We start from the raw sequence: 113,693 nt of genomic DNA on the forward strand, positions 1-113,693 counted from the left end.
GGCGTCATGGGGATCGTCGGCTCGACCGGGCCCGTGCTCGGTCCGATCGTCGGCGGGATCATCCTCCAGGGTCTCGACTGGCGCTGGATGTTCTTCGTCAACGTGCCGATCGTGATCGTCGCCTTCGTCCTGGCCCGGCGCACCCTGCCCGCCGAACCGCCCGAGGGGCGCGCGGTGGCCGGGCGTCTGGACGTCCTCGGTGTCGCGCTGATCGGGCCCGGCGTCGCGACCGGCGTACTCGCCCTGTCGGAGGTCGCCCAGCGCGGCTCCCTCACCAGTTGGCAGGTGCTGCTCCCGCTGGCCGTCGCCGTCGTGCTGCTCGCCGGGTACGCGCTCCACGCGCTGCCCACCCGCGCGACCCCGCCGCTCATCGACCTCAGGCTGTTCACCCGGCGCAGTTTCACCGCCAGCGTCGTCGCGGCCGCCGTGCTGGGGCTCGCCACCTTCGCGAGCATCTTCGTGATCCCGCTCTACTACCAGCAGGTGCGCGGCTACGGCGTGTTCGAGTCCGGCCTGCGCCTCGCGCCGTTCGGTGTCGGCTCCGCGCTGGTGATGCCGCTCGCGGGGCGCCTCTCCGACCGCTGGGGCTCACGCAACCTCGCCCTCACCGGCGCGGCGGTCGCCCTGCTCAGCTCGCTGGCCTTCAGCCGGTTCGACACGCACACCGCCCAGCTGTGGCCGCTCCTGGCCGCCTTCACCCTCGGCATCGGCACGGGCTCGGCGGGCGCCCCGGTGATCGGCTCGGTGTACCGCACCCTGCCGCCGCAGCTCGTCCCGCAGGGCAGCTCCGTGCTCTACATGCTCAACCAGCTCGGCGCGTCGATCGGCATCGCGGTGGTCGCGCTGCTGATGCAGAACGCGGGCGCGGATCATCCCCGGACCGGGTTCCACGACGCGTATCTGGCGGTGGGCGTGGCGCTGGTCGTGATGATCGTCGCCAGCCTGTTCATCCCGGGGCGCGCGGTGGCGGGGGCGGAGCCGGCGGGCGGGGAGCCGGTGGAGCCCGGTGCCGAGGAGTCCGAGGAGTCCGGCGGCGAGCGCACCGTCGCACGTGCCGGACGCCAGGACCACGCCAACTAGGCACGCCGGCAAGGGAAACCGTGGAAGAGGTGATGGCCCTGTCCGAGCAGTGGATCGACATCCTGCTGGCACCCGAGCGCGACCGGCTGACCGTCACGGAGGTCTGTCGCCGCCACGGCATCTCCCGCAAGACGTACTACGTCTACCTCGCCCGCTACCGCACCGAGGGCGCCGCGGGTCTCGCTCCCCGCTCCCGCCGCCCCAAGAACTCCCCGGCCCGTACGAGGAGCGAGATCGAGGCGCAGGTCGTACGGCTCCGGGGAGCCCAGCCGCGCTGGGGCGCCCGCCGCATCCACGACGAACTGGTGCGCCGGGACGTGCCCGGCGTACCGGCCGTGTCGACGGTGCACGCGATCCTGCGCCGTCACGGACTGCTGGCCGACCGGCCGGCGGACTGAGCGGACGGCCGACCGAGCCGCACGCACGACGGTGGGCGGCGCGCACCCGCGCCCCGCCCACCGTCGTGCGTCCGCCCCGCTACCAGGTCACCGGCAGCCGGGCCACCCCGAAGACCAGCGCGTCCTCCCGGTACTCGACGGCGTCGAAGCCGACGGCCAGGCGCAGCCCGGGCAGACGGCGCAGCAGCGCGGGCAGCGCGATCTGCAGCTCCAGGCGGGCGAGTTGCTGGCCGACGCACTGATGGGCGCCGTAGCCGAAGGCCAGATGCGCGACCGGCCTGCGGCGTACGTCGAGCCGTGTGGCCCCGTCGGGCACCAGGTCGACGTCCTGGTCGGCGGCGAGGGTGGACAGCACGACCCGCTCGCCCGCCTTGACCGGCAGTCCTGCGAGTTCCAGATCGGTCGCCGCCTGCCGGACCAGAGGCGGTGCCACCGACAGCAGCCGCAGCAGCTCCTCCACCGCGCCGGGTGCGGCGCTCTCGTCGTCGCGGACGACCGCGAGCTGTTCCGTGTCCTCCAGCAGCGCCAGGACGCTCAGACCGATCATGCTGGAGACGGTCTCGTGCCCGGCGACCAGGATGCTGTTGCCCATGCCGATCAGCTCGTCGTCGCTGAGTTCGTGTCCGTGCCTGCGGATCAGGTCGCCGAGGATGTCGTCGGTGGGCTCCGCGCGCTTGCGCCGTACCAGGTCGCCCATGTACGCGGCCATCGCGGCGAAGTTCTCCAGCTGCGTCTCCAGGGTGTTGCCGACATCGGTGCCGGTGGCGCTGCGGCGCTGGATGCCGTCGCGGTCCTCGGCCGGGATGCCGAGCAGCTCGCAGATGACCAGCAGCGGCACCGGTCCGGCGAACGTCTCGACCAGATCGGCCCCGCAACCGGCCTGCTCCAGGGCGTCGAGCCGCTCGTCCACGACCCGCCGGACGGCCGGGGCCAGGGAGCGGACCCGCTTCACCGTGAACGCGCCCGAGAGCATGCGGCGGTAGTGGGTGTGCGCGTCGCCGTCGTAGTTGAGCAGGATTCCGGGCTGGTTCATGACCGTGCGCGGGCCGGAGCCGTCGAAGGCGAACCCCGCCTCGTACCGCGGATCGGCCAGCACCCGGCGGACCTCGTCCAGCCGGGTGACCAGGACGGCCTCGAACTCGCCCAGTTGCGGGTTGAACGTGGAGACGCGCGGCAACTCCGGTTCCTCACGCAGGCGTTCGAGCGCGGCGTCGGGGCGGAAGGGGCAACCGGGGCGGCGCCGGTTGTGGGGCATGGGCAGCGGGGCGGTCATGAGGCTCCTCTCAGGGGGCATGGGGGACCGGGTGGCGGCTCGTGAGCAGGCTGCGCGCGGTGCGCGTCCCGCCGGGGCTGTTCCAGCCCACGACGGCCACGAGCCGCCCGCCGGCCTCGACATGGGCGACGAACTTCCTCCCGCGGAGCGAGCCCTGGACGATCCGGACGGCGGACGGCCCCTCGGGGACGGCGCCGTAGACCTGGACGCGCACCTGGAACTGGTCGGACCAGACGTAGGGCACGGGGCGGTACGCGGCGCGGGCGCCGAGGATGTCCGCCGCCACGAAGAGGCCCTGTTCCGTTGCGTTCGTACGGTTCTCCAGGCGCTCCCCGCGCTCACCGGCGCCCGCTCCCGCCCCCGCTCCGAAGCGGGCGACGTCGCCGACCGCGTACACGTCCTCGGCGGCGCGGCAGCGCTCGTCGCAGACCACGCCGTCGTCCAGGACGAGTCCGCTGCCGGTTAGCCAGTCGGTGGCGGGGCGCCCGCCGACCGCGACCACCACGACGTCGGCGGGCAGCACGGCACCGGTCCCGGTGCGGACGCCGACGACCCGGCCCGCCTCTCCCACGAGACCCGTCACCGGAGTCGAGGTGAGCAGACGCACGCCCTGACCGGTGTGCAACCGGGCCATCTCCGCGCCGAGTTCGGCTCCGAGCACGCGTTCCATGGGCTGTGCGGCCGGCTCCACGACCGTGACCTCGCGGCCAAGGCTCCGGGCCGTCGCGGCGATCTCGCAGCCCAGCACCCCGGCGCCGACGACCACGACCCGGTGGGCCGACTCCAGCTCGGCGCGCAGCAGTTCGCTGTCGGCCAGGGTGCGCAGGGTGTGCACTCCGGCCAGGTGTTCGTGCCCCGGGATATCGCGGGCGACCAGGCCGGTGGCCAGGACGAGGGTGCGGTAACGGAGCACCCGGCCGTCGAGGAGGGCGATGCGGTGGCCCGGTACGTCGAGGGCGACGGCCGGGCAGCCCAGCCGCAGGTCCACGTCCAGAGCGTCCAGTTCGGCCGGCTCCCGCAGCCGGGCCCGCTCGGCCGGCCAGCGGCCGTCGAGCACCTGCTTGGACAGCGGCGGCCGGTCGTAGGGGAGTTCCGGATCCGCGTCGACCAGCGTGACCGAGCCGGTGAAGCCCCGTCGGCGCAGGCCCTCGGCCACCGTCAGACCGCCCGCGGACGCGCCGACGATCACGACGTCGGTCGTCACGAGGACGCCCGCACCAGACGGATGGCCGCGGCGGGGCACAGCAGCGCCGCCTCGCGGACGGCGCCGTGGTCCGCCTCGGCAGGGCGGGGATCGAGGAGGACCACGACACCGTCCTCCTCACGCTGGTCGAAGACCTCGGGAGCGGCCACGACACAGTGCCCGGCGGCCACGCACCGGTCCTCGTCGACGCTGATCCGCAGCGCGGCGGTCTCCTCGGGCGCGTTCACCGCAGCTCCTCGATGACCTTGGCGAACGCCTCCATCTCCGGCTCCAGCACGCTGTAGTAGCTCAGGCCGTACTTCTCGCGCCGCTCCAGCAGCTGCTCGGCGCACTCCTTGGGCGAGCCGATGAGGAAGGAGGGGAGTTCGGCCAGCTGAGCGGCGTTAAGGCCGAGTTCGTTCTGCCACACGTCGGTGACGGCACCGGTCGCCGCCGAGGGCAGCACGCGGTGGACGGGGATGTTCAGCTCCACGTCCCGGGCGCGGTCGCCGAGCAGGGCGTGCACGTCGGCGATGCGCCGGGTGATCTCGCCCGGGCCGCCCAGCACCAGGCCGTCGCCGTCGCGCACGGGCGCGGTGCCGGTGAAACCGACGATGTCGGCGTGCTCGGCTGCCAGGCGCAGCACGCGCGGCCCCCGGCCGGCGATCAGGATCGGCGGTCCACCAGGCTGCGCGGCCGGGGGCACCGTCTCCGGCGACGCGAAGACCTTGCGCAACTCCCGCACGGTGGCCTCCAGGTGATCGACGCGCTCGCGCGCCCCGGTCCAGGGCAGGCCCGCCCGGTCGAACTGCGCCTTGTCGTAGCCCGCGCCGAGCCCGATCTCGAGCCTGCCGCCCGCGTAGTGGTCGACCGTCGCGAGGTCCCGGGCCAGGACCGTCGGCCGGTAGAAGGAGGTGTTGAGCACGAGGGTGCCGATCCGGATCCGCTCGGTGGCCTCGGCCACCAGGGCGAGCGTCGCCAGCGGGGCGGGCATCCCGAGGTGGTCGGAGACGGACACGACGTCGTACCCGAGGCTCTCCGCCCGGCGCGCCCTGGCCACCCACTCCGCCCGGGAGGTGGGGGTGAACACGACGAGGCCGAACCGCAGGGGCCGGGTGTACGGGCTGGTCACGGGTGAACCCTTCTCTTGGGCGGCTGGGGAAACGGGGCGGCGACGGTCAGCGCTGATACGGCCGCGCGGCGCGGGCGGAGCGCAGCGCCTCCGCCCACCACACCAGCCGGTTCAGCAGCGTCTTGGCCGCCACCTCGCTGTCCTCCGCGTCGCGCGGGGCATCGCCGTCGAACCGGTTCCACACCTGATGGAAGATCAACTGCTCACGCAGCGGCACCGCGTGCAGCTCGGTGAAGACATGGCGCAGATGGGAGACGGCCCACAGGCCGCCGCTCATCCCGCCGTAGGAGACGAAGCCGACCGGCTTGGCCGCCCACTCGTCGAAGATCCAGTCGATCGCGTTCTTCAGGGCGGCGGGGATGGTGTTGTTGTACTCGGGCGTGACGACGACGAACGCGTCCGCGCGGCCGAGCCGTGTCGCCAGGGCCTGCCGCAGGTTCGCGGTCTCCTCGTCGGGCGGGTCGCCCGGGGTGGCCTTCTCCAACGGCAGGGGATAGTCGACGAGGTCGACCAACTCGACCGAGATGTCCTCGCGTTGCTCCGCCTGCTTGATGAACCAGCGGGCCACGGTGGGCCCGAACCGGCCCTCGCGCACGCTGCCGATGACGACGGCGATGTTCAACGGTATCGAGATGGTGGTCAGTTGCTCGGTCATGACGGTGTGCGTCCCTTCGGGGAACGGCTGCGCAAGCCGGTGAGTGAGACGAGCGCCCCTGCCGCCCCGGCCAGGGTCAGGGCGAGCGGCGCGGTGCGGGGGCCGGAGCCATCGGTGAGCAAGGCGGCGACCAGGGGCAGCATCAGGACGCCGCCGAGCTGGACGCCGGTCTGGTACAGGGGGGGCACCGCCGCGCCGCGTTCCCGCGCGGTGAGACCGCTCGTGGCCTGGAGGTTCAGGGCGGCGAAGGACAGCGCGAGCGCGATGCCGACCAGCAGCAGGGTGGGCAGCAGCCCGAGCGCGTACGAGCGCGGGCGCGGATGTATCAGGAGCAGCAGTTGCCCGGCGAAGGCGGTCACGGCTCCGGCCGCGACGGGGCCCGAGGTGCCGTACCGCGCGGTGAGGCGTCCGGCGAACGGGACGGACACCGCGAGCGGGACACAGGCCGGCAGCAGGGCGAGCGCCAGTTGCCAGGGGCGCCAGCCGAAGCGGTCCGCCGCCTGGAAGGTGGTCAGGAGCAGCAGGGCGGCGTAGGTGCCGTTGAGGGTGGCCGCGCCCAGGGTGGCGCGGACCAGGTCGCCGTCGCGCAGCAGACCCCTGGTGAGGCGGGGCGGGATGCGGCGCTCGGTGTGCGGGACGGTGCGAAGACCCCACAGGAGCAGGGCGAGGGCTACGGGGGCGGGGAAGAGGAAGGTCCAGTGCCAGCTCAGCGGGGTGAGCAGACCGGAGAGCAGCAGACCGAGGGTGAACCCGGCGGCGCCGAAGAGCGAGTAGACGGATACGGCCCGGCGCAGTCGCGGACCCTCGGGGAAGGTGGCGGCGATCAGGGTCAGCCCGGCGGGCGCGGTCAGCGCGGCGCAGCCGCCCTTGACCACCCGCGAGGCGACGAGCACCCAGAGCGTGTCGCTCAGCCCGCCCACCACGGATGCCCCGGCGAACACGATCAGTGCGGCGAGATAGCAACGGCGCAGCCCCCACCGGGCCGTGAGCTTGGGCCCGAGCAGGAGTACTGCCGCGAAGCCGAGCGCGAAGCCGGACATCAGCCACTGCACGGACCGGACCGGCAGACCGAGCTCGCCCGCGATGGAGGGCAGCGCGACGAGCACCACGGACACCTCGACGGCGTCCAGCACCATGTTCCCGGAGAGGACGAACAGCAGCCGCCAGGCACCGTCCGGCGCCCGCGGCGGAGCGGCCCGCGCGACCAGCGGCTCAGCCACGGCTGAACGCCCCGGCCGCCCCCGGGGCCCTGGCCGCCCCCGCGCCGGACTCCGTCCCGGCCTCCGCCTCCGCCTCGGCCGCCGCCCGTTCCGCGAGCAGCACGGGCAGCCGCTCGCTGATCAGCTCGATGTTGCGGACGACCAGGTCGTCCGGCATCCCCGCGATGCTCGCCCAGAAGATCAGATGCCGTACGGGAAGCCCCCTGATCCGCTCGTGGATGCGCCGGGCCGCCTCCTCCGGAGTGAGGATCTCCAGCAGCGACCAGGAGCCGTCCCCGGGCGGCGGCTGCGGGAAGTCCTCCGCCTTCAGCAGGGGCGGACGGGGCACGTCGGTGCCCTCCAGCGAGCCCTGCCGGTAGGTGTTCATCTGGTGGGCGAGATGCGGGGCGACCCGTGGCCACGCCGCCTCCGGGTCGTCGGCCAGGATGACGGGCAGCAGGTCCGACACCCGGGCCGTGTCCGGGTCGTGGCCGCCCTCGGCCAGCCCCTCGCGGTAGGGGCCGTACATCTCGTGGCTGATGTGCAGCAGCCCGATGCCGAGACGGCCCGCGAGCCGGGCGCCGCGTGGACCGTAGAAGCCGCCCCACAGCGGCACCGGCGACTGGAGCGGTCCGGGGGTGATCCCGCCCTCCTCCCACAGCCGGCGCACCTCGCGGATGTTCGCCTCGACCTGGCGGAAGCGGCGGCCGTAGTCGGCGCCGAACAGCCGGTACTCGGGTATCCGGTAGCCCGCGCCGAAGCCGACCTCCAGCCGCCCGCCGCTGATGAGGTCGACGAGCGCGGCGTCCTCGGCGAGCTGGGCCGGCTTGTGGAGGTTGGGCAGCACCACGGCGGTGCCCACACGTACCCGGCGGGTGCGGGCGGCGGCCGCCGCGGCGAAGGTCAGCGGCTGCGGCAGATAGCCGTCCTCGAAGAGGTGGTGCTCGGTGAACCACACACCCCCGGCGCCCCGCCCGTCGGCCTCCTCGCAGTACTCCAGGGAGCGTGCGTAGTGGTCGGCCCACGGCCGGTGCCACGCGTCGGGGTTGCGCAGGTCGAAGAGCAGTCCGACGTCCATCGTCAGGTCTCCGTTCGCAGCAGGGGCGGATGGGCGGGCGCGGTGCGCGCGGGCACCGGCGTCCGGCGCGGGAGCGTGGCGAACACGCGGGCCACCAGGGCGCGCAGATCACCGGGCTCGTCCGGGTCGTCGGCCGGGGCGCGGGGGCGGTCGTAGGGCACGGTCGTCATCGGCTGCCGTCTCCGTTCGTCTCGTCGGCGTCGGGTCCGCTCAGCCGAGCAGCGTGCCGCCGCTGGCGTCGATGAACGCGCCCGTGATCCAGCGGGCCTCCTCGGAGGCCAGGAAGGTGACCACGTCGGCCACGTCGACGGCCTGGCCGACCCGCTTGAACGCGGACAACTGGGCCATCTGCTCGACCGCTTCGGGGATGTCGAACAGCGCGCTGCCGTTGTCGGTGATCCCGGGTGCCACGCTGTTGACGGTGATGCCGCGCGGCGCGAGATGACGGGCGAAGTGCAGCGAGAGCTGCTCGATCGCGCCCTTGGTCATCGCGTAGGCGACCTGGTCGGGGCTGGCGAACCGGGTGAGCCCGGAGGAGATGTTGACGACCCTGCCGCCCTCGCGCAGCAGCGGCAGCGCGCGCTGCACGACGAAGAAGGGCGCCTTGGCGTTGACCGCGAAGAGCCGGTCGAACTCCTCCGGTGTGACGTCCTCCGGCTGGAGACCGGCCGGTGTGGTGACGCCCGCGTTGTTGACGACGATGTCCAGCGCGGCCTCGCCCGTACGCTCCTTGAGTCCTTGCTCGACCCCGAGGAACAGCTCGTGCACGTCGCCCGGGACGCCGAGTTCGGCGCGGACGGCGAAGGCGCGGCCGCCGTCGCGTTCGATCGACTCCACCGTCTCCCGCGCCGCGTCCTCGGCGCTGGCGTAGTGGACGGCGACCAACGCGCCTTCCTCCGCCAGGCGTTGGGCGACGGCGCGGCCGATGCCCCGGCTCGAACCGGTCACCAGCGCGCTCTTGCCCGTGAGCCTGCTCATGACGGACCTCCTGTTCCTGGGTTGCCGCTCGATGGCGGGTGCTCCTTGCCGACGGGTTCCTCCACGACGGCGGACGCGGGTGGTCGGGGTGGCGGCGGGCCGACACCGCTGATCCGCCGCGCCAAGTGCTGCCGCACGGGGCTCAGTTCGAGCAGTTCCGCGAAGAGTCGACGCATGGGCTCCACCTCCGGGCCGCCGAGCAGCAGGGACGACTGCGCCTGGATGTCGGCGAGGGTGCGGGCGCCGGCCGGGCGGCGGACCCGGTCGTAACCGTCGAGGTCGCCGTCGGGGAGCCGGGTGCCGAGATCGGCCGCGTCCTGGAGGCCGAGGTTGAGCGCCTGGCCGCCCACCGGCATCTGGACGTGGGCGGCGTCGCCCGCGAGGAACACACGTCCCCGCCGGTAGCCGACCGCCTGGCGCCGGGTGTCGTCGAAGGCGTTCAGCCACAGCGGGGTGCCGTGCCCGATGTCCTCGCAGGTCACCTCCGCCCACGCGGCCACCACCTCCGCGTACGCGGGCGGTCCCGGGCGCGGTGCGGGAGCGGTGCCGAAGACGTGGACCATGACCCGGGTGCTGCCGTCCGGCCAGCGGTGCGCGGTGGCGAGCCCGCGCGGGTGCCGCTCGAAGCGCCGGTCGGGGATGCCGAGCCCGGCGACGTCCGCGCGCAGCATCTCGCGCCGGGCCGCGCTCCCCGCGAAGCCGATGGCCGCCAGGCGCCTGACCGTGCTGTCGCCCCCGTCGCAGCCCACGACGTACGCGCAGGTCAGCCGCTCGCGGCGGCCGTCGGTGCCGACGCTCTCCACGAGGACGTCGGTGCCTCGGTCCCGCAGCGCGACCAGGCGCCGCCCGCGCCGCACCTGCGCGCCCAGGTCCCGCGCGCGTTCCTGGAGCACCGCTTCGAGCCGGGTCTGCGGGCACTTCCACTGCCCGGCCCAGCGGTGCGCGGGGTCCGCGGCGGTCAGCTCCAGGCGCAGTCCGCCGAAGTGTCCCGGGCCGCCGTCCGGCAGCGGGCCCAGCCGGTCCAGGACGCCGCGCTCCTCCAGCAGCTCCATCGTGCGGGCGTGCAGGGTGGAGGCACGGGACTCGGTCATCGGCTCGGTGAGCTGCTCCAGCACCACCGTCGGGACGCCCCGCGCCGCGAGGTCACCGGCCAGGAGCAGGCCGACGGGGCCGGCCCCGACGACGGCCACCGCCGGAGTCAACGCCGCTCTTCCGCGTACCGCTTGGCGTGCTCCAGAGTCGCCCGGCTGTTGGCGCCGAGCGCCTCGCGCACGAACGCCCGCGCCTCGGGCACGCCCGCGTCCGGCCCCAGGACCTTGCCGATGCTGTCCGGGTTGAGCACGACGGTGTGCTGCGACGCGGCGGTCACCGTCCCGTCCTCCTCGGTACGGAACTCCCAGCGGCCGGTGTGCAGGGTCATCAGCGCGGGCAGCGTGGTCTGCTTGTACGCGATCCGGTGATGCGGGAAGCACACCCGCACCGACTCCGTGGTGTGCGTCGAGCCGTCGACGGCCCGGGTCTCCATGCGCAGCACCTGGAGTCCGGGCACGTCCTCGGTCAGCCGGACGGTGCTGACATGCGGCAGCCGCTCGGTCCACCGGTCGGCCTCGTTCACGAAGTCGTACAGATCCTTCGCCGACCCCTCGACCCGGACGGAGTCCACGAAGGACAGGGTCAAGTCCGCTGTGTCGGCGACCTGTTCGAGACCCGCCTTCACCCCGGGCAGCTCCTCGCTGCTGTTGCGGTCGACGGCCCGGTCGATCCAGTCCAGGCCCTCGGGGTCGTCGTCCACCGCGCGATAGGAGTGCAACAGCCGCAGGTACGTCTCCCGTTCGCCGCGCGGTTCGACGATCCAGGTGCCGCTCATCTCGGCGACCGGCGGCGCGGACACCTCCTGGCGGAAGGTGATGCGCAGCCCCTCCGGGTCCAGGTCGCGCCGCGAAGTCCAGTTCTTCGCCTCGCCGTTGGCGGTCGCCCAGATCCGGATGCGTTCCTGGTTTCCCTCCCGTTCCAGATACTCGACGTACACCGACGGCGGGAACAGCCGCGGCCAGTTCTCCACCTCGGCGAGCAGCCGGTAGACCTCGGCGGCCGGGGCGTGCACGGTGATCGCGTGCTCGACCTCGCGGACGGTCATCGTGAACTCTCCTTCGATTCCTTGGACGTGCGGGGGTGACCAGCGCCCGGAATGCGTGCCCGGGCTCAGAAGTTGCCGAGCCCGCCGCAGACGTTGAGGGCCTGCCCGGTGATCGAGGCGGCGGTGTCGGAGGCGAGGTAGCCGACCAGGCCGGCGACCTCCTCGGGCGTGGAGTAGCGGCCGAGCGGGATCTTGGCCTGGAACTTCTCCAGAATGGCGTCCTCGGTGGTGTCGTAGGCGGCGGCGTAACCGGCCCGCACCCGCCGGGCCATGGGCGTCTCCACATAGCCGGGGCAGACCGCGTTCACGGTGATGCCGGTCGGGGCGAGTTCGTTGCCTAGCGCCTTGGTGAAGCCGACGACACCGTGCTTGGACGCCGAGTAGGGGGCGCCGAGCACCACGCCCTGTTTGCCCGCCGTGGAGGCGATGTTGATGATCCGGCCGCGCTTCTTGTGCCGCATCCCACCGGAGGTCAGCACCTCGCGCGTCACCACGAACACACTGGTGAGGTTGGTCGCGATCACGTCGTCCCACAGCTCGTCGGCGATGTCGGCCGTGACCCCGCCACCGGACCGCCCCGCGTTGTTGACCAGCACGTCGATCGGCCCGAATCGGGCCACCGCGGCCCGCACCACCTCCGCGACCTGCTCCTTGAAGCGCACGTCACCGGTGGTCCCGTCGACGTCGAAGCCCTCGTTCTGCAGTGACTTGACGGTGTCCGCCACCGCCGTCGCGTCCCGGGCGCACAGGAAGACCCGGTGCCCCCGCTCGGCCAGCAGCCGCGCCGAGGCGAGCCCGATACCGCTGGTGGCGCCGGTGACCAGCGCGACCCTGCCGTTGTCGGTCATGAGCGGGACTCCCTCCGGTCAGACGGCGCGGGCGGCCGGCAGATGGGCGTTGACCAGGTCGACGAGCAGCCGGGGCGTACGGGCGTCGGACAGGGCCTCCTCGTCCAGGCTGATGCCGTACGTCCGCTCGATGCGCCCGGCGGTCTCCAGCAGGGCGAGCGACTCGTAGCCGAGGTCCTGGAAGTCGAGGTCGAGGATGTCGCCGTCGAGATCGACGTTCTCGTCGGTCCCGGCAGCCTCCAGCAGGATCGTCCTCAGGTCGGACAGCGTGAATTCCGTGGCGGACATGGGGGTTTGACCTTTCTTCGCGGGGGTGGGGGAGGCGGCGGCCCGGACGACCAGCGCGGAGTTGAAACCGCCGTGGCCACGGGCGAGCACCAGGGCGGTGCGCACCGGCGCCGGGCGCGGGGCGCCCGTCACCAGGTCGATGTCGTAGGCGGGGGAGGGGACACAGCCGGTGGTCGGCGGGATGACGCCGTCGCGGATCGACAGCAGCGCGGCGGCCAGGTCGAGCGGAGCGGCGCCGGAGTACAGGCGCCCGGTGGTCGTCTTCGGCGCGGTCACCGGTACCGCGCGGACGCCGAACACCTTGGTGATCGCCTCCGCCTCGGTCCGGTCCAGCTCCGGGACGGCCGCCGCGTCCGCGAACACCACGTCGATGTCGGCGGGCTCCAACCCGGCGTCGGCGAGAGCCAGTTCGATGGCGTGCTGGAGGGTCGGGACGCGGTCCGTGCCCGGTCGCGGGTCCACCGTGGCGGCGTGGCCCGCGATCTCGCCGTAGACCCGTGGGGCACCCCGGCGGTGGGCGTGGTCGGCGGACTCCAGGACGAGCAGGGCGCCGCCCTCGCCGGGGACATGGCCCGCCGCCCGGTCGTCGAAGGGGAGGTAGGCAAGGGCGGGGTCCTCCGAGGTGCTCAGCCGGCCACTGGTGAGCTGGGCCACCCAGCCCCAGGGGCAGATCGAGGCGTCGACCGCCCCGGCGATCACCACCGGGGTGCCCTTGCGGATCTGGCGGCGCGCCTGCGCGAGGGCGTCCAGACCGCCGGCCTGGTCGCTGACGACCACACTGCTGGGGCCGCGCAGCCCGCCGCGAATCGAGATCTGGCCGCTGTTGACCGCGTAGAACCAGGCGAACGACTGGTACGCGCTGACGTGCTGGCCGCCCTTGCTCCACAGCGCCCGCAGCTCGTTCTGCCCGAACTCGAAGCCGCCCGAGTGGCTCGCGGTGATCACCCCGACGTCGTACTCGGGCAGCTCGCCCGGTACCACGCCCGCGTCGGCGAACGCCCAGTCGGCCGCCACCAGCGCGAGCCGGGTCATGCGGTCGGTCTGCGGCAGCAGCCGGCCCGGCAGATGCGCGGCGGCGTCGAAGCCGGAGATCTCCCCGGCCAGCCGGGACGGATACGGCGACGGGTCGAAGCGGGTCACCCGGCGGATCGCACCCCGCCCGGCCAGCGTCGCCGCCCAGTACTCCTCGACGCCCAGGCCCGTCGGCGCCACCACGCCCAGGCCGGTGACGAGCGTGCGCCGCGTCATCGCTCCTCCCGCCCCGGATCGGCCAGCACGATCGCGCTCTGGAATCCCCCGAACCCGCTGCCCACCGAGAGCACGGCGTCCGTGAGCTGGTCTCGTGCCGTCAGCGGCACGTAGTCCAGGTCGCACTCGGGGTCGGGCGTGTGCAGGTTGGCGGTGGGCGGCACGACGTTGTGCACCATCGCCAGGACGGAGGCGGCGATCTCGATCGAGCCGATGGCGCCCAGCGAGTGACCGATCATCGACTTGATCGAGCTGACCGGAGTGCGGTGGGCGTGCTCGCCGAGACTCCGCTTGAACGCGGCGGTCTCGTGCCGGTCGTTCTGCTTGGTGCCGGAGCCGTGTGCGTTGACGTAGTCGATGTCCTCCGGATTCAGCCGTGCCTCGTCGAGTGCCACCCGGATCGCCTCCGCCATCTCCCTGCCGTCCGGGCGCAGACCGGTCATGTGGAAGGCGTTGGAGCGGGTGGCGTAGCCGGCGACCTCGGCGTAGACGCGCGCCCCGCGCGCCCGGGCCCGCTCCAGGTCCTCCAGGACGAACACCGCCGAACCCTCCCCGAGCACGAAGCCGTTGCGGCTCGCGTCGAAGGGCCGGGAGGCGTGCTCGGGGTCGTCGTTGCGGTTGGTCGTGGCCTTGATCGCGTCGAAGCAGGCGAGGGTGATCGGGGAGATGGGCGCGTCCGTGGCGCCCGCGATCATCACGTCCACCGTGCCGTCCCGGACCAGGTCGGCGGCGTGCCCGACCGCGTCGAGCCCCGAGGTGCAGCCCGTGGAGACGACCGTCGCCGGGCCCTCGGCGCCCACCACCCAGGCGACCTCCGTCGCGAAGGAGCTGGGCACCATGTAGTTGTACAGATGCGGTACGGCGTAGGTGTGGTCCACCAGCTCCAGCCGGCCGCCGTCGGAGACCGTGCGGTACTCCTGGTCCAGGCCCATGGTGGCGCCGACCGCACTGCCGACCGTGACGCCGGTGCGGCGCGGATCGATCTCCTCGAAGGCGAGCCCGCTGTCGGCCACCGCCTCGCGGGCCGTGACCACCGCGAACTGCGCGGCCCGGTCCATCCGCCGGATCTCCTGCGGGGTCAGACCGGACAGTACGGGGTCGAAGTCGACCTCGGCCGCCACCTGCGAGCGGAACGGCGCGGGGTCGAAGAACGAGATGCGGCGGGTGGCGGTACGGCCGTCGGTGAGCAGGTCCCAGAACGCCTTGGCGCCCTGCCCGCCCGGCGCGGTGACCCCGACCCCGGTGATGACGACCCGCCGCCCGGACACGCCGGCCATCAGGCCCGCCACGCGTAGAAGCGCCGTGCCATGGCATCCGCGGGGGAGCGCCAGGTCGCGGGGTCGTACGCCTCGATGTACGGCTTGAGGTCCTGGCTGATCGAGACGAACCGGGGGTCGGTCTTCGCGTCCTCGATACGTCCCTCGCCGTCGTCCCCGTCGAAGTCCTGGAGGTGGAAGTAGAGCCCCCGGTACTCGAAGAGCTGGCGGCGCCGGGTGCCCATGCGGTCGGGCATGTCGGTGCGGTCGAAGGCGTCGAACAGCCCGGCGACGTGCTCGGCCGAGTCCGGTGCCATGCGGGCCACGATCAGGGTGCTGTGCATCGTTCTCCTTCTGCGTGTGGGGTTTTCGCTGCGCTGTCCCGGCCGTGCCGTCTCAGCGCGCCGGGCCGAACCAGCGCTCCAGCGCCGTCGGCAGGTCGTGGTGGCTGCCCGGCGCGGCCCAGGCGACGTGTCCGTCGGGCCGCACCAGGACCGCCGAGGTGGTGCTCAGGGGGCTGCCCTCGGGTACGGCACGGGCGCGGGCGGTGACGAGGTCCACGCGGTCGGTCCAGCGGTCCGCGCGGCGGCGGAGCCTGGGGTTGTCGTCGAGGTCGAGCAGCAGACCCCGTCCGGTGCGCAGCAGTTCGGTGCTGGACGTGCGCCGGTCGCCCCGCTCCAGTTCGAGCCGCGGCAGCCGCAGACCGAGCAGGGGATGCGGGCCGCCGCCGACCTCGTAGCGGATGTCGAGACCGCTCACCCGGCCGGCGAGATGGCGGACCACCTCGGTGTGGCCGAGGAGTTCACCGAGGATGTCCCTGAGCGGGGCCACCTCGTCACCCCCGAGGATGAGCAGGCTCTGCGCACGGGTGTTGGCCAGCAGCCGCCGCCCCACCGGGTGGCGTTCGTCGTGGTACGTGTCGAGGAGCGTGCCCGGCGCCGTGCCGCGCACCACCGCGCCGAGTTTCCAGCCGAGGTTCACCGAGTCCTGGACGGAGGTGTTCATCCCCTGTCCGCCCGCCGGGAGATGGACGTGCGCGGCGTCGCCCGCGAGCAGGACCCGCCCGCGCCGGTACCGCGTGACCTGGCGGGCGGTGTCGGTGAAGGCGCTGACCCACACCGGCTCGGCGGCGGAGATGTCGTGGTCGGTGAGGCGCTTGAACACGTCGGCCACCTCGGTGAACTCGGGCGGCCCGGTGCGGCGGACGGGAGGCGCGCCGCGCTCGGCGGCGATGATCCGGGTGATGCCGTCGGGCAGATGGGCCACCATCACCAGGCCGCCCGCCGACGGATCGGCGGTCATCTTGGCTTCCAGGTCCACCCCGCGCACGTCGGCCAGGAACAGCTCGGTCGTCGCCGCGGTCCCCGGGAAGTCGAACCCGGCGAGCCCGCGGACCGTGCTGCGTCCGCCGTCGCAGCCCACGACATACCGCGCCCGCAGGGCGTGCCCGGCGCCCGTGACGCTCACGCTCACGCCCTCGGCGTCCTCGGTGAGCCCCGTGACCTCCTGGCCGCGCCGGATGTCGGCGCCCAACTCCCGTGCCCAGGACTCCAGTACGGCCTCGGTGCGGGACTGCGGGACGGTGCGGGCGGCGCCGTGCGCGGCGCCGAGAACGGTGAGGTCGAGCGGCAGACCGCCGAAGTGCCCGGCCTCGCTGGTCTCGAAGTCCCCGAAGCGGGACAGCAGTCCGCGCTGGTCGAAGACCTCCATGGTGCGGATGGTGAACCCGATGCCACGGGACTCGCCGGTGCGCTCGGGCAGGCGCTCCAGGACCAGGACGTCGACGCCGGCCAGGCGCAGTTCCCCGGCCAGCGCGAGTCCCGCGGGTCCCGCGCCGACGACGATGACGGAGGCGTCCATGCGTGTCTCCCCTCGGAGGTGGGCGGACTCGAACCCGCTCACAGATAGGCCGTGTTGGGTTCGAGCCCGCACAGCGAGCGGCCGTACAGCTCGACGTTGACGCCGGGCGTGATCATGGGGTGCAGCGTGGCCGCGTGGAGGTCCCGCTGGATGCGGGTGATCGGCACGTCCCGGTGGATCGAGGAGCCGCCGCTCGCGCCCGCGAGGATGTCGACGGCCGTTTTGCACTGCCGGGCGATCCAGCCGATCTGCGCCCGCGCCGTGACCCGCTCCCCGGTGGTCCAGGATTCGTCGCGCGCGGCCTTGCCGGCGATGAGGTCCGCGAATCGGTGGGCGCGCCGTTCGGCGTCCTCGATCAGCAACGCGGCCTCACCGAGCTGGAGATGGGTCAGGGGTGCCTCGCGCTGGCTCGGGTAGTCGGTGTAGGTCAGGGGGCGGCCGGGGAGGCGTTCGAGGAAGCTGGCGAGGGCGTACTTGGCGGCGCCGACGAGCTGGCCGCTCTGGATGGCGTTCGTGGTGACGAGGACCGGGACGCGGTAGTGCGGCTTGGGGCCGTTGATCCGCGACTTGGAGACGTTCTGGTAGAAGTCGATCCCGCTGATCACCCGGTGGGAGGGGACGAAGACCTCCTCGGCGACCGTGGTGACGCTGCCGGACCCCTGGAGCCCGATGGTGTGCCAGTCGTCCTCGATCCGCAGGTCCGAGACCGGGACCAGGCAGAACAGCGGGACCTTGCCGTCGGCCGGGTCCTCGGGCATCGCCACGTTGATCTTCCACCGGCTGTGCAGCACACCGCTGTTGAAGCTCCACTTGCCGCTGAGGAGATAGCCGCCCCGGGTGCGCCGGGCGGTGCCGGTCGGCGCGGTGGTGCCGCTGATACGCACGTGCGGGTCCGCGAACACCTCGTCCAGGGCCTCGTCGGGCCACAGCGCGGCCATCCAGCCCAGCGCGGCGTAGACCGACAGGCAGAAGGCGGCCGAGCTGTTGCCCTTGGCGATCTCCCCGAGCACGTCCACGAAGGCCCGCGCGTCCGACTCGTATCCGCCGTACTGCGCGGGGATCTGCATCCGCAGCAGCCCGGACTCCTCGACCGCCGTGACGACGTCCTGCGGCAGTCGCCGGTGCTCGTCGATCCACAGGGCCCGCGAGCGCAGCAGGGGCACGAGTTTGGCGGCGGTGTCCACGAGTTCGTCGCGGGTCGGTGCGGTGGGGTGCGGCATCAGGTCCTCCGGCGGGGGCTTCGGGTCACGGACACGGCACGCGCCGCTGTTCGCTCTCGAGGTTGGCGGCGATACGCGCCAGTACGTCGTTGGCGGCGAGGAATTCGGCCTCCGATATCCCGGTGAGCGAGCGGGCCGCGTGCGCGTTGACGAGCTTTTCCGCGCGCTCGTGCGCCGCCGTCCCGGAATCCGTGAGGATCACGCGTTCTCCGGCGACCGCGACCCAGCCGCGTTCCTCGTATGCGTCCACGACGGGCTGATAGGAGGTGTCCCCGTCGACGGCCAGAAAGGGAGCGAAAGCCGCGTCGATACCGGACACCGTGTCGACCCCGATGTGGATGGCGTGCAGCACCTGCCACTGGCGCCGGTTCAGCTTTTCCTCCGCGAGGGCGTGGCCGGTCGCCTCGTCGAAGAGCCGGTGCAGATGCAGGAGCCAGTATCCGAGCCGTTTCGTCGTGTTCTTCTGGAGCACGGAAATCCACCTCAGAATGTCTCGGACGGTGCTTTGCGCACCAGTCCCTCGTGATGCGGAAGAACCCAGTAGAGGGCGAGTTCGATCCGGGCGAAGACCCACCGGCCGTCCTCGCGGACGTAGGTGTCGGTGAACTTGCCGGCCACCATCGCGCTCTCGTCGTCGAAGACGACCCGCTCCTCGAAGAAGCTGACCCCGGTGGCGTGATCGCCGGAAACCTCCACGTCATGGCCGTGGACGAACTGTTTGACGAGCAGGCCGGAGCCCGGCTTGTCCTGCTGGATCAGACCGGGGAGCGCCGTGAAGTAGTCCTGAACCGCGGTGCGTCCGGTCGCCTGGCCGAGGTGCGCGTAATCCAGCGTCGCGGTGCCGGAGAACAGCTCTCCGACCCGGTCCCACTGCCCGTCGTTGATGCGGCGCGGCAATTCGGAGCGCAGCCTGGTGAGTTCCCGCACGTCTTCGAGGACCCGCACCCGCTCGGAGAGCGATTTCACGAGATCCGCGACTTCCGTCTGTTCCGGCATGGGCAAGGAAACCCTCTCCGTCAGAGGTGGGGAATCGCTGGGGGATCATCCTGCCATTCGACCTTCGCAGGGTTCCGCCCGCTGTCACAAGGCGTCCCGGGAGAACCTGCGGTCGGACCGCAGGCTTTCCTGTGGTCGCACTGCGGTCCCGCGGGAGGGGAAACCCGTGGCTTGCGGGAAGAGAAAAACGCGCCGCCCCCGATGCCGGGGACGGCGCGTTGCACGTGGCCGGAATGTCAGGGTGAGGGGGAACCCAGCACGGAAATCAGCTCCCGCCGCCCGGACACGCCGAGTTTGCGGTACACGCTCGACAGATGGAACTCGACCGTGCGCACGGCGAGAAAGAGCGTCTCCGCGATCTGCCGGTTGCTGTACCCGGCGCGGGCCAGCTCGCTGATGCGCAGCTCCTGGCCGGTGAGGTCCGGCAGGTCCCGCCGTTCCAGGACCAGCCCGAGCCGGGCGGGCCACAGACCGTTGCGGCTCTCGCGGGCGACCTCGGCCGCCGCCTCCAGGCGCGAGCGGGCCACGGCCGGCTCGCCCCGCTCCTTCTGGAGAACGGCCAGATCGTGGAGGGCGTGGATCAGCTCGCCGCGCGCATGGGCCAGGTCGAGCAGCTCCACCGCCTCCTCCAGCAGCGCCGGAGAGGAGTCGTCCCGGCCCGCGACCGCGACGGCGTGCAGCGCCATGCCGATGCCCCGCGCCGCACCCCACTTGCGGGCCGCCGCCAGCTCGTCGGCGGCCAGCGCGAGCGCCAGGTCGTTGCGCCCGGTGGCGAGGGCCGCGAACGCGGCGCGTGAACGCCACGGCACGACCGCCGGGTTGGTGACGCCCTGCGCGGTGAGGACCCGTCCGCACGCCGTGAAGTCGTCCAGCGCCTGCTTGCAGTTGCCGGTCGCCATGTGCAGCGCGCCCCGCGCGGCCAACACCAGAGCGACGTCGGGGAGTTCCGGGTCGAGACGGCCCGCCAGCTCGTGCGCGAGCAGTGCGCCGTGCGCGGCCTCCGGGCTGCCCGCCAGGACCTGGGCCTCCACGAGCCAGGCCACGGCCGGCCGGGTCAGCTCCGGCGGCAGACCGCGGGCGAGCACCTCACCCAACAGCGCCGCCGACTTGACCCCGTCACCGGCCAGCAGACTGACCCGGGCGCGCAGCAGCGCCAGCAGCGCCTGATGCCGGGGCGACCCCAACCATCGTGGGTCCATGAGCAGTTGACGGCAGCGGGCGCGCGCGGAGACCAGATCACCGGTGTAGAGCAGGGTCAGGACCGCCAGCCACATGCAGTACGGGTGGCCGCGCCGGTCCGGGGCCTCCAGGATCGTCTCGACCTGCTCGTGCACCAGCGCTCGGCGCACCCCGAGATTGGCGAGTTCGAGGCTGTGCAGCGACAGGCAGACCTCGTCGGGCGGCACGCGTTCGTCGTCGGATTCCTGGCGTCCGGGTATGTAGACGGCGGAGCCCTCCCGGAACGGCCCCGGACCACTCCGCGGTCGACCGGTCGGCTGCGCAATCTCGGTCATCGTTTCCCCCTGGGCTCGGCTGGATGCTGCCCGGTGCCGCGTGTCGGGCCCGCCGGGCCGCAGCCGGACGGCACTGTCCGGGGCACCGGGGCGGGCTGGGGTGAGGCACGCTGAGCAGACACGCTCTGGCGGAACCGGCTCGACCGTACACGGCCAATATTGCCGGAGTGTCAAACGCCTGACCGACCGGAATCGGCCGGTGCTCGCCGTGTCCCCGCCCTGAGCGGGAAGGACGGAATGCCGGGGCCCGCGGTGCTGTCCGAAAACCCGTGCCGGGCAGCACTATCCAGGGTTCAAACGTGAACGATGCCACAATTCCGGTGAGACGGGGACCGGCCATCATCATCTGGGAATCCGGTCCCCGTGGGGAGGGTTTATTTCGGAACACCGGTGACAGTTGTTCGGAAACATCGGTGACGGAAATTCGGATACATCGGTGACAGTTTTCGAAGATCCCGATTCCCACCCGCACCCGTGCACCGGCCGGGAGAAACGCAACGCCGGAAAGCGTTACCGGGGAAAGGCCCTACATCGGCCCCGTCCCCGCCGCGACCAGTCCCGCCACCGGCGCCACGTAACGCCGGCTGATGAGCCAGCGGCCATCCTCCTGCTCGAAGTCGTCCTCCACCAGGCCGACGACGGTCCAGTCGGCGGGGCGGTGGCGGCCGTCCGGGGTGCGGGTGGCGCTCCAGTGCCAGACCGTGGCGTAAGCCTGCACGTGGGGGCGGCCGTCGGGCCATTCGATGAGGGTCTGGCCGAGCACGTGGGCGACCGTGGGCTCGCGCCGCCAGCGGCTGCCCGCCGACATGAAGGCGGTGAACTCGTCGCGGCCGTGGAAGCGCTGGGTGGGCCCGGGCATCACGTCGTACTCGATCAGCGCGTCCTTGGTGAAGCAGTCGACGAGCTGTTCGTACCGGCCCGTGTCCACCAGCCGGAAGAACTTGTAGAAAGTCCGGTAGATCTCCCGCTCCGCCGCGATGGTGGCGAGAAGATCGTCGTTCGTGGAGGCCATGTCGGTCCTTTCCGGGCCGCCGGACGAGTTTCCGCTCATGATGCCACGGAGTTTCCGAAGCACGGAAACTCGCCATTGACCGTTCTTGGCGCAACTCGCTACGGTGGGCGCGTTATCGGGGCCGCTTCGGCCTGCCGCACGGGGGAGGAAAGCAGTCATGCGTGTACCGCTTTTCCCCGACCGTGCCGCCGTGCCCGCTCCCGTCTCGGCGTGGCTCTCCTCGCGCCGCCACATCGACCTGCGGCGCGTGAACAGCTCGGGGTGTACCGCCGGCTGATCCCGGGAGTTCCCCGGCGCCTTCCGCGCAGGCCGCCGATTCCACGCGCATTCCCGTGGCCGCTCTCTCCCCCCTCGCAGGACCCCCGGCCGATCCCCCCCCGCACGCCCTTTCCCCTGGTCTCACTTCGCAGGAGACAGCGCCCGTGACCAACGATCGTCCGGGGCGGCTCAGGCCGGCCTCGTCCCTCGCCCTTGCCCTGGCCGTCGCCGCCGCGTCGAGCGCCTGTGGGGGCGCCGCCTCCGGTGGCGCACACGGCGGAACCGGCACGCCGAAGTCCGGCGGGAACCTGCGGTTCGCCGTCGGCACCGACGCCGGCTGCCTCGACCCGCAGCAGGTCGGCAGCAGCGACACGCTCTACGCGCTGCGCCAGACCGTCGACTCCCTCACCGACCAGGACCCGTCGACGGGCCGCATCGTCCCCTGGCTGGCGAAGAGTTGGGAGGTGTCCGACAAGGCCCGCACCTTCACCTTCCACCTGCGTGCGGGCGCGACCTTCAGCGACGGCAGGCCCGTGGACGCGGAGGCGGTCAAGAAGAACCTCGACGCGATACCCCGGCTCGGCGGCCTGGCGATCCTCGCGCAGGGCTACCTCACCGGCTACCGGGGCACCCGCGTCGTCGACGAGCTGACCGCCGAGGTCACCTTCGACCGGCCCAACGCTCAGTTCCTTCAGGCCACTTCGACCCCGTCGCTCGGCCTTGTCTCGCCCGCCGACACCGCCCGGTCCGCCCAGCGCCGCTGCGGCGACGGCGTCCACGGCTCCGGTCCCTTCACGGTGTCCGGCTACCGGCAGAACCAGTCCCTCACCCTCAAGAGGCGCACGGGATACGCCTGGGGCTCCACCGCCTGGAAGAAGAAGGGCGCCGCCTACCTCGACTCCGTGACGTTCAGCGTGGTCGCGGAGGCGGGCGTACGCGCGGGCAGCCTCGGCTCCGGCCAGGCCGACGTGATCGGCGGGGTCCGCCGCCAGGACGAGGGGGTACTGCGCCGCGGCGGCGCGAGTGTCGAACGGCGGGCCAACCCCGGCGTGGTCTTCAACCTCGGTTTCAACAACGGCCGTCCGCTCACCCGCGATCTCCGTGTACGACAGGCCGCCCAGGCCGCGGTCAACCGCGCGGAGATCGCCACCGCCGTCTTCCCGAGCGGCACCCGCGCCGCCACCAGCGTCCTGGCCCGTACCACTCCCGGCCACACGGACCTCTCCAAGGACCTGACCTACGACCGGAACAAGGCCAAGTCACTACTGTCGGAAGCCGGTTGGAAACCGGGCGGCGACGGAATCCGCCGCAAGGACGGCAAGGTCCTGAAGCTGACCGTCGTGTCCTTCAGCAAGGCCGGTTCCTACGAGGCCGCCCTCGAACTCGTCCAGCAGCAGCTCAAGGACGTCGGCATCGCGCTCGTCATCAAGCGGCTGGAGGTCACCCAGTTCCCGCAGACCCTCCGCACCGGCGACTACGACGCCCTGTGGGGCGGCGACCTCACCCGGGCCGACCCCGACGCGCTGCGCACCCTGTACTCGACCCACCTCGTCAACTCCTACCGGCTGCCCGGCGGCGCCCTCGACACCGCGCTGGACGAGCAGGCGGCCACGACCGACACCGCCAGGCGTGACCGACTGGTCTCCCAGGCGCAGCGGTTGATCGTGCGAGCGGCCTACGTCCTGCCGATCGTCGACCAGGAGACACTGGTCGGGGTCGCCGGGGGAGTCCACGGACTGACCCTCGGAGCGTCCGGCGGCGTACGGCTGCACGACACCTGGAAGAGCTGAAGGGCGACCGATGCGACGGTACGTACTCTGGCGCCTCGCCCAGGCCGTCGGCGTGCTGTGGGCGGCGTACACACTGACCTTCCTGCTGCTCGACCTGCTGCCCGGCGACCCGGTCGCGGCGATGGCCGGCGCCGGGCTGAACTCCACCCAGGTCACCCCCGAGCGGCTGGCCGAACTGCGGGCGCAGTACGGCTTCGACCGGCCGCTCCTCGTGCGGTACGCGACCTCGCTGGGGCACGCCCTGCGCGGCGACTTCGGGGACTCGGTCGCCACCGGCCGCCCGGTGGCGGCCATCCTCGCCGACGCGCTGCCTTCCACGCTCGAACTGACCGGTGTCGCGCTGCCGTTGGCGGTGCTGCTCGGTGGCGGACTGGCGCTGGCTGCGACCTCCACGAGCCGGGGCCCGCTGCGACGGCTGCTGCTGTCGCTGCCCGCCGTCGGCATCTCGCTGCCCGCGTTCTGGGTCGGACTGATGCTCGTCCAGCTCCTCTCCTTCCGGCTGCGCCTCTTCCCCGCCTTCGGCAACGCGGGAGCGGCCGGGCTCGTGCTGCCCGCCGTCACACTGGCGCTGCCCGCCGCCGTGCTGGTGGCCCAGGTGCTGTCGCAGAGTCTGCTGGCGGTGCTGGAGGAGCCCTATGTGCAGACCGCGCGGGCCAAGGGAGCGGGCAGGGCGCGGGTGCGGTTCCACCACGCCCTGCGCAACGCGGCGCTGCCCGCGCTCACCGTGATCGGCGTGCTCGCCGGGCAGTTGACGGCCAACGCGGTCGTCGTGGAGAACGTCTTCTCGCGCAACGGCCTCGGACGCGTCACCACCGACGCCGTCACCGTGCGGGACATCCCCGTGGTGCAGGGCGTGGTGGTCTTCGGCGCGCTGGTCTTCGTCCTCCTCAACCTCCTGGTCGACCTGGCAGGTCCGCTGCTCGACCGCCGCATCGTCATCACCGGACGAAGGAGCTACGCGTGAGCCAGGCGCCGACCAAGCCGCGCCCGACGAGCGGGCCGGACCGCCCGCGCACAGCCCCGCGTGCCCACGCCGGCCGGACCCTGCGCCACCTCCTGCGCCGCCCGGGTCTCGTGCTGTCCCTGCTGATCGTGGCCGCGATGGTGCTCGCCGCGTTCCGGCCGGAGCTGTTCACCGCTCGCGACCCCCTGCGGGGCGTACCCTCCGAGATCCTCAGCCCGCCGGGAGCCCACCACTGGTTCGGCACCGACGGGCTGGGCCGGGACCTCTACGCGCGCGTGGTGTACGGCGCCGCGCTGTCCCTCAAGGCCACCCTGATCGCCGTCGCCGTGGCGTTCGCGGTGGGCGGCGGGCTCGGTCTGGTCGCGGGGTTCGCCGGGGGCTGGGTGGAGAGCGTGCTGATGCGGCTCGTGGACGTCCTGCTCGCCGTACCCGGGCTGTTCCTCTCCCTGGCGGTGGTGGCCGCGCTCGGTCCGGGCACCGCGCACGTGGCGCTGGCCGTCGGGGTCGCCGGTGTCGCGGGGTTCGCGCGGGTGGCGCGCGCCGAGGTGCTGCGCGTACGGCACACCGCCTACGTGGAGGCGGCGCGGGTCTCCGGCGCCCGCTGGTGGACCGTACTGGCCCGGCACGTCCTGCCGAACTCGGCGGGACCGGTGCTGGCCCTGGCGACCCTCGACCTCGGCACCGCCGTCCTGTCGGTCGCCTCCCTCGGCTTCCTCGGCTACGGCGCGCCTCCGCCCGCGCCCGAGTGGGGCACGCTGATCGCCGACGGACGCGACTACCTCGCCGACGCCTGGTGGGTGTCGACACTCGCCGGGCTGACCGTCGCCGCCCTCGTCCTGGCGGTCAACCGCCTCTCCCGCGCGTTCGACGGCACCTGGACGGAGCAGCGATGACGACGCCGCCCTACGAGCAGCCGCCCGTGCAGGAACCGCCCGTGCAGGAGCCGTCCGCGGGGAAGCCGCCCCTCCTCTCCCTCCAGGACCTGCGCGTCTCGTACCGCACGCGCACCGGCCTCCACCACGCCGTACGCGGTGTCGACCTCGACGTGGCACCGGGCGAGATCGTGGCACTCGTCGGAGAGTCCGGGTCCGGCAAGAGCACCACCGCCCACGCCGTCACCGGTCTGCTGCCCCGGGGCGGCAGGGTCGACGCCGGACGCGTCCTGTTCGGCGGCCGCGACCTCACCGCGCTGTCCGAGAAGGAGCTGCGGACCGTACGCGGCACCGGCATCGCCCTGGTCCCGCAGGACCCGGCCGTCTCCCTCAACCCCGTGCAGCGCGTCGGCACCCAGGTCGCCGAGGTGCTGCGCATCCACCGCCTCGCCACGCGGCGCACCGCGCACGAGCGGGCGCTCGACCTGCTCGCCCGCGCCGGGCTGCCCGACCCGCGCACCCAGGCCCGGCGCCGCCCCCACGAACTGTCGGGCGGGATGCGGCAGCGCGCCCTGATCGCCATCGCCCTGGCGGGCGACCCCCGGCTGATCATCGCGGACGAGCCCACCAGCGCCCTGGACGTCACGGTGCAGCGGGGCATCCTGGACCGGCTCCAGACGCTCGTGCGCGAGTCGGGCACCGCCGTGCTCCTGGTCACCCACGACCTCGGGGTGGCCGCCGACCGTGCGGACCGGATCGCGGTCATGTCGGAGGGCAGGATCGTCGAGTCCGGCCCGAGCGGCCACCTGCTCGCCGCCCCGGCCGACGCCTACACCCGAAGACTCCTCACCAGCGCCCCGAGCCTGGACGCCCCCTCGCCGCCCCCGCCCGCCCCCGGTCCGGCACCCCTCCTGGAGACCGAGCACCTCACCAAGGACTTCCCCCTGCCCCGAGGCGAGGACGGCGCGCGCACCCTGCGCGCCGTGGACGACGTCTCCCTCACCGTGCACCGCGGGGAGACGGTCGCCCTGGTGGGCGAGTCCGGCTCGGGCAAGTCGACGACGGCCCGGCTGGTGCTGGGTCTCACGCCCCCGACCTCGGGCCGTGTACGCCTCGACGGCGAGGACGTCACCGACGCCCGCGGCGCCCGGCTGCGGGCGCTGCGCCGCCGGGTCCAGCTCGTCTACCAGAACCCCTACGCCTCCCTCGACCCGCGCCTGACAGTCGGCGAGAGCGTCGGCGAACCGCTGCGCGCCTTCCGCGTGCCGGGCGCGGCCGCGCGGGTGGCCGAGCTGCTCGACCGGGTCGCGCTGCCCGCGACGGCGGTCCGGCGCAGGCCGGCCGAGCTCTCCGGAGGCCAGCGGCAGCGCGTCGCGATCGCCCGCGCGCTGGCGCTCTCCCCGGACCTGGTCGTGTGCGACGAACCGGTCTCCGCCCTCGACGTCACCGTCCAGGCCCAGATCCTGCGCCTGCTGGCCGAACTCCGGGCCGAGACCGGGGTGGCGTACCTCTTCATCTCGCACGACCTCGCCGTCGTACGGCAGATCGCGCACCGCGTGGTGGTCATGCGCGGCGGCCGGATTCTGGAGGACGCCCCGGCCGACGAGCTGTTCCGGGCGCCGGCCCACCCGTACACCCGCGAACTCCTTGCCGCCGTTCCGGGCCGGACCGATGAGTTGCGCGCCGGGCCGGGGTCTGCACCGTTGACAACGGCGGCCCCCCGCGGGCAGCGGACCTCGGCATCGGAAGAAGGCACCTCATGGCCACGCTAGTCTCCACCGTCTTCGTCAGCCTCGACGGTGTCTACCAGGGGCCCGGCGGCCCGCAGGAGGACACCGGCGGCGGCTTCGCCCAGGGCGGCTGGACCGTCCCGTACTCCGACCCGGACTTCGGCGCGTTCATCACCGGGGTCTTCGAGAACCCCGAGGCGTTCCTGCTCGGCCGGCACACCTACGACATCTTCGCCGCGTACTGGCCGCAGGTGACCGACCCCGGCCATCCGATCGCGGCGAAGCTCAACGGCCTGCCCAAGTACGTCGTCTCCGCCACCCTCCAGGACCCTGCCTGGAACCGCACCACCGTGCTCTCCGGCGACCTCGCCAAGGAGATCCGCACGCTCAAGGAGAGCACCGAGGGGCAGATCCAGATCCACGGCAGCGGCGCCCTGGTCCGCTCTCTGATCAACCTCCGCCTCCTCGACACCCTCCACCTGGCGACCTTCCCGGTCGTCCTCGGCGCGGGCCGCCGCCTCTTCGCGGAGGGCGCCGTACCCACCCGCTTCCGCCACACCGCGGGCCGCGTCACGAGCACGGGTGTCTCCATCCAGACCTACGACCTGGCGGGCGACCCCGAGTACGGCAGCTTCGACCTGTCCGACGAGGCGTGAGGCGCCGCCCGACGAGGCGGAAGACGGGACCCCGCGGGCGGGGGAGGGGGCCGAGAGGCCCCCTCGGGGGAGGTTAACTCCTCGAGAACTCATGGGACCTGACGGGAAAATCCACATCGTTGTCATTGACATGCCCACGTCTACGCGCGTCATCATGAGGGCATGAGATTCCCCCCACGAACGTCTCGCATCGGCGCCGCCGCCGCGCTGCTCTCGGCGCTCCTCGTCGGCGGCACGGTCGCCACCGGCACGGCGGACGCGGCCACCGCGTCCACCGGCAGCATCTGCTACGGCGACCTGCCCTCGCAGGCATACGACACCCTGGAACTCATCGACCAGGGCGGCCCGTTCCCCTACTCGCAGGACGGCGTCGTCTTCCAGAACCGGGAAGGCGTCCTGCCCAGCCAGTCGTCCGGCTACTACCACGAGTACACCGTCAAGACGCCGGGCGTCTCCACGCGCGGCGCCCGACGCATCGTCACCGGCAAGGCGTACGAGGAGGACTACTACACCTCCGACCACTACGCCACGTTCGACCTGATCGACTTCGGCTGCTGACGCCGCCGACGGGGTAACCACCGCACGACCTCCGCCCTGCCGCCCACCCCCACACCGGGCCGCGGGGCGGAGTCGTACTCGCTGGGCCGTGTCCGCGAAGTCCCGCCGGGCCCGCGGCGTCCGGCACGCACGCTCGCCGCGTTGTCGGGCTCACCCGCGTACACCCGGTACGCGGGCGACCCTCCGCCTCGCGATCGCACGCACCAGACGCCGCGAGCCCTGCCCTGAGGGCGGACGACGCCACTTGGCGGACGCGACCTAGCTGTACGACGGCTGCGCCCGGTCCGGCACCTCGGCCAGGGCCACCGCCCGGCGCTCGCGCCGGGACGTCTCGCACGCCTCCGCGATGCGCAGCGCCTGGAGCGCCTCGCGGCCGTCGCACGGGTTGGGGAGTCCGCCCCGCACCACCTCCACGAAAGCGCGCAGTTCGGCCTCGTACGCCGAGCCGAAGCGCTCGAAGAAGCCGCTCCACGGCTTGTCGCAGGGGGGAGGGCCGGTCGGTTCGGTGGAGGCGACCGGGGTGCGGTCGTCCAGGCCGACCACGACGGTGTCCCGTTCCCCGGCCAGCTCCATGCGGACGTCGTAGCCCGCGCCGTTCAGCCGGGTCGCGGTCGCGGTGGCCAGGGTGCCGTCGTCCAGGGTGAGCACCGCCGCGCCGGTGTCCACGTCACCGGCCGCGCGGAACATCGGCGGCCCGGCGTCGGAGCCGCTCGCGTAGACGTCGGTCACCTCGCGCCCGGTCACCCAGCGCAGGACGTCGAAGTCGTGGATCAGGGTGTCCCGGAACAGCCCGCCCGACAGCGGCAGCCACTCCGGCGGGGGCGGGGACTGGTCGGAGGTGAGCGCCCGCACGGTGTGCAGACGGCCGAGCCTGCCGGAGCGGACCGCCTCGCGGGCGCCCGCGTAGCCCGCGTCGAAGCGCCGCTGGAAGCCCATCTGGAGCACCGTGCCCGCCGCCTCGACCTCCGCGAGCGCGTGCAGGGTGCCGGGCAGGTCGAGCGCGATCGGCTTCTCGCAGAACACCGGGAGCCCCGAGCGGGCCGCCCGGCCGATCAGTTCCGCGTGCGCGGACGTCGCCGTGGTGATCACCACCGCGTCCACGCCCCACTGGAAGACCTCGTCCACCCCGGGCGCCGCCGTCTCGCCCAGACGGTGCGCCAACTCCTGTGCCCGTAACGGATTCGAGTCCGTCAGGATGAGCGATCCGACCTCCCTGTGGCGGCTGAGCGTGTTCGCGTGGATGGTGCCGATGCGGCCCGTACCGATGACCCCGATGCGCATGGAAACAAAGTGGAGGGCCGTCCTGTACTTGTCAATTAGTATGTCCGGACAATCGGACTTCACGACTTCCCGTCAACCGGGCACCGGACTACGCTCGGGCCCGTGCCGAAACCAGATGTGGACCCGACCGTGGCGCTCGATCTCCGTGTGGACCGCGGTTCCCCGGTGCCGCTGTACTTCCAGCTCTCCCAGCAACTGGAGGCGGCCATCGAGCGCGGCGCGCTCACCCCGGGCAGCCTGCTGGGCAACGAGATCGAGCTGGCCGCGCGACTCGGCCTGTCCCGGCCCACCGTCCGTCAGGCCATCCAGTCCCTGGTCGACAAGGGGCTCCTGGTGCGCCGCCGGGGCGTCGGCACCCAGGTCGTGCACAGCCAGGTCAAGCGCCCGCTGGAGCTGAGCAGCCTCTACGACGACCTGGAGGCGGCCGGGCAGCGCCCCGCCACCAAGGTGCTCGTCAACGCCATGGTGCCCGCGTCCACCGAGGTCGCCGCCTTGCTCGGACTGCCCGAGGGCACCGACGTGCACCGCGTCGAGCGGCTGCGCCTCGCGCACGGCGAGCCGATGGCGTACCTCGTCAACCACCTCCCGCCCGGTCTGCTCGACCTCGACACCGCCCGCCTGGAGGCCACCGGTCTCTACCGGCTGATGCGCGCGGCCGGGATCACCCTGCACAGCGCCCGTCAGTCCATCGGCGCGCGCGGCGCCACCCCGGCCGAGGCGGAACGGCTCACCGAGGCCGAGGGCGCCCCCCTGCTCACCATGAGACGCACCACGTACGACGACACCGGCCGCGCCGTCGAGCACGGCGACCACGTCTACCGGCCGGCCCGCTACTCCTTCGAATTCCAGCTCCTCGTACGGTCCTGAGGCGCTCCCGGGCCCGACCTGGAGTACCCCCGACCCGTCCCTTCACATGTCCGAATGTCCGGACAAAGTAACCGTAATGGGTGCCCCGGGCATGTAACGAGTGTTCCGTATGTTCGATACTGAAGTGTTTGGGGCAGGTGACGGCACCGCCGGGACGAACCGACGGAGTGCTCGCCCGCCCCTCTCGCATGTTGGAGCACGGTCTAGTTACGCACGCAAGAAGGGGCACGGCCTCGTGGCACGGTTTCGGACCCGGGTGGGCAAGGCGATGGCAGGGGCACTCGGTGTGATCGCCTGTCTCTCGCTCGCCGCTTGTAGCAGCACCGGCGGCAAGCGGGCCGAGGACGCCCGCAAGGCAGCGGTGGCCCAGGGCAGGTCGGCGGTGAACACCCCCCGCTGGACCTTCGCGATGATCACCCACTCCGGAGACGGCGACACCTTCTGGGACATCGTGCAGAGCGGCGCGAAGCAGGCCGCGATCAAGGACAACGTCACCTTCCTGTACTCGCACGACGACGAGGCCCAGCAGCAGGCGCAGCTCGTCGACGCCGCCGTGGACAAGAAGGTCGACGGCATCATCGTCACCCTCGCCAAGCCCGACGCGCTCAAGGCGGCCGTGGCGCGCGCCGAGAAGGCCGGCATCCCGGTGATCACGGTGAACTCCGGCTCCGCCGAATCCAAGAGGTTCGGCGCGCTCACCCATGTCGGGCAGGACGAGACCATCGCCGGCGAGGCCGTCGGCGACGAGCTGAACAAGCGCGGCCGCAAGAAGGCCCTGTGCGTCCTGCACGAGCAGGGCAACGTCGGCCACGAACAGCGTTGCGACGGCGTCGCCAAGACCTTCCACGGCACCGTGCAGAAGCTCTACGTCAACGGCACCAACATGCCCGACGTGCAGTCCGCGATCGAGGCCAAGCTCCAGGCCGACCGCTCCGTGGACGCCGTCGTCACCCTGGGCGCGCCCTACGCCGACACCGCCGCCAAGGCCAAGCAGGACGCGGGCAGCAAGGCCGAGATCGACACCTTCGACCTCAACGCCAAGGTCGCCGCCGAGCTGACGGACGGCACCCTCGGCTTCGCCGTCGACCAGCAGCCCTACCTCCAGGGCTACGAGGCGATCGACCTGCTGTGGCTGTACAAGTACAACGGCGACATGCTCGGCGGCGGCAAGCCCGTCCTGACCGGCCCGCAGATCATCACCAAGGACCAGGCCGGCGCGCTCGCCGAGTACACCCAGCGGGGCACCCGATGAGCACGACCACCGACACGGCCGCGCCGCCCGGCCCCGAAGGACCGTCCGCCGACGAACGCCTGCTGCGGACCTCCCCGCTGCGCAAGCTGCTCTCCCGCCCCGAACTGGGCTCGGTCGTCGGCGCCCTCGCCGTCTTCGTGTTCTTCGCGTTCGTCGCCGAGGGATTCCTGCGCGCGTCGAGCCTGAGCACGGTCCTCTACGCCTCCTCGACCATCGGCATCATGGCGGTGCCCGTGGCGCTGCTCATGATCGGCGGGGAGTTCGACCTGTCGGCGGGCGTCATGGTGACGTCCTCCGCGCTGATCTCCTCGATGTTCAGCTACCAGATGACGGCGAACGTCTGGGTCGGCGCGGGCGTCTCCCTGCTGGTCACGCTCGCGATCGGCGCCTTCAACGGTTTCATGCTGACCCGCACCAGGCTGCCCAGCTTCATCGTCACGCTCGGCACCTTCCTGATGCTGACCGGCATGAACCTCGGCTTCACCAAGCTGATCGACGGCACCGTCTCCACCAAGACCATCGCCGACATGGAGGGCTTCCCCGGCGCCCACGCCCTCTTCGCCTCGACGCTCACCGTCGGCGGCGTCGACTTCAAGGTGACCATCCTGTGGTGGCTCGCCCTCGTCGCGGTCGCCTCCTGGGTGCTGCTGCGCACCCGCGTCGGCAACTGGATCTTCGCCGTCGGCGGCAACGCGGACGCGGCCCGCGCGGTCGGCGTGCCCGTCGCCAGGACCAAGATCGGCCTGTACATGGGCGTCGCCTTCGGCGCCTGGATCTCCGGCCAGCACCTGCTCTTCTCCTTCGACGCCGTCCAGTCCGGCGAGGGCGTCGGCAACGAGCTGATCTACATCATCGCGGCCGTCATCGGCGGCTGCCTGATCACCGGCGGCTACGGCAGCGCCGTCGGCTCGGCGGTCGGCGCGCTCCTGTTCGGCATGACCAGCAAGGGCATCGTCTTCGCCGAGTGGAACCCCGACTGGTTCAAGTTCTTCCTCGGAGCGATGCTCCTCCTCGCGACCCTGCTCAACACCTGGGTCCGCAAGCGTGCGGAGGTGACGAAATGACCGTGACCGAAGAGCGCGTGCCGCTCGTCGAGCTGACCGACGTCAGCAAGCACTACGGCAACGTCCGCGCCCTGGAGGGCGTCTCCCTGGAGGTCCACGCCGGGGAGATCACCTGCGTCCTCGGCGACAACGGCGCGGGCAAGTCCACCCTGATCAAGATGATCGCGGGACTGCACCGCCACGACGGCGGCACCCTGAGCATCGAAGGCGAGGAGACCCGGCTCACCTCGCCGCGCGACGCCCTGGACCGGGGCATCGCCACCGTCTACCAGGACCTCGCCGTCGTCTCCCTGATGCCGGTCTGGCGGAACTTCTTCCTCGGCTCCGAACCCCGCAAGGGCCGGGGCCCCTTCCGCCGCCTCGACATCGAGCACATGCGCCGCACCACCCGCGCCGAACTGCTCCGCATGGGCATCGACCTGCGCGACGTGGACCAGCCCATCGGCACCCTCTCCGGCGGCGAGCGCCAGTGCGTGGCCATCGCCCGCGCCGTCCACTTCGGCGCCAAGGTCCTCGTCCTGGACGAGCCGACCGCCGCACTGGGCGTCAAGCAGTCCGGTGTGGTCCTCAAATATGTGGCCGCCGCACGCGACGAGGGACTCGGCGTCGTGCTCATCACCCACAACCCGCACCACGCGTACCTGGTCGGCGACCGGTTCGTGCTGCTGCGGCGCGGCACCATGGTGGGCAATCACACACGCGACGAGATCACCCTGGACGAGCTGACCAAGCAGATGGCGGGCGGCGCCGACCTCGACGCCCTCGTGCACGAACTGCAGCGCGGCTGACGGCGACGGGAACGCGTCCGCGGCGCCCACGGCCGGGGCGCGTTCCCTTATCCCGCCTTGACACCACGTACCTCGCCCGTTGAGGCAGAATCGACGACGATGAGCACCTACCGCGACCTCACGGCCCCCATCGGTTCCCGCCGAGCGCCCGCACTGCGGACCGTCGGCACCCGGGAACGCCGTTCACATCTCACGGCTCCCCGCGTGCCCACCGTCGGCATCGACATCGGCGGCACCAAGGTCATGGCGGGCGTCGTGGACGCCGACGGCAACATCCTGGAGAAGCTCCGCACGGAGACCCCGGACAAGTCCAAGAGCCCCAAGGTCGTCGAGGACACCATCGTCGAACTGGTCCTGGACCTCTCCGACCGGCACGACGTGCACGCCGTCGGCATCGGCGCGGCCGGCTGGGTCGACGCCGACCGCAACCGGGTGCTCTTCGCCCCCCACCTGTCCTGGCGCAACGAACCGCTGCGCGACCGTCTCTCCGGCCGCCTCTCGGTGCCGGTCCTGGTCGACAACGACGCCAACACCGCCGCCTGGGCCGAGTGGCGCTTCGGCGCCGGACGCGGCGAGGACCACCTCGTCATGATCACCCTCGGCACCGGCATCGGCGGCGCCATCCTGGAGGACGGACAGGTCAAGCGCGGCAAGTTCGGCGTCGCGGGCGAGTTCGGCCACATGCAGGTCGTGCCCGGCGGACACCGCTGCCCCTGCGGCAACCGCGGCTGCTGGGAGCAGTACAGCTCCGGCAACGCGCTCGTCCGCGAGGCCAAGGAGCTGGCCGCCGCCGACTCGCCGGTCGCCTACGGCATCATCGAGCACGTCAAGGGCCAGATCGGGGACATCTCCGGGCCCATGATCACGGAGCTGGCCCGTGAGGGCGACGCGATGTGCATCGAGCTGCTCCAGGACATCGGCCAGTGGCTCGGCGTCGGCATCGCCAACCTCGCCGCCGCCCTCGACCCCTCCTGCTTCGTCATCGGCGGTGGCGTCAGCGCCGCCGACGACCTGCTCATCGGCCCCGCGCGCGACGCCTTCAAGCGCCAGCTCACCGGGCGCGGCTACCGCCCCGAGGCCCGCATCGCCCGCGCCCAGCTCGGCCCCGAGGCCGGCATGGTCGGCGCCGCCGACCTCGCCCGCCTGGTCGCCCGCCGCTTCCGCCGCGCCAAGCGCCGCCGGGTCGAGCGGCACGAACGCTACGAGCGGTACGTCGAGGGCCGCAGGGACCGGGACACCGCGTGACCACCTCGCTGCCGCACCAGGCGGCGTCCCCGGACACCCCGCACGCCCCCGCCGAGGACCCCCGCCACCGCATCCGCCGCCGCGCGCTCACGCTGCTCATCATCGTGCTGCTCATCGGCGTACCGGCGGGCTATCTGGTGATCTCCGCCAACCAGAGCCGCGACAGCGGCAAGGACAAGGAGGCGAAGTACTCGGCCACCGGACTCACCCCGGGCTGGCCCTCCAAGGTGCAGCGCCGCCTGTACCAGGTAGCCGTCCCGCGCCCCGCCGACTACCTCGCCTACTACGAGACCAACAACTGGAAGACCAGCCGTCTCTACGTGCAGTTCCGCACCAACGACGCGGGCCTCGACAGCTTCCTCGCCACCATGGGCCTGCGCCGCGACGAACTGAAGAAGGGCCACCTCACCATCGGCGCCCGCGACCGCAAGGTCTCCGGCTGGAACTTCGCGGGCCCCGGCCCCTGGGTCGGCCTGACCAACGCGCAGAAGAACCCGGCCCCCACCCAGGACGTGGTCGTGAACCTCTCCGACCCGCAGTACCCGATGGTCTACGCGGTCTCCCGCACGGTCCCGTGACCGGCGTCCGGCCGCTGCCGTGAGCCGGTCCGGACGGCCGCCGGAGCCGGTTGTCAGACCCCGCCCGTACAGTCGGAGACAACTGGTCCGACAGGCGGACGGGAGGTGACAGGACGTATGGACGGCGGCACGGCCGTGCTCAGCGAGCGCGCGTACTCCGAGGCGATCGGGGGACGCGTCCCGGCGTACCTCGCCACCGTCTATCTGCCCGCGCCCCTGCCCCGCGAGGGCCGCATCGCCCTCTGGTCGCCCGACGGCACCGCGCTGCCCGATCCCGAGGGCTCCGGCGCCACGGCCACCGAGCTGACCGTCGTACGCCGCCACGGCGCGACCGTACGGCGCCGCCAGGTCCCCGCGCTGACCCTGCCGCTCGTGGACGCCCTCCCCCTGCTGGCAGGCGCCCGGCACGACGCCGCCGCCCACCCCGCCACCGTCTGCTGGGGCGCCGCCGCACTGCACGCCCTGCGCCTGGCCGCGCGCGGACGGCTGCTGCCCGGCCTCACCCCGAGCGGCCACGACGCCTGGCGCGCGGGCCCGCTGGAGCCCGACGACATCGCGCACCTGCGCGCGATCGCCGCCGCGCTGCCCGCCGAGGGCCACGCCGTGCCGCTGCCCGGCCCGGGCCCGCTCCGGCTGCCCGAGCCCGAGCACCTGGTCCGCTCCTTCCTGGACGCGGTCGCCGACACCCTGCCCCGCACCCCCGCCGCCCCGCACACGGGCGGCCGCCCCTTCGCCGCCCGCGAACCCCAGCCGCTGCCCGGCGCCCACGACTGGGCCGCCGAGGTCGCCGCGGGCATGGACGCGGGCGTGCGCGTCTCGCTGCGCCTCGACCTGTCCGCGTACGCGGTCTTCGACGCGGGGGACGACAGCGGCTCGCGCGCGGCGGGCGCGGCCGTCGTCCAGGTGCACAGCCTGGCCGACCCCACCCTGGTCACGGACGCGGCCGCCCTGTGGGCGGGGGAGGCCGACACCGCCTTCGGACCCCGCGCGCGCGTGGACGCCGCCCTCGCCGTACGGCGCGCGGCCCGCGTGTGGGCGCCCCTGGAGCGGCTGGCCGAGCGCGACGTCCCCGACGTGCTCGCGCTGTCCGAGGACGAGGTGAGCGACCTGCTCGGGACGGCGGCCGCCCGCCTCGCCGCCGCCGGAGTCGGCGTGCACTGGCCGCGCGACCTCGCCCACGACCTCAGCGCCACAGCCGTCGTCCGCCCCGCCCCCGGCTCGGCCACCGACGGCACCGGTTTCTTCGACAGCGAGGAACTCCTCCAGTTCCGCTGGCAGTTGGCGCTCGGCGGCGACCCGCTCAGCGAAGCCGAGATGGACGCCCTCGCCGAGGCCCACCGCCCCGTCGTACGGCTCCGGGACCGCTGGGTCCTGGTCGACCCCGCGCTCGTGCGCAAGGCCCGCAAGCGCGAACTCGGCCTGCTCGACCCCGTCGACGCGCTCTCCGTCGCGCTCACCGGCACCGCCGAGGTGGACGGCGAGAGTGTCGAGGCCGTCCCCACCGGCGCCCTCGCCACCCTGCGCGACCGCCTCACCGCCGGACTCGCCCCCGCCCAGACGCCGCCCGGCCTGGACGCCACCCTCCGCGACTACCAGTCGCGCGGCCTTGCCTGGCTCGACCTCATGACCTCCCTCGGCCTCGGCGGCTGCCTCGCCGACGACATGGGCCTCGGCAAGACCGTCACCCTCATCGCCCTGCACCTCAAGCGCGCCCGCCCCGAGCCGACCCTCGTGGTCTGCCCCGCCTCCCTGCTCGGCAACTGGCAGCGCGAGATCAACCGCTTCGCGCCCGGTGTCCCCGTCCGCCGCTTCCACGGCGCCGACCGCACGCTGGAGGGCCTGACCGGCGGCTTCGTCCTCACCACCTACGGCACGATGCGCTCCGCCGCCGAGCAGCTCGCGGACCGCCCCTGGGGCATGGTCGTCGCCGACGAGGCCCAGCACGTGAAGAACCCCTACTCCGCGACCGCCAAGGCGCTGCGCACCATCGGCGCCCCCGCGCGCGTGGCGCTCACCGGCACCCCCGTCGAGAACAACCTCTCCGAACTGTGGGCCCTGCTCGACTGGACCACCCCCGGACTCCTCGGCCCCCTCCAGTCCTTCCGCGCCCGGCACGCCCGCGCGGTGGAGAACGGCGAGGACCAGGAGGCCGCCGAGCGCCTGGCCCGCCTCGTGCGGCCCTTCCTGCTGCGCCGCAAGAAGTCCGACCCCGGCATCGTTCCCGAACTGCCGCCCAAGACCGAGACCGACCACCCGGTGCCGCTCGGCCGCGAACAGGCCGCGCTGTACGAGGCGGTGGTGCGCGAGTCCATGGCGGCCATCGAGTCCGCCGACGGCATCGCCCGGCGCGGACTCGTCCTCAAGCTGCTGGGCGCGCTGAAGCAGATCTGCGACCACCCCGCGCTGTACCTCAAGGAGGGAGCGTCCCGCCCGGACGGCCTCGCCGCCCGCTCCGGCAAACTCGCCCTGCTCGACGAGCTGTTGGACACCGTGCTGGCCGAGGACGGCTCGGTGCTCGTCTTCACGCAGTACGTCGGCATGGCCCAGCTCATCACCGCCCACCTCGGCGCCCGCGCGGTCCCGGTGGACCTGCTGCACGGAGGCACCCCCGTACCCGAGCGCGAGCGCATGGTCGACCGCTTCCAGGCGGGCGAGACCCCGGTCCTGGTCCTCTCCCTCAAGGCCGCCGGCACCGGCCTCAACCTCACCCGCGCGGGCCACGTCGTCCACTTCGACCGCTGGTGGAACCCCGCCGTCGAGGACCAGGCGACCGACCGCGCCTATCGCATCGGGCAGACCCAGCCCGTCCAGGTCCACCGCCTGGTCACCGAGGGCACCGTCGAGGACCGCATCGCCGAGATGCTCACCGCCAAGCGCGCACTGGCCGACGCCGTCCTCGGCTCCGGCGAGGCAGCCCTGACGGAACTCACCGACCGCGAACTCTCCGACCTGGTCTCGCTGCGGAGGCCGTCATGACCGAGTCCGGCCCGAGTCCGGCGGAGGCGGCGCGCAGGGCGCTGCGGCAGGCGCGGGAGAAGGCGTCCGGTGCGGCGGAGGAGGACACGCGGGCATCGGCTCCCCGGCAGGCGGAGCCCCCGCGGGCCGAGGAGTCCGCCCGAGCCGGTGACCCCGTGCCTGCCGGTGGGTCTTCCGCGTCCGGGGTACCTTCCGAGGCGGAAGAGACCGGTGCGTCCGCCGAGCCCGTCCGGGCCGGCGACGTCGCCCGAGCGGCTCTCCGCGCCGCCGTCGCCCAGCGGCTGGGCGCCAACGCCCGGACGGCGGACGGCCGGGCGGCGGACGGCGCTGCCGGCACGGCTGCCGCGGTCCCTCCGGCCGACGGACCCGCCGCTGTCCCCGGCACCGAAGGCGTCGCTCCCGGCCAGGGGGCGGAGGGCGTCGCCACCGGCCACGCGGCCGACGGCGCCGCGTCCCGCCCGCTGGCGGACGACACCGGCTCCGGTCCGCGCGCTGAAGGCGCCTCCTCCGCCTCGACCCTGGTCGGTACTGCCCCCGGCCTGGGCGCGGAAGGCACTCGCACCGCCACCGGCGCGGCAACCGACGGCTCCGCCGCCGCGGAGTCCCAGGGCGCGGCGCCCGGTCCGATCGCGGAAGGGACCGCCCCCGCCCCGACGGCGGACGACCTCACCAGCGGCCGAGCGGCCGAAGGCGCCGTCCCGGAGGCCGAGGACACCGCCCCCCGCCCGACCGCCGAAGGCGCCCAGTCCGGGGAAGCCCCCGATCCAGCAGCCCGCCCAGCCGCCACCCCGTCTCCCACCACCCGCCGCCCCGGCGACGCCGCCCGCGAAGCCCTGCGGGCCGCGCGGGCGGAGGCGCTTCGCGCGCAGGCGGAGGAGGAGAAGCGGCGCCCGGCCCGTAAGCCGGTGCGCAAGCCGGCCCCCAATCCCGCCGAGGGCACCCCCCGGGCCGCCCGGGCTCAGGCCGTCCGTGAAGTGAAAGACTTCCTCGCGACCGCCTTCCGCATGCCCACCTGGGAGGACACCCCCGAGGACGCCTTCGAGGGCACCGCCGGGGAGACCGTGGAGATTGAAGTCCCCGCTTCCGAGCCGGAGTTCACGCGCCCCCGGCCCGTCCGGCCGGAGCCCGCGCAAGCGACCCCGTACCTCCCCGCAACCATGGCCACCCCCCACCGTGACAACGAACTCCGCCGCACGTTCCCGGCGTTCGCGCCCCGCACCGAGACGGACGGGTTCGCGGACACCTGGTGGGGCAACGCCTGGGTGGAGGCGCTGGAGCGGGGCGCGCTGGACCCCAAGCGTGTCGCACGCGGCCGGAGTTACGCGGACGCGGGACACGTGGACGCGATCACCGTGACGCCGGGCCGGGTGCTGGCGTACGTGCGGGGGAGCCGTCCCCGGCCGTACCGCGTGCAGGTCACCCTGCCCACGCTCCGGGACGCGGACTGGGAGCGGTTCCTGGACGCGGCCGTGGAGCGCCCGGGGCACATCGCCGCGCTGCTCGACAAGGAGCTGCCGCACTCCCTGGCGGACTGCGGCGCACCCCTGCTGCCCGGCCCCACCGAGCTGAACCCGCGCTGCAACTGCCCCGACTCCGGCCACCCCTGCAAGCACGCCGCCGCGCTCTGCTACCAGACGGCACGTCTGCTGGACGCCGACCCCTTCGTGCTGCTCCTGCTGCGCGGCCGGGGCGAGCGCGAGCTGCTGGACACGCTGTCCCGGCGCAGCGCCGCCCACGCGGCCCGCGCCGCCCGCGAGGGGCTGACCGAGGACCTGCCGGGCGTACGGGCCACGGAGGCGCTCGCCGAGCGCCGACTGCCGCCCCCGCCCCCGCCGTTGCCCGCCCCCGCGCACCCCGAGCAGCCTCCGGTGTACCCGGCGGCACCCGGCGGCCCGGACCCCTTCGCGCTGGACCAGCTCGCCACCGACGCCGCCGCTCGCGCGCACGCCCTGCTCACCACCGGCCGCGATCCGGTGGGCGGTCTGACCCTGTGGCAGGACGCGGTGCGCCTCGCCGCCGCCCGCCCCGGCTCCGGCCTGACCGCCGCGACCCGCGCGCTGTACGCCACGCTGGCCTCGGCGGCGGGCCGTACCCCCTCCGACCTGGCCCGCGCGGTGGCCGCCTGGCGGCAGGGCGGCCTCGCGGGACTGGCCGTCCTGGAGGAACCGTGGAACCCTCCGGCGGGCCGCTTCGACCGGGCGCGCCCGCTGCTGATGGCCGCCGGACTGCCCCCGTTCCGCCCCTGGCACAACCACCTCACCCACCCGCTCGGCCACGTCCAGCTCCGCTTCGGCCAGGACGGCCTCTGGTACGCCTACGAGTCCGAGCCGGGCCAGGACGACTGGTGGCCCCGGGGCACCCCCGCTCTCGACCCCGTCGACGCCCTCACCGGCCTGGGCGCCCTGGCCGACCTCTGACGGACCACCAGAGCGCGCGTCCTCAGACCCCGGCGCCCGCCACCCCGTTCGCCTCGCGCGCGCCGGGCACAGGGGCGCCGTCACGCGGCAGGACACCGGGCCACCAGGCCCGCGGCCCGATGTCGAGCACCAGGGCCGGGACCAGGAGCGAACGCACCACCAGGGTGTCGAGGAGTACGCCGAAGGCCACGATGAACGCGATCTGCACCAGGAAGGCCAGCGGGATCACCGTCAGGGCGGCGAACGTCGCGGCCAGCACCACCCCGGCCGAGGTGATCACCCCTCCGGTCGTGGTCAGACCGCGCAGCACGCCCTGCCGGTTGCCGTGCACGAGCGCCTCCTCCCGCACCCGGGACATCAGGAAGATGTTGTAGTCGACGCCCAGCGCCACCAGGAACACGAACCCGTACAGCGGGACCGACGCGTCCGCGCCGCCGAAGCCGAACAGGTGCTTGAACACCAGCGAGGAGACGCCGAGCGTCGCCAGGAAGTTGAGCGCCACGGTCGCCACCAGCAGGACGGGTACGAGCAGGGAGCGCAGCAGCAGGACGAGGATCAGCAGGATGATCCCCAGCACGACCGGCACGATGACGTCGCGGTCCCGGGCCGAGGTCCGCTGGGTGTCGTACTGCTGGGCCGTGTAGCCGCCGACCAGCGCGTCGGCGCCGGGCACCGCATGCACCCGGGCGCGCAGCCGCTCGACCGTCCGCTTGGCGGCGTCGCTGTCCGCCGCGGCGTCGAGGGTGGCGTCGATGCGGACCCGCCCGTCCACCACCTTCGGCGCCCCGCCGCCGGGCCGCCCGGACGCCGGGACTGCGTCCGCCGAGGCCACGCCGTCGGTGGCCCTCGCCGCGGCGGTCACCTCACCGGCCCGGCCGGCGTCGGCGATGATCACGGCCGGATTGCCCGACCCGCCGGGAAAGTGCTCGCCCAGCGTCTTCTGGGCGGCGACCGACGGGGCGTCGTTCACGAAGATCTCGTCGAGGGGCACTCCCTTCGCGGACAGCGAGGGGGAGAAGGCCGCCAGCACCGCGAGGCCGAGCGCGGTCACCACCCACACCGCGCGCGGGCGGGCGCCCACCCGGCGGGCGACCCGGTGCCACACACCGTGCCCCTCCACGGACCCGTCCGACGGCCTCGGCCGGGACGGCCAGTAGGCGCTGCGGCCCAGCAGTGCCAGTACGGCCGGCAGGAAGGTGAGCGAGGAGAGCACCGCGCAGACGATGCCGATGGCGCCGACCGGTCCCAGCGCGCGGTTGTTGGTGAGGTCGCTCGCGAGCAGGGCCAGCAGCGCGAGCGCGACGGTGGCGGCGCTCGCGGTGATCGCGCCGAACGACCTGCGGGCCGCCGCCACCGCCGCCGCGGCCCGGTCCCGACCCGTCGCGAGTTCCTCGCGGAACCGCGCGGCCAGCAGCAGCGCGTAGTCGGTGGCGGCGCCGATGACGAGGATGGAGAGGATGCCCTGCACCTGTCCGTCCACCCGGACCGCGCCGCGGTCGGCCAGCGCGTAGACGACCGCGCAGGCCAGTCCGAGGGCGAACACCGCACCGAGGATGATCACGAAGGGGAGCAGGACACTCCGGTAGACCAGGAGCAGGATCAGCAGCACGGCGCCGAGTGCCACGCCCAGCAGCAGCCCGTCGATGCCCGCGAAGGCGTCGCCCAGATCGGCCTGGCTCGCCGCCGGGCCCGCGATCCGCGCCGTGGTCCCCGGCACGCTCCGCGCGGCCTCGCGCACCGCGTCCAGCACACCGGGCAACCGGTCGCCCAGGTCCGGCCGCAGTTGGACGACGGCCTGCAACGCCTTCCCGTCCTTCGAGGGCAGCGCGGGCGACGGCGCGCCGACGATCCCGCTCCGCCCGGCGAGTGCACCGACCGCCCGGGTGGCGCTCGCGCGCCGGGCGTCCGTGATCCGGTCGCCGTCCGCCGTCCAGACGACGATGGCGGGCAGCGTCTCCGCCTGGTCGAACGCCTCGCGGGCCGTGAGCACCTTGGTCGATTCCGCGCTCTGCGGAAGGAAGGCGGACTGGTCGTTGGTGGCGACCTCGCCCAGTTTTCCGGCGTAGGGCCCGAGCGTCGCGCCCACGCCGAGCCAGACGAACAGCAGGACGAGCGGGACGAGCCGGCGCGTCCAGCCGGGTGTCGCTCTCATACGTCTCTCCCCGAGAAGATCGATGCGACCGGATGTGTCATTCGTAAAGTATCTCAATGATCGAGTAACCATATACTGGGCCGATGCACGGGACCGAACACGCCTCGCCGTCTCTTCCGGGGGACGACCCCACGGGGTTGCACTCCTTCGCGGTCCTCCTGCGCCGGCTCAACGGCGAGTTCAACCGCGTCGCCCACGAGTTCGCCCAGACCCAGGGGCTCCACCTCACCGACGTCCAGGCTCTCGTCGCGATCCTGGACGCCGATCCCGAGGAGGGTCCCGTGACGCCCGGGCGGCTGCGCCGGCAGCTCGACCTCACCTCCGGCGCCATGACCGCCTGCCTGGACCGCCTGGAGCGGGCGGGACACATCCGGCGCGTCCGCGCGGACGACGACCGCCGCGTCGTCCACCTGCATTACGCGGAGGCGGCCAGAGTCGTCGCCCGGGACTTCTTCCGGCCCCTGGCCCAGGGCACCGAGGCCGCGCGGCGGCGCTTCAGCCCCGCGGAGCTGGGCGTGGTCTCCCGCTTCCTCGAGGAGATGAACCGGGAACTCGCCCTCCTGCGCGGCGCCCCCGCCCCCCGGCCGTCCCGCCGACGACCCGACCCGACCTGACCGGCCACACCAGCGAACGCGCGGACAGGAGCTCCCCGTTGGACCTGCGCGATGTCACCCCGGACGACCTCGACGCGTACATACGGATGCGCTGCGACCCCGTCATGATGGCCGGACTCGGCGGCCCGCTGCCCCGCGAGGGCATGGCCGACAAGGTCCGCCGGGACGCCGCACAGGCCGCCGCCGACCACGCCTGGATCAAGATGATCGTCCCGGACCCCGCCGCCCCCGGGACGGTCGCGGGGACCGTCACCCTCTGGTCGCACGACACCCCCCACGGACCGATGTCCGAGATCGGGTGGATGGTGCTGCCCGAGTTCCAGGGGCGGGGGCTCGCCAAGCGAGCCGTCCGCACGGTGCTCGCGCGCGCCCGCGAGCAGGACCGCTGGGACACCGTGCACGCCTTCCCCGCGACGGACAACGCGCCGTCCAACGGCATCTGCCGCTCCCTCGGCTTCCGGTTCGTCGAGGAGACCGAGGTCGACTTCGCCGGGCGGACGCTGCGCGTCAACCACTGGACCGTGGACCCCGGGCAGGCGCGCCTGCCGTGAAGACCGTGTGAGGATTCCCCGGCGATCCCCGCCGACGCGCCGTGCGCACCGCCCCCCACGAAACGGGCACACCCGACCGGCGGTTAGCGTGGTGCGGTGAGTGAGAAGAAGACCCCTGCCCTCCAGTACCGGTTCGACGGCCCCGAAGACGCCCCCGTGATCGTTCTCGGGCCCTCCCTCGGGACGACTTGGCACATGTTCGACCGCCAGGTGCCTGAACTGGTCAAGCAGTGGCGGGTCTTCCGGTTCGACCTGCCCGGACACGGCGGCGCCCCCGCCCACCCTGCCGGTTCCGTCGGCGAGCTGGCCGACCGGCTGCTGGCCACGCTCGACGCGCTCGGCGTCCAGCGCTTCGGCTACGCGGGCTGCGCGCTCGGCGGCGCCGTCGGCCTCGAACTGGCACTGCGCCACCCCGAGCGGCTCGCCTCGCTCGCGCTGATCGCCGCCTCGCCCCGCTTCGGCACTCCCGACGAGTTCCGCCAGCGCGGGGTGATCGTACGGACCAACGGGCTCGACCCCATCGCCCGCAGCGCGCCCGAGCGCTGGTTCACCGGGGGGTTCGCCGCGGCGCAGCCCGCCATCACCGAGTGGGCGGTGCAGATGGTGCGCACCACGGACCCCGGCTGCTACATCGCCGCCTGCGAGGCGCTGGCCGCCTTCGACGTACGCCCCGAGCTGGGCCGGGTCGGCGTGCCGACGCTCGTCCTGGTCGGCTCCGAGGACCAGGTGACCGGTCCCGCCGAGGCCCGCACGCTGGTCGCCGGGGTGCCCGACGCCCGGCTCGCGGTCGTCCCCGGCGCCTCCCACCTGGTGCCGGTCGAGCAGCCCGCCGCCGTCACCGACCTCCTCGTACGCCACTTCTCCACCGCCTGGCAGCAGTCGTACGAGACCGGGCAGACGGCGCTGCCCGCCGTGGCCGTCGCCCCCGCGCTCGTCGCACCGCCGCAGCCCGTGCAGGTCGCGCCGCTCGCCGAGATCGCCCCCGCGCCCGTCGCCGTGCCGCAGGAGGCGCCCGGTGTGGCCGACCGGTACGAGACCGGGCTGAAGATCCGCCGCGAGGTGCTGGGCGACGCGCACGTGGAAGGGGTGCTCGCGGAGGCCGACGCCTTCTCCGGCGACTTCGAGGAGTTCGTCACCCGCTACGCCTGGGGCGAGATCTGGGACCGCCCGGGTCTGGACCGCAGGTCCCGGAGCTGTGTCACGCTCACCGCGCTGGTCGCGGGCGGCCACCTGGAGGAGCTGGCCTTCCACACCCGCGCGGCGCTGCGCAACGGACTGACCCCGGCCGAGATCAAGGAAGTGCTGCTCCAGGCGTCGGTGTACTGCGGCGTCCCGGCCGCCGCCGGTGCCTTCCGGGTGGCTCAGCGCGTCATCCGCGAGGAGACCACGCCCGCCGAGTGAACGGCGCGCCCCCGTGGCGCGCCCCCGTGAGTCCGCTCCCACGAGCGCGACCCCACGCGCGCGATCCCGCTAGCGCGACCCCACGTGTCCGAGGCGACAGGATGGAAGCCATGAGGTTCACCAAGAAGTCCCACGCATGCGTACGCCTGGAGAAGGACGGGCGGACGCTCGTCGTCGACCCCGGCGGCTTCAGCGAGACCGACGCCGCGGTCGGCGCCGACGCGATCCTGATCACGCACGAGCACCCGGACCACTTCGACGAGGGCCGCCTGCGCACCGCCATGGAGGCGAACCCGGGCGCCGGGATCTGGACCCTGAGCTCGGTCGCGGACCGGATCTCCGCCGCCTTCCCCGGCCGCGTGCACACCGTCGGCCACGGCGACACCTTCACGGCCGCGGGCTTCGACGTCCAGGTCCACGGCGAACTCCACGCGGTCATCCACCCGGACATCCCGCGCATCACCAACGTCGGCTACCTGATCGACGGCGGCAGGATCTTCCACCCCGGCGACGCCCTCACCGTCCCCGACCAGCCCGTGGAGACCCTGCTGCTGCCGGTCATGGCCCCCTGGAACAAGATCGCCGAGGTCATCGAGTACGTCCGCGAGGTCAAGCCGCAGCGGGCGTACGACATCCACGACGCGCTGCTCACCGACCTCGCCCGCCCGATCTACGACCGCCAGATCGGCTCCCTCGCCGGTGCCGAGCACCTGCGCCTCGCCCCGGGGGACGACGCCCTGCTCTGAAGCCCGCCGGGTCCCCTCGCCCGAGGACCCGTTGTCGGACCCGGCGGGTAGGTTGTGGAACATGCGCATCGCCACCTGGAACGTGAACTCGATCACCGCCCGCCTGCCCAGGCTGCTCGCCTGGCTGGAGAGCAGCGGCACCGACGTGCTCTGCCTCCAGGAGGCCAAGATCGCCGAGGAGCAGTTCCCCTTCGAGCCGCTGCGCGAGCTGGGCTACGAGGCGGCGGTGCACGCGACGGGCCGGTGGAACGGCGTGGCGGTGCTCTCCCGCGTCGGCATCGAGGACGTGGTCAAGGGACTGCCCGGAGACCCGGGGTACGACGGAGTGGTCGAGCCCCGCGCCCTGTCGGCCACCTGCGGCCCGGTCCGCGTCTGGTCGGTGTACGTGCCCAACGGCCGCGAGGTGGACCACCCGCACTACGCGTACAAGCTCCAGTGGTTCGAGGCGCTGAAGGCGGCCGTGGCCGGCGACGCGGCGGGCGGCCGCCCCTTCGCGATCCTCGGTGACTACAACGTGGCGCCGACGGACGACGACGTCTACGACCGCGCCGCCTTCGAGGGCTCCACCCACGTCACCCCCGCCGAGCGCGCCGCGCTCACCTCCCTGCGCGAGACCGGCCTGACCGACGTGGTCCCGCGCCCGCTGAAGTACGACAAGCCCTTCACGTACTGGGACTACCGCCAGCTCTGCTTCCCGAAGAACCGCGGTATGCGCATCGACCTGGTCTACGGCAACGCCCCCTTCGCCGGAGCCGTCAAGGACGCCTACGTGGACCGCGAGGAGCGCAAGGGAAAGGGAGCCTCGGACCACGCGCCCGTGGTGGTCGACCTCGACGTGTGATGCCACGCTGAGGGCATGAACATCCCGTTCCTGGGGGCCCGGCACCGCAAGGGCGCTGACGTGGTGCTGCCGGCCGATCCCGAGGCCATCGCCGCTCTGCTCTCCGAGTGCGAGCTGCTGCGCTCCCAGGCGGAGGCGGCGGGCGTCCGCCTGGACGACACCCCGGCCTCCCTGGAGGCCCTTGACCAGTTGCTCCCGCGCTGGCGCGACGACACCGAGTCGCTGCCCTGGCTGGGCAACGACGCCGGGCTCTATCTGGGCACCGTCGTCGTGCGGACCGTACCCGGCGCCGCCTGGCACCTGCGGGAGGACGGCGAGCCCGTGCTGCGGCTCGCCTCGGGGCGGGAGGCGGAGGTCGTGGAGTGCGGCCGCGCGTGGGCCTCCGCCGGCGTCCCCGAACTGTCCCAGCTCTACGCCGAGCTGTCCGAGATCTGAGCCCCACCCCCCGCCGGGGCGTGTAAATACGGCTAATGCCCGAAAGGCGCGTGTCGTCCATCCGTGTGGCGGCCGGCTGGATAGTTTGCGGCCAGCACGACCACGGCTGAGTACGACACGGCTGAGAGTGAGTAGGGCTGCGGATGGCCGTCGATCCGTTGATCGAACTGCGCGACGTCAACAAGTACTACGGGGATCTGCACGTCCTTCAGGACATCGACCTCACCGTGGGCAAGGGGGAGGTGGTCGTGGTCATCGGCCCCTCGGGATCGGGCAAGTCGACGCTGTGCCGCACGATCAACCGGCTGGAGACCGTCGAGTCCGGCACGATCACCCTGGACGGCGAGCCACTGCCGCAGGAGGGCCGGGCGCTGGCGCGGCTGCGCGCCGAGGTCGGCATGGTCTTCCAGTCGTTCAACCTCTTCGCCCACAAGACCGTCCTGGAGAACGTCTCCCTCGCGCAGATCAAGGTGCGCGGCCGCAAGAAGGCCGACGCCGAACGCCGCTCCCGTGAACTCCTCGACCGGGTCGGCCTGCTGGCCCACGCCGACAAGTTCCCGGCCCAGCTCTCCGGCGGCCAGCAGCAGCGCGTGGCCATCGCCCGCGCCCTCGCCATGGACCCCAAGGCGCTGCTCTTCGACGAACCCACCTCCGCCCTCGACCCCGAGATGATCAACGAGGTCCTGGAGGTCATGCGGCAGCTCGCCGAGGAGGGCATGACCATGATCGTCGTCACCCACGAGATGGGCTTCGCCCGCTCCGCCGCCAACCGGGTCGTCTTCATGGCCGACGGCAGGATCGTGGAGGACCGCACCCCGGAGGAGTTCTTCACCGCCCCGCGCAGCGAGCGCGCCAAGGACTTCCTGTCCAAGATCCTCAAACACTGACCGGGGGAGTGCGTTCCATGTCCCGCGACACCCGTGCGCCCCGCGCCAGGCCGCTGCGCGTCCTGCCGCTGCTGCTCGCCCTGCTGGCTCCGCTCGCCGCCTGCGGCAAGGACGGCAGCCCGCCGGTCAAGGGCCCCGCCCCCGAGCGGCTTCCGCACTACTCGGTCGACCGCAACTTCACCCTGCCCGGCTCCCCGACCTGGAGGCGGGCGAAGAAGCGCGGTCACTTCGTCGTCGGCGCCAAGGAGGACCAGCCCTACCTCGGGGAGAAGGACCCGGCCACCGGCGTCTACTCCGGCTTCGACATCGAGATCGCCAAGATGCTCTCCGCCTCCCTCGGCTTCCCCGGCGACAGCGTCCGCTTCCGCACCATCGCCTCCGCCAACCGCGAGACGGCCCTGCAGAACGGTCAGATCGACTACTACGTCGGCACCTACACCATCAACGCCAACCGCAAGAAACTGGTCGGCTTCGCGGGCCCGTACTACATGGCGGGGCAGTCCCTGCTGGTGCGCAAGGACACCGACGACATCCACGGCCCGCAGGACCTCGACGGCAAACGCGTGTGCTCGGCGGCCGGTTCGACGCCGTACCAGCGCATCAAGGACGACTACCCGAAGGCGGTTCTGGTCGCCTACGACACCTACTCGGTGTGCGTCGACAACCTGCTCACCTATCAGGTCGACGCGGTCACCACCGACGACGCGATCCTCATCGGATACGCGGCCAAGGCCCCCGGCGAACTCAAGGTCGTCGGCAGGCCGTTCTCCAAGGAGCCCTACGGCATCGGCGTCCCGCACGGCGACAACGCCCTGCGCTTCGCCCTGGACGACGCCCTCGCCGCCCGCGAGAAGAACGGCGACTGGAAGAGGGCGTACGACGCGACACTCGGCCTGTCCGGCGTGCCCGCACCGAAACCTCCACCGATCGACCGCTATCCGGCGAGCTGACCGAGGACGGCATGAACGTACTGACAGAGAACTTCGCCGTCTACGCCGAGGGTTTCCTCGGCACCGTCGAACTGACCGTCTACGCCTCCCTGCTGGCGCTCGCCCTGGGCTTCCTGATGGCGTCCTTCCGCGTCGCGCCCGTGGCATCGCTCCGGGTCTTCGGCACCGCGTGGGTCACCGTGCTGCGCAACACCCCGCTCACCCTGCTGTTCTTCGCGGTGCTGCTCGGGCTGCCCCGTTTCGGAATCGTCCTGCCCTTCCAGGCGTTCGCGGTCGTCGCGCTCGGCTGCTACACCTCGGCGTTCATCTGCGAGGCGCTGCGTTCCGGCATCAACACCGTGCCCCGGGGACAGGGAGAGGCCGCTCGCAGCCTCGGGATGACCTTCGCGCAGACGCTGAGCGTGGTCGTGCTGCCGCAGGCGTTCCGCTCGGTCATCCCGCCCATCGGCTCGACCCTCATCGCCCTCGCCAAGAACTCGGCCATCGCGGGCGCCTTCAGCGTCACCGAACTCCTCGGCACCTACAAGACGCTGAGCGAGCTGGGCTACAACATCGTCTGGATCTTCGTCTGGATCGCCGTCGGCTATCTCGTCATCACCCTGGCGATCAGCGCCCTGTTCAACCTGATGGAGCGCAAGTGGGGGGTCGCCCGATGACCGGCACCACCGCCCTCTACGACGTTCCGGGACCCGGCACCCGGCGCCGCCACGCCCTCTACGCCGTCCTGTCCACGGCCGTGCTGCTCGGCCTGGTCGCCTGGGTGCTCCATCTCCTGTTCGCCACCGACCAGTTCACCTACACCAAGTGGATGCCGTTCGAGTACAAGGGCATCCAGGAGCTGCTGCTGCGCGGCCTCGGCAACACCCTCAAGGCGTTCGCCATGGCGGCCGTGCTCTCCCTCGCCCTCGGCGGGGTGCTGGCCGTCGGACGGCTCTCCGACCACCGGGTGGTGCGCTGGCTGGCCACGCTCGTCGTGGAGTTCTTCCGCGCGATGCCCGTCCTGGTCATGATTTTTTTCATCTTCGTGGCGCTCAAGGTGCAGGCGCTGCCCGCGCTCGTCGCCGGACTGACCCTCTACAACGGCTCGGTGCTCGCCGAGGTCTTCCGCTCCGGCGTCAACGCCGTCGAACGCGGCCAGCGCGAGGCGGCGTTCGCGCTCGGGATGCGGAAAACCCAGGTCATGGCCTACGTCCTCGTACCGCAGGCGGTGCGCGCCATGTTGCCCGCGATCATCAGCCAGTTGGTGGTCGCGCTGAAGGACACCTCGCTCGGCTTCCTCATCACCTACGAGGAGTTCCTCCACGCCGGGAAGCTCATCGCCTCGAACCTCGACTACGATTTGCCGTTCATCCCCGTGGTGATGGTGATCTCGCCGATCTACATCGGGATGTGCATGTTGCTCTCGTGGTTCGCCGGCTGGGTGGCCCGCCGGGAGCAGCGCAGTCCCAAGACCGAGGCCGTGGCGGTGGCCGAGGCCGGTCCTGGGGCACTGCTGCCCGGTGGGGAGCCACCCACGGCGCCGAAGCCGTGAAGGGGGCGGCAGGACAACGGGCCATGCTCGTCCGGCGGCAGCCGGAGATCACTGCTCGCGCAGGGGGACCGACACGTACGACGGGTCGGCCTCCGGCGAGGAGAAGGTCAGCTGCGCGCCGGACGGGTTGTGCTCGATGTAGAGCGGGTCGACCGTGTCCACCACCAGTGCGAGCCGGTGCCCGGCGGGTACGTCGTACGCCGTCGAGAACAGGTCGAGGTCCACGCCGAACGGCTCGCCCGGCGTCCGCCCGTGCCAGGTCAGGGGCGCGTGGGTGACCAGCTTGCCGATGCCGAGCGGGCCCACGTCGTACAGGTAGGCCACCAGGGTGCCGCTCTCGGCGGTCGGGGTGAGCGTGGTGTGCAGTCTGGCGGTGCCGCGCACGCGCTGCGGGGCCGCGTCCCGCTCCGACTGCCACACGGCCGCCCAGCGGCGCGGCAGCAGCGGGATGGAGGCCATGGGCGGCAGCTTGGCGAACTGGTCCAGGGCGCCGGAGAGCAGCACGGTGCCGCCGTCCGCGCCGGAGTCGACGTTGGCGTGGATGGTCGTGGTGCCCGCCAGCGCGATCTTGCGCTCGGTGGCGGCGACCGACTTCCAGTCCGGATAGCCCTCGTAGCCGCCCGCGTCGCGGGACTCCAGCTGGACCGGCTGCTCGCGGTCGATGCCGTTGTCCACGCCGCGCAGATAGTGGTCGAACCAGCGGGCGGTGTCCGTCCACACGTCGTTGGGCAGCCCGAACAGGCCGGTCAGCTCCGGGGTGGCGTGGTCGCCGGGACGCAGCTCCAGGCGCTTGGGGCCGGTCAGCTTCTCGTAGAAGTCGGCGGACTGGTTGGCCGGGAAGACCGAGTCGCTCCAGGCGCCCGCGAGGAAGACGGCGGGCTTGGTCTTGTTCAGCCGGTCCAGGTAGGAGGCCGCCGAGCGCCGGTGACCCCAGTCGGTCAGCTCCTGCTCCTTGGAGAGGTCGGAGGCGTAGAAGCTGTCGAAGATCCCGCGCAGCTCGGGGCCCTCGCGGCCGGTGACGAGCCCTGCGCCGTCCAGGAGGGCGCCCGCCTGGACGTGCTGGGTGCGGCCCGAGTAGATCGAGCCGATGAGGTCGGCCCAGCCGCTGAGCGCCGCCACGGCCTTGACGCGGGGGTCGTGGGCGGCGGCGAGCAGGCTGATGCCCGCGCCGTAGGAGACGCCCGCCATGCCGATGCGGTCGGGGTCGGCGGGGGTGTTGGCCAGTGCCCAGTCGATCACCTTGGAGGCGTCCGAGACGTCCGGCGGCCCGGCCACCTCGATCTCGCCGCCGGACTGCCAGAAGCCGCGCACGTTGTAGGTGAGCACCACGTAGCCGGACTCGGCGAGCTTGCGGGCCTGCGCCAGGTACTGCACCTGCGGCAGACCCCAGCTGGTGGGGAGGACGAGGAGCGGGTGGCGCCCGGTGGCGGTGTCGCCGGAGGGTGTGACGACGTTCGCCTTGAGGACGGTGTCGCCGTCGCCGGGAATGTCGACGAAGCGTACGGCGGGGGCGGCCGCCTGGGCCGCCGGTGCCAGTCCGACGAGGGCCCCGGCGGCCAGCGCCGCCGATACGGTGCCGACGGCGCAGGTGCGCAGGGTGCGGTGGGGGGATCGCATGGGTCACTCCTGACGCGTGTCAGTGCAAAGTGACCCGAGGGTAGTGGGGGGTTGCTCACTCAAGTAACCCGTCGGTAAGTTACGTACGGGTAAAGGTTGTTGGGCGTGACTGTTGAACGCGGGCGGTGAACGCTACGACGCCTGGGGTGCCGGTCGCGCCTCTTCCTCGGCGACCGGGAAGGGTGCCTGCGCGGCCCGCGTCACGTCGGCGACCAGTTCCACCAGATCCGGGCCGTACGCCTGGGAGTTGACCACCTTCAGCAGCAGCACGAACGGGCCGTTGCCGTGCTTGCGCGCCAACCGCGGGTGATTGCGGGCCAGATAGCGTGTCGCGGCCTGGTTGGTGATGGCCCGCTGTCCGCAGAACAGGAACACCGGGCGGGTCTCGCGCCCCGCCGTGACCTTGGCGAGCAGCACGTACTCGGTCGTGCCGGGTTCCATCCGGTAGGTCTCCGAACCGATGCGGAACGCGCCCCGGTTGGGCCCCTTCTCCTTCTCCGTGTTGACCCGGATGCCGGGCAGCAGTGCCGTCATGTGGGCCTGCATCCGCCGGTTGGACGCCGGACCGCCCACACAGAACTCCGTGCGCTCCCCGAACCCCTGATGGGTCGCGTCCTGCGTCACCACCTGGAAATGCGCCCCGCACTCCTTGATCAGTGCGGACAGCTCAAGCAGTGCGAACACGTCGAAGCGGTGCACGGCGGGCTCCGTCGCCGCCGGGTCGCGGTTGACGACGAGCAGGGACTCCGCGTTCTCCGGCAGCCCGAAGAACGCCTGCTTGCGCCGCAGCCTGCGCCGCCACAGATAGGTGCGGGCGAGCCAGCCGAGCGCCGCGCTGACGCCGGTGCCTATGACACCCAGGACGATGTTCCGTACGTCGTCGTTCATGGCCGCGCATGGTATCGGCCCGCAGGGAATCGCACGCATTTTCGCAGGTCCGGGTGGTCCTTCCCGCCCGCCCGCGGGGTCACAGGGTCCCCCAGGCCGCCGCGTGGTCGAGGAGCCGGCGGCGCACCGTGTGGACCACGGGTTCGACGGGACCGGAACGGGTCACCAGATACAGGGTGTTGAGCGGTGGCACCTCGGTGCGGTGCAGTTGTTCCAGGGAGCCCGCGCCGAGGGCGGGTTCGGCCAGGTACCGGGGGAGCACCGAGACGCCCGCGCCCGCGATCACGGCCGCGAGCACGGCCCGCAGGTCGGGCACCAGAACGGAGACGGGGTTGGGCGGACGACGGCCGAACTCGCTCCGCCAGTAACGCCGGATGATCGGCAGCTCCTCGGCATAGGCCACCAGCGGCAGGTGGGCCAGGGCGGCGACCGGGTCCTCGGCCAGCCGCCCGGGATCGACGGAGCGGGCATCGGCCGGCGTGCCCACGAGAACGAACTCCTCGTCCAGGAAGGGTGTCGCGGCCAGGCCGCGCAGCTTCGCCGGAGGGCGGACGGGGGAGGCCACCAGGTCCAGCTCCCCGGCGAGGAGGGAGGCGAGCAGTGGTTCGGCGACGCCGGGAGTGAGGTGCAGCCGCAGTCCACGACGGGTGAGGGGAGCGAGCGCGGGCACCAGACGGGTCGCGGTGAACTCGCCCGCCGCACCCAGCCTGACGGTGCCCTGGCAGGACTGTTCGTCCGCTTCCTCGGCCAGCGCCCGACGCAGACCGTCCAGGTGCGGGGCGATCCGGCGGGCGACTTCGTGCGCCCGGGCGGTCGGCTCGGCGCCGCCGCGAGACCGGGTGAACAGAGTGTCGCCGAGCTGCTCCTCGAGCCGGGCGAGCCGGCCGCTGACGGCCGGCTGGGAGACGCCCAGCGCGGTGGCGGCCGCGGTCAGCGAACCGCGGCGGTAGATCTCGAGGAAGGCCGTCAGCAGAGGGAGGTCCGTCACGCAACCCACCGTACATAAGGCAACTTATGGATCAGGCGTGGCAGCACAGCGGAACTGATGAAAACTGAGGACGTCGCCGCCCCGGGGTCCGGGGCACACCTCACGCTCAGAGAAGAGATTTCCCGCCATGGCGAAGATCCTGATGATCATCTCGGCCGCCGACACCCTCACCCTGGCCGACGGCACGGCCCACCCCACCGGCTACTGGGCCGAGGAGGTCGCCGCCTCGCACCGTGTCCTGACCGAGGCCGGACACCAGGTGGACGTCGCCACCCCCGGCGGGGTCCGTCCGACCGTCGACCCGATCTCGCTGGACGGGCGCGGCGGTGTCGAGCCCGCCGACGGCGCCGCCTTCGCGGCCTACCTGGAGTCCATCGCGGCCGAGCTCGACGCCCCGCTGGACCTGGCCGGTGTCCGGGCCGGCGACTACGACGCCCTTCACCTGCCCGGCGGCCACGCACCCATGGCCGACCTCGCCACCGACCCGGGGCTCGGCGCCCTGCTCGCGGGTGCGGACGAGCGCGGCACGGTCATCGCCGCCCTGTGCCACGGCGTGGCCGGTCTGCTCGCCGCGCGGCGCGCGGACGGCACCTTCGTCTTCGCGGGCCGCGCCCTGACCGCCTTCACGGACGACGAGGAGCGCCAGGGCGGCCTCGGCGAGGCGGCACCGTGGCTGCTCCAGACCCGTCTGGCCGAGCGCGGCGCCGAGCTGAGGACCGGCGCCCCCTGGTCCGACACCGTGGTGACCGACGGCAACCTGATCACCGGCCAGAACCCGCAGTCCACCGTCTCCACCGCCGAGCGGGTCCTGGCGGTCCTCAAGGAGGTCTGAGCCCCGTCCGGGAGAGTGGCTCCACGCGGGGGCCGGTGCGGGGAGCGGGCCCGACGGCCGAGGACCCAAGGCGCCACCGCCGTCGGTCCGGACGCCCCGCGCCCGGCCCCCGCCGCAGGGCGGCGGCGTTCCGTCTGTGGCGGTCGTGTGACAGGGGGCGGAGGCGTACTGTCGAGACATCCCCGATCCGGTTACGCTGCGCGGACGTCACCCCCGGGAGGTACGCATGGCACGTCCTGGCACGCGTGGGATAGCGGTGGCCGCCGTCTCGGCCGCCGTCCTGTCGACGGTGGCCGCGGGGCCGCCGCACACGGCAGGACAACCCGCCAAGACCCCCGTCGCCGTCGGCTACGGCGGCGCGGTCGCCAGTGTGGACGCCGACGCCACCGCCGCGGGCATCGAGGTGCTGCGGAAGGGCGGCAACGCGGTCGACGCGGCCGTCGCCACCGCCGCCGCGCTCGGCGTCACCGAGCCCTACTCGGCGGGCATCGGCGGAGGAGGCTACTTCGTCTACTACGACGCCAAGTCCCGTACCGTGCGCACGATCGACGGCCGCGAGACCGCTCCGCTGACGGCCACGAGCGACCTCTTCCAGGAGAACGGCAAGCCGCTCGCCTTCGTGGACGCCGTCAGCAGCGGGCTGAGCGTGGGCACCCCCGGCACCCCGGCCACCTGGAGCACGGCGCTGCGGAAATGGGGCACGCGACCGCTGGCGAACGTCCTCCGGCCCGCCGAGCGCATCGCCCGCGACGGCTTCACGGTGGACTCCACCTTCCGCTCGCAGACCTCCGACAACGAGACGCGGTTCCGCTACTTCCCGGACACCGCGAAACTGTTCCTGCCGGGTGGGCAGCCGCCGGTCGTGGGCTCGACGTTCAAGAACCCGGAACTGGCGCGTACGTACCAGGAGCTGGGCCGCGAGGGAGTCGGTGCGGTCTACAACGGCGACCTCGGGCGGGACATCGTCACTACCGTCAACAAGCCGCCGGTCGACCCGGGTTCGGGCTGGAAGGCCCGTCCGGGCAGGCTGTCCGCCCAGGACCTCGCCGCCTACCGCGCCAAGCCGCAGAGTCCCACCGAGACGTCGTACCGCGGCCTGAAGGTGTACTCCATCGCGCCCTCCTCCTCCGGCGGCACCACCGTCGGAGAGGCCCTCAACATCCTGGAGAACACCGACCTTTCGCGCGCGAGCGAGACCCGCTACCTCCACCGCTTCATCGAGGCGAGCCGGATCGCGTTCGCCGACCGGGGGCGCTGGGTGGGCGACCCGAGCTTCGAGAACGTGCCCACCAAGGAGCTGCTCTCCCAGCGGTACGCCGACTCGCGCGCCTGCCTGATCAAGGACGAGTCGGTCCTCACCAGCCCGCTCGCCCCCGGCGACCCCCGCCACCCGGCCGCCTGCGCCAAGGGAGGCAAGGCCGCCCCGACGACCTACGAGGGCGAGAACACCACCCACCTCACCGTCGCCGACAAGTGGGGCAACGTCGTCTCCTACACGCTCACCATCGAGCAGACCGGCGGCAGCGGCATCACCGTGCCCGGCCGCGGCTTCCTCCTGAACAACGAGCTGACCGACTTCTCCTTCGCCCCCGCCAACCCGGCCGTCCACGACCCCAACCTGCCCGGCCCCGGCAAGCGGCCGCGCTCCTCCATCTCCCCGACGATCGTCCTCGACCGGCACGACCGTCCCGTGGTCGCCCTCGGCTCGCCCGGCGGCGCCACCATCATCACCACCGTCCTGCAGACCCTCACCGAGTTCGTCGACCGCGGACTCCCCCTGGTCGACGCCATCGCCGCCCCCCGCGCCAGCCAGCGCAACGCGGCCCAGACCGAACTCGAACCCGCCCTCTACGACAGCCCGTTGCGCTCCCGCCTCGAAGCCATCGGCCACAACTTCAAGCTCAACCCCGAGATCGGCGCCGCCACCGGCGTCCAGCGTCTCCCCGACGGCCGCTGGCTGGCAGCCGCCGAGAAGGTGCGACGGGGCGGCGGCTCGGCGATGGTGGTGCGGCCGGCCGGCCACTGACCGGGCACTGGCGGCGGGCCGGGACCGAACGGCGCCCCGGACAGGCTCTGGCCCGCGCGCCGAGCGCGCCGCACGCGACGCGACGACCCGCACGCGACGCGACGACCCCGCGGAGCTCCCGCGCCCGCCCCCCGGCACCCCGACTCAGGACGCGGTCGGGGCCGGGGCCGGTTGTGCCTGTTCCGGAGGATCGACCCGGAAGTCCAGGCCCTCGGCGTTCGTGTCCACTGTCACGCGGCCGCCCTCGGGCACCGTGCCCTTGAGGAGCAGGCGGGAGAGTTGGTTGTCGACCTCGCGCTGGATGGTGCGGCGCAGGGGGCGGGCGCCGTACTCGGGCTGGTAGCCGCGGTCGGCCAGCCAGTCGACGGCGGCGTCGGTGAAGTCGACCGTCACGTCCCGGGCCCGCGCCAGTTCACGCGTGCTCTCCAGCAACAGGTCGGTGATGCGCCGCAGTTGCTCGCCGGTGAGCTGCCGGAAGACCACGATCTCGTCGATGCGGTTCAGGAACTCCGGCCGGAAGTGCTCCCGCAGCGGCCGCAGGATCTGTTCGCGTCGTGCCTCCTCGTCGGCGTCCTGCCCGCCGGGGCCGAAGCCGATCGAGGCGCCGCGCCGGGTGATGACGTCCGAGCCGAGGTTGCTGGTCATCACGATCACCGTGTTGGTGAAGTCGACCGTGCGGCCCTGCGCGTCGGTCAGGCGCCCGTCGTCCAGCACCTGGAGCAGGATGTTGAACACGTCCGGGTGGGCCTTCTCCACCTCGTCGAGGAGCAGCAGGGAGTACGGATGCCTGCGCACCGTCTCGGTGAGCTGCCCCGCCTCCTCGTGCCCCACATAGCCGGGCGGCGCCCCGATGAGCCGGGAGACGGTGTGCCGCTCCTGGTACTCGCTCATGTCGAGGCGGACCATGCGGTCCTCGCTGCCGAACAGGTCCTCCGCGAGCGCCCGCGCCAGCTCGGTCTTGCCGACGCCGGTCGGGCCGAGGAACAGGAAGCTGCCGATCGGCCGGTCCGGGCTGGCGAGCCCCGCGCGGGAACGCAGCACCGCGTCGGCCACCACCCGTACCGCCTCGTCCTGGCCGACCACCCGCTGATGCAGATGGTCCTCCAGACCCAGCAGCCGCTCCTTCTCCTCCTGGGTCAGCCGGCTCACCGGCACACCGGTCTGCCGCGAGACCACCTCGGCGATGGCCTCGGCCGTGACCTCCAGGTTCTGGCCCTCGTCCGCCTCGCCGTCGTCGCTGGCCGCGATGCGCTCCTTCAGCTCCACGATCCGGTCGCGCAGCCGGGTCGCCTCCTCGTACTGCTCGCTCGCGACCGCCTGGTCCTTGTCCCGGGCGAGCTGCTCGGCCTCGCGCTCCATCGCGCGCACGTCGGTGCCCTTGGTCCGCGCCCCGAGCCGCACCCGGGCGCCCGCCTGGTCGATCAGGTCGATCGCCTTGTCCGGGAGCCGCCGGTCGGTGAGATAGCGGTCCGAGAGCTCCACGGCCGCCGACAACGCCTCGTCGGTGTACCGAACCTGGTGGTGGGCCTCGTACCGGTCCCGCAGCCCGCGCAGGATCTCCAGCGCGTCCTCGGGCGACGGCTCCGGCACCAGGATCGGCTGGAAGCGCCGGGCCAGCGCCGCGTCCTTCTCGATCCGCCGGAACTCCTCCAGCGTCGTCGCGCCCACGATGTGCAGCTCGCCCCGGGCCAGCGCGGGCTTGAGGATGTTCCCCGCGTCCATCGCGCCGCCCTCGCCACCCGTGCCCGCGCCGACGACCGTGTGCAACTCGTCGATGAACACGACCAGTTGATCGGAGTGGGCGCGGATCTCCTGCACGATGTTGTTCAGCCGCTCCTCGAAGTCGCCCCGGAAGCGGGTGCCGGCCACCACCGCCGTGAGATCCAGCGCCACCACCCGGCGCCCCTCCAGGCCCTCCGGCACGTCACCGTCCGCGATGCGCTGCGCGAGCCCCTCCACGACGGCCGTCTTGCCGACGCCCGCGTCCCCGATCAGCACCGGGTTGTTCTTGCCGCGCCGCGACAGCACCTCGATGGTCTGCTCGATCTCCTTCTCGCGCCCGATCACCGGGTCGATACGGCCCTGCCGGGCCAGCTCGGTCAGATCGCGGCCGTACTTGTCGAGCGTCGGCGTACCGGTCGGCTGCGGCCGCTCCACCCGCGCCTGCGCGGGCCCGCCCTCCGGCGGGGACGGCGGCAGCGGGCCCGAGCGGAACCGGGCCGCGTTCAGGATGTGCCCGGCCGCCGAGTCGGGGTTCGCGGCGAGGGCGCTCAGGACGTGCTCGGGGCCGATGTACCCCGCCCCGGTCGAGCGCGCCATGTCGTGCGCGTCGAGCAGCGCCCGCTTGACCGCCGGGGTCAGCGACAGAGCCGTCGGGGGCACCTTGCCCTGCGGGTGCTGGGAGGGACCCGCGCGGCCGTCTATCTCCGTGGCCAGCGAGTCCGGGTCCGCGCCCGAGCGGCTGAGCAGGCTCCGGGTCGGCTCGCTGGACAGCGCGGCGCGCAGCAGGTGCTGGGTGTCCAGATCCCGGCTGCCGTGCTCGGCGGCGTACTGCGCGGCCCCCTTGACCAGCTCGCGGGCCGGCTGGCTGAGCAGACGGCCGATGTCGATGGGGCGGGGTCCGGGCTGCCCTGGAGCGCCGGGGGCTCCGCCGAAGTAGCGGGAGAAGAGTTCCCCGAAGGGGTCGCCCTCGGGGGGGCCGGTGTAACCGCTGGTCATCTTGTCCGTCCTTCGCCGACAGTGTGCGGAGAGGCCGGGGGCCACTTCTGCCAACTCTGGCACGAGCTTCTGCGAAGGGCACCTGCGGGCGCCTCCGGTGGGGGCGGCCGGGGGCGGCTCGTGAGCGCGGGCCGCGGCGGGTACTCGCGCCCAGGCGGCGGAGCCGCACATCGACACAGCCCCGCGCTCCCTCAGACCGGCTGTCGTGCTGTGAGGACCCTGGGGCCCTCCGCCGTGATCGCCACCGTGTGTTCCGCGTGGGCGGCGCGGGAGCCGTCCGAGGTGCGCAGGGTCCAGCCGTCCTCCGCCTCGTAGTAGGCGTTCTCGCCGCCGGCGATCAGCATCGGTTCGATCGCGAGGACCATGCCGGGGCGCAGCGGGATGCCGCGGCCGGGGCGGCCCTCGTTGGGGACCTCGGGGTCCTCGTGCATACGGCGGCCGATACCGTGGCCGCCGAAGCCGGAGGGGATGCCGTAGCCGGCCCGGCGGCAGGTGCTGCCGACGGCGTGGGCGATGTCGCCGATGCGGTTGCCGACGACGGCGGCCCCGATGCCCGCGGCCAGCGCGCGCTCGGCGGTCTCGATCAGGCGCAGGTCGGCCGGGTCGGGGCGGCCGACCACGAAGCTGATCGCGGAGTCGCCGGCCCAGCCGTCCAGCAGGGCCCCGCAGTCCACGGAGAGCAGGTCGCCGTCGCGCAGGCGGTACCCGGTGGGGATGCCGTGCACGATCGCGTCGTTCACGGAGGCGCAGATCACCGCCGGGAACGGGGTCGGGGCGAAGGAGGGGCGGTAGCCGAGGAACGGGGACGTGGCGCCCGCCTCGCGCAGCACCTCGCGGGCGACCTCGTCCAGCTCCAGCAGGCTCACACCGGTCCCGGCGGCCTGTCGTACGGCCGTCAGGGCGCGGCCGACCACCTGTCCCGCCGCGTGCATGGCGTCGATCGACGCGTCCGTCTTGAGTTCCATCATGCCAATTACTATACCGGTATTAGAATGGGTGCCATGGTGCGCACCCCCCTCACCCCAGAAGAGCGCGAACGCGGCGAACGGCTCGGCGCGCTGCTGCGCGAGGCCCGTGGCCCCCGGAGCATGACCGAGGTCGCGGCGGCGGCCGGGGTCTCCGCCGAGACGCTCCGCAAGATCGAGACCGGCCGGGCGCCCACCCCGGCCTTCTTCACCGTGGCCGCCCTCGCCGGGGCGCTCGGCCTGTCCATGGACGAGCTGGCGGCGCTCTGCGCCCTGGCGAACGTCTGAAACCGACCGCAAAGCGGGCGTAGCCGGGCCGTAACACCGCTGGTGTTGGCTACCCGTCCAAGGGAGCGGGCGTCACGGCACGCACACGCGCGCGCTCACCCACCGGAGTGTGAATCGGGACCGACTCAGCGGGTTGCCGACGATGGTCTTGGCAAGGGCGTCCAGGAGGCTTACTTTCGTCCCTCTACGGGCCGTTTCTACGGGCGTGGAGGGCTCGGACGCCGCGTCGAAGGAGCAGCTCATGGCCAACGTCGTACGTGCCGCACTGGTGCAGGCCACCTGGACCGGCGACACCGAGTCCATGATCGCCAAGCACGAGGAGCACGCCCGCGCGGCCGCCCGGCTCGGCGCACGGATCATCGGCTTCCAGGAAGTCTTCAACGCTCCCTACTTCTGCCAGGTCCAGGAGCCCGAGCACTACCGCTGGGCGGAACCGGTCCCGGACGGCCCGACCGTGACCCGGATGCGGGAGCTGGCCCGCGAGACCGGCATGGTGATCGTCGCCCCCGTCTTCGAGCGTGACGGTTCCGGCTTCTTCTACAACACCGCCGCCGTGATCGACGCCGACGGCACCTACCTCGGCAAGTACCGCAAGCACCACATCCCCCAGGTCGAGGGATTCTGGGAGAAGTACTACTTCAGACCCGGCAACCTCGGCTGGCCCGTCTTCGACACGGCCGTCGGCAAGGTCGGCGTCTACATCTGCTACGACCGCCACTTCCCCGAGGGCTGGCGCGAACTCGGGCTCAAGGGAGCCCAGCTGGTCTACAACCCCTCGGCCACCCATCGCGGTCTCTCCGCCCACCTGTGGCAGTTGGAGCAGCCCGCGGCCGCCGTCGCCAACGAGTACTTCGTCGCCGCGATCAACCGAGTCGGCCAGGAGGAGTACGGCGACAACGACTTCTACGGCACCTCGTACTTCGTGGACCCGCGCGGACAGTTCGTCGGCGATCCGGCCGACGACAAGACCGAGGAACTCCTCGTCCGGGACCTGGACTTCGACCTCATCGAAGAGGTACGGCAGCAGTGGGCGTTCTACCGCGACCGGCGCCCCGACGCGTACGAAGGGCTGGTGCGGCCATGAACGACCTCTTCGCCCGCCACCGCCGGGTCATGCCCGACTGGCTCGCCCTCTACTACGACGACCCGCTGGAGATCACCCACGGCGAGGGCCGCCACGTCTGGGACGCCCGGGGCAACCGCTACCTCGACTTCTTCGGCGGCATCCTCACCACGATGACCGCGCACGCCCTGCCCGAGGTCACCAAGGCGGTCAGTGAGCAGGCCGGGCGGATCATCCACTCCTCGACCCTGTACCTGAACCGCCCGATGGTCGAACTGGCCGAGCGCATCGCCCAGTTGAGCGGCATCCCGAACGCCCGGGTCTTCTTCACCACCTCCGGCACCGAGGCCAACGACACCGCGATGCTGCTCGCCACCGCCTACCGGCAGGGCAACACCGTCCTGGCGATGCGCAACAGCTACCACGGCCGCTCCTTCGGCGCCGTCGGCATCACCGGCAACCGCACCTGGTCCACGACCTCGCTCTCCCCGCTCCAGACCGTCTACGTCCACGGCGCCGTCCGCACCCGGGGGCCGTATGCCGAGCTGGACGACCGCGCGTTCGTCGACGCCTGCGTGGCCGACCTGCGCGACCTCATCGGCCAGGGCCGCACCCCCGTCGCGCTGATCGCCGAACCCATCCAGGGCGTAGGGGGGTTCACCTCGCCGCCCGACGGCCTGTACGCCGCCTTCCGCGAAGTCCTCGACGCGTACGGCATCCTGTGGATCTCCGACGAGGTGCAGACCGGCTGGGGCCGCACCGGCGACCACTTCTGGGGCTGGCAGGCGCACGACCGCAACGGCCCGCCGGACATCGTCACGTTCGCCAAGGGCATCGGCAACGGCATGTCCATCGGCGGCGTGATCGCTCCCGCCGAGATCATGAACTGCCTGGACGCCAACAGCATCTCCACCTTCGGCGGCACCCAGATCACCATGGCCGCCGGGCTCGCCAACCTCACCTACCACCTGGAGCACGACCTCCAGGGCAACGCCCGCCGCGTCGGCGGGCTGCTCCTGGAGCGGCTGCGCTCCGTCGCCGCCCGGCTGCCCGGCGTCCGGGAGGTGCGCGGGCGCGGCCTGATGATCGGCATCGAGCTGGTCAAACCCGGCACCGACGAGGCCGATCCCGTCGCGGCGGCCACCGCCTTGGAGTCCGCCCGCTCCGGCGGCCTGCTCGTCGGCAAGGGCGGCGGTCACGACACCAGCGTCCTGCGCGTCGCCCCGCCGCTGTCGCTCACCGTCGCCGAGGCGGAGGAGGGCGCGGACATCCTCGAGGACGCGCTGCGGAGCACGTACTGAGAGCGCGCCGAGGAGCCCGCACGAGAGACGAGGTACCGCCGATGACCACCACCTCGGAGTCCTGGCACCCGGCCGCGCCCTCCGGCGGACCGGCGCTTTCCGTCCGGCAGGTGCTCACCCTGGAACGCGTGCTCGCCGGGGAGCCCGAGGTGGTGGCCGGGGCGGCACAGCTCGACCGCGCCGTGCGCTGGGTGCACGTCGCCGAGGCCGCCGACGTCGGCGTGATGCTCAGCGGCGGCGAGATGGTCCTCACCACCGGCGTGCTCCTCGCGGGAGACGAGGCCAAGCAGGCCGACTACGTCCGCTCCCTGCACCAGGCCGACGCCGCCGCCGTGGTCCTCGGCCTCGGCCGCGCCTTCCCCGCCCCGCCCGACACCATGTGCCGCACCGCCGAACGGTACGGGCTCCCCATGGTCGTCCTGCACCGGCCCTTCCCCTTCGCGGAGCTGACCGAGGAGGTGCAATCACGGCTCGTGCGGCGGAAGTTCGCCGCCGTCAGCCTCTCCGACGCCGTGCGCACCGGGCTCACCGCGCTGATCACCGCCGGGGCGCCGTTGCAGCGACTGCTGGACGAGATCGCCCGGCACAGCGGCTGTCCGGTCGTGGTCACCAACCTCGCCCACCGCGTCCTCGCCACCGCGGGGGAGCGGTCCGCCGTGGACGACGTGCTGCGCGACTGGGAGCGCATCGCCCGCCAGGCCTGGGGGCACCACCCGGGCCCCTCGGGCACCGGGGGAGGAAGCGAGGGCGACGGCTGGGTCCGCGCCGAACTCGGCGGCCGGGGCGAACGCTGGGGACGGCTGCTGCTGTGCGGCTACCGGGGCGACGCCGCGACCGGGCGGCTGCTCGCCGACCGCGCCGCCGAGGCCGTGGTCCTGCACCGGATGCTCGGCGGCGGCTCCACGGCGAGCTGGGAGGAACAGTCCGCGCGCGGCCTGCTCACCGACCTCGCCTCCGGCACCGTACCCGCCCGGCATCTGCTGCCCCGGGCCCGCGCGGCCGGGCTGCCGGTCGGCCGGCGCACCTTCGTCCCGCTGGTCGTGCCCGGCGCCGAACCCGCCTTGGTGGACCGGGTGTTGCGCACGCTGGGGCTGGCCGGGCTCGTGGCCGAACTCGGGGACGGCGTCACCGCCGCCGTGCTCAGCCTCGCCCACGACCAGGACGCCGGGGCGCTCACCGCCCGTTTCGCGGCGCGGCTGCGCACCACGGAGCCGGACCTCTCCGTCGCCGCCGCCGAACCGCGCGACGCCTGGGACGACGTACCCGCCGGGCTGCGCGAGGCCCGCCATGTCGCGGACGCCCTCGCGGGCGCCGACGCCGCCCTGGACCGGCCGCCCGTGGTACGGCTGCGGGACGTTCATCTGCGCGGTCTGGTACGGCTGTTGCGCGACGACCCCGAGGTGCAGTCCTTCGCGGAACGGGAGCTGGACGGCCTGCTGTGCGGCGAGGGCGCCGAGTTGCTGGACGTGCTGCGCACCTACCTCGCGACCGGACGCAACAAGTCCCGCACCGCCCAGCTCCACCACGTCTCCCGCCCCGCCCTCTACCGCCGACTGGAGGCGATACAGACGCGCCTGGGCATCGACCTCGACGACTTCGAGCAGGCGGCCTCGGTGCACATCGCCCTGCTCGCCCACGACGCGCAACGCCACTGAAACACGCCACGACCTGGGAAAACGGGGCCGAAACATGGGCGCGCCGACTCGTGACACGGTGACACGACCAACCCCCGCACACGTGACACCCTGCCACTCAGAACCGGCCACCCGCCCTTCCTAGGCTCCTGGGGCGGGCATCGGAAGCCCCGTCTGCCCGGTCTCCGATGCCCGCCACAGCCACATCGAGCTACCGGAGGTCCCCGATGAGCCGAGTGATCCGCGCCGCCCTCTTCCAGACGGCCTGGACGGGCGACAAGGAATCCATGATCCAGGTGCACGAACAGGCGGCCCGTGACGCAGCCGCCCAGGGCGCCCAAGTCCTCTGCTTCCAGGAGCTGTTCTACGGCCCCTACTTCTGCCAGGTCCAGGACAAGGCGTTCTACGAGTACGCCGAGCAGATTCCCGAGGGCCCCACGGTCCGCCGCTTCCAGGCGCTCGCCCGGGAGTTGGGCATCGTCCTCGTCCTGCCCATGTACGAGGAGGAGCAGCCCGGCGTCCTCTACAACACCGCCGCCGTGATCGACGCCGACGGTTCCTACCTCGGCAAGTACCGCAAGACCCACATCCCCCAGGTCCAGGGCTTCTGGGAGAAGTTCTACTTCCGCCCGGGCAACAGCGGCTGGCCCGTCTTCGACACCGCCGTCGGCCGCATCGGCGTCTACATCTGCTACGACCGCCACTTCCCCGAGGGCTGGCGCGCGCTGGGTCTCGCCGGAGCCGAGATCGTCTTCAACCCCTCGGCCACCTCGCGCGGACTCTCCCGCTACCTCTGGCAGTTGGAGCAGCCCGCGGCCGCCGTCGCCAACGAGTACTTCGTCGGCGCCATCAACCGCGTCGGCGTCGAGGACCTCGGCGACAACGACTTCTACGGCACGACGTACTTCGTGGACCCCGAGGCCCAGTTCGTCGGCGAGGTGGCGAGCGACAAGGAGACCGAACTGGTCGTCCGCGACCTCGACATGGCGAAGCTGCGCGAGGTGCGGGACCGGTGGCAGTTCTACCGCGACCGCCAGCCGAACGCGTACGACCCGCTGACGGCGCCGTAGAAGCACCGGCGAGCGGATTTTCCAGGGGCGCGGGGAACTGCGCGACCAGCCACACACGACCCGCAGCGGACCACAAGGAGAGGACCCCATGTCCCGCCGCACGCTCATCCGGAACGGCCTCGTCATCACCGCCTCCGACGAGATCCACGCCGACGTGCTCATCGAGGACGGCCGCATCGCCGCCCTCGCGGCAACCGGCACCCCCGCCGCCGAAGCCTTCGGCGCGGAAACCGTGATCGACGCGACGGGGAAGTACGTCATCCCCGGCGGCGTCGACGGCCACACCCACATGGAGATGCCGTTCGGCGGCACGTACGCCGCCGACACCTTCGAGACCGGCACCCGCGCCGCCGCCTGGGGCGGCACGACCACCATCGTGGACTTCGCCATCCAGAACGTCGGCGGCACCCTCCGCGAGGGCCTGGACGCCTGGCACCAGAAGGCCGAGGGCAACTGCGCCATCGACTACGGCTTCCACATGATCGTCTCCGATGTGAACCAGGAGACGCTCAAGGAGATGGACCTGCTGGTCGAGGAGGGCGTGACCTCGTTCAAGCAGTTCATGGCCTACCCCGGCGTGTTCTACTCCGACGACGGCCAGATCCTCAGGGCGATGCAGCGCGCCGCCGAGAACGGCGGGCTGATCATGATGCACGCCGAGAACGGCATCGCCATCGACGTCCTGGTCGAGCAGGCCCTCGCGCGCGGCGAGACCGACCCGCGCTACCACGGCGAGGTCCGCAAGGCCCTGCTGGAGGCCGAGGCCACCCACCGCGCGATCAAGCTGGCCCAGGTCGCCGGCGCGCCCCTGTACGTGGTGCACGTCTCGGCGCAGGAGGCGGTCGCCGAGCTGACCCGCGCCCGTGACGAGGGGCTGAACGTCTTCGGCGAGACCTGCCCGCAGTACCTGTTCCTGTCCACCGACAACCTCGCCGAGCCGGACTTCGAGGGCGCCAAGTACGTGTGCAGCACCCCGCTGCGGCCCCGCGAGCACCAGGCCGCCCTCTGGCGGGGCCTGCGCACCAACGACCTCCAGGTGGTCTCCACCGACCACTGCCCGTTCTGCTTCTCGGGCCAGAAGGAACTGGGCCGGGGCGACTTCTCCAAGATCCCCAACGGGATGCCGGGCGTGGAGAACCGCATGGACCTCCTCCACCAGGCCGTGGTCGAGGGCCACATCTCGCGCCGCCGCTGGATCGAGATCGCCTGCGCCACCCCGGCCCGCATGTTCGGCATGTACCCGAAGAAGGGCACGATCGCCCCCGGCGCCGACGCCGACGTGGTGATCTACGACCCGCACACCGAGCAGGTCATCTCCGCCGAGACGCACCACATGAACGTCGACTACTCGGCATACGAGGGCCGGCGCGTCACCGGCCGGGTCGAGACCGTGCTGTCGCGCGGTGTGCCCGTGATCACCGAGCGGGAGTACACCGGGCACGCCGGGCACGGCGTCTACACCCCGCGCTCCACCTGTCAGTACCTCAACTAGGAGTGGCGCTCATGGACTTCGGACTAGTCCTCCAGACCGACCCGCCCGCCTCCCGCGTCGTCGACCTCATGAAGCGCGCCGAGGCCAACGGCTTCACGTACGGCTGGACCTTCGACTCCGCCGTGCTCTGGCAGGAGCCGTTCGTCATCTACAGCCAGATCCTCGCGAACACCGAGCGGCTGACCGTCGGGCCCATGGTCACCAACCCCGGCACCCGCACCTGGGAGGTCACCGCCTCCACCTTCGCGACCCTCAACGACATGTTCGGCAACCGCACGGTGTGCGGGATCGGCCGGGGCGACTCCGCGATGCGCGTCGCCGGCCGCAAGCCCAACACGCTCGCCCGGATCAGCGAGGCCATGAAGGTCATCCGCGCCCTGGGCCGGGGCGAGGAGGCCGACCTCGGCGGCACCGTCGTCCGCTTCCCCTGGGCCGGCCCGGACGCCCGCCTCCCGGTGTGGATGGCCGCGTACGGGCCCAAGGCGCTGAAGATGACCGGCGAGGAGGCCGACGGCTTCATCCTCCAGCTCGCCGACCTCTACCTCACCGAGTACATGGTGAAGGCCGTCAAGGACGCCGCCGTGGCCGCGGGGCGCGACCCCTTCGAGGTCACCATCTGCGTTGCCGCCCCCGCCTACGTCACCGAGGACGACTCGCCCGAGGCACTCGCCCACGCCCGCGACCAGTGCCGGTGGTTCGGCGGCATGGTCGGCAACCACGTGGCCGACCTCGTCGCCAAGTACGGCGAGCACTCGGCCCAGGTGCCCGACGAACTCACCGACTACATCAAGTCCCGCGAGGGCTACGACTACGCCCACCACGGGCGCAGCGGCAACCCCGACACCCAGTTCGTGCCCGACGAGATCGTGGACCGCTTCTGCCTCATCGGTCCCGTCGAACGGCACATCGAGAAGCTGACCGCGCTGCGCGAGCTGGGCGTCGACCAGTTCGCCGTCTACGACATGCACGACGCGCAGGAGGCGACCATCGACGCCTACGGCGCGAAGGTCATCCCGGCGCTCAACGCCTGAGGCCCGGCCCGCCTGACCGCCCGCAGTCGGATCGAACTCCCCCTCTCCGCACGTCCCTTGCGCGGGAGGGGGTCCGGACGCCCGTACGGAATCTACGGACGCACCCCCCAATCGGCGCCACCCGCACGGCCTGTCCCGTCGTCCCACTCATCCGATTGGCCTGTCCCATGACCGACACCGCACCCACCGCCTCGCCGCCGACCGCCCAAGTCACCCTCCCCGACGGCCGGGTGGAGATCCCCGCCGAGGCTCCCCAGCCCAGCGGCCGCTTCGCCAACGAGGACCTGCTCCCCGTCCCCGTCGCCAAGCGCACCTGGACCACCTACAACTTCTCCGCACTGTGGGTCGGCATGGCCCACAACACCGCCTCCTGGACGCTCGCCTCGGGGCTCATCGCGGTGGGAATGGACTGGAAGCAGGCGGTGTTCACCATCGCCCTGGCCAACCTGGTCGTCCTCGTGCCGATGCTGCTCACCGGGCACGCGGGACCCAAGTACGGCATCCCCTTCCCGGTCTTCGCCCGCGCCTCCTTCGGCATACGCGGCGCCAACCTGCCCGCTGTCGTCAGGGCGTTGGTGGCCTGCGGCTGGTTCGGCATCCAGACCTGGATCGGCGGCGAGGCGATCTACTTCCTCGCGGGCAAGCTCATCGGCGGCAGTTGGTCGAACGCCTCGCACATCGGCGGCTACGCCTGGACCATGTGGCTGTCCTTCGCCCTCTTCTGGGTGCTCCAAGTCGCCATCATCGTGCGGGGAATGGAGACCATCCGGCGCTTCGAGAACTGGGCCGCGCCCTTCGTCCTGGTCGGCGCCTTCGTGATGCTGTGGTGGATGAGCGTCAAGGCCGGCGGCGTCGGCCCGCTCTTCGACCAGCCCTCCAGGCTCGGCTGGGGCGGCGACTTCTGGAAGCTGTTCTGGCCCTCCCTGATGGGCATGATCGGCTTCTGGTCGACGCTCTCCCTGAACATCCCCGACTTCACCCGCTACGGCCGCAGCCAGCGTGCCCAGACGCGGGGGCAGGCCCTGGGACTTCCCACCACCATGACGCTGTTCGCCTTCCTGTCGGTCCTGGTCACCTCCGGCTCGCAGGCGGTCTACGGCAAGCCGATCTGGGACCCGGTCCAGCTCGCCGCCAAGACCGACAACGTGGTGGGCCTGCTCTACGCCCTGGTCACCGTGCTGGTCGCGACCCTCTCGGTGAACATCGCGGCCAACCTGGTCTCCCCGGCCTTCGACTTCTCCAACATCGCGCCCCGCAAGGTCAGTTTCCGCACCGGCGCCCTGATCACCGCCGTCCTCGCGGTGCTGATCTTCCCGTGGCGGCTCTACTCCGACCCCCAGGGCTACATCTTCACCTGGCTCGGCCTGGTCGGCGGCCTGCTCGGCACCGTCGCGGGCATCCTCATCGCCGACTACTGGCTGGTGCGCCGCACCCGCCTGGACCTCACCGACCTCTACCGCGAGGGCGGCCGCTACTGGTATTCGGGCGGCTGGAACTGGCGCGCGGTGGCCGCCTTCGTGGCCGGCGGCATCCTCGCCGTCGGGGGCGCCGACTTCCATCCCCTGATCGACGGCCGCCCCGTCCCCTTCCTCAAGCCGCTCGCCGACTACGGCTGGGCGGTGGGCCTGGGCACGTCACTGGTGCTGTACCTGGCGCTCACGGCGGCTACGGGCCGTAAGGAGCAGACCGCTTAAGCGTGTCACGAGACGCGGAGCCCCGGCGACCGGAGGGATCGCCGGGGCTCCGTGCTGTCGTTCAGGGGGCGGGCCCGATGCCTGGCACCTGGGTCGCGAGCCCGGTCCCGGACCAGGCTTGTGGGCTTCGGTCAGCCGGACTTGCCCGCGCTGCCCTTCAGGGTGGCCATCGCGGCCTTCGCCGCCTTGATGGCGCCCTTGTTGATCTCGTCGGTCGCGGGGGCCTTCTTGTTCTCGAAGTCGCTTCCGCTGTAGGTGATGACCACCAGCGCGTTGGAGGCGCGGGCCAGCACCAGGCCCTCACGGGTCTGCTGCTTGTCCTCGGTGGTGAGGTTCACGACCGAGTAGCCGCTGTCCCCGAGGCCGGGGACCGAGCCGCCGCCGCTCTTCTCGGTGACGCGCTGCTGGTACTCCTTGGTCGCCTCCTGGTCGGACGCGGTGACCTCGTAGGAGACGTCGAGCCAGCGGTAGTCGAAACCCTTGAGGGCGTTCCAGGAGCAGGTGCGGCGCAGCGTGGAGTCGGTGGAGGGGATCTCCTTGCCCGCCGTCTTGGCGCCGGGGACAAGGGACTTGATGGTGCCGGCGGGCACACCGGTGCACGGGGCGGGCGCCGCGGCGTAGGTCTTCACCGCCGGGGCGGAGGACGAGGCGGCGCCGCCGCCGTCGGAGGAGGCGGCCGGGGCGCTCTCCTGACCGGTGGAGCGGTGCTCTGCGGCGGCGGGCGTGGCCGGGCCGGAGGACAGGGTCCAGCCCACGCAGGCCAGCACGACGACGGGAGACAGGCGTGCGGTGAGGGCGAGCGGCAGAGGAAGGGATCGCACGGCGCACTTCTCGTGGGGGAGGGGGTGCGGAAGGGTCCGCAGGGTGGACGGAGACGACAGTCTCACACGACTGACTCCGGCGCGGAAGGGCCAACTCGCTGCGTACTCGGCCGGTGACCCAGCCCGTTCAAGAAGGCGCCGTATGGCGGTAATTGTCCGTTCCGGCGGATGGTCCCCGCGGATTCCGTCCGTTGGTATGGACCTGTCACAGGGGCGCGACTAGGCTCTGCCCCGCACACATGAGAGCGCTCTCAGAAATCGGCTGTTCCACCCCCACCTTGCTGGAACGACGAAGGGCAACTCCCTTGAGACGCAAGCGACTTCTGCGCGCGGCCGGGGCCGCACTCCTCATGCTCGGCGGAATGACGGTGGCCGGCACCGCCCCCGCGACCGCCCACGACTCCACCGCCACCGCGAAGGCCCCCGCCTCCGAGGGGCTCCTGACCGCGATGCGGCACGACTTCGGCCTGACGAGGGAACAGGCCGAGGCCCGGCTCGCCTCGGAGCGCACGGCCACGAAGCTCGACCCGTTGGTCCGCAAGACGGCCGGGGCGGCGTACGGCGGCTCCTGGTACGACGCGGACAGCGGACGGCTCACCGTGGCCGTCACCGGCGCCGCCTCCCCGGCCACGCGCGCGGCCCTGCGCGACGCCGGTGCCGCGGTCCGTACCGTCCGCCACAGCGCCCGTGAACTGGACGCGGCCAAGGCCCGCATCGACCGCATCGAGGCGCCCTCGGGCGTGAGCAGTTGGCACGTCGACCCGAAGGCGGGCACCGTCGTCGTGGACGTGGTGCGCGACCGGCGCGCCGACAACGATGTCCAGCGCTTCCTGACCCGCGCCCGCGCCGCCGGACCCGTCACCGTCGCGACCGTCTCCAAGGCGGCGGGCACCCTCGCCGCGGGCACCGTCGGCGGCGACCCCTTCTACACCGGCAACGTCCGCTGCTCCATCGGCTTCTCGGTCTACGGAGGCTTCGTCACCGCCGGGCACTGTGGACAGCCCTCCGCCGCCGTCTACGGCTGGGACGGCTCCTACGTCGGCAACTTCCAGGGGTCGTCCTTCCCGGACAACGACTACGCCTGGGTGAACGTCGGCAGCGGCTGGTGGACCGTACCGGTCGTGCTCGGCTGGGGCACCGTCTCCGACCAGTTGGTGCGCGGCTCCAACGTGGCGCCGCCCGGCACCTCCGTCTGCCGCTCCGGCTCCACCACCCACTGGCACTGCGGCACCGTCCTCGCCCTCAACGAGACGGTCAACTACAGCCAGGGCGCGGTCCATCAGCTCACCAGGACGAACGTCTGCGCCGAACCCGGCGACTCGGGCGGCTCGTTCATCAGCGGCGACCAGGCCCAGGGCGTCACCTCCGGCGGCTGGGGCAACTGCTCCAGCGGCGGCGAGACCTGGTTCCAGCCGATCAACGAGATCCTCGGCCGGTACGGGCTGACGCTGCACACGGCCTGATGTCACGTACGGTCTGACGTCGCGCACTGCCTGACGTCGCACACGGCCTGACCGCGATCCGCAGGAGCCCCGCCGGAGTCGGACGACCGGCGGGGCTGCTCCGCGTTCCCCCGCGCCGCGGCACATACTTCGGTCATCGCCTTCGACAACTCAGGGAGATGATATGCGACTTGCCGACAATCCCCGCGTGGAGTGCGCGACGGACATCGCCGCCGAGCCCAAGCGGGTGTGGGCGCTGGTGTCGGACATCTCCACACCGGCCAGGTACAGCCCGGAACTTCAGGACGTGGAGTGGCTCGACGGAGCCGAGGAACCGGCTGTCGGCGCGTGTTTCTCCGGCCGCAACCACAACGACGTACTCGGCGAGTGGCGCACGGTCAGCCGCATCGCGCAGGTCACCGAGCCCCGGGTCTTCGAGTGGGAGGTCGTCCGCTACAACGAGCGTGAACTCGGCGAGCCGTTGGCGGTCTGGACGTTCACCCTGGAGCCGCTCGCGGACGGCTCGGGCACCCGCTTGCGGCACGGGATGCGCTTCGGCTCCGGGCGTGGCCCGATGAACGCCTACGTCGAGCGGTACCCGGAGCGGGAGGAGGAGATCGTCGACGGCCGACTCGCCCTGCTCCGCGCGGGCATCGAGAAGACGCTGGCCGGGGTGAAGGGCGCGGCGGAGGCGTGAGCCGACGCGCGGGCGGGACCGGGCCGACGCGCGCGTGCGCGGGCGTGGTTGACGTGCGGGCGGCCGGGCGGAAAGTCTCGTCCCGCAGGTGCAGGCCACGCAGACGGGAGACCCCATGTTCACCACCCGCCCCACCCTCCAGGGCACCTTCGGCATGGTCTCCTCCACGCACTGGCTCGCCTCCCAGTCCGCGATGGCCGTGCTGGAGGACGGGGGCAACGCCTTCGACGCGGCGGTGGCGGGGGCGTTCGTGCTGCACGTGGTCGAGCCGCATCTGAACGGCCCGGCGGGAGAGGTGCCGATCCTGCTCGCCCCGGCCGGGGGCGAGGTCCGGGTGCTGTGCGGGCAGGGTGTCGCCCCGGCCGGAGCCACCGTCGCGCACTATCAGGGGCTCGGTCTCGACCTCGTCCCCGGCACCGGCCCGCTCGCCGCCGCCGTGCCCGGCGCCTTCGACGCCTGGCTGCTGCTCCTGCGCGACCACGGCACCAAGCCCCTGGACGAGGTGCTGAAGTACGCCATCGGGTACGCCGGGCACGGTCACCCGCCGGTGGAGAACGTCGGCGCGGCCGTGGAGAGCGTGCGGGAGCTGTTCGAGACCGAGTGGACCTCCTCGGCCGAGGTGTACCTCCACGGCGGACGCTCGCCCCGCCCCGGCGAGCTGCTGCGCAACCCCGCGCTCGCCGCCACCTGGAAGCGGCTGCTGGCCGAGACCGCCCACGCCGGCGACCGCGAGGCCCGCATCGACGCCGCCCGCGAGGTGTGGCGCTCCGGCTTCATCGCCGAGGCCCTGCTGCGCCAGTCCCGCCGCCCCACCCTGGACACCAGCGGCGAACGCCACACCGGCACGCTCACCGAAGCCGACCTGGCCGACTGGTCCGCGTCGTACGAGAACCCGGTCACCTACGACTGGAACGGCTGGACCCTCTGCAAGGCGGGCCCGTGGAGCCAGGGCCCCGCCTTCCTCCAGCAACTCGCTCTGCTTCCGACGGAGTTGCCCGCGTTCGGCTCCGCCGACTACGTCCACCTGCTGATCGAGAACTGCAAGCTGGCCATGGCCGACCGGGAGGCGTGGTACGGCGACGCGGCTCACGTCCCGGTCGCGGGACTGCTGTCGGCGGAGTACAACGCGGGGCGGCGAGGACTGGTGGGGGAGTCGGCGTCGTACGAGCTGCGGCCGGGGGCGGTGGACGGGCGTGCGCCACGGCTGCCCTCGCGGGCGGGGAAGCGGGGGGACGCAGGCGCCGGGAGTCCGCCGGGGGCGGGGGAGCCGACCGTGGGGCTGGGTGGTGGGGGCGAACCGGTGCTCGGGGCGCTCGGACCGGGCGAACCCGGTGAGCCGCGGGTGAGTGCCGACGGTGCGACCCGGGGCGACACCTGCCACCTCGACGTGGTGGACCGCTGGGGCAACATGGTCGCGGCGACCCCCAGCGGCGGCTGGCTCCAGTCCAACCCGGTCGTGCCCGAACTCGGCTTCCCGCTCGGCACCAGGCTTCAGATGGCCTGGCTGGAGGAGGGGCTGCCCAACTCCCTGACGCCGGGGCGCCGCCCCCGGACCACCCTCACCCCCTCCCTCGCGTTGCGCGACGGCATGCCCGTACTCGCCTTCGGCACCCCCGGAGGCGACCAGCAGGACCAGTGGCAGTTCCACTTCTTCCTCGCCGCCGCCCTGCGCGCCCCGGTGCGCGGCGCCCTCGACCTCCAGGGCGCGATCGACGCCCCGAACTGGCACAACGACGGCTTTCCCGGTTCCTTCCATCCGCGCACGAGCCGCCCGGGCAGCGTGACCGTCGAGTCCCGGATGCCGCAGGCCGTGGTCGCGGAGCTGCGGCGCCGGGGACACGACGTGACCGTGGGGCCCGCGTGGTCGGAGGGACGGCTGTGCGCGGTCGCGCGTGACCCCCGGACGGGAGTGCTCTCCGCGGCCGCGAACCCGCGCGGGATGCAGGGGTACGCGGTGGGCCGCTGAGGCAGGCTTCGGATGGCGGTCCGGCCCGTGGTCCACAAGCGGCTGACCAGGCGCTTCCCGGGTTGTCCACAGCCTGACGGGGGAATGTCCGCCGAGCGTGGTCTCATGGACACATGATCGACGACACGGAAGCCCTCGAAGAGTTTCTCGCCCGGCACTCCGCCGATGTGGAGGAGGCGATCCGCAAGGCGGCCGCGGCCGAGATCCTGCCCCGCTTCCGCAGACTCGCCGCGCACGAGGTCGACCAGAAGAGCGGCCCGCACGACCTGGTCACGGACGCCGACCGGCTCGCCGAGCGCCGTCTCTCCGCCGACCTGTGCGCCCTGCTGCCCGGCTCGGTCGCCGTGGGCGAGGAGGCCGTGCACGCCAACCCCGCGTCGTACGAGGCGATCAAGGGGGACGCCCCGGTCTGGATCATCGACCCGGTCGACGGCACCCGGCACTTCGTGCACGGCAAGGACGGCTTCTGCACCCTGGTCGCGCTCGCCCACCGGGGCACCGTGCTCGCCTCCTGGACGTACGCGCCGGTCCGCGACCAGATGGCCACCGCCGTGCGCGGCCAGGGCGCCTTCCTCGACGGGGAGCGCCTGTTCGCCGGACCGCCGGAGCCCGGCCGTGACCTCACCGTCGCCGTGTCCCACCCCGACTACACCACCGAGGAACAGAAGCGCGCTCTGCGGGCCCTGTGGACCGACGGCGTCTCCCCGCGCTCCTGCGGCTCGGCCGGCCTGGAGTACCTGGCCATCGCCCGGGGCGAGACGGACGCTGTCGCCTTCTCCTGGGAGGCCGCCTGGGACCACGCGGCGGGCCTGCTCCTGGTGGAGGAGGCGGGCGGCGCCCATCTCACCCTGACCGGCGAACCGTTCCGTATAACCGGCGGCAACGTCCTGCCGTTCACCGCCGCCCGCGACGCCGCGACCGCGCGCCGCGTGGGAGAGCTGCTGCGTACCGGGTCCTGAACCGGGCGGGGAGCCACCCGCCGGGGGAGCGACGGGCCGCCCGCCTATCCTGATCCGAGTTGCCACCGGCCGACGAGGGGGTCCGAAGGTGCCGTCGATGCTCGATGCCGTCGTGGTGGGTGCGGGGCCGAACGGACTGACCGCCGCCGTGGAACTGGCCCGGCGCGGCTTCTCCGTGGCTCTCTTCGAGGCCCGGTCCACCGTCGGCGGCGGCGCCCGCACCGAGGAGCTGACCCTCCCCGGCTTCCGTCACGACCCCTGCTCGGCGGCCCACCCGCTCGGCATCAACTCGCCCGCCTTCCGCGCCCTCCCACTGGAGCGGTACGGCCTGCGCTGGCTGCACGCCGAGCTGCCCATGGCGCACCCGTTCCCCAACGGCAGCGCGGCAGTGCTCGCCCGGTCGGTGGCGGAGACCGCCGCGTCCTTCGGGCCGCGCGACGCGGGCGCCTACCGGCGGCTGGTCGCCCCGTTCCTGCCCCACTGGGACACCCTGGTCCGGGACTTCATGTCCCTGCCGTCCACGGCGCTGCCGCGCGACCCGCTCACGCTGGCCCGCTTCGGCCTCGCCGGGCTCCCGCCCGCCACCGCGCTGATGCGCCGCTTCCGCGACGAACGCGCGCAGGCCCTCTTCTCCGGCCTGGTCGCCCATGTGATGGCCCCGCTGAACGGTCTCGCCACCGGCGCCATCGGCCTGGTCTTCGCCCTGGCCGCGCACGCCCGGGGCTGGCCGGTGGCGGAGGGCGGCTCCCAGTCGATCTCCGACGCGCTCGCGGCGTATCTGAAGGACCTCGGCGGCGCCGTGCACACCGACTACGAGGTCAAGCGACTGGACGACCTCCCGCCCGCCCGCGCCTACGTCTTCGACACCTCGCCCACCGCGCTCGCCCGCATCGCGGGCTTCGGCGGCTACTACGACCACTACCGCTACGGCCCCAGCGTCTTCAAGATCGACTACGCGCTGGACGGCCCGGTCCCGTGGACCGCCCCCGAGGCGCGTGTCGCGGGCACCGTGCAGATCGGCGCGAGCCGGGCCGAGATCGACGGCGCGCTGCGCGCCGCCTCCCGCGACGGCCGCGCTCCCGGGAAACCCTTCATGATCACCGTGCAGCCCAGCGTGGCCGATCCCTCCCGTGCGCCCGAGGGCAAGCACGTCTTCTGGACCTACGGGCACGTCCCGAACAACTGGAGCGGCGACCTCACGGACGCGATAGAGCGCCAAATGGAGCGCTTCGCCCCCGGCTTCCGCGACCGCGTCCTCGCCCGCGCCACCGCGGGCCCCGCCGAGATGGCCGCGGGCAACGCCAACTACGTCGGCGGCGACATCGCCTGCGGTGCGGCCTCCGGGCTCCAGCTCCTGCTGCGCCCCCGGCTGTCGGCGTTCCCGTACCGCACCCCGCACCCGGCGGTGTTCCTGTGCTCCTCCGCGACACCGCCCGGTCCCGGGGTACACGGCATGTCGGGGCACAACGCCGCCAAGGCGGTCTGGAGGAGGCTGAGACAGAGATGACCACGCTGCGGCTCGTCCTGGGCGACATCACCCGTCAGCGCGCCGACGCGATCGTCAACGCGGCCAACTCCTCCCTCCTCGGCGGCGGAGGCGTCGACGGCGCGATCCACCGACGCGGCGGCCCCGCCATCCTGGAAGCCTGCCGCGCCCTGCGCGCCTCCTCCCACGGCCGCGGCCTGCCCACCGGCCACGCCGTCGCCACCCCCGCCGGCCGCCTCGACGCCCTCTGGGTCATCCACACCGTCGGCCCCGTCTGGCAGGGCCCCGACAGCGACCCCGTCCCCCTGGCCTCCTGCTACCGCGCGTCCCTCCAGGTCGCCGACGAACTCGGCGCCCGCACGGTCGCCTTCCCGGCGATCTCCACCGGCGTCTACCGCTGGCCGATGGCCGACGCGGCCCGCATCGCGGTGGAGACGGTCCGCATGGTGCCCACAGAGGTGGAGGAGGTCCGCTTCGTGCTGTTCGACGCGTCGGCGTACGAGGTGTTCGCCCGGTACGTGGACTGACGGAGCGGTCCGCGGCGGTCGCGCAGCCCACGCCCTGTTCCGCCCGCCCGCCCGCGCGTCGCCCAGCCGCCGCCCCGTGCCCTGAAAGACGCCGGCGGGCGCCGTGGTCGGCGCGCCGGCCACGACCGTCTGACGCAACGCCAGCCGCCTAACGCAACGCCAGTCGCGCGATCACCGCGCGGTGGTCGGTGCCCGGGACGGTGCGTTCGGTCACCGACAGGGCCGCCAGACCGGTGCCGTGGAGGACGTGGTCGAGCTGGACCAGGGGTGGGAGGAGGGGGCGGTCGGCGGGCCAGGTGGGCGACCAGCCGCGGCCGAGTTCGGCGTGGGTGTCGGTGAGCCGGCCCGAGGAGAGGAGGGTGCGCATGAGGGCGTGGTCGAGGGAGGCGTTGAAGTCGCCGAGGAACACCGTGTCGGGACCGTCGGCGCGGGCCACCGAGGTCAGGGCGGTCATGTCGCGGCCCCAGCGGGCGGCGTCACCGAGCGGGTAGTACGTGTGGACGGCCACCAGCCGTACGCTCCGCCCGCCGACCTTCACCCGCGCGGTGGTCTGGGGCCAGGCGGTGCCGGCCTTCACCGGGCCGCCGTGCGTCAGCGGAAGCCGGGAGTACAGCGAGGAGTCGTTCTCGGGATGCAGCTCCCGGTACGGCAGCACCCGCCCAAGCCCCGCCTTCGCGAGCGCGGCCACCCCCGCGGACGGCAGCTCCTGCACCGCCAGCACGTCGATCCGCTCGGACCGCACCAGCCGTACGACCGCCCGCGCGTCCGCCTTTCCCACGTGGGTGTTGAGCGTGGCCCCCCGCAACTCGGCCGCCCCCGGCGGGACATGCTCCCCGTCCGGCATGAACCGCGGCACCAGCAACGCCACATGAGCGGTAGCGAGCAGCGCCGCGCCGACGACCACCGGCCAGGACCGCAGCGCCCGCACCCCGAGCACCAGCAGCAGCACGAGCACGCTCAGCACGGCCGCGTACGGAAACAGCACCACCGCCACGGCGACCGGCGTTCCCCCGTCCAGCCCACCCACCCGCACGAGGAGCAGCACCGACAGCGGAACGAACACCACTCCCCACCCGAGGATCTTCCCCAGCCCGCCCACACCCACAGTCCCCGCCTCCCGCACCGGCCCAGGAGTTGATCACTCCGACCCCGTGAAGGGGGACGGCACCGACCGCCCGCCGGTTGCATAAGGTGACCGCGATGAACGACGACGCGCGGACGACGGCCCTGCTCCGCACCCTGGACCGGCTGCCCGGACCCGCCCACCTGGAGTTTCCCGACGGCTTCGACCACGCCCGGGCGAGGGCGCGAGCCACCCGGCTCAGGGACCGTCTGACCCGCGACCTCGGCCACCCCTGCCACCTGGACGACCAGATCCAGGACGCCGGTTACTCGTTCGAGATCGTGATACCGAGCGAGGCGAGGGGCGCGGGGGCACCTCTCCTTCTCCGGCTGAGCAACTACGGCGACTTGGCGGCCGTGACCGTCCCGGGTCCGTTCGGCCACGACGCCCCGGAGGGCGCCGTCGCACCGGGACCGCTGAGCGCGATCGAGGCCGCTCTCCGTGACCTCGGCTGCACCCCGGTGCCCGTACGGCTGCTGCGGCGCCCCTACGACGGCGTGAGCACCTGGCTCGCCGCCGAGGAGCCAGGCCGGGCCACCTGGTGGACCCGCTTCTTCGACTATTTGTGACGCCCAGGCCCCCTCACCTGCGACGGTTGCGGTGCCCGAGGTACCGGAGTTACCTGGAAGTACCAGGCGGTGAAGCGAGGGTTCGAGGCCACGGCGACGACCGGGGGCCCGCTCTTTTCGCGCGCCCTCGGCGGCGGTCCGCGCTCGCCACCGTCATCCGGCGTCAGACGCGGAGGTGACAGAGGTGAGAGCCGTTGTCTACGAGAGGCCCTTCAGTGTCACGGTGGCGGAGGTCGACGATCCGCAGATCCAGCACCCCAACGATGTGATCGTCCGGGTCACGTCGTCCGCGATCTGCGGCTCGGACCTGCACATGTACGAGGGGCGCACGGCGGCCGAGCCGGGCATCGTCTTCGGCCACGAGAACCTGGGCGTGATCGAGGAGCTCGGCGACGGTGTGGTCTCCCTGAAGGTGGGCGACCGCGTCGTCATGCCGTTCAACGTCGCGTGCGGGTTCTGCAAGAACTGTCTCGCCGGGGAGACCGGGTTCTGTCTGACGGTCAACCCCGGTTTCGCGGGCGGCGCCTACGGCTATGTGGCCATGGGCCCGTACATGGGCGGCCAGGCCGAGCGCCTGCGGGTGCCGTTCGCCGACTTCAACTGCCTGAAGCTGCCCGAGGGCGACGAGAACGAGACGGACTACGTTCTGCTGGCCGACATCTTCCCGACCGGCTACCACGGCTGCGAGCTCGCGCAGGTGTCGCCCGGCGAGACGGTCGCGGTGTACGGGGCGGGACCGGTGGGTCTGATGGCCGCCTACTCGGCGTTGCTGCGCGGCGCGTCCAAGGTGTTCGTCGTCGACCGCGTGCCCGAGCGGCTCGCCAAGGCGGCGGAGATCGGGGCCATCCCGATCGACTTCACCGAGGGCGACCCGGCCGAGCAGATCAAGGCCCAGACGAACGGAGAGGGCACCGACAAGGGGATCGACGCCGTCGGCTACCAGGCTCAGAAGGGCGACGACGCCGGCCACGAGGAACCCGCGATCGTCCTCAACCAGCTCGTGGAGACGGTCCGGCCGACCGGCAGGCTCGGCATACCGGGCCTGTACGTGCCGTCCGACCCCGGCGGCCCCGACGAGCACGCCAAGCACGGTCAACTCCTGGTCTCGATCGGCAAGATGTTCGAGAAGGGCCAGAAGATGGGCACGGGCCAGTGCAACGTCAAGCGGTACAACCGCCAGCTCCGCGACCTGATCGCCTCGGGCCGCGCCCGCCCCAGCTTCGTGGTCTCCCACGAACTGCCGCTGGAGGACGCCCCGCAGGCGTACGAGAAGTTCGACAAGCGGGTCGAGGGCTACACCAAGGTGGTGCTCCACCCGGGGCACGACCTCGCCGCGTGAGCGAGTGACCGCGTGAGCGGGCGAGCAAGCGGGTGAAACAGGACGGAGGTGTGCGAAACCGCCTCCCGTGAAGCCGGGCGGCCGCCACTGCGCGAGCCGCCCGGCCGGGGACCGGGCCCGGCGTTACGGTTTCGGCCGGGCGCTCCCTCTCCGGGGCCGCCCACGAGGGCCGTCACCCGGGAGGAACCGTGAGCCGAGCCACCGACCACGCGCCGCCGCCGGTCCGGGGTCTGAACGGGCGCATGTTGACGGCGGCCGTGGTCTCCGCGATCAGCGGACTGCTCTACGGCTACGACACCGGCATCATCTCCGGCGCCCTGCTCCAGATCTCCAAGGAGTTCCGCATCGGCGACTCCATGAAGGAGACCATCGCCGCCGGGATCCTGCTGGGCGCGGTGATCGGCTCCCTCGCGTGCAGTCTGCTGTGCGAGCGCATCGGACGGCACCGGACCATCCTGCTGATCTGCGGGGTGTTCATCGCGGGCAGCCTGACCTGCTCGTTCGCCCCCAGCGCGGTCGGTCTGGCGCTGGCCCGCGTGCTGCTCGGCTTCGCCGTCGGCGGCGCCACCCAGACCGTGCCGATGTACGTCGCGGAACTGGCCCCGAGGACGATCCGCGGCCGTCTGGTGCTCTGTTTCCAGCTCGCCATCGGCGTCGGCATCGTCATCGCGACCCTGGTGGGCGCGAGCGAGTCGGTGTCCTGGCGCGTGGCCATCGGCGCGGCCGCCGCACCGGCCCTGGTGATGCTGCTCGGCCAGCTTCGGCTGCCCGAGAGCCCGCGCTGGCTGGTCGAACAGGGCCGTGTCGACGAGGTGGAGCGCGTGCTGAAGGAGGTACGGCCCGACGGCTACGACATCGCCCCCGAGCTGGACGAGATCGTGGCCCTGGCGGGACGCCAGGAGAAGGTCGGCAGAGACAGACGCGGCTGGCGCGGGCTGCGGCAGCCATGGGTGCGTCCGGCGCTGATCGTCGGCTGCGGGATCGCCGTCTTCACCCAGCTGTCCGGCATCGAGATGATCATCTACTACGCGCCGACCATCCTCACGGACAACGGCTTCTCCCGGGACGCCGCGCTGCGGATCAGCGTGGCGCTGGGCGTGACGTACCTGGTGATGATGATCGTCGGGCTGTGGATCGTGGACAAGGTGGGCCGCCGCCGGCTCACTCTGGTGATGGTTCCGGGCGCGGCGCTCAGCCTGTTCGCCCTCGGCGCGTTCTTCGTGACCGGCCACTCCGGCCGCTCCGACATCCCGGGCATCGTCGCCTGCCTGCTGGCCTTCATGTTCTTCAACGCGGGCGGCCTCCAGCTCATGGGCTGGCTGACCGGCTCCGAGATCTACCCGCTCGGGGTGCGTGCCGCCGCGACCAGCGTCCAGTCGGCCACGCTGTGGAGCACCAACCTGCTCATCACCCTGACCCTGCTGTCGATGATCAACGCCTTCGGCGTCGGCCAGGTCTTCTGGATCTACGGCTTCTTCAACGTCGCCGCCTGGCTGTTCGTCTGGCGCCGGATGCCGGAGCTGACCGGGCACAGCCTGGAGGACATCGAGGCCCACCTGAAGGAGGGGCGCTTCCACCCCAGCGACTTCGCGCGTGCGTGACCTTCGCCCGGGTGCTACGTCCGGGCACATCAGCCGTACAGCACGACGAGCGAGCCGCACACCAGCACGGCCGCGGTCGTGACCCCGAGCGCGCGGTACCGGTCCCAGGCGGTGAGCGCGAGCGCCCCCGCCCACACCGCTCCCGCGACGGCGGTGGCCATCCCGCCCAGGGCCGTCTGCGCCGCCGCCAGGGGCAGCGGCGCGAGCAGCAGCGTCGGCGGTATGACGGCGAGCCGCGGTCTGATGTCGAGCTGCTTGTACACCACGACCAGGACGACCAGCGCGGTCACGACGACGACCGGCAGCGCGGTCAGATTCCCCCAGGTGATGCACATGCCGTCCGACGCGCAGGTTCCCTCGGCCCGCTCCTGCGACCGCGTGAGGTACGCGGCCGCTCCGACGGCCAGCCCGGCACCGGTGACGGCGGCGCCGGACAGACGCGGGACGAGGGCAGGGGATGCGGGGCGCGAGGAGTCCATGTCGGCAGTCTCACCGGGGAGTTGGGTAAAGGCATGAGTATGGGTACTCAGCACCCGGCGCGATCGCCCGGACGGACAGGACACAGCCGTGCTGCCGGGCACCCGGGGGAGCCGCTCAGCCGCGGATGATCAGGACCACCACCGACGCCGCCGCCGCGAGGATCACCGCTGCGACACCGTAGGCGAGGCGGTGGTGGCGCAGGACCGGTACGAAGTGGTCCAGGGCGATGCGGCCGGGGCCGGTCAGGGTGAGGCCGAGGGCGACGACGGCCAGGAGGAGGGTGAATTCGAAGCCGTTGGGGGCGAAGAAGCCGGTGTTCCAGGTGACGGCCAGGGCGTTGATCATCGCGCCGAGGGCGGCGGCGCCCGCGAGCGGGGTGAGGAAGCCGAGGGCGAGGCCGATACCGCCGAGGGTCTCGGTGAGGCCCGCGATCAGGGCGAAGGTCGTGCCGGCGGGGTAGCCGCTCAGGGTGAAGTAGTGGCCGGTGGCGTCCAGACCGCCGTGGCCGAACCAGCCGAACAGCTTCTGCGTGCCGTGAGTGAAGAGGATCACGCCGGCCGCCAGCCGGATGACCAGCAGCCCCACGTCGTAGGCGAGCTGGGAAGAGTAGGGGCGGTGGGGGGAAGTCATGCGAGGGGGCCTTTCGCGGGTGCGTGGAGCCGGCGTTCAGGGATTCCCCCCTAGGGGGGTGTACCCGCTGGGGCGAGCGCCCTATGATGAGAAATGTAGTTGAACGTAGAACAAAATCTGGCGGGAGGCGCCCGGCGTGAGCGACGGCGAAGAGAAACGGGTCGAGGTACTGACCCCACGTGACGTGCCGCTCGGCGGACCCCGCGCCATGACGGTCCGCCGGACGCTTCCCCAGCGCGGGCGGACCACGATCGGCGCCTGGTGCTTCGCCGACCACTACGGCCCCGACGACGTCTCCGCGAGCGGCGGCATGGACGTCGCCCCGCACCCGCACACCGGTCTCCAGACCGTGAGCTGGCTGTTCAGCGGAGAGATCGAGCACCGCGACAGCCTGGGCAGCCACGCCTTCGTTCGCCCCGGCGAGCTGAACCTGATGACCGGCGGTCACGGCATCTGCCACTCGGAGGTCTCCACCCCGGCGACCACCGTCCTGCACGGCGTCCAGCTGTGGGTCGCCCTGCCCGAGGAGCACCGCGACACGGAACGGGACTTCCGCCACCACGTCCCCGAGCCCGTACGGCTCGACGGCGCCGAGATCAGGGTCTTCCTCGGGACGCTCCCCGGCATCGACAGCTCACCCGTGCCGACCTTCACGCCCCTGCTCGGCGCCGAGATCCTCCTTCGGCCGGGCACCACCGTGACCCTCGCCGTCGACCCGGCCTTCGAGCACGGGCTCCTGGTCGACCAGGGGCGGGTGCGGCTGGAGGGTACGGAGCTGGGCCGGGCCGAGCTGGGCCATCTGCCCCCGGGCGGCGACACCCTCACCCTGACCAACGACACCGACGACCTCGCGCGGGCCGTCCTGCTCGGCGGCACTCCGTTCGAGGAGGAGATCGTCATGTGGTGGAACTTCATCGGGCGCAGCCACGAGGACATCGTCAAGGCCCGCGAGGAGTGGGAGAGCGCCTCCGCCCGTTTCGGCGCCGTGGAGGGATACCCGGGGGACCGGCTCCCGGCCCCCGTTCTGCCGCACGCCGCCCTCCGGCCCCGGGGCAACCCCGCCCGCCGCTGAGCCCCGGCCGACCAAGCAGCACGCCCGGAACGCCCGTAAGCCCGAAAGGCACCCCATGACCCAGCCCACCCCGACCGTCGAGCACAACGCCGCCAGGCACCGCTACGAGATCCACGTGGACGGCGAGCGCGCCGGACTCACCGCCTACCTCGACCGAGGCGATGAGCGCGTCTTCCACCACACCGAGGTCGACGACGCCTACGCCGGACAGGGCCTCGCCTCCCGCCTCGTCCAGGAGGCGCTGACCGACGTGCGCGCGGCGGGCAAGCGCGTCGTGCCGGTCTGCCCGTACGTGGCGAAGTTCCTGGAGCGGCACGAGGAGTTCGCCGACATCGCCGACCCGGTGACGCCCGACGTCCTGGAGTGGCTGGAGAGCCGCCTGGGGTGACACGGCGCGGCCATGGGAAAGGCCGCCGTGCGGAACCGGATCAGCGGTCCCGCACGGCGGCCTTTCCCATCGCCTGCGGCTCTACGCGGTGACCGCGTCCTCCGCGTCACCCTCCACGGCCGCCTCGCCCTCGACGACCGTCTCACCCTCGATGGCGGCCTCGCGCGCCGCGTCGTCGTCGCCCGCGCCGCGCGGGGCGGGGATCGCCGGGGCGGCGAGCCGGGCGGCCATGCGCTCGCGGCGCTCGTCGGCCTTGGCGCACAGCGCCTCGGCGGCGGCACGGAAGCGCTCCATGGACGGCGGGTCGGACGGACCGAGCAGGTGCTCCTTCAGCTCGGCGCGCCGCTCGGCGAAGCGGTCCTTCTCCGGGTGGCGGACCGACTCCAGCAGACCCGGGACGCCCTTCGCGGACGGCGCCAGCACGGTGGCCGCGGTCACGGTCGGGAAGGCGGTGCGGAAGTCCTCCTCGGTCATGCCCGAGGTGTTGGCGACCGCGTACGGCTTCTCGCTGGTCAGCCAGTCGGACACCACGCTGGAGACATCGCTGATCAGCAGGTCCGCCATGTTGAAGCAGGCGAAGATCGCGGGTCGCGCGTCGGTGACGATCAGGTGTTCCCACTCCGGGAAGGACGCCCAGTACGCGGCCTCCCAGGCGGCCGTGGCCCGCGTGATCTCGGCCTCGCGGTCGCCCTGGGGGGTGCCCTGGAGCAGCATCCGCTCCAGTTCGTCGGCGCCCGGCCGGAAGGAGACCGAGGTCAGCTTCTCCAGCTCGGCGGTGCGGCGGGCCAGCTCGGCGGCGGCCTCGGGTCCGGGACGGGCACCGGAGCGCTTCGCGGCGGCCTCGCGGATCATCGCCTTGATCCGCTCGTTGGCGGCGCCCGCGCGCGGGTCGACGGAGCCGGTCATCGGGTGCGGCTTGTAGACCAGGCGCACGGCGGGGTCGGCCAGCAGCCTGCGCACGATGTTCTCGCCCGCGAGCACCACGGAGGTGTTGCCGGGGTTGCCGTCCCAGCCCTCCCAGGTGGGGGCGTAGAGCACGTGGGTGTACTGACCGGTCGGCGGACCGGCGTACGGGCGGATCGGCGCGAGCTGCGGGCGGCCGACCTCGACGATGTCCTTGTCCTCGACGCCGACGTCGGCGAGCGCGTACCGCTCGCGCGCCGCCGGACCGGCCACCCACACCTCGTCGTACGCCTTGGCGTAGGGGTTGCAGGAGGACAGCTTGTCGCTCTCGCCGTGGTTGATGAACGCGTGCTTGATGGAGGGGATGCGCAGCACCTGCGAGGTCTTACCGGAGTTCGCCGGGTGCAGCATCATCTTCAGCGTCGAGTTCTCCAGCGCGAACATGGTGGAGACCTTCGGGAAGCAGATGATCGGCACGTCGGTGGCGTCGATCTTCTGCACCATGAACCGCTCGCGCAGCACGATCAGCGGGCGCTCGAGCTGGGAGAGCGTGGAGAGCCACATGTTCGCCTGGTAGGCGGAGGTGGTGCCGCCGGAGAAGTACATGGCGACGGTCGGCCGGTAGTCGGCCAGCCACCTGTCCACCCACTCCATGACCTCGGCGTCGCTCTTGGCGCGCTTCTTGCCGGTCAGCCAGCGGGCCAGGTTCAGGGTGCCGCCGGCCATCAGCGCGACGGAGACGGCCAGACCGATCGCACCCCAGCGCGCATGTGTGGTGACGGCGGTGAGGAGCAGGCCGACGGTGCCGGGGACGGCGAAGGTCAGCAGCCGGTGCGCCGGGCGGCGCAGCAGGATGCGCGGCGGCGCGGCGCTCAGGTTCAGCTCGGAGGCGTCGATGTTGCGCGTGACGATCGGCAGCGAGCGCGCGCGGCGCACCATGACGGCGATCGCCTGGCACAGGAAGTGCAGGCTGTAGAACGCGCCCAGGGCGACGAGCAGGGGGGCCTGCTCGCGCCGGGGCTCCACCCCCTCGATCCGCAGCAGCGCCACCATGACCAGCATGTCGCGCAGCAGCTGCCGGACGGTCACGTCCAGGCGGATCTTGTTGAGCTGCGCCAGTGCCGCGGGCCGCTTGTACTGAAGGTACGTTTCGAGAGCGACGCCCGCCGCGGTCGCGGCGACGAAGAGCGGGACGATCGGCATCAGCGCGCCGATCAACTGCGCCGCGAAGAGCGCGAATATCGCGAACACCGCGTAGAGCTGCGCGATGCGACGGGGGACGAGTCCGGCGGAGGGCACGGGCTGGGCTCCTGCTGGGGGTGCGACGGACGGGGTGAGCGTATGCGGGGGGTGTGCCGCTCCCGGCGGGCCGGGGGCGGAAAGGGCGGCCGTATGTCTTATGCGGCCCGCGTAGCAATGTACGACAAGGGAAAATGCCGCATTACGGGCAAATCGTGAGCAAAGTAATAAAGGGGGATGCGGTTCTGACGCGTCGTCGGGGCGGCCGGCCCCGGTTGTCCGGAGGGGGCCGCCGCGGCGGTCGCCGAGCCGACGACTGCGCCCGCCGAGGGCAGCAACCGCCCGCGATTGAGCCTGGTCATCGAAGCTCCCTCGAAAAGGAAAACGTGCCGTGTTCCGAACCTGTTCACCGGGTGTCCGCCTCCTCGTGACGTGGCAGGAGGAGGGGGCATTCGGCCGTGATGTCGGCGGATCATTAAAGCACTTGCGGATTTGGCCCAGGTAACCACGGCAGCCTGTGCGGCCTTGAGGGCCGAACGATGCGGAATCGTTACTTCCGGGTGTGTCGTCGAAGCGTCCGCGTGCGCGTGACATCATCGGCCGAGGCCACCCCTCGAGGTCACGGTCCCGCCCACGCGCGGGGCCGCCGCGCAAGGAGCACGATGAACCCCGTCCCCTCCGTCCCGGCCGCCCGCGCGACGGAAGCCGAAGGCGCGGACGCCGCGCTGCTGGACGGCTTCTCCCTGGAGATGACCGGCAAGGACGTGCCCCGCCTGGAGGAGGCGGCCCCCGGCATACCCCCGGGCACCCGGATCAACGTGACCTATCTCGCGGGCGAGGACCTCGGCACCCGGCTGGCCGCCGCCCGCGCGGTCAAGCGGCTCGGCTTCGTCCCCGTCCCGCACATCTCCGCCCGCAGACTGCACTCCGAGGCGCATCTGGAGGAGTTCCTCGCCGGACTGGCCGCCGACGGCACCGGCGAGCACGTCTTCGTGGTCGGCGGCGACCCCGCCCGCCCCGAGGGTCCCTACGAGGACGCGCTCTCCGTCATCCGCACCGGACTGCTCCGGCGCCACGGCGTACGGCACGTCGGCATCAGCGGTTACCCGGAGGGCCACCCCGGTCTCACCGGCCCCGTCCTGTGGTCCGCGCTCACCGACAAGGCGGCCGCGCTCGGCGCCGAGGGATACGGCGCTGAGGTGATCACCCAGTTCGGCTTCGCCGTGGACCCGGTGCTGGCCTGGCTGGAGGCGGTCCGGGCGCGCGGGGTGGAGCTGCCCGTGCGTGTCGGCGTCCCGGGCCCGGCCGGGGTGCGCCGGCTGCTCGGCTACGCCTCCCGCTTCGGCGTCGCCACCAGCGCCTCCGTCGCCCGCAAGTACGGCTTCTCCCTCACCAACCTCATGGGAACGGCGGGACCCGACCGCTTCCTGCGCGAGCTGGCGCTGCGGTACGACCCGTCGCGGCACGGAGTGGTGAAGGTGCACTTCTACACGTTCGGCGGGCTGCGGACGACCTCGGAGTGGGTCGGCGCGTATCGCACGTCCGTCTGACCCGGGCGCGGGGCGGTTCCTGGTCACCCCCAGGTACATGTCGGATTCTCGCCAGCGTCCGGCGCTGCCGGTGACCATCCTTGGAGACATGCGGACAGTGACGAGCGGGACGGCGGGGGCCGGAGCAGCGACGGGGGCGAGCCCGGCGGCTGCGGTCGCTTCGGCGGCTTCGGCGGTCCATTTGGACCGGGAGCACTGCGTGCACGCCGTGCAGTCGAAGGACGCCCGCTTCGACGGGTGGTTCTTCACGGCGGTGCTCACCACCGGCATCTACTGCCGGCCGAGCTGCCCCGTGGTCCCGCCCAAGCCGCGGAACATGACCTTCTACCCGAGCGCGGCCGCCTGTCAGCGGGCCGGTTTCCGGGCCTGCAAGCGCTGCCGCCCGGACGCCAGCCCCGGCTCACCGGAGTGGAACCAGCGCGCCGACCTGGTGGCCCGTGCCATGCGCCTCATCGCCGACGGCGTCGTGGACCGCGAGGGCGTGCCCGGACTCGCCACCCGGCTCGGCTACTCCGCCCGGCAGATCGAGCGCCAGCTCCTCGCCGAACTCGGCGCCGGACCGCTCGCCCTGGCCCGCGCCCAGCGCGCGCAGACCGCCCGGCTGCTGATCGAGACGACCGCCCTGCCCATGGCGGAGATCGCCTTCGCCGCGGGCTTCGCCTCCCTGCGCACCTTCAACGAAACCGTCCGCGAGGTCTACGCCCTCACCCCGACCGCGCTGCGCGCCCGTGTCCCGGCCGTGGGACCCGCCGCCACACCGGGCACGATCTCCCTGCGGCTGCCGTACCGGGCCCCGCTGGAGCCGGGCAACCTCTTCGGACACCTGGCCGCCACCGCCGTACCCGGCGTCGAGGAGTGGCGGGACGGTGCCTACCGGCGCACGCTCTCGCTGCCGTACGGGCACGGGATCGTCGCGCTCTCTCCGGCCGCCGGGCACATCGCCTGCCGGCTCACGCTCGGCGACCCGCGCGACCTCACCGTGGCGATCAGCCGCTGCCGCGCCCTGCTCGACCTGGACGCCGACCCGGCCGCCGTGGACGAGCGGCTGCGCGCCGACCCGGCGCTAGCCCCGCTGGTGGACCGCGCGCCGGGGCGGCGGGTGCCGCGCACGGTGGACGAGGCCGAGTTCGCCGTACGGGCGGTGCTCGGACAGCAGGTGTCCACGGCCGCCGCCCGCACCCACGCCGCCCGCCTGGTCACCGCGCACGGCAAGCCGCTGGACGATCCCGAGGGCGGCCTCACCCGTCTCTTTCCCACTCCCGAGGCGCTGGCCGCCGTGGACCCCGGGTCCCTGGCCATGCCGCGTGCCCGGCGCACCACGCTGACGACCCTGGTCGAACGGCTCGCGGACGGCACGCTGCGGCTCGGTGCCGAGACCGACCGGGCGGAGACCCGCGCCCGCCTGCTCGACCTGCCCGGCTTCGGGCCCTGGACCGCCGACGTCATCGCGATGCGCGCCCTCGGCGACCCCGACGCCTTCCCCGTCACCGACCTGGGAGTACGACGCGCCGCCGAGCGCCTCGGGCTCCCCGCCACCCCGGCCGCGCTCACCGGCCGCGCCGAGGCCTGGCGGCCCTGGCGGGCGTACGCCGTGCAGTACCTGTGGGCGACCGACAGCCACCCGATCAACGTCCTTCCGGACTGAGGAAGTTGCCATGAGTGCCAGCAAGCACCACACCGTCGTCGACAGCCCCTACGGGCCCCTCACCCTCGTCGCGGACGCCGACGACACGCTGTGCGGCCTCTACATGGAGGGCCAGCGCCACCGCCCCGCCGAGGAGACCTTCGGACCGCGCGACGACACCCTGCGCGCCTTCGCCGAGGCCCGCGAGCAACTGTCCGCCTACTTCGCGGGCGACCTGACCCGGTTCACGCTCCGGCTGAACCTCGGCGGCACCCCGTTCCAGCAGCGCGTCTGGGAGCAGCTCACCCTCATCCCCTACGGGGAGACCCGCAGCTACGGCCAGCTCGCCGCCGCCCTCGGCAACCCGACCGCCTCCCGCGCGGTCGGCCTCGCCAACGGCCGCAACCCGGTCGGCATCATCGTCCCCTGCCACCGCGTCATCGGCTCCACCGGCAGCCTCACCGGCTACGGCGGCGGCCTGGCCCGCAAACAGCGGCTGCTGGAGTTCGAGAAGGTCGAGAAGGGGGAGAGCCTCTTCTGACCCGCCCCCTCCTCAGCCGCCGTACTGCCCGGCCAGCGCACTCAGCAGGCCGGGCAGCGCGGTGCCGATCGGCTCGCGGACGACCAAGGCATGGGCGGATGTGACACGAGTAACGCTGGGGCGGGAGAGTCCGAAAAGGCCAGGGATGGGGCATTCGGGGACGGGTGGCCGCAGCGGTGGCTTATCCGCCCATCACCCACCGCGCCGCGGCGACCACTCCGAGTGTGAGGGCCGGCCCTATCCACCACCACCGCATGACCCGACGCACTGACGGCAGCGCCCACAACGCTGCTGCCGCACCGGCAGCCCCGATGGTGAGGACGCAGGACAGAACGATGGCTGCATAGGCGTCTTCGTCCCATGGCCCGGATGGGCGGATGGTAAGCGCCGTCCAGCAGAAGTACGCAGCGATGAGGGTGAGCAGGACGAGAGGTACGGCGAGGACCAGGCGGAGGCAGCCGCGGTCGTCGTCCACCTGGGAAGGGCTGGTCATCGGCGCAGCGCGCTCCTTGCGTTGTCCAGATTGTTCATGAAGCCACGCCCGTAGGCCTGGGCGTCACCGTTCTGCCAGTACGGGCCGCCGTTGTAACGCGAGGCGAGCTCCTGGTACTGGGCCGGGGTCATCTCCTCGGCCGGCACGTTGGCGAACTCGCTCTCCGCCTTGAGCTGGGCCAGGTACTCCGAGGCGATGAAGATGTTCTGCCCTGGATCCTGGAGGGACTCCTCCACCATGCTGCGCTGTTGGTCCGTGAGGTGGTCGGGGTCGTAGCCCAGGACCTCGGCGCCGCGCCGTACCTGGATGGCGATGGGTCCCATGGAAGTGTTGTCGGGATTGCCGCCGAGGCGCCAGGGCAGGCTCTCGGGGGCGATCGGGCTGAGCGGAGAGTCAGCTTGTTCGCGGATGGTGTCGGTGATGTCATCAAGGATGCCGGGCTGTCCGCCGATCTCCTGCCAGGCGATGCCGGCGACCATGTCCGGCGGGAGCCCTGAGTTGTGTGCCGCCGCCTTGATGATCTCCTTGTTCGCCGCGATCCAGTCGGCACGCTCCTGGGCGTTGGAGGGCGGAGTCCAGTAACTGTCCGTCGCCCCAGGGAGGTTGGCGACCTTGAGCCGGATCTCGCGCAAGGTCGGGGAGACGATGTCGCTCCCGGCAATGGGGTAATAGTCCTGTTTGGGGCCGCTGCCGGGCAGTCGCGTCAACGGGTTCGTGCTTGCCTCGGTCGCCTCTCGCCGCAACTCCGCGATCGCAGAGACGATGTCGACGCGGTGGATGAAGCCCATGCGGAAGTCCGGCAGTAGGTCGTAGGCCTGCTTGAGCGCGTGAACGCAGATCTCCCGCGCCTCGTGCTCAGTGGTCTTCGCGAGGTGAAAGTCCCCGCCGGCAGCGTCGTGCAGCCGGTTCGCATCGTCGCGGATGTCGTCGACGTCCATGGTCAGTTCTGCGAAGAAGTCCATGACACCGGTAGTGGCTCGCATGTCCTCCCACTGGCGCATCGGCTCAGCCTTCTGGGCTTCGCGGGTGATCGCTGTGCCCTTGGTGTGGATCAGATTCGCGAGGGCTTGCTCGTTCGCCTTGCCGTTGGAGTAATGCGCTTTGGCGACCCCCAGTGCGAACGCATAGTCGGTCAGAGCGCCTGCCGCCTTGGCGTAGCCTTCGGCGAGCTGTGTGAGCAGTTTGCGCCCTTCGGTGAGCCGGGCCTCGTAGTGCTGACTGCCTTCGCTCTTCCACTGCGTGTGCTTCTCGGCGCGTTCGGCGGACGGGTCGACCGCCACGAGCATGTCGTGCAGACGCTTGAACTCCTCCGCATTGCGTTCGACGAGGGGAGGGCTGCAACTCTCCAGGAACTCGACATCCTTGCGGTGGCTGATACCGGAGCTCATCGCGCCTCCGGGGCGACGTACTGGCCGTAGCGCAGGATGTTGTCGAGGAATCGCTGCTCGACGTCGCCGTCGACCTTCACGAAATTGCTGCCGGTGGCCCGCAGGCGGGTGGAGAGCGCCGCGAACAGGGCGACCGCGTCCAAGTACTGGTCGTCGGCGAATTGAGCGAACCGTGCCACCTGCTTGGCTACCTCCTCGGGCGCTCGAGGCTCCCGGGCCATGGTGGTGAGTTCTGCGTCGGGCCGCCCCTCCTGGAGGAAGCCCGCGATCTCGATCAGTAGATTAGCGTTGCCGTTGATGGAGTCGGTCTTCGCCACCAGGGACCCGGGGGTCGGCGCACCCGCGACGCTGCCCCCGTCTGCTGGTATCTGATCGATCTGCATGCTCGTCGACTGCCGCGCCAGGGCGTCGGCCTTCAACTGGGCCCACTCCTCTTCGAAAGACACCCCGTTCCCCCTCCGGACCGTTGTTGGCTTTGTGTGGCGTTTCGAACAGTCAGTCGATCATGTCGAGGCAAGGGCTTTGTCAAAACCTCGCCACCGCCTGACAGGGGGGACCATGCGCTTTCTGTGCGAATGGTGCACCAGCGGCAGGCGCACCGTTCAACGGGCAACGATGGCACGGGAGTTGTACTGCCTGCGGAGTTTCCAACACTTCGCCTGCAGGCAGGTCTAGGCATCGCGCTGTGTACGCAACGAGCTCAGGAGTTCGGGCAGCGCGGTGCCGATCGGTTCGCGGACGACCTCGTCGGCCAGGTCGTCGTACGGCGTGGGCTCGGCGTTGACGATGATCAGGCGGGCGCCGTTGTCGGCGGCGATGCCGGCGAGACCGGCGGCGGGCTGCACCTGGAGCGTGCTGCCCACGGCGATGAACACCGTGCACGCCTTGCTGATGGACAGGGCCTCGCCCAGGACGACGGGGTCGAGCCGCTGCCCGAACATCACCGTCGCGGACTTCAGGATTCCGCCGCACTCCAGGCACGGCGGATCGTCCTCACCGGCCTCCACCCGCGCGAGGGCGTCTTCCATCGGGCCGCGCGCATGACACTTGGTGCACACGAACTCCCGTGCGCTGCCGTGGAGTTCGAGCACCTTGCGGTCCGGCATACCGGCCCGCTGGTGCAGGCCGTCCACGTTCTGCGTGAGCACCCGCACCGGCACACCGGAGCGCTCAAGCTCGGCCACCGCCCGGTGCGCGGCGTTCGGCTCCGCCTTGAGCGTGCGGTTCTTGCGCCGCATCTGCCACGAGCGGCGCCGGATCTCCGGGTCGGCCATGTAGTACCCGTACGTCACGAGCTTCTCGGCCTCCGGGTCCCGCCGCCACAGCCCGTTGGGGCCCCGGTAGTCCGGGATGCCGGAGTCGGTGGAGATGCCTGCGCCGCTGAGGACGGCTACGAGGGGCTTGGCCATGGAACCGAGGGTAGGGCGGCCGGGGGCGGCGCGGCGAGCGGATATCGCCGCTCCCCGGCCCCTCAGGCCACCCGGTGGCCGTTCTCCAGCTCCGCCGGTCCGTTGCCCTCCGCCAGGACGTCCAGGGCGGTCAGAATGCGGTCGGACAGGGGCGAGGGGAGATAGTCCGGGAGGTCGGAGCGGGGGACCAGGCGCCAGGAGAGCAGCTCCTCCTCCTGGAGACGGATCGACTTCAGCTCGGCCTCGCTCAGCACGCCGCCGTCGTACAGATACGCCACCAGCGGTGGCCGGTCCGGCCCCGGCACCCAGTCCACGGTGAGCAGCCGCCCCGGCTCCCGGTCGAGACCGATCTCCTCCAACGTCTCACGCCGCGCCCCCTGCCGGGGCGTCTCCCCGTGATCCGACTCGATCGTCCCACCCGGCAGCCCCCACCCCGGCCGGTAGTTCGGCTCGACGAGCAGCACCCGCCCCTCGTCGTCCCTGAAGAGAACCGCGGCGGCCGCGAGGACCCGGGGGAGACCCGCGATGTACGTGGCGAAGTCGTTCGACGTGGTCATCCTGGCAGCGTAACCAGGCGCGGGGCGGCGGGCACAGGGGGCACGGCGGGGCTCGCGGCGCGCGAGGGAGGGCCCTTAGGGTCGCAGCGGCGGGCGTAGGGCCGGACAGTGAGGGGCATGTGGTGGTGGACGGTGTGGGGACGGGGCGGCGGGTGCTGGTCGCCGCCGACAAGTTCAAGGGGTCGCTGACGGCCGCCGAGGTGGCCGGACGGGTCGCGGCCGGGCTGCGGCGGGTGGTGCCGGACGTCGTGGTGGAGGCGCTGCCGGTGGCCGACGGCGGGGACGGCACCGTGGACGCGGCGCTCGCGGCCGGGTTCGAGCGGCGCGAGGTGCGGGTCGCCGGGCCGCTGGGGGAGCCGGTGACGGCCGCCTTCGCCGTGCGCGGCGACACCGCCGTCGTCGAGATGGCCGAGGCCAGCGGGCTGCGGCGGCTGCCGGAGGACGTACGGGCGCCGCTGACGACGTCCACGTACGGCTCCGGGGAGCTGTTGCGGGCCGCGCTGGACGCGGGCGCGCGGAACATCGTGTTCGGCGTCGGCGGCAGCGCCACGACGGACGGCGGCGCGGGGATGCTGACGGCACTCGGCGCGCGGCTCCTGGACGGCGACGGCAAGCCGGTGGCCCCCGGCGGGGGCGCCCTCGCGGACCTCGCCCGCGCCGACCTGTCCGGCCTAGACCCGCGCCTGGCCTCCGTGGACCTGGTGCTCGCCGGGGACGTCGACAACCCGCTGACCGGACCGCGGGGCGCCGCCGCCGTGTACGGCCCGCAGAAGGGCGCCTCCCCGGCGGACGTGACCCTCCTCGACGCCGCCCTCGCCCACTACGTGAGCGTCCTCTCCGCCACCGTCCCGCGCGCGGCCGACCTCGTGACGTCCCCCGGTGCGGGCGCCGCCGGTGGCCTCGGCTACGCCGCCCTCCTGCTCGGCGCCCGCTTCCGGCCCGGCATCGAGGTCGTCCTGGACGCCCTCGGCTTCGCGGCGGCGCTGGACCGCGCCGACCTGGTCGTCACCGGCGAGGGCTCCCTCGACGAACAGACCCTCCACGGCAAGGCCCCGGCCGGAGTCGCCGCGGCAGCCCGAGCGGCAGGCAAACCGGTGGTCGCGGTCTGCGGCCGCCTGACCCTGACCCCGACCGCCCTCCACGCCGCGGGCATCACCCACGCCTACCCCCTGACCTCCCTCGAACCGGACGAATCCCGCTGCCGCGCCCAAGCGGGACCCCTCCTGGAACGCCTGGCCACCCATCTGGCCGAGGACCACCTGCTCTGAGCCGACCGCCGGACCTGCCGCGAGGCCCGGGCGCGCCCCCCGGGGCGCGGGGCGCCCGCTTGAGGCCGTCGGGTGAGCGTCCGGTCCGTCCGGCCCGAGTGAGCCTCCGCCGGAAGCCTTCGCCGTCTTCCGGCCGGCGGACTGCCGCGCCCGGCCCCGCCGGGCGTCGCGGTCCCGCCCGGCTCGCAACACCGAGGGCCCCGACCTGGCAGAGGTCGGGGCCCTCGGTGGACGCTGCTGGACCGGCGGAGCTACGGGAGCTGGGCCGCTCGGGCCTCGCGGCGGTTGTCGCGGAAGTTGTTCACCCGGCGAGCCGTGGCGAACAGGGGGATCACCGCGCCCATCACCAGCTGGAGCGCGCAGCCCGTCTGGAGGAGGAGCTGTCCGCCCGGGGCGTCGAAGGCCCAGGCGGCCAGGAGGCCCATCGAGAGGACGATCCAGCCGAGCACGGCCCCGGCCAGGCGGCCGCGCGGCTTCGGGTACTCGACCCGGCTCACCATCAGCCAGGCGGTGCCCACGATGGCCAGGAGCGTCGCCACGAAGGGCAGCTCCAGGAGCACGATCGAGACGACGGTCAGGGCGCCGAACGGCGACGGCATCCCCTGGAACATGCCGTCCTTCATCGTCACGCAGGAGAAGCGTGCGAGGCGTAGGACGACCGCGAGCAGGACGACGATCGCGCCCAGGGCGGCCACGCGCTGGTGCGCGTCGTCCGCCACCATGCCGTAGACCAGGACGAAGTACGCCGGCGCCAGACCGAAGCTGATGAGGTCGGAGAGGTTGTCCAGCTCCGCGCCCATCGGCGAGGAGCGCAGCTTGCGCGCCACCAGGCCGTCGAAGAGGTCGAAGACCGCCGCGCAGAGCATCAGGATGACCGCCGTGGCCGCGCTGTGGCGGGCCATGCCGGATTCCTGGCTGCCGGTGAGGTGCGGGATGAGGATGCCCGTGGTGGTGAAGTACACCGCCATGAACCCGCAGGTCGCGTTGCCGAGCGTGAGCGTGTCCGCTATCGACAGGCGCAGAGAGAGAGGCATCTCCTCTTCGTCGTCGGCCGCGTCGGCCTCGGGCACCCAGCCCGCCTGTGTCTCCGGATCAATCACGGTCAATGCGAGTCACCCCTGCCACGGTCTTCTGCCCGACCTCGACCGCGACCTCCACGCCCTCGGGCAGGTAGAGGTCGACACGCGAGCCGAAGCGGATCAGACCGATGCGCTCGCCCTGCTCGACCTTCGTCCCCTCGGGGAGGTACGGCACGATACGGCGAGCCACCGCTCCCGCGATCTGGATCATCTCGATGTCGCCGAGTTCGGTGTCGAAATGCCAGACTACGCGCTCGTTGTTCTCGCTCTCCTTGTTGAAAGCCGGAACAAAGCCGCCGGGGATGTGCTCGACCGACGTCACGGTGCCCGCCAGAGGCGCCCGGTTGACGTGGACGTTCAGCGGGCTCATGAAGATCGCGACGCGGGTGCGGCCGTCCTTCCACGGCATGATGCTCTGCACCACACCGTCGGCGGGGGAGATGACCCGGCCCGTGGCGATCTCGCGCTCGGGGTCGCGGAAGAACCACAGCATCCCCGCCGCGAGCGCGGTGGCGGGAACGGCGACGGCCTTGGCGGCGCCCGAGCGGCGGGCGCGGGCCAGGCTGAGGGCTGCGGTGGCGACGGTCGGGAGGAGCCACGGCGATGCTCCGCGCGCGAGGCGTACGCCGGCCCGGCTGTCGCGAGGTGCAGAGGTTTGGCTGTGGGGCATGGATGACCTTCGTAGCGGATGATGCCGCGCTTGACGGGGGACGGCGGCTTTCCGGGATCGTACCGGGAGCGGGCCGCAACTGGGCAAGCCAGGAAGCCGAGTCGACGGCTGAAGACCGTCGACGGGGTGTGATCTTCCCTACGAAGAAAACACCCCGTCCCCGGACAATCAGCCCTGGAACCGGTACTCTTCGAGCAGTCTGCGACCGATGATCATTTTCTGGATCTCGGCGGTGCCTTCACCGATGAGCAGCATGGGCGCTTCGCGGTACAGGCGCTCGATCTCGTACTCCTTGGAGAAGCCGTAGCCGCCGTGGATGCGGAAGGCGTCCTCCACCACTTCCTTGCAGTACTCCGACGCGAGGTACTTCGCCATCCCGGCCTCCAGGTCGTTTCGCTCCCCGGAGTCCTTTTTGCGTGCGGCGTTCACCATCATCGCATGGGCGGCCTCGACCTTGGTGGCCATCTCGGCCAGCTTGAACTGGATGGCCTGGTGCTGGGCGATCGGCTTGCCGAAGGTGTGGCGCTGCTGCGCGTACTGGACGCCCAGTTCGAAGGCGCGCTGGGCGACACCGCAGCCGCGTGCCGCCACGTTGACGCGGCCGACCTCCACGCCGTCCATCATTTGGTAAAAACCACGCCCGGTGACGCCGCCGAGCACGCGGTCGGCCGGAATGCGCAGACCGTCCATGATCAGCTCGGTGGTGTCGACGCCCTTGTAGCCCATCTTGTCGATCTTGCCGGGGATCGTGAGCCCCGGCCGGACCTCGCCGAAGCCGGGCTCCTTCTCCACCAGGAAGGTCGTCATCGACTTGTGGGGCGCGGTCCCCTCGGGGTGGCCTTCGTCACTGCGGACGAGGACGGCCACGAGCGACGACGTGCCGCCGTTCGTCAGCCACATCTTCTGGCCGTTCAGGACGTACTCGTCGCCGTCCTTCACCGCCTTCGACGTGATGGCCGACACGTCCGAGCCCAGCGCCGGCTCCGACATCGAGAAGGCGCCCCGGATGTCGCCGAGGGCCATCTTCGGCAGGTAGTAGTCCTTCTGCTCCTCCGTGCCGTGCTGCTTGAGCATGTACGCCACGATGAAGTGCGTGTTGATGATCCCGGAGACCGACATCCAGCCCCGGGCGATCTCCTCCACGCACAGCGCGTAGGTGAGGAGGGACTCGCCCAGGCCGCCGTACTCCTCGGGGATCATCAGGCCGAACAGGCCGAGTTCCTTCAGGCCGTCGACGATCGCTTGCGGATACTCGTCGCGGTGCTCCAGCTCGGTCGCGACCGGGATGATCTCCTTGTCCACGAAGTCGCGGACGGTGGAGAGGATCTCCTGCTGGATGTCCGTCAGACCTGCGGTCTGGGCGAGTCGGGCCATGCCTACTTCTCCTGGTCCTTGAGTTCCGGACGGCCCGGCTGTTCGCCGCCGCGCTCCTTGATGTACGTCTCGGTCGGCACCATGACCTTGCGGCGGAAGACGCACACCAGGGTGCCGTCCTGCTTGTAGCCCTTGGTCTCCACGTGCACGATCCCGCGGTCGTTCTTCGACTTCGACGGCCACTTGTCCAGCACGGTGGTCTCGCCGTAGATCGTGTCCCCGTGGAAGGTCGGCGCCACGTGCCTCAGCGACTCGATCTCCAGGTTGGCGATCGCCTTGCCCGACACGTCCGGTACCGACATGCCCAGCAGCAGGGAGTAGATGTAGTTGCCCACCACCACGTTCTTGCCGAAGTCGGTCGTGCTCCCGGCGTAGTTGGCGTCCATGTGGAGCGGGTGGTGGTTCATGGTGAGGAGGCAGAAGAGGTGGTCGTCGTACTCGGTGACCGTCTTTCCCGGCCAGTGCTTGTAGACGGCCCCGACCTCGAACTCCTCGTAGGTGCGCCCGAACTGCATCTCACGCCTCCGGAATCTCGAACTTGCTGGTCCGCCGCATTCCGGCCGCGCGGCCCTTGCCCGCGATGACCAGGGCCATCTTCCGGCTGGCCTCGTCGATCATCTCGTCGCCGAGCATCGCCGAGCCCTTCTTGCCGCCCGCCTCGGAGGTGCAGTACTCGTACGCGTCGAGGATCAGCTCGGCGTGGTCGTAGTCCTCCTGCGAGGGCGAGAAGACCTCGTTGGCGGCGTCCACCTGACCCGGGTGCAGCACCCACTTGCCGTCGAAGCCGAGGGCCGCGGCGCGCTCGGCGACCGCCCGGAAGCCGTCGACGTTGCGGATCTGGAGGTAGGGGCCGTCGATCGCCTGGAGGTCGTTGGCGCGGGCGGCCATGAGGATCTTCATGAGGATGTAGTGGTAGGCGTCCGCCGGGTAGCCGGGCGGCTGCTCGCCCACGACCAGCGACTTCATGTTGATCGACGCCATGAAGTCGGCGGGGCCGAAGATGATCGTCTCCAGGCGGGGGCTGGCCTGCGCGATCTCGTTGACGTTGTTGAGGCCCTGGGCGTTCTCGATCTGCGCCTCGATGCCGATCCGGCCGACCTCGAAGCCCATGGTCTTCTCGATCTGGGTGAGCAGCAGGTCGAGGGCGACCACCTGTTCGGCGTTCTGCACCTTGGGCAGCATGATGCAGTCGAGGTTCGGGCCCGCGCCCTCGACCACGGTCACGACGTCCCGGTACGTCCACTCGGTCGTCCAGTCGTTGACCCGCACGACCCGTGTCTTGCCCGTCCAGTCGCCCTCGTTGAGGAACTTGACGATGGTGTGCCGCGCGTCGGGCTTGGCGAGCGGCGCGCACGCGTCCTCCAGGTCCAGGAAGACCTGGTCGGCGGGCAGCCCCTGCGCCTTCTCCAGGAAGCGCGGGTTGCTCCCCGGCACCGCCAGACAGGAGCGGCGCGGACGCAGACGGTTGACAGTCATGCGGGGACCTCCAGGGGGTCGAGCTTGTTCGCTGTGCGGATCTCGTCGACGATACGGCCGATGATTCCCGTGATGTCGAAGTCCTTCGGGGTGAACACGGCCGCCACACCCACGGACTTCAGCAATTCGGCGTCGGCGTTCGGGATGATGCCGCCCGCGATCACCGGGATGTCGTGCGCGCCGGCCTCGCGCAGCCGCTCCAGCACGTCCGGGACGAGCTGGGCATGCGAGCCGGACAGGATGGACAGGCCGACCGCGTGCACGTCCTCCGCGAGGGCGGCGTCCACGATCTGTTCCGGGGTCAGCCGGATGCCCTGGTAGACCACCTCGAACCCGGCGTCACGGGCGCGCACGGCTATCTGCTCGGCGCCGTTGGAGTGGCCGTCCAGACCCGGCTTGCCGACCAGGAAGCGCAGCTTGCCCACGCCCAGCTCGCGCGCGGTGGCGTCCACCCGGGCGCGGACCCCCGCCATCGGGGAACCTGCCTCGGCGGCGACGGCGACGGGAGCCGAGGAGACACCGGTGGGGGCCCGGTACTCCCCGAACACCTCGCGCAGTGCCCCCGCCCACTCGCCGGTCGTGACCCCGGCGCGGGCGCACTCGAGCGTGGCCTCCATCAGGTTCTCGGTGCCCTTGGCGGCCTCCTTCAGCCGCTCCAGCGCCTTGCAGGGGCGCGGGTGGTTGAAGGGCGGCTGATAGCGGGTGTCACGCCAGTGCCGCAGCGCGGCGATCACCCGGTTCTCGACGGCCGGGTCGACCGTCTGGATCGCGGTGTCCAGGTCGGCGGTGAGCGGGTTCGGCTCGGTCGTCTCGAAGATGTTGACGCCGACGATCTTCTCGTCGCCGGACTCGATCCGCGCCCGCCGCTCGGCGTGCGAGGCGACCAGCTGCGCCTTGAGATACCCGGACTCGACGGCGGCCATCGCGCCGCCCATCTCCTCGATCCGGGCCATCTCCGCGAAGGACTCGTCGACCAGCGCGGCCACCTTCGCCTCGATGACGTGCGAGCCGGCGAAGATGTCCTCGTACTCCAGCAGGTCGCTCTCGTGCGCCAGGACCTGCTGGATGCGCAGCGACCACTGCTGGTCCCAGGGCCGGGGCAGGCCGAGCGCCTCGTTCCAGGCGGGCAACTGGACGGCACGCGCGCGGGCGTCCTTCGACAACGTCACCGCCAGCATCTCCAGGACGATCCGCTGGACGTTGTTCTCCGGCTGCGCCTCGGTCAGGCCGAGCGAGTTGACCTGGACGCCGTAGCGGAACCGGCGCTGCTTGGGGTTCTCGATGCCGTACCGCTCGCGGGTGACCTGGTCCCAGATGCGGCCGAACGCGCGCATCTTGCACATCTCCTCGACGAAGCGGACGCCCGCGTTCACGAAGAAGGAGATGCGCGCGACCACGTCGCCCATGCGCTCCTGGGGCACCTGGCCGGAGTCGCGCACGGCGTCCAGGACGGCGATCGCGGTGGACATGGCGTACGCGATCTCCTGCACCGGCGTGGCGCCGGCCTCCTGGAGGTGGTAGCTGCAGATGTTGATCGGGTTCCACTTGGGGAGGTGGGACACCGTGTACGCGATCATGTCGGTCGTCAGCCGGAGCGAGGGCCCGGGCGGGAAGACGTGCGTCCCGCGCGAGAGGTACTCCTTGACGATGTCGTTCTGGGTCGTGCCCTGGAGCCGGGTGATGTCCGCGCCCTGCTCCTCGGCGACGACCTGGTAGAGCGCCAGCAGCCACATGGCGGTGGCGTTGATCGTCATCGAGGTGTTCATCTGCTCCAGCGGGATGTCCTGGAACAGCCTGCGCATGTCACCCAGATGCGAGACGGGCACGCCGACCCGGCCGACCTCGCCGCGGGCGAGGATGTGGTCGGCGTCGTAGCCGGTCTGGGTGGGCAGGTCGAAGGCGACCGACAGACCGGTCTGGCCCTTGGCGAGGTTGCGCCGGTACAGCTCGTTCGACGCCTCCGCCGTGGAGTGGCCGGCGTACGTGCGCATGAGCCACGGCCGGTCCTTCTGACGCTGTGTCATCTGTGGCCTCCGTTGCCGTCAGACGTTCCGGAAGCGGTTGATCGCGTCGATGTGCTTCGCGCGCAGCTCCTCGTCGCGCACGCCGAGCCCTTCCTCGGGGGCCAGGCACAGCACGCCGACCTTGCCCTGGTGCGCGTTGCGGTGCACGTCGTGGGCGGCCTGGCCGGTGTCCTCCAGGGAGTACACCTTGGACAGCGTGGGGTGGATCTTGCCCTTGGCGATCAGGCGGTTGGCCTCCCACGCCTCGCGGTAGTTGGCGAAGTGGGAGCCGATGATGCGCTTGAGCGACATCCACAGGTAGCGGTTGTCGTACTCGTGCATGTAGCCCGAGGTCGAGGCGCAGGTGGTGATGGTGCCGCCCTTGCGGGTGACGAAGACGGACGCGCCGAAGGTCTCGCGGCCGGGGTGCTCGAAGACGATGTCGATGTCCTCGCCGCCGGTCAGCTCGCGGATGCGCTTGCCGAAGCGCTTCCACTCCTTGGGGTCCTGGGTCCGCTCGTCCTTCCAGAACCTGTAGCCCTCGGCGTTGCGGTCGATGATCGCCTCGGCGCCCATCGAGCGGCAGATGTCCGCCTTCTGGTCGCTGGAGACGACACAGATCGGGTTGGCGCCGCCGGCGAGGGCGAACTGGGTGGCGTACGAGCCGAGTCCGCCGCTCGCGCCCCAGATCAGCACGTTGTCGCCCTGCTTCATCGCGGCGCCGTTGCGGGAGACGAGCTGGCGGTAGGCGGTGGAGTTGACCAGGCCGGGGGCGGCGGCCTCCTCCCAGCTCAGGTGGTCCGGCTTCGGCATGAGCTGGTTGGACTTGACGAGCGCGATCTCCGCCAGGCCGCCGAAGTTGGTCTCGAAGCCCCAGATGCGCTGCTCGGGGTCGAGCATCGTGTCGTTGTGGCCGTCGGAGGACTCCATCTCGACGGACAGACAGTGCGCGACGACCTCGTCACCGGGCTTCCAGGCGTTGACGCCGGGACCGGTGCGCAGGACGACGCCCGCGAGGTCGGAGCCGATGATGTGGTACGGCAGGTCGTGCCGCTTGGCCAGCTCGTTGGTGCGGCCGTAGCGCTCCAGGAACCCGAACGTGGACAGCGGCTCGAAGATCGAGGTCCACACGGAGTTGTAGTTGACGGAGGAGGCCATCACGGCCACCAGCGCCTCGCCCGGGCCGAGTTCCGGCACCGGGACGTCGTCCAGGTGGATCGACTTGCGGGGGTCCTTGTCGCGGGTCTCGAGGCCCGCGAACATCTCGGTCTCGTCCTTGTGCACGGTGATCGCGCGGTACGAGTCGGGGAGCGGAAGGGCGGCGAAGTCCTCGGACGTGGCGTCCTGCGACTGGATCGCGGCCAGGATGTCCTTCACGGTCACGGTAGTGCCTCCGGCGGTGAGTGCCCTGAGGGAAGGGCACTGGCGGTTCGTCGGTGGTGCGGGAGTGCTGCTGAGGGTGCGAGGGGTGGGCCGGGGTTCCGGCGGGGTGCTTCGGCAGCGCTGGGTGGCGCGGGAGGGTGCCTGTGACGCAGGCGTCCGGGCGCACAAGCCGAGTGGGGCTTGAGGGGACAGCCGACGCACGAAGGGACTCTGCGCGCCGGCCGCCCGGACACTCTCAACGTATGACACCGCGTGTCAGTCGGCAAGGCACTGAGTGCCAAAAATCGGACTCAAATGAAATCTTCACTTAACAAATGAGCGATGATCGATCGAACGGGGGTCCGAAAACCGGCGGAAACGGCCCTGGAGCAGCAATCCGGGCACGCGAAACGGCCACCCCGAGGGGTGGCCGTCGTCGCGAAGGGAGAGGCGGGCTCAGCGGGCCTTCAGTGCCTCCTCGATGGTCCGCATCACCTCGTCCAGCGGGGCGTCGGTGCGCGCGACCGTCACCAGGACCTCGCCCCGCGCCGAGACCGCGGCCGGCGCGGTGGCCGCTCCCGTGGCCGTACCGGACGACGCGCTCCGCCCGGCGCCGATGCCCGTGCCGAACGTCTTGCGGACGATCGCGAAGGCGTGGTCGAGCTGCGCCTCCACGTCGCCCTGGCCGTCGGCCCGCAGCCAGCGCCGGAGCACATGGTTGTGGGCGGTGACCACCGCGGACGCGGCGACCTCGGCGAGCAGCGGGTCGTCGTTGGCGTCGTCGGCGTGCGCGTGCTCGTCGAAGTGGCCGAGGAGATAGCGGGTGAACAGCCGCTCGTAGCGCGCCACGGAGGCGATCTCGGCCTCACGCAGCGTGGGCACCTCGCGCGTCAGCCGGTACCGGGCCACCGAGATCTCCGGCTGCGCCGCGTACATCTTCATGACTTCCTTGATGCCCCGGCACACCGTGTCGAGCGGATGCTCGTGCGCGGGCGCGGCGTTGAGCACCGCCTCCGCCCGCACCAGGGTGTCGTCGTGGTCCGGGAAGATCGCCTCCTCCTTGGAACGGAAGTGGCGGAAGAAGGTACGACGGGCGACCCCGGCCGCGGCCGCGATCTCGTCGACGGTGGTCGCCTCGTACCCCTTCGTCGCGAAGAGTTCCATCGCGGCGGCCGCCAGCTCCCGGCGCATCCTGAGCCGCTGGGCGGCGGCGCGGCCGCCCGCGGCACTCTCCGGAGCGTCGGGCGTGGCGGGTGTACGTGAGGACCTGGCGGGCTGGGACATGCCCCGAACGTACTGCATGGAGCCACTTTCACGCGCGGGTGCGGGCGTTGGAGCGGAGCCCTCGACGGGCGCCTGCGGGGAGGCCGGCGCGGAGCCGGCCGCCGGGGACCGGCCGTTGCCGCGCGAGGCGCGCCCGCCTCGGCCCGCCGGGCGGCCGCGCCTGCCCGGTGTGCGCCCGCCCCCGGCCGCCGGAGCGGCGGGCCGCCCGGCGGTGGGGGAGAACCCGCCGGGATCGAGCAGTCCGCCCCACTCCGGCTCCGCGCGGCCGCGGCCCCGTGCTCCGTCAGCGGCGGGCATACTCGCGGAAACCGCGGCCGGTCTTGCGGCCCAGGCAGCCCGCCGCCACCAGGTGTTCGAGCAGCGGGGCCGGGGCGAGACCCGGGTCGCGGAACTCGCGGTGCAGCACCTTCTCGATGGCCAGGGAGACGTCCAGTCCCACCACGTCCAGGAGTTCGAACGGGCCCATCGGGTAGCCGCCGCCGAGCTTCATCGCCGCGTCGATGTCGTCGAGGGTGGCGTAGTGCTCCTCGACCATCTTCACCGCGTTGTTGAGATACGGGAACAGCAGCGCGTTCACGATGAAACCGGCGCGGTCGCCGCAGTCCACCGGGTGCTTGCCGATCCGCGCGCAGACCTCGCGGACCGTCGCGTGGACGTCCTCGCCGGTCAGCACCGTGCGCACCACCTCGACCAGCTTCATCGCCGGGGCCGGGTTGAAGAAGTGCATCCCGATCACGTCCTGCGGGCGCGAGGTCGCGCGGGCACAGGCGACCACGGGCAGCGAGGACGTGGTGGTGGCCAGGACCGCGCCCGGCTTGCAGACCTTGTCCAGCGCCTGGAAGAGCTGCCGCTTGACGTCCAGGTCCTCCGCGATCGCCTCGACGGCCAGATCGACGTCCGCGAACGCCTCGTACGAACCCGCCGGGACGATCCGGTCCAGGATGCCGGTCGCCGCCTCCTCCGTCAGCCGGCCCTTGGCCACCGAGCGCGAAAGAGACTTGCCGATACGGGACTTGGCGGCCTCCGCCTTCTCCTCGGTGCGGGCCGCGAGGATCACGTCGTACCCCGCCTTGGCGAACACCTCCGCGATGCCCGAGGCCATCGTGCCCGACCCGGCGACACCCACGGAGCGCACCGTGCGGCCCTGCGCGCCGGTGCCGCCGGGGGCCGGGGTCAGGGCGTCGGGGACCACCTCGGCGCTGCCCGGCGCCGCGTAGGTGTAGAAACCGCGGCCCGCCTTGCGGCCGGTCAGGCCCGCCTCGCTGAGCTGCTTCAGGATGGGGGCGGGCGCGTGCAGCCGGTCGCGGGACTCGGCGTACATGGCGTCCAGGACGGTGCGCGCAGTGTCCACGCCGATCAGGTCGAGCAGCGCGAGCGGGCCCATCGGCAGACCGCAGCCGAGCCGCATCGCCGCGTCGATGTCCTCACGGGAGGCGTACCGCGCCTCGTACATCGCGGCGGCCTGGTTGAGGTAGCCGAACAGCAGACCGTCCGCGACGAACCCGGGCCGGTCGCCCACGGCGACGGGCTCCTTGCCCAGCTCCACCGCGAGGTCGGTCACGGCGGCCACCGCCTGCGGCGCGGTCAGCACCGAGGAGACCACCTCGACCAGCTTCATGGCGGGCGCCGGGTTGAAGAAGTGCAGTCCGAGCACGCGCTCGGGGCGGGCCGAACCGGCGGCCAGCCGGGTCACCGACAGGGCGTTGGTCCCGGTCGCCAGAATCGTCTCCGGGCGCACCACGGCGTCCAGTTCACGGAGGATCTGCTGCTTGATCTCGTACGACTCCGGCGCGACCTCGATCACGAGATCGGCACCGGCGACCGCCGCGAGATCCGTCGAGGTGCGCACCCGGGCGAGAACGCCGACGCGCTGCTCCTCGGACAGCCGGCCGCGCGCCACGGCACGGGCGGTCGACGCCTCCAGGACGGAGACGCACCGGGCGGCCTGCGCCGCGCTGATGTCGACGCCGATCACCTCACGGCCGGCCCGGGCGAGCACCTCGGCGATGCCGGTGCCCATGGTGCCGAGGCCGACCACGGCGACCGTACGCAGCGGGGAAGGGGAAGGGTGGGACAGGGGAGTGGCCATCACGGGACTCCAGAAAGGGTGACGACGAGGGAACGCGCCGGGTGCGCCGAGGAGCGCACGCCGGAGCCGAGTCGATGCGGATGTTCCGGTCGATGCGGGTGTTCCGGGCTGCGAGCGCACACGCCCGGTGCCGTCCTCGCGGGTCACGCACAGACCCGCGAGAAGGCGGTGTGCCGACCGGCCCTGTCCCGGAGCCGGGTCGTACCGCAGGTACCGAGGTACCTGACGTGTCGATCGCCCACGACGGCCGCGTCACCAGACCGCCGCAAGCGGAGTGCGAGTGGGTAACTCGCTCGTCTGAGCTTAACCAGTGAGTAACGAGCGCGCCAGACCTGCGCGAGGACGGGACTTTGTGATGTACCTCCCCAAGGGCGTGTGACGTGCCTAATCTGAATCCGTGGACGAAGAGTTGCGAGCGCTCACGCAGCGCTTACGGCAGGAGTCGCGCGGCGCGGCGGCCTGCGAACGCCTGCTGGACACCCAGGACCACGACGAGCTGGCACAGGTCCTCACCGCGCCCGGACAGCCCCTGTGGGCCCGGGAGTTGGCCGCCTTCCGGCTCGGCAGCGCCGGGGACCGCCGGGCCTTCGAGTCCCTGGTCCTGCTCCTCAACCACCGCGACCCGCCCCGCTGCGCCGCCGCCGCGGCCGCGCTCGCCCGCCTCGGAGACCCGCGCACCGCCCGCGCGGCCGCCGCCCTCGCCACCAACGAACTCCGCGTCGCCTACGCCCTCCACCCGGTACGGCTCCTGGTCCAACTGCGCGCCCCCGAGTCCGTGCCCGCGCTCATCACCACCCTGGAGCGCAGGCTGCGGCCGCACGATCCCTATCGGCGGGTGGCCCTCGCCTGCGTGGAAGGACTGGGGGAGCTGGCCGACCCGCGCGCCCGGCGGGTGCTGAACGAGGCCCTCGCACACCCGGTCCTCGCGGAGGCGGCGGTGGGGGCGCTGGCACGCATCCCCCGTCAAAGAAAGTCGAGTTGACGACACGTCACTTCACGTAGCGGACCTCGAAGACCTCTTCGCCGCCCGCCTCGAAGGACTGCTCGGTGCCGTCGGGACGGAAACCGGCGCGCTCGTAGAAGCGGCGGGCGCGGGAGTTGCCCGTCAACACCCAGAGATACAGGCGCGGATACGACCCGCACCGCTTCGTCACCTCGGTGAGCAGGGCGTGCCCGATCCCGCCGCCGAGGCGCTCCGGGTCCACGTAGAGCGCGTACAACTCGCCGTTACCCGCGGGTACTTCGCCTTCCCGCCCCGGCCCGTACGCCGCCCAGCCGAGCACCTCGCCGTCCCGCTCCGCCACCAGATGCACGCCGTCACCGCGCCCGAACCGGGCCCGGCGCACCTCGGCGTCCGCCTCGACGTCCAGCTTGTCCAGATAGGCGTCCGACACGATGCCCCGGTACGCCCGCTGCCAGCCGCGCACCCGGATCTCCGAGACGCGGTCGCAGTCGGTGAGCAGCATGGGGCGGACGCGGAGGGGGGAGTGCGCGGCGTGGGTCATGGCGGCACCCTAGGGAAGATCCCGGGGGCGCCGCGCGCGAATTCGGGTGCCGGTGGCCCGGCGGCGGGTCAGTGGCGGAAGCCCAGGAGTCCATGGAGCGTGGAGCCGCGGGCCACCGTCGCGGCACGCTTCGCGGTGCGCGGTTCGGGCTCCGGCTCCGGGGACCTCTCGCACGTGGCGTCGGCGACGCCCCGGCCGCGCGGGACCGTGCCGTCGGCCAGATAGTCCGCGAGGTACTTGTCCAGGCAGTCGTTGCCGCTCAGCGTGACACCGTGGTTGCCGCCGCCCTCCTCGACCACCAGGCTGGAGTGGGCCAGCAGCCGGTGCGCCATGACGCCCCCGGCGTACGGGGTCGCCGCGTCGCCCGTCGCCTGGAAGAGCAGCGCGGAGGACAGCTTGCCGTTGGCGACGTTCACCGGCTGCCGGGGACCGGCCGGCCAGAAGGCGCAGGGCGCGTTGTACCAGGTGTTGTTCCAGGTCATGAAGGGCGCCTTCGCGTGCGTCCGCCGGGCGTCCCGCTCCCAGCGCGACCAATTGCGGGGCCAGGCGGCGTCCCGGCACTGCACCGCCGTGTAGACGCTGTACCCGTTGTCGCCCGAGGGGTCCACCGCGGCCAGTTTCCCGTACGCCGCCACCAGCGGGCCGGTCTTCCCGTCGCGCGCGTAGGCGGAGAACGCCTCGGCCAGCGTGGGCCAGTAGCCGTCGTAGTAGCCGCCCGGCATGAAGGTGTCCTCCAGCTCGGAGGCGCCCACCTTGCCCCCGGCGGGCTTCTTCGCGAGGGCGGCGCGCATCGCGTACCACCTCGCCTCGACCCTCGCCGGGTCCGTGCCGAGCCGGTACACCGCGTTGTTCCTGGCGATCCAGGCCATCAGGGCGCGGTGGCGGTCGTCGAAGGCGACGTCCTGGGCGAGGTTGTCCTCGTACCAGACGCCGGTCGGGTCCACGATCGAGTCGAGGACCAGCCGATGCACCCGCTGGGGGAAGAGCTTGGCGTAGACCGCGCCGAGGTAGGTGCCGTACGAGTAGCCGAAGTAGCTGATGCGGGGTGCGTCGAGCGCCGCGCGGATCGCGTCCATGTCCCGCACCGTGTCCACCGTGTCGATGTACGGCAGCACGTCCGCGTGGGCGCGGGCGCAGGCGGTGGCGAAGGCGCGGGCCCGCTCCACGTTCTTCCGCTCCAGCGCGGGGGTGCTCGGCACGCTGCCGGGGCGCACCGGGGCGAAGTGGCCGGGCGCGCAGTCCAGGGCGGGGGTGCTCCTGCCGACGCCGCGCGGGTCGAAGCCGATCACGTCGTACTGGGCGGCGACCTTCTTCGGCAGCGAGGAGGCGACGAACCCGGCGAGCGAGAGACCGCTGCCGCCGGGACCGCCGGGGTTGACCAGCAGCGGACCCTGGGAGGTCTGCGCGGTGTGCGGGACGCGCGAGAGGGCGAGCGTGACCTGCGGTCCGGCCGGGCGGGTCCGGTCGAGGGGGACCTTCAGCGTGCCGCACTGGAGGGTGGGGGCCGCGCCGGTGCCGCAGTCCTTCCAGGTGATCCCCGCCGTGTCCCGGCCGGTGGCTGCCTGGGCGTGGGCGCTCGTGAGCGAGGTCGCCAGCACGGCGGTGGCCGCGCACAGCACGGCTGCGCGTGTTCTCAAGGAGTCCTCCCGGGTACGGCGTGCGGCGTGGACCGCGCCGGTCGCGGTCCACGCCGCATCGTCCCGGACCGAGCCCCCGTGCGAACGCGTCTTCGCCGGACTTGACCCGATCGGGTCGTGGGATGCGCTCGAACGCGCCGGGGTGGCCTACATCAGGGTGAGCTGGGTGGGCTCGGCGGCGGGCGGCTCCGTCGGCTGCCGATCCCGGCGTACGCCCCGTGTCGTGCTCGCCCGCGTCGGGCCGATGCCGTACTCGCGGGCCAGCTCGTGTACCTGGCGGGTGACACGGCGCTGGTACCAGGTGGGGGCGTAGGACCCGCGTCCGTACATGCGCTCGTAGCGGGAGACCAGATGGGGGTGGTGCCGGCCGAGCCAGGCCATGAACCACTCGCGGGCGCCGGGGCGCAGATGCAGTACCAGCGGGGTCACCGAGGTGGCGCCGGAGGCGGCGATCGACCGTACCGTGGCGCGCAGTTGCTCCGGTTCGTCGCTGAGGAAGGGGATGACCGGGGCCATCAGCACCCCGCAGCCGATGCCCCGCTCGGCGAGGGCGCGGACGACGTCCAGGCGCCGTTCGGGGGCGGGGGTGCCCGGCTCCACCGTGCGCCACAGCGTGGGGTCCGTGAAGCCGACCGAGACCGAGACGCCGACGTCGGTCACCTCGGCCGCGCGGGCCAGCCGGTCCAGATCGCGCAGGATCAGGGTGCCCTTGGTGAGGATGGAGAAGGGGTTCGCGTACTCGGTGAGGGCGTCGATGATGCCCGGCATGAGCCGGTAGCGGCCCTCGGCGCGCTGGTAGCAGTCCACGTTCGTGCCCATCGCCACGTGCTCGCCCTGCCAGGTGCGCGCGGCGAGCTGGCGGCGCAGCACCTCCGGGGCGTTGACCTTGACCACGATCTGGCTGTCGAAGCCGAGGCCGGTGTCGAGGTCCAGATAGCTGTGGGTCTTGCGCGCGAAGCAGTAGACGCACGCGTGCGAGCAGCCCCGATAGGGGTTCACCGTCCATTCGAACGGCATCCGCGAGGCGCCCGGCACCCGGTTCAGGATCGAACGGGCACGCACCTCGTGGAAGGTGATGCCCGCGAATTCCGGTGTGTCGAACGTCCGGGTCACCACGGCGCCCGCCTCGAACAGCGCGCCGTCGGGGGTCCGGCCGTGACCACCGGACTCGTCGGTCAGGTTCTCCCAGCGCATGACGCCTCCTCGGTAGCTCGAGACCCACAATAGAACATGTGTTCCCATAATCGGGCGAGCCGGAGCACACGCCCGCGCGCACCCGGTTCGCCGCCCCCGATTTGGGCGCCCGGCCCCCCGGGTGGTTGGCTTGGCCGAACCCCAGGAACCAGGTCGTGGAGGAAAGCGATGGCGCAGGTCGAGGCCACTACGGAACGGATCGTGGCGGCGGACGCCGAGACGGTGTTCGACGCGCTCGCGGACTACCGCGACAGCCGCCCCGGGCTGCTGCCCGAGCACTTCAGCGAGTACGAGGTGCGTGAGGGTGGCGACGGCGAGGGCACCCTCGTCCACTGGAAGCTCCAGGCCACCAGCAAGCGCGTGCGCGACTGCCTGATGGAGGTCAGCGAGCCCACCGACGGCGAACTGGTCGAGAAGGACCGCAACTCCACCATGGTCACCACCTGGCGGGTCACCCCGGCCGGCGAGGGCACGTCCCGTGTCGTCGTGACCACCACCTGGAAGGGCGCGGGCGGCATCGGCGGCTTCTTCGAGCGCACCTTCGCGCCCAAGGGCCTCGACCGGATCTACGGCGCGATCCTCGCCAATCTCGCCGCGCAGGTGGAGAAGTAGTCCTTCGCTCTCTCAACGTCCGTCCGGTGAAGGGGTGTTGTGCCCTTCACCGGTTCGGGTGACATCGGCACCGTTTGAGCTTTGGCCGTAACTCGCCGCACTTGTTCGCAGTTGTCCCTTGGCGCGGGAAATGTGCGAAAAGTGCGACGAGGGGAGCGGTCAGGTGGCCGGGACGACGCTGGTGCGGGACGAGCCGGACGAGGGGATCGCCGCGACGATCCCGATCCCGGTCCCGGCCGAACAGGCGGGCGCGGAACCGCCCGCCCCCGGGTCCGGCCTCGGCCTCGGGCCGCGCCGGGTACGGCTGGTCTTCCTCGGGCTGATGTGCGCGCTGCTCCTGGCCGCACTCGACCAGATGATCGTCGCCACCGCGCTGCCGAAGATCGTCGGTGAGCTGCACGGCCTGGACAGGATGTCCTGGGCGATCACCGCCTATCTGCTGACCTCCACCATCGGCCTGCCGCTCTACGGCAAGCTCGGGGACCTCTTCGGCCGCAAGGGCGTCTTCCTCTTCGCCATCGTGGTCTTCGTCATCGGCTCCGCGCTCGCCGGACGCGCGCAGAGCATGGACCAGATGATCGCCTTCCGCGCCGTTCAGGGCATCGGCGCGGGCGGCCTCATGATCGGCGTGCAGGCGATCATCGCGGACATCGTGCCGCCCCGGCAGCGCGGCCGCTACATGGGGCTGATCGGCGCCGTGTTCGGTCTCGCCTCTGTCGCCGGACCCCTGCTCGGCGGCTACTTCACCGACCACCTCTCCTGGCGCTGGTGCTTCTACATCAACGTCCCCTTCGGTCTGGTGACCCTCTGCGTCGTCGCCCTCGTCCTGAAGCTGCCCCGCCCGCGCGTGCGCGCCCGCCTCGACGTGCCCGGTGCCCTGCTGCTGGCCGCCGCCTCGACGTGCCTGGTGCTGCTGACCAGTTGGGGCGGCACCGAGTACGCCTGGGGCTCCCGCCAGATCCTCGGGCTC

103 protein-coding genes and 1 pseudogene (2 of these 104 cut by a window edge) are annotated in these 113,693 nt (G+C 72.2%); 54 read left to right on the forward strand and 50 right to left on the reverse strand.

Annotated features, from left to right (window positions below):
• Both ACWEEU_RS05145 and ACWEEU_RS05150 read left to right on the forward strand, forming a co-directional pair.
• A protein-coding gene (locus ACWEEU_RS05145) for an MDR family MFS transporter (RefSeq protein ID WP_385750703.1) crosses the window boundary here: on the forward strand, positions 1-1,080 show its 3' portion. Its footprint begins 423 nt before the window's first position; the window shows 1,080 of its 1,503 coding nt (coding positions 424-1,503); the start codon falls outside the window, past its left edge; the stop codon is at positions 1,078-1,080.
• Between the two features lie 20 nt (positions 1,081-1,100).
• Positions 1,101-1,478 (forward strand): helix-turn-helix domain-containing protein, encoded by a 378-nt coding sequence (locus ACWEEU_RS05150; RefSeq protein ID WP_385750700.1) that lies wholly within the window; start codon positions 1,101-1,103, stop codon positions 1,476-1,478.
• Between the two features lie 79 nt (positions 1,479-1,557).
• Here ACWEEU_RS05150 and ACWEEU_RS05155 read toward each other — a convergent pair whose 3' ends face one another.
• From ACWEEU_RS05155 to ACWEEU_RS05260, 22 genes and pseudogenes are all read right to left on the reverse strand, one after another.
• Positions 1,558-2,751, reverse strand: coding sequence for a cytochrome P450 (locus tag ACWEEU_RS05155; RefSeq protein ID WP_451728643.1), 1,194 nt, complete (start codon positions 2,749-2,751; stop codon positions 1,558-1,560).
• A gap of 10 nt (positions 2,752-2,761) precedes the next feature.
• A complete protein-coding gene (locus tag ACWEEU_RS05160) occupies positions 2,762-3,955 on the reverse strand; it encodes an NAD(P)/FAD-dependent oxidoreductase (protein WP_451728646.1) in 1,194 nt (397 codons plus the stop codon).
• Positions 3,952-4,155 (reverse strand): ferredoxin, encoded by a 204-nt coding sequence (locus ACWEEU_RS05165; protein ID WP_451729054.1) that lies wholly within the window; start codon positions 4,153-4,155, stop codon positions 3,952-3,954. The genes ACWEEU_RS05160 and ACWEEU_RS05165 overlap by 4 nt, the downstream gene beginning before the upstream one ends.
• 23 nt (positions 4,156-4,178) lie before the next feature.
• The gene (locus tag ACWEEU_RS05170) at positions 4,179-5,066 is read right to left on the reverse strand and encodes a TIGR03621 family F420-dependent LLM class oxidoreductase (protein ID WP_451728649.1); all 888 of its coding nucleotides are present in this window, start codon (positions 5,064-5,066) and stop codon (positions 4,179-4,181) included.
• A gap of 46 nt (positions 5,067-5,112) precedes the next feature.
• Complete coding sequence (locus ACWEEU_RS05175; RefSeq protein ID WP_451728652.1) at positions 5,113-5,721, reverse strand: NADPH-dependent FMN reductase; 609 nt, start codon at positions 5,719-5,721, stop codon at positions 5,113-5,115.
• Positions 5,718-6,941, reverse strand: a complete 1,224-nt coding sequence (locus ACWEEU_RS05180; RefSeq protein ID WP_451728655.1) for an MFS transporter — start codon at positions 6,939-6,941, stop codon at positions 5,718-5,720. The genes ACWEEU_RS05175 and ACWEEU_RS05180 overlap by 4 nt, the downstream gene beginning before the upstream one ends.
• The gene (locus ACWEEU_RS05185; RefSeq protein ID WP_451728658.1) at positions 6,934-7,998 is read right to left on the reverse strand and encodes an LLM class flavin-dependent oxidoreductase; all 1,065 of its coding nucleotides are present in this window, start codon (positions 7,996-7,998) and stop codon (positions 6,934-6,936) included. The genes ACWEEU_RS05180 and ACWEEU_RS05185 overlap by 8 nt, the downstream gene beginning before the upstream one ends.
• Positions 7,999-8,000: 2 nt before the next feature.
• Positions 8,001-8,168, reverse strand: a complete 168-nt coding sequence (locus ACWEEU_RS05190; RefSeq protein WP_451728661.1) for a hypothetical protein — start codon at positions 8,166-8,168, stop codon at positions 8,001-8,003.
• A gap of 40 nt (positions 8,169-8,208) precedes the next feature.
• Positions 8,209-8,976 carry an SDR family oxidoreductase gene (locus ACWEEU_RS05195; protein WP_451728664.1) on the reverse strand — a complete coding sequence of 256 codons (768 nt, stop codon included), beginning with the start codon at positions 8,974-8,976 and terminating at the stop codon, positions 8,209-8,211.
• On the reverse strand, positions 8,973-10,166 hold the full coding sequence (locus tag ACWEEU_RS05200; RefSeq protein WP_451728667.1) for an FAD-dependent monooxygenase: 1,194 nt from the start codon (positions 10,164-10,166) through the stop codon (positions 8,973-8,975). The genes ACWEEU_RS05195 and ACWEEU_RS05200 overlap by 4 nt, the downstream gene beginning before the upstream one ends.
• A gap of 8 nt (positions 10,167-10,174) precedes the next feature.
• A complete protein-coding gene (locus ACWEEU_RS05205; RefSeq protein WP_451728669.1) occupies positions 10,175-11,113 on the reverse strand; it encodes an aromatase/cyclase in 939 nt (312 codons plus the stop codon).
• Between the two features lie 65 nt (positions 11,114-11,178).
• Entirely contained in the window at positions 11,179-11,961 is a 783-nt protein-coding gene (gene fabG / locus ACWEEU_RS05210) for a 3-oxoacyl-ACP reductase FabG (protein WP_451728672.1), read from the reverse strand.
• Positions 11,962-11,979: 18 nt separating this feature from the next.
• A complete protein-coding gene (locus tag ACWEEU_RS05215) occupies positions 11,980-12,249 on the reverse strand; it encodes an acyl carrier protein (RefSeq protein ID WP_451729057.1) in 270 nt (89 codons plus the stop codon).
• A gap of 27 nt (positions 12,250-12,276) precedes the next feature.
• Positions 12,277-13,497: pseudogene (locus ACWEEU_RS05220) on the reverse strand (ketosynthase chain-length factor); the annotation flags it as partial.
• Positions 13,494-14,774 (reverse strand): beta-ketoacyl-[acyl-carrier-protein] synthase family protein, encoded by a 1,281-nt coding sequence (locus ACWEEU_RS05225; protein WP_451728675.1) that lies wholly within the window; start codon positions 14,772-14,774, stop codon positions 13,494-13,496. The gene ACWEEU_RS05225 and the pseudogene ACWEEU_RS05220, both read right to left, overlap by 4 nt.
• Positions 14,774-15,097 (reverse strand): TcmI family type II polyketide cyclase, encoded by a 324-nt coding sequence (locus ACWEEU_RS05230; protein WP_385745700.1) that lies wholly within the window; start codon positions 15,095-15,097, stop codon positions 14,774-14,776. Before ACWEEU_RS05230 ends, ACWEEU_RS05225 begins: the two co-directional genes overlap by 1 nt.
• 52 nt (positions 15,098-15,149) lie before the next feature.
• Positions 15,150-16,613, reverse strand: coding sequence for an FAD-dependent monooxygenase (locus ACWEEU_RS05235; RefSeq protein WP_385745698.1), 1,464 nt, complete (start codon positions 16,611-16,613; stop codon positions 15,150-15,152).
• Between the two features lie 38 nt (positions 16,614-16,651).
• Positions 16,652-17,833 (reverse strand): acyl-CoA dehydrogenase family protein, encoded by a 1,182-nt coding sequence (locus ACWEEU_RS05240; protein WP_451728680.1) that lies wholly within the window; start codon positions 17,831-17,833, stop codon positions 16,652-16,654.
• A 25-nt stretch (positions 17,834-17,858) separates the two neighbouring features.
• Positions 17,859-18,305 carry a MarR family winged helix-turn-helix transcriptional regulator gene (locus ACWEEU_RS05245; RefSeq protein ID WP_451728683.1) on the reverse strand — a complete coding sequence of 149 codons (447 nt, stop codon included), beginning with the start codon at positions 18,303-18,305 and terminating at the stop codon, positions 17,859-17,861.
• An 11-nt stretch (positions 18,306-18,316) separates the two neighbouring features.
• Entirely contained in the window at positions 18,317-18,829 is a 513-nt protein-coding gene (locus ACWEEU_RS05250) for a nuclear transport factor 2 family protein (RefSeq protein ID WP_385745692.1), read from the reverse strand.
• A gap of 236 nt (positions 18,830-19,065) precedes the next feature.
• On the reverse strand, positions 19,066-20,343 hold the full coding sequence (locus ACWEEU_RS05255; protein ID WP_385745690.1) for a helix-turn-helix transcriptional regulator: 1,278 nt from the start codon (positions 20,341-20,343) through the stop codon (positions 19,066-19,068).
• A 526-nt stretch (positions 20,344-20,869) separates the two neighbouring features.
• Positions 20,870-21,355 carry a nuclear transport factor 2 family protein gene (locus ACWEEU_RS05260; protein ID WP_385745688.1) on the reverse strand — a complete coding sequence of 162 codons (486 nt, stop codon included), beginning with the start codon at positions 21,353-21,355 and terminating at the stop codon, positions 20,870-20,872.
• Positions 21,356-21,777: 422 nt separating this feature from the next.
• Here ACWEEU_RS05260 and ACWEEU_RS05265 point away from each other — a divergent pair, with 422 nt between their 5' ends.
• The 6 genes from ACWEEU_RS05265 (at position 21,778) to ACWEEU_RS05290 (ending at position 28,183) form a co-directional block, all read left to right on the forward strand.
• Positions 21,778-23,403 carry an ABC transporter substrate-binding protein gene (locus ACWEEU_RS05265; RefSeq protein WP_385745686.1) on the forward strand — a complete coding sequence of 542 codons (1,626 nt, stop codon included), beginning with the start codon at positions 21,778-21,780 and terminating at the stop codon, positions 23,401-23,403.
• A gap of 10 nt (positions 23,404-23,413) precedes the next feature.
• Positions 23,414-24,367, forward strand: a complete 954-nt coding sequence (locus ACWEEU_RS05270; protein WP_451728689.1) for an ABC transporter permease — start codon at positions 23,414-23,416, stop codon at positions 24,365-24,367.
• Entirely contained in the window at positions 24,364-25,260 is an 897-nt protein-coding gene (locus ACWEEU_RS05275; RefSeq protein ID WP_385745682.1) for an ABC transporter permease, read from the forward strand. The genes ACWEEU_RS05270 and ACWEEU_RS05275 overlap by 4 nt, the downstream gene beginning before the upstream one ends.
• Positions 25,257-27,011 (forward strand): dipeptide ABC transporter ATP-binding protein, encoded by a 1,755-nt coding sequence (locus ACWEEU_RS05280; protein ID WP_451728693.1) that lies wholly within the window; start codon positions 25,257-25,259, stop codon positions 27,009-27,011. Before ACWEEU_RS05275 ends, ACWEEU_RS05280 begins: the two co-directional genes overlap by 4 nt.
• The gene (locus tag ACWEEU_RS05285; RefSeq protein WP_385745678.1) at positions 26,999-27,625 is read left to right on the forward strand and encodes a dihydrofolate reductase family protein; all 627 of its coding nucleotides are present in this window, start codon (positions 26,999-27,001) and stop codon (positions 27,623-27,625) included. Before ACWEEU_RS05280 ends, ACWEEU_RS05285 begins: the two co-directional genes overlap by 13 nt.
• A gap of 162 nt (positions 27,626-27,787) precedes the next feature.
• Positions 27,788-28,183, forward strand: a complete 396-nt coding sequence (locus tag ACWEEU_RS05290; protein WP_385745676.1) for a ribonuclease domain-containing protein — start codon at positions 27,788-27,790, stop codon at positions 28,181-28,183.
• A 258-nt stretch (positions 28,184-28,441) separates the two neighbouring features.
• Here the strand turns inward: ACWEEU_RS05290 and ACWEEU_RS05295 are convergent, their stop codons facing one another.
• A complete protein-coding gene (locus ACWEEU_RS05295) occupies positions 28,442-29,464 on the reverse strand; it encodes a Gfo/Idh/MocA family protein (protein ID WP_385744243.1) in 1,023 nt (340 codons plus the stop codon).
• A gap of 129 nt (positions 29,465-29,593) precedes the next feature.
• On the opposite strand from ACWEEU_RS05295, the gene ACWEEU_RS05300 reads away from it, so the two are divergent.
• From ACWEEU_RS05300 to ACWEEU_RS05335, 8 genes are all read left to right on the forward strand, one after another.
• On the forward strand, positions 29,594-30,331 hold the full coding sequence (locus ACWEEU_RS05300; protein WP_451729060.1) for a GntR family transcriptional regulator: 738 nt from the start codon (positions 29,594-29,596) through the stop codon (positions 30,329-30,331).
• Between the two features lie 235 nt (positions 30,332-30,566).
• Entirely contained in the window at positions 30,567-31,583 is a 1,017-nt protein-coding gene (locus tag ACWEEU_RS05305) for a sugar ABC transporter substrate-binding protein (RefSeq protein ID WP_451728698.1), read from the forward strand.
• Positions 31,580-32,647 (forward strand): ABC transporter permease, encoded by a 1,068-nt coding sequence (locus ACWEEU_RS05310; RefSeq protein WP_451728701.1) that lies wholly within the window; start codon positions 31,580-31,582, stop codon positions 32,645-32,647. The genes ACWEEU_RS05305 and ACWEEU_RS05310 overlap by 4 nt, the downstream gene beginning before the upstream one ends.
• The gene (locus tag ACWEEU_RS05315; protein WP_385744249.1) at positions 32,644-33,435 is read left to right on the forward strand and encodes an ATP-binding cassette domain-containing protein; all 792 of its coding nucleotides are present in this window, start codon (positions 32,644-32,646) and stop codon (positions 33,433-33,435) included. Before ACWEEU_RS05310 ends, ACWEEU_RS05315 begins: the two co-directional genes overlap by 4 nt.
• A gap of 99 nt (positions 33,436-33,534) precedes the next feature.
• Positions 33,535-34,680 (forward strand): ROK family glucokinase, encoded by a 1,146-nt coding sequence (locus ACWEEU_RS05320; RefSeq protein WP_385744251.1) that lies wholly within the window; start codon positions 33,535-33,537, stop codon positions 34,678-34,680.
• Positions 34,677-35,258: a sugar kinase gene (locus ACWEEU_RS05325; RefSeq protein ID WP_385744253.1), complete on the forward strand. Its 582-nt coding sequence runs from the start codon at positions 34,677-34,679 to the stop codon at positions 35,256-35,258. The genes ACWEEU_RS05320 and ACWEEU_RS05325 overlap by 4 nt, the downstream gene beginning before the upstream one ends.
• Before the next feature lie 117 nt (positions 35,259-35,375).
• Positions 35,376-38,234 (forward strand): DEAD/DEAH box helicase, encoded by a 2,859-nt coding sequence (locus ACWEEU_RS05330; protein WP_451728708.1) that lies wholly within the window; start codon positions 35,376-35,378, stop codon positions 38,232-38,234.
• 626 nt (positions 38,235-38,860) lie between these two features.
• Positions 38,861-40,651: an SWIM zinc finger family protein gene (locus ACWEEU_RS05335; protein ID WP_451729063.1), complete on the forward strand. Its 1,791-nt coding sequence runs from the start codon at positions 38,861-38,863 to the stop codon at positions 40,649-40,651.
• A 22-nt stretch (positions 40,652-40,673) separates the two neighbouring features.
• Here the strand turns inward: ACWEEU_RS05335 and ACWEEU_RS05340 are convergent, their stop codons facing one another.
• Positions 40,674-42,803: an MMPL family transporter gene (locus ACWEEU_RS05340; protein ID WP_451728711.1), complete on the reverse strand. Its 2,130-nt coding sequence runs from the start codon at positions 42,801-42,803 to the stop codon at positions 40,674-40,676.
• 83 nt (positions 42,804-42,886) lie between these two features.
• On the opposite strand from ACWEEU_RS05340, the gene ACWEEU_RS05345 reads away from it, so the two are divergent.
• From ACWEEU_RS05345 to ACWEEU_RS05390, 10 genes are all read left to right on the forward strand, one after another.
• Positions 42,887-43,417 (forward strand): MarR family winged helix-turn-helix transcriptional regulator, encoded by a 531-nt coding sequence (locus tag ACWEEU_RS05345; protein ID WP_385744258.1) that lies wholly within the window; start codon positions 42,887-42,889, stop codon positions 43,415-43,417.
• A gap of 38 nt (positions 43,418-43,455) precedes the next feature.
• Positions 43,456-43,968, forward strand: coding sequence for a GNAT family N-acetyltransferase (locus tag ACWEEU_RS05350; protein WP_385744260.1), 513 nt, complete (start codon positions 43,456-43,458; stop codon positions 43,966-43,968).
• Positions 43,969-44,064: 96 nt separating this feature from the next.
• Positions 44,065-45,369 (forward strand): bifunctional 3-oxoadipate enol-lactonase/4-carboxymuconolactone decarboxylase PcaDC, encoded by a 1,305-nt coding sequence (gene pcaDC, locus ACWEEU_RS05355; RefSeq protein ID WP_451728716.1) that lies wholly within the window; start codon positions 44,065-44,067, stop codon positions 45,367-45,369.
• A 110-nt stretch (positions 45,370-45,479) separates the two neighbouring features.
• Positions 45,480-46,115 carry an MBL fold metallo-hydrolase gene (locus tag ACWEEU_RS05360; protein WP_451728719.1) on the forward strand — a complete coding sequence of 212 codons (636 nt, stop codon included), beginning with the start codon at positions 45,480-45,482 and terminating at the stop codon, positions 46,113-46,115.
• 61 nt (positions 46,116-46,176) lie between these two features.
• Complete coding sequence (locus tag ACWEEU_RS05365) at positions 46,177-46,956, forward strand: exodeoxyribonuclease III (RefSeq protein ID WP_451728722.1); 780 nt, start codon at positions 46,177-46,179, stop codon at positions 46,954-46,956.
• Positions 46,957-46,971: 15 nt separating this feature from the next.
• Positions 46,972-47,391, forward strand: a complete 420-nt coding sequence (locus ACWEEU_RS05370) for a DUF6278 family protein (protein ID WP_385744268.1) — start codon at positions 46,972-46,974, stop codon at positions 47,389-47,391.
• A gap of 143 nt (positions 47,392-47,534) precedes the next feature.
• Positions 47,535-48,278 (forward strand): amino acid ABC transporter ATP-binding protein, encoded by a 744-nt coding sequence (locus ACWEEU_RS05375; RefSeq protein WP_199584540.1) that lies wholly within the window; start codon positions 47,535-47,537, stop codon positions 48,276-48,278.
• Positions 48,279-48,295: 17 nt separating this feature from the next.
• Positions 48,296-49,228, forward strand: a complete 933-nt coding sequence (locus ACWEEU_RS05380; protein WP_385744270.1) for a glutamate ABC transporter substrate-binding protein — start codon at positions 48,296-48,298, stop codon at positions 49,226-49,228.
• Between the two features lie 11 nt (positions 49,229-49,239).
• Positions 49,240-49,884 (forward strand): amino acid ABC transporter permease, encoded by a 645-nt coding sequence (locus ACWEEU_RS05385; protein ID WP_385744272.1) that lies wholly within the window; start codon positions 49,240-49,242, stop codon positions 49,882-49,884.
• Positions 49,881-50,759: an amino acid ABC transporter permease gene (locus tag ACWEEU_RS05390; protein WP_385744274.1), complete on the forward strand. Its 879-nt coding sequence runs from the start codon at positions 49,881-49,883 to the stop codon at positions 50,757-50,759. Before ACWEEU_RS05385 ends, ACWEEU_RS05390 begins: the two co-directional genes overlap by 4 nt.
• Before the next feature lie 48 nt (positions 50,760-50,807).
• Here the strand turns inward: ACWEEU_RS05390 and ACWEEU_RS05395 are convergent, their stop codons facing one another.
• From ACWEEU_RS05395 to ACWEEU_RS05405, 3 genes are all read right to left on the reverse strand, one after another.
• A complete protein-coding gene (locus tag ACWEEU_RS05395; protein ID WP_451728729.1) occupies positions 50,808-52,376 on the reverse strand; it encodes an alpha/beta fold hydrolase in 1,569 nt (522 codons plus the stop codon).
• 132 nt (positions 52,377-52,508) lie between these two features.
• The gene (locus ACWEEU_RS05400) at positions 52,509-53,264 is read right to left on the reverse strand and encodes a hypothetical protein (protein WP_385744278.1); all 756 of its coding nucleotides are present in this window, start codon (positions 53,262-53,264) and stop codon (positions 52,509-52,511) included.
• A 79-nt stretch (positions 53,265-53,343) separates the two neighbouring features.
• On the reverse strand, positions 53,344-54,252 hold the full coding sequence (locus ACWEEU_RS05405) for a LysR family transcriptional regulator (protein ID WP_385744280.1): 909 nt from the start codon (positions 54,250-54,252) through the stop codon (positions 53,344-53,346).
• Between the two features lie 127 nt (positions 54,253-54,379).
• Here ACWEEU_RS05405 and ACWEEU_RS05410 point away from each other — a divergent pair, with 127 nt between their 5' ends.
• Complete coding sequence (locus ACWEEU_RS05410) at positions 54,380-55,084, forward strand: type 1 glutamine amidotransferase domain-containing protein (RefSeq protein ID WP_385744282.1); 705 nt, start codon at positions 54,380-54,382, stop codon at positions 55,082-55,084.
• Positions 55,085-55,310: 226 nt separating this feature from the next.
• A complete protein-coding gene (gene ggt, locus ACWEEU_RS05415) occupies positions 55,311-57,110 on the forward strand; it encodes a gamma-glutamyltransferase (protein WP_451728734.1) in 1,800 nt (599 codons plus the stop codon).
• A gap of 144 nt (positions 57,111-57,254) precedes the next feature.
• Here ggt and ACWEEU_RS05420 read toward each other — a convergent pair whose 3' ends face one another.
• A complete protein-coding gene (locus tag ACWEEU_RS05420; protein ID WP_385744286.1) occupies positions 57,255-59,828 on the reverse strand; it encodes an ATP-dependent Clp protease ATP-binding subunit in 2,574 nt (857 codons plus the stop codon).
• A gap of 191 nt (positions 59,829-60,019) precedes the next feature.
• Entirely contained in the window at positions 60,020-60,796 is a 777-nt protein-coding gene (gene map, locus ACWEEU_RS05425; protein WP_451728739.1) for a type I methionyl aminopeptidase, read from the reverse strand.
• Positions 60,797-60,820: 24 nt separating this feature from the next.
• Between map and ACWEEU_RS05430 the strand changes: the two genes are divergently transcribed.
• The 8 genes from ACWEEU_RS05430 to ACWEEU_RS05465 all read left to right on the forward strand — a co-directional run bounded on the left by ACWEEU_RS05430 (position 60,821) and on the right by ACWEEU_RS05465 (position 70,366).
• Positions 60,821-61,081: a helix-turn-helix domain-containing protein gene (locus ACWEEU_RS05430; protein ID WP_451728742.1), complete on the forward strand. Its 261-nt coding sequence runs from the start codon at positions 60,821-60,823 to the stop codon at positions 61,079-61,081.
• Positions 61,082-61,322: 241 nt separating this feature from the next.
• Positions 61,323-62,165, forward strand: a complete 843-nt coding sequence (locus ACWEEU_RS05435) for a nitrilase-related carbon-nitrogen hydrolase (protein WP_385744292.1) — start codon at positions 61,323-61,325, stop codon at positions 62,163-62,165.
• Positions 62,162-63,445 (forward strand): aspartate aminotransferase family protein, encoded by a 1,284-nt coding sequence (locus ACWEEU_RS05440; protein ID WP_385744294.1) that lies wholly within the window; start codon positions 62,162-62,164, stop codon positions 63,443-63,445. The genes ACWEEU_RS05435 and ACWEEU_RS05440 overlap by 4 nt, the downstream gene beginning before the upstream one ends.
• A 41-nt stretch (positions 63,446-63,486) precedes the next feature.
• Positions 63,487-65,100 (forward strand): PucR family transcriptional regulator, encoded by a 1,614-nt coding sequence (locus ACWEEU_RS05445; RefSeq protein ID WP_451728747.1) that lies wholly within the window; start codon positions 63,487-63,489, stop codon positions 65,098-65,100.
• Between the two features lie 206 nt (positions 65,101-65,306).
• Positions 65,307-66,149, forward strand: coding sequence for a nitrilase-related carbon-nitrogen hydrolase (locus tag ACWEEU_RS05450; protein WP_385744298.1), 843 nt, complete (start codon positions 65,307-65,309; stop codon positions 66,147-66,149).
• Between the two features lie 88 nt (positions 66,150-66,237).
• The gene (gene hydA / locus ACWEEU_RS05455; RefSeq protein WP_451728750.1) at positions 66,238-67,641 is read left to right on the forward strand and encodes a dihydropyrimidinase; all 1,404 of its coding nucleotides are present in this window, start codon (positions 66,238-66,240) and stop codon (positions 67,639-67,641) included.
• An 11-nt stretch (positions 67,642-67,652) separates the two neighbouring features.
• A complete protein-coding gene (locus tag ACWEEU_RS05460) occupies positions 67,653-68,672 on the forward strand; it encodes a TIGR03842 family LLM class F420-dependent oxidoreductase (RefSeq protein ID WP_451728753.1) in 1,020 nt (339 codons plus the stop codon).
• A 167-nt stretch (positions 68,673-68,839) separates the two neighbouring features.
• Positions 68,840-70,366, forward strand: coding sequence for an NCS1 family nucleobase:cation symporter-1 (locus tag ACWEEU_RS05465; protein ID WP_385744304.1), 1,527 nt, complete (start codon positions 68,840-68,842; stop codon positions 70,364-70,366).
• A gap of 131 nt (positions 70,367-70,497) precedes the next feature.
• Here the strand turns inward: ACWEEU_RS05465 and ACWEEU_RS05470 are convergent, their stop codons facing one another.
• Complete coding sequence (locus ACWEEU_RS05470) at positions 70,498-71,187, reverse strand: hypothetical protein (protein ID WP_451728756.1); 690 nt, start codon at positions 71,185-71,187, stop codon at positions 70,498-70,500.
• 305 nt (positions 71,188-71,492) lie between these two features.
• On the opposite strand from ACWEEU_RS05470, the gene ACWEEU_RS05475 reads away from it, so the two are divergent.
• The 6 genes from ACWEEU_RS05475 to ACWEEU_RS05500 all read left to right on the forward strand — a co-directional run bounded on the left by ACWEEU_RS05475 (position 71,493) and on the right by ACWEEU_RS05500 (position 78,264).
• Positions 71,493-72,650: a S1 family peptidase gene (locus ACWEEU_RS05475; RefSeq protein WP_451728759.1), complete on the forward strand. Its 1,158-nt coding sequence runs from the start codon at positions 71,493-71,495 to the stop codon at positions 72,648-72,650.
• 163 nt (positions 72,651-72,813) lie between these two features.
• Complete coding sequence (locus ACWEEU_RS05480) at positions 72,814-73,326, forward strand: SRPBCC family protein (RefSeq protein ID WP_451728762.1); 513 nt, start codon at positions 72,814-72,816, stop codon at positions 73,324-73,326.
• A gap of 115 nt (positions 73,327-73,441) precedes the next feature.
• Positions 73,442-75,292, forward strand: coding sequence for a gamma-glutamyltransferase family protein (locus tag ACWEEU_RS05485; protein WP_451728765.1), 1,851 nt, complete (start codon positions 73,442-73,444; stop codon positions 75,290-75,292).
• Between the two features lie 113 nt (positions 75,293-75,405).
• Positions 75,406-76,251 carry an inositol monophosphatase family protein gene (locus tag ACWEEU_RS05490; RefSeq protein ID WP_385744310.1) on the forward strand — a complete coding sequence of 282 codons (846 nt, stop codon included), beginning with the start codon at positions 75,406-75,408 and terminating at the stop codon, positions 76,249-76,251.
• A 97-nt stretch (positions 76,252-76,348) separates the two neighbouring features.
• Entirely contained in the window at positions 76,349-77,758 is a 1,410-nt protein-coding gene (locus ACWEEU_RS05495; protein WP_451728769.1) for a phytoene desaturase family protein, read from the forward strand.
• On the forward strand, positions 77,755-78,264 hold the full coding sequence (locus ACWEEU_RS05500) for an O-acetyl-ADP-ribose deacetylase (RefSeq protein ID WP_451728772.1): 510 nt from the start codon (positions 77,755-77,757) through the stop codon (positions 78,262-78,264). Before ACWEEU_RS05495 ends, ACWEEU_RS05500 begins: the two co-directional genes overlap by 4 nt.
• Before the next feature lie 148 nt (positions 78,265-78,412).
• Here the strand turns inward: ACWEEU_RS05500 and ACWEEU_RS05505 are convergent, their stop codons facing one another.
• Entirely contained in the window at positions 78,413-79,363 is a 951-nt protein-coding gene (locus tag ACWEEU_RS05505) for an endonuclease/exonuclease/phosphatase family protein (protein WP_451728775.1), read from the reverse strand.
• 101 nt (positions 79,364-79,464) lie between these two features.
• On the opposite strand from ACWEEU_RS05505, the gene ACWEEU_RS05510 reads away from it, so the two are divergent.
• The 3 genes from ACWEEU_RS05510 (at position 79,465) to ACWEEU_RS05520 (ending at position 82,896) form a co-directional block, all read left to right on the forward strand.
• Positions 79,465-79,956 carry a hypothetical protein gene (locus ACWEEU_RS05510; protein WP_385744319.1) on the forward strand — a complete coding sequence of 164 codons (492 nt, stop codon included), beginning with the start codon at positions 79,465-79,467 and terminating at the stop codon, positions 79,954-79,956.
• Between the two features lie 184 nt (positions 79,957-80,140).
• Entirely contained in the window at positions 80,141-81,295 is a 1,155-nt protein-coding gene (locus ACWEEU_RS05515; RefSeq protein ID WP_451728780.1) for a glutathione-independent formaldehyde dehydrogenase, read from the forward strand.
• Between the two features lie 188 nt (positions 81,296-81,483).
• Positions 81,484-82,896 (forward strand): sugar porter family MFS transporter, encoded by a 1,413-nt coding sequence (locus tag ACWEEU_RS05520; protein WP_451728783.1) that lies wholly within the window; start codon positions 81,484-81,486, stop codon positions 82,894-82,896.
• Between the two features lie 29 nt (positions 82,897-82,925).
• Here the strand turns inward: ACWEEU_RS05520 and ACWEEU_RS05525 are convergent, their stop codons facing one another.
• Together ACWEEU_RS05525 and ACWEEU_RS05530 are read right to left on the reverse strand one after the other, a co-directional pair.
• The gene (locus ACWEEU_RS05525; RefSeq protein WP_451728786.1) at positions 82,926-83,375 is read right to left on the reverse strand and encodes a hypothetical protein; all 450 of its coding nucleotides are present in this window, start codon (positions 83,373-83,375) and stop codon (positions 82,926-82,928) included.
• A gap of 115 nt (positions 83,376-83,490) precedes the next feature.
• The gene (locus ACWEEU_RS05530; protein WP_451728789.1) at positions 83,491-84,006 is read right to left on the reverse strand and encodes a DoxX family protein; all 516 of its coding nucleotides are present in this window, start codon (positions 84,004-84,006) and stop codon (positions 83,491-83,493) included.
• A 136-nt stretch (positions 84,007-84,142) separates the two neighbouring features.
• Here ACWEEU_RS05530 and ACWEEU_RS05535 point away from each other — a divergent pair, with 136 nt between their 5' ends.
• Positions 84,143-85,078, forward strand: coding sequence for a pirin family protein (locus tag ACWEEU_RS05535; RefSeq protein ID WP_385744328.1), 936 nt, complete (start codon positions 84,143-84,145; stop codon positions 85,076-85,078).
• A 55-nt stretch (positions 85,079-85,133) separates the two neighbouring features.
• Positions 85,134-85,466, forward strand: a complete 333-nt coding sequence (locus tag ACWEEU_RS05540; protein WP_385744330.1) for a GNAT family N-acetyltransferase — start codon at positions 85,134-85,136, stop codon at positions 85,464-85,466.
• Positions 85,467-85,547: 81 nt separating this feature from the next.
• On the opposite strand, the gene ACWEEU_RS05545 is transcribed toward ACWEEU_RS05540, so the two are convergent.
• Positions 85,548-87,668 (reverse strand): hypothetical protein, encoded by a 2,121-nt coding sequence (locus ACWEEU_RS05545; RefSeq protein WP_385750770.1) that lies wholly within the window; start codon positions 87,666-87,668, stop codon positions 85,548-85,550.
• A gap of 602 nt (positions 87,669-88,270) precedes the next feature.
• On the opposite strand from ACWEEU_RS05545, the gene ACWEEU_RS05550 reads away from it, so the two are divergent.
• The 3 genes from ACWEEU_RS05550 (at position 88,271) to ACWEEU_RS05560 (ending at position 91,323) form a co-directional block, all read left to right on the forward strand.
• Positions 88,271-89,158, forward strand: coding sequence for a methylenetetrahydrofolate reductase (locus tag ACWEEU_RS05550; protein ID WP_385750773.1), 888 nt, complete (start codon positions 88,271-88,273; stop codon positions 89,156-89,158).
• Positions 89,159-89,357: 199 nt separating this feature from the next.
• Complete coding sequence (locus tag ACWEEU_RS05555; RefSeq protein WP_451728796.1) at positions 89,358-90,803, forward strand: AlkA N-terminal domain-containing protein; 1,446 nt, start codon at positions 89,358-89,360, stop codon at positions 90,801-90,803.
• A 10-nt stretch (positions 90,804-90,813) separates the two neighbouring features.
• Positions 90,814-91,323, forward strand: coding sequence for a methylated-DNA--[protein]-cysteine S-methyltransferase (locus tag ACWEEU_RS05560; RefSeq protein ID WP_451728798.1), 510 nt, complete (start codon positions 90,814-90,816; stop codon positions 91,321-91,323).
• Between the two features lie 489 nt (positions 91,324-91,812).
• Here ACWEEU_RS05560 and ACWEEU_RS05565 read toward each other — a convergent pair whose 3' ends face one another.
• The 4 genes from ACWEEU_RS05565 to ACWEEU_RS05580 form a co-directional block, all read right to left on the reverse strand.
• Positions 91,813-93,204: a hypothetical protein gene (locus ACWEEU_RS05565; RefSeq protein WP_385750781.1), complete on the reverse strand. Its 1,392-nt coding sequence runs from the start codon at positions 93,202-93,204 to the stop codon at positions 91,813-91,815.
• Complete coding sequence (locus ACWEEU_RS05570) at positions 93,201-93,650, reverse strand: hypothetical protein (protein ID WP_451728801.1); 450 nt, start codon at positions 93,648-93,650, stop codon at positions 93,201-93,203. The genes ACWEEU_RS05565 and ACWEEU_RS05570 overlap by 4 nt, the downstream gene beginning before the upstream one ends.
• A 225-nt stretch (positions 93,651-93,875) precedes the next feature.
• Positions 93,876-94,613, reverse strand: a complete 738-nt coding sequence (locus ACWEEU_RS05575; RefSeq protein WP_385750786.1) for an SIR2 family NAD-dependent protein deacylase — start codon at positions 94,611-94,613, stop codon at positions 93,876-93,878.
• A 62-nt stretch (positions 94,614-94,675) separates the two neighbouring features.
• Positions 94,676-95,170, reverse strand: coding sequence for an NUDIX domain-containing protein (locus ACWEEU_RS05580; RefSeq protein WP_385750789.1), 495 nt, complete (start codon positions 95,168-95,170; stop codon positions 94,676-94,678).
• Between the two features lie 134 nt (positions 95,171-95,304).
• Between ACWEEU_RS05580 and ACWEEU_RS05585 the strand changes: the two genes are divergently transcribed.
• The gene (locus tag ACWEEU_RS05585; protein WP_451729066.1) at positions 95,305-96,438 is read left to right on the forward strand and encodes a glycerate kinase; all 1,134 of its coding nucleotides are present in this window, start codon (positions 95,305-95,307) and stop codon (positions 96,436-96,438) included.
• A 251-nt stretch (positions 96,439-96,689) separates the two neighbouring features.
• Here the strand turns inward: ACWEEU_RS05585 and pssA are convergent, their stop codons facing one another.
• The 9 genes from pssA to ACWEEU_RS05630 all read right to left on the reverse strand — a co-directional run bounded on the left by pssA (position 96,690) and on the right by ACWEEU_RS05630 (position 107,775).
• Complete coding sequence (pssA, locus tag ACWEEU_RS05590) at positions 96,690-97,508, reverse strand: CDP-diacylglycerol--serine O-phosphatidyltransferase (RefSeq protein ID WP_161178913.1); 819 nt, start codon at positions 97,506-97,508, stop codon at positions 96,690-96,692.
• A gap of 22 nt (positions 97,509-97,530) precedes the next feature.
• A complete protein-coding gene (locus ACWEEU_RS05595) occupies positions 97,531-98,187 on the reverse strand; it encodes a phosphatidylserine decarboxylase (protein WP_385750869.1) in 657 nt (218 codons plus the stop codon).
• Positions 98,188-98,355: 168 nt separating this feature from the next.
• Positions 98,356-99,561, reverse strand: coding sequence for an acyl-CoA dehydrogenase family protein (locus ACWEEU_RS05600; protein WP_385750866.1), 1,206 nt, complete (start codon positions 99,559-99,561; stop codon positions 98,356-98,358).
• Positions 99,562-99,563: 2 nt separating this feature from the next.
• Positions 99,564-100,076 carry a MaoC family dehydratase gene (locus tag ACWEEU_RS05605; protein ID WP_385750863.1) on the reverse strand — a complete coding sequence of 171 codons (513 nt, stop codon included), beginning with the start codon at positions 100,074-100,076 and terminating at the stop codon, positions 99,564-99,566.
• Between the two features lies 1 nt (position 100,077).
• Entirely contained in the window at positions 100,078-101,037 is a 960-nt protein-coding gene (locus ACWEEU_RS05610) for an HpcH/HpaI aldolase/citrate lyase family protein (protein ID WP_385750860.1), read from the reverse strand.
• Positions 101,034-103,061, reverse strand: coding sequence for a protein meaA (locus tag ACWEEU_RS05615; protein WP_385750858.1), 2,028 nt, complete (start codon positions 103,059-103,061; stop codon positions 101,034-101,036). Before ACWEEU_RS05615 ends, ACWEEU_RS05610 begins: the two co-directional genes overlap by 4 nt.
• Before the next feature lie 18 nt (positions 103,062-103,079).
• The gene (gene ccrA / locus ACWEEU_RS05620; RefSeq protein WP_385750872.1) at positions 103,080-104,417 is read right to left on the reverse strand and encodes a crotonyl-CoA carboxylase/reductase; all 1,338 of its coding nucleotides are present in this window, start codon (positions 104,415-104,417) and stop codon (positions 103,080-103,082) included.
• Between the two features lie 441 nt (positions 104,418-104,858).
• Positions 104,859-105,704 carry a TetR family transcriptional regulator gene (locus tag ACWEEU_RS05625; protein WP_451728808.1) on the reverse strand — a complete coding sequence of 282 codons (846 nt, stop codon included), beginning with the start codon at positions 105,702-105,704 and terminating at the stop codon, positions 104,859-104,861.
• Positions 105,705-105,969: 265 nt separating this feature from the next.
• Positions 105,970-107,775 (reverse strand): 3-hydroxyacyl-CoA dehydrogenase family protein, encoded by a 1,806-nt coding sequence (locus ACWEEU_RS05630; RefSeq protein WP_451728811.1) that lies wholly within the window; start codon positions 107,773-107,775, stop codon positions 105,970-105,972.
• A gap of 397 nt (positions 107,776-108,172) precedes the next feature.
• On the opposite strand from ACWEEU_RS05630, the gene ACWEEU_RS05635 reads away from it, so the two are divergent.
• Positions 108,173-108,757, forward strand: a complete 585-nt coding sequence (locus tag ACWEEU_RS05635; RefSeq protein WP_451728814.1) for an adenylosuccinate lyase — start codon at positions 108,173-108,175, stop codon at positions 108,755-108,757.
• A 7-nt stretch (positions 108,758-108,764) separates the two neighbouring features.
• On the opposite strand, the gene ACWEEU_RS05640 is transcribed toward ACWEEU_RS05635, so the two are convergent.
• The 3 genes from ACWEEU_RS05640 to ACWEEU_RS05650 form a co-directional block, all read right to left on the reverse strand.
• Positions 108,765-109,280, reverse strand: coding sequence for an N-acetyltransferase family protein (locus tag ACWEEU_RS05640; RefSeq protein ID WP_451728817.1), 516 nt, complete (start codon positions 109,278-109,280; stop codon positions 108,765-108,767).
• Between the two features lie 68 nt (positions 109,281-109,348).
• Positions 109,349-110,917, reverse strand: coding sequence for an alpha/beta hydrolase (locus tag ACWEEU_RS05645; RefSeq protein WP_451728820.1), 1,569 nt, complete (start codon positions 110,915-110,917; stop codon positions 109,349-109,351).
• A 147-nt stretch (positions 110,918-111,064) separates the two neighbouring features.
• Positions 111,065-112,111, reverse strand: a complete 1,047-nt coding sequence (locus tag ACWEEU_RS05650; RefSeq protein ID WP_385746481.1) for an Rv2578c family radical SAM protein — start codon at positions 112,109-112,111, stop codon at positions 111,065-111,067.
• Positions 112,112-112,279: 168 nt separating this feature from the next.
• Here ACWEEU_RS05650 and ACWEEU_RS05655 point away from each other — a divergent pair, with 168 nt between their 5' ends.
• Together ACWEEU_RS05655 and ACWEEU_RS05660 are read left to right on the forward strand one after the other, a co-directional pair.
• Positions 112,280-112,723 carry an SRPBCC family protein gene (locus ACWEEU_RS05655; protein ID WP_385746479.1) on the forward strand — a complete coding sequence of 148 codons (444 nt, stop codon included), beginning with the start codon at positions 112,280-112,282 and terminating at the stop codon, positions 112,721-112,723.
• Positions 112,724-112,886: 163 nt separating this feature from the next.
• A protein-coding gene (locus ACWEEU_RS05660; protein ID WP_385746477.1) for an MFS transporter crosses the window boundary here: on the forward strand, positions 112,887-113,693 show its beginning. Its footprint extends 1,620 nt past the window's final position; only the first 807 of its 2,427 coding nucleotides appear in the window; it begins with the start codon at positions 112,887-112,889; its stop codon lies off the right edge, out of view.

Source organism: Streptomyces sp. NPDC005004 (genome assembly GCF_053600675.1).

Excerpts from the sequence above, each read along its gene's own strand:
- ACWEEU_RS05600 (WP_385750866.1), bottom strand. The coding sequence starts at position 99,561 with ATGGCCCGACTCGCCCAGACCGCAGGTCTGACGGACATCCAGCAGGAG.
- ACWEEU_RS05625 (WP_451728808.1), bottom strand. The coding sequence starts at position 105,704 with ATGCAGTACGTTCGGGGCATGTCCCAGCCCGCCAGGTCCTCACGTACA.
- ACWEEU_RS05285 (WP_385745678.1), top strand. The coding sequence starts at position 26,999 with ATGGCCACGCTAGTCTCCACCGTCTTCGTCAGCCTCGACGGTGTCTAC.
- ACWEEU_RS05655 (WP_385746479.1), top strand. The coding sequence starts at position 112,280 with ATGGCGCAGGTCGAGGCCACTACGGAACGGATCGTGGCGGCGGACGCC.
- ACWEEU_RS05345 (WP_385744258.1), top strand. The coding sequence starts at position 42,887 with ATGCACGGGACCGAACACGCCTCGCCGTCTCTTCCGGGGGACGACCCC.
- ACWEEU_RS05435 (WP_385744292.1), top strand. The coding sequence starts at position 61,323 with ATGGCCAACGTCGTACGTGCCGCACTGGTGCAGGCCACCTGGACCGGC.
- ACWEEU_RS05495 (WP_451728769.1), top strand. The coding sequence starts at position 76,349 with ATGCTCGATGCCGTCGTGGTGGGTGCGGGGCCGAACGGACTGACCGCC.
- ACWEEU_RS05260 (WP_385745688.1), bottom strand. The coding sequence starts at position 21,355 with ATGGCCTCCACGAACGACGATCTTCTCGCCACCATCGCGGCGGAGCGG.
- ACWEEU_RS05410 (WP_385744282.1), top strand. The coding sequence starts at position 54,380 with ATGGCGAAGATCCTGATGATCATCTCGGCCGCCGACACCCTCACCCTG.
- ACWEEU_RS05400 (WP_385744278.1), bottom strand. The coding sequence starts at position 53,264 with ATGAACGACGACGTACGGAACATCGTCCTGGGTGTCATAGGCACCGGC.
- ACWEEU_RS05230 (WP_385745700.1), bottom strand. The coding sequence starts at position 15,097 with ATGCACAGCACCCTGATCGTGGCCCGCATGGCACCGGACTCGGCCGAG.
- ACWEEU_RS05485 (WP_451728765.1), top strand. The coding sequence starts at position 73,442 with ATGTTCACCACCCGCCCCACCCTCCAGGGCACCTTCGGCATGGTCTCC.
- ACWEEU_RS05395 (WP_451728729.1), bottom strand. The coding sequence starts at position 52,376 with ATGCGATCCCCCCACCGCACCCTGCGCACCTGCGCCGTCGGCACCGTA.
- map (WP_451728739.1), bottom strand. The coding sequence starts at position 60,796 with ATGATGGAACTCAAGACGGACGCGTCGATCGACGCCATGCACGCGGCG.
- ACWEEU_RS05605 (WP_385750863.1), bottom strand. The coding sequence starts at position 100,076 with ATGCAGTTCGGGCGCACCTACGAGGAGTTCGAGGTCGGGGCCGTCTAC.
- ACWEEU_RS05320 (WP_385744251.1), top strand. The coding sequence starts at position 33,535 with ATGAGCACCTACCGCGACCTCACGGCCCCCATCGGTTCCCGCCGAGCG.
- ACWEEU_RS05440 (WP_385744294.1), top strand. The coding sequence starts at position 62,162 with ATGAACGACCTCTTCGCCCGCCACCGCCGGGTCATGCCCGACTGGCTC.
- ACWEEU_RS05530 (WP_451728789.1), bottom strand. The coding sequence starts at position 84,006 with ATGACTTCCCCCCACCGCCCCTACTCTTCCCAGCTCGCCTACGACGTG.
- ACWEEU_RS05240 (WP_451728680.1), bottom strand. The coding sequence starts at position 17,833 with ATGCCGCACCCCACCGCACCGACCCGCGACGAACTCGTGGACACCGCC.
- ACWEEU_RS05430 (WP_451728742.1), top strand. The coding sequence starts at position 60,821 with ATGGGTGCCATGGTGCGCACCCCCCTCACCCCAGAAGAGCGCGAACGC.
- ACWEEU_RS05225 (WP_451728675.1), bottom strand. The coding sequence starts at position 14,774 with ATGGCCGGCGTGTCCGGGCGGCGGGTCGTCATCACCGGGGTCGGGGTC.
- ACWEEU_RS05490 (WP_385744310.1), top strand. The coding sequence starts at position 75,406 with ATGATCGACGACACGGAAGCCCTCGAAGAGTTTCTCGCCCGGCACTCC.
- ACWEEU_RS05595 (WP_385750869.1), bottom strand. The coding sequence starts at position 98,187 with ATGCCCCACAGCCAAACCTCTGCACCTCGCGACAGCCGGGCCGGCGTA.
- ACWEEU_RS05385 (WP_385744272.1), top strand. The coding sequence starts at position 49,240 with ATGAACGTACTGACAGAGAACTTCGCCGTCTACGCCGAGGGTTTCCTC.
- ACWEEU_RS05550 (WP_385750773.1), top strand. The coding sequence starts at position 88,271 with ATGAACCCCGTCCCCTCCGTCCCGGCCGCCCGCGCGACGGAAGCCGAA.
- ACWEEU_RS05420 (WP_385744286.1), bottom strand. The coding sequence starts at position 59,828 with ATGACCAGCGGTTACACCGGCCCCCCCGAGGGCGACCCCTTCGGGGAA.
- ACWEEU_RS05250 (WP_385745692.1), bottom strand. The coding sequence starts at position 18,829 with ATGCCGGAACAGACGGAAGTCGCGGATCTCGTGAAATCGCTCTCCGAG.
- ACWEEU_RS05575 (WP_385750786.1), bottom strand. The coding sequence starts at position 94,613 with ATGGCCAAGCCCCTCGTAGCCGTCCTCAGCGGCGCAGGCATCTCCACC.
- ACWEEU_RS05365 (WP_451728722.1), top strand. The coding sequence starts at position 46,177 with ATGCGCATCGCCACCTGGAACGTGAACTCGATCACCGCCCGCCTGCCC.
- ACWEEU_RS05175 (WP_451728652.1), bottom strand. The coding sequence starts at position 5,721 with ATGACCGAGCAACTGACCACCATCTCGATACCGTTGAACATCGCCGTC.
- ACWEEU_RS05460 (WP_451728753.1), top strand. The coding sequence starts at position 67,653 with ATGGACTTCGGACTAGTCCTCCAGACCGACCCGCCCGCCTCCCGCGTC.
- ACWEEU_RS05560 (WP_451728798.1), top strand. The coding sequence starts at position 90,814 with ATGAGTGCCAGCAAGCACCACACCGTCGTCGACAGCCCCTACGGGCCC.
- ACWEEU_RS05270 (WP_451728689.1), top strand. The coding sequence starts at position 23,414 with ATGCGACGGTACGTACTCTGGCGCCTCGCCCAGGCCGTCGGCGTGCTG.
- ACWEEU_RS05510 (WP_385744319.1), top strand. The coding sequence starts at position 79,465 with ATGAACGACGACGCGCGGACGACGGCCCTGCTCCGCACCCTGGACCGG.
- ACWEEU_RS05295 (WP_385744243.1), bottom strand. The coding sequence starts at position 29,464 with ATGCGCATCGGGGTCATCGGTACGGGCCGCATCGGCACCATCCACGCG.
- ACWEEU_RS05640 (WP_451728817.1), bottom strand. The coding sequence starts at position 109,280 with ATGACCCACGCCGCGCACTCCCCCCTCCGCGTCCGCCCCATGCTGCTC.
- ACWEEU_RS05370 (WP_385744268.1), top strand. The coding sequence starts at position 46,972 with ATGAACATCCCGTTCCTGGGGGCCCGGCACCGCAAGGGCGCTGACGTG.
- ACWEEU_RS05215 (WP_451729057.1), bottom strand. The coding sequence starts at position 12,249 with ATGTCCGCCACGGAATTCACGCTGTCCGACCTGAGGACGATCCTGCTG.
- ACWEEU_RS05500 (WP_451728772.1), top strand. The coding sequence starts at position 77,755 with ATGACCACGCTGCGGCTCGTCCTGGGCGACATCACCCGTCAGCGCGCC.
- hydA (WP_451728750.1), top strand. The coding sequence starts at position 66,238 with ATGTCCCGCCGCACGCTCATCCGGAACGGCCTCGTCATCACCGCCTCC.
- ACWEEU_RS05340 (WP_451728711.1), bottom strand. The coding sequence starts at position 42,803 with ATGAGAGCGACACCCGGCTGGACGCGCCGGCTCGTCCCGCTCGTCCTG.
- ACWEEU_RS05310 (WP_451728701.1), top strand. The coding sequence starts at position 31,580 with ATGAGCACGACCACCGACACGGCCGCGCCGCCCGGCCCCGAAGGACCG.
- ACWEEU_RS05445 (WP_451728747.1), top strand. The coding sequence starts at position 63,487 with ATGACCACCACCTCGGAGTCCTGGCACCCGGCCGCGCCCTCCGGCGGA.
- ACWEEU_RS05205 (WP_451728669.1), bottom strand. The coding sequence starts at position 11,113 with ATGACCGTCCGCGAGGTCGAGCACGCGATCACCGTGCACGCCCCGGCC.
- ACWEEU_RS05195 (WP_451728664.1), bottom strand. The coding sequence starts at position 8,976 with ATGAGCAGGCTCACGGGCAAGAGCGCGCTGGTGACCGGTTCGAGCCGG.
- ACWEEU_RS05375 (WP_199584540.1), top strand. The coding sequence starts at position 47,535 with ATGGCCGTCGATCCGTTGATCGAACTGCGCGACGTCAACAAGTACTAC.
- ACWEEU_RS05580 (WP_385750789.1), bottom strand. The coding sequence starts at position 95,170 with ATGACCACGTCGAACGACTTCGCCACGTACATCGCGGGTCTCCCCCGG.
- ACWEEU_RS05615 (WP_385750858.1), bottom strand. The coding sequence starts at position 103,061 with ATGACACAGCGTCAGAAGGACCGGCCGTGGCTCATGCGCACGTACGCC.
- ACWEEU_RS05630 (WP_451728811.1), bottom strand. The coding sequence starts at position 107,775 with ATGGCCACTCCCCTGTCCCACCCTTCCCCTTCCCCGCTGCGTACGGTC.
- ACWEEU_RS05280 (WP_451728693.1), top strand. The coding sequence starts at position 25,257 with ATGACGACGCCGCCCTACGAGCAGCCGCCCGTGCAGGAACCGCCCGTG.
- ACWEEU_RS05465 (WP_385744304.1), top strand. The coding sequence starts at position 68,840 with ATGACCGACACCGCACCCACCGCCTCGCCGCCGACCGCCCAAGTCACC.
- ACWEEU_RS05155 (WP_451728643.1), bottom strand. The coding sequence starts at position 2,751 with ATGACCGCCCCGCTGCCCATGCCCCACAACCGGCGCCGCCCCGGTTGC.
- ACWEEU_RS05480 (WP_451728762.1), top strand. The coding sequence starts at position 72,814 with ATGCGACTTGCCGACAATCCCCGCGTGGAGTGCGCGACGGACATCGCC.
- ACWEEU_RS05650 (WP_385746481.1), bottom strand. The coding sequence starts at position 112,111 with ATGCGCTGGGAGAACCTGACCGACGAGTCCGGTGGTCACGGCCGGACC.
- ACWEEU_RS05525 (WP_451728786.1), bottom strand. The coding sequence starts at position 83,375 with ATGGACTCCTCGCGCCCCGCATCCCCTGCCCTCGTCCCGCGTCTGTCC.
- ACWEEU_RS05255 (WP_385745690.1), bottom strand. The coding sequence starts at position 20,343 with ATGACCGAGATTGCGCAGCCGACCGGTCGACCGCGGAGTGGTCCGGGG.
- ACWEEU_RS05235 (WP_385745698.1), bottom strand. The coding sequence starts at position 16,613 with ATGGACGCCTCCGTCATCGTCGTCGGCGCGGGACCCGCGGGACTCGCG.
- ACWEEU_RS05450 (WP_385744298.1), top strand. The coding sequence starts at position 65,307 with ATGAGCCGAGTGATCCGCGCCGCCCTCTTCCAGACGGCCTGGACGGGC.
- ACWEEU_RS05190 (WP_451728661.1), bottom strand. The coding sequence starts at position 8,168 with ATGACGACCGTGCCCTACGACCGCCCCCGCGCCCCGGCCGACGACCCG.
- ggt (WP_451728734.1), top strand. The coding sequence starts at position 55,311 with ATGGCACGTCCTGGCACGCGTGGGATAGCGGTGGCCGCCGTCTCGGCC.
- ACWEEU_RS05610 (WP_385750860.1), bottom strand. The coding sequence starts at position 101,037 with ATGACTGTCAACCGTCTGCGTCCGCGCCGCTCCTGTCTGGCGGTGCCG.
- ACWEEU_RS05330 (WP_451728708.1), top strand. The coding sequence starts at position 35,376 with ATGGACGGCGGCACGGCCGTGCTCAGCGAGCGCGCGTACTCCGAGGCG.
- ACWEEU_RS05290 (WP_385745676.1), top strand. The coding sequence starts at position 27,788 with ATGAGATTCCCCCCACGAACGTCTCGCATCGGCGCCGCCGCCGCGCTG.
- ACWEEU_RS05390 (WP_385744274.1), top strand. The coding sequence starts at position 49,881 with ATGACCGGCACCACCGCCCTCTACGACGTTCCGGGACCCGGCACCCGG.
- ACWEEU_RS05360 (WP_451728719.1), top strand. The coding sequence starts at position 45,480 with ATGAGGTTCACCAAGAAGTCCCACGCATGCGTACGCCTGGAGAAGGAC.
- ACWEEU_RS05315 (WP_385744249.1), top strand. The coding sequence starts at position 32,644 with ATGACCGTGACCGAAGAGCGCGTGCCGCTCGTCGAGCTGACCGACGTC.
- ACWEEU_RS05565 (WP_385750781.1), bottom strand. The coding sequence starts at position 93,204 with ATGAGCTCCGGTATCAGCCACCGCAAGGATGTCGAGTTCCTGGAGAGT.
- fabG (WP_451728672.1), bottom strand. The coding sequence starts at position 11,961 with ATGACCGACAACGGCAGGGTCGCGCTGGTCACCGGCGCCACCAGCGGT.
- ACWEEU_RS05380 (WP_385744270.1), top strand. The coding sequence starts at position 48,296 with ATGTCCCGCGACACCCGTGCGCCCCGCGCCAGGCCGCTGCGCGTCCTG.
- ACWEEU_RS05185 (WP_451728658.1), bottom strand. The coding sequence starts at position 7,998 with ATGGACGTCGGACTGCTCTTCGACCTGCGCAACCCCGACGCGTGGCAC.
- ACWEEU_RS05540 (WP_385744330.1), top strand. The coding sequence starts at position 85,134 with ATGACCCAGCCCACCCCGACCGTCGAGCACAACGCCGCCAGGCACCGC.